The organism is Fictibacillus halophilus (genome assembly GCF_016401385.1).
Taxonomy (GTDB): domain Bacteria; phylum Bacillota; class Bacilli; order Bacillales; family Fictibacillaceae; genus Fictibacillus; species Fictibacillus halophilus.
This window is the reverse complement of sequence record NZ_JAEACF010000001.1, coordinates 860,174-974,241: the sequence shown is the minus strand read 5'-3', so window position 1 is coordinate 974,241 and position 114,068 is coordinate 860,174. Positions and strand designations below refer to the sequence as shown.

Sequence of the window (114,068 nt, the reverse complement as noted above, 5' to 3'; positions counted from 1 at the left end):
CATCTTCTCCTCTGATCTGATCAGCAGGAATGACTTCACGATAATCACTTAGCTTTGCCCATATGTATTGCGGAATGTTTGCTGTTCCTACCGACACTGTTGTCAGCATAAACTCTCCCTTATCTTGGTCTCCTCCCTCTACGCTAATGATGGGATCTAATACCCTGGCATCTCCAGGAGAGGTAATGTAGTAAGGGAGTGGATAGAATGCTATAAAAGCAAACACCAACAAAAAAAGAATAATGAATTTATTTTTCGAGAAAAAATTTTTTCGTTTCGCTGTTTTTTCAGTGGTCATGCATAGACTCCTTCCAGTTGTTGATCTTTTCTAGTATTTTTGGTATCTGTTTTCTTCCTGCTTCTTCTCCTATAGCGATTATATCATTAACATCTTTAAATGCTGTAGAACTGAACTGTTCAACCATTGGACGGATCATAATATCAGCTGAAATTTCATGCCAGCGGACCATTTCGCGCTGCATGATATCAATGCTCTGAATGATAACATCAAAAATAGATGAAACTTGAAGTTCTGCTTTAAAATGAGAGATATCTACTGCGATTACAAGGTCCGCTCCCATCTCTCTTGCCACTGAAACAGGTACTCGATCGATGACCCCACCGTCCACTAAGAGTTTTCCATCTATCTTTTCTGGCACTAATATTCCAGGGATCGAGATGCTAGCACGAACTGCATCTGCAATAGGACCGGTTCTGAAAACCACTTTTTCTCCAAGCAGAAGATCTGTTGCTACGATCGCCAAAGGAATGTCTGTTTGTTCAATATGCTTTTGTTTGGTGAGAAGCCTCACGAGTTCTTTGATTTTCTTTCCTGTAATAAATCCCATCTTAGGGACCGTATAATCCATATAATATTTGCGTTTGAAGAGCGTTGCCATACGGTAAAGATTTTCATCGCTATGTCCCATACTTACCATAGCACCGACTAAAGCTCCCATGCTGCTCCCAGCTACCATATCTATTGGTATCCCTGCATCTCTTATTGCTTTAACAACACCAAGATGAGCAAATCCTCTAGCACCACCAGATCCTAGAGCAAGTCCGATTTTCGGTTCTTTCATCCTTTGCTCCTCCTTTAGAAGCACCGTCTTTTTTTAACATATGGTCTAAAGAGTAAGGCTATACGTATAAATAAGGATGAGGACAAGTAAGTATAGTGTAATTTTGCGAGAGGAGCACTCCCCTTATGAACAAAGCCTATTTCAAAACACTTTTATTGTCAGCATCGGCAATTATCATAGCAATATCAATAATAATATACCCAAAAGAAACCTACATGGCATCAGTCAACGGTTTGAAAATGTGGTGGGACGTTGTTTTCCCATCCTTAATGCCCTTTTTTATATTATCAGAGGTATTGATGGGTTTTGGCGTCGTACATCTTATAGGTGTATTGTTTGAACCTCTAATGAGACCGCTTTTCCGCGTACCTGGCGCAGGGGGATTCGTTTGGGCAATGGGCATTTCTTCAGGATTTCCTGCTGGTGCAAAGCTAACTGCACGATTATGGCACCAAAAGCAGATCACGACCATAGAAGCAGAACGCCTCGTATCTTTTACGAATTGTTCAAACCCGTTATTCATGTTCAGCGCAATTGCAGTAGGCTTTTTTCATAACGCCGCTCTCGGCATCGTTCTCGCAGTAAGTCACTATGTGGGCAATTTTTTCGTTGGACTTATCATGAGGTTTCATGGTTGGAAAAAAGAACCCGTGGAAAAGGAAGTACGTTATAGAGGCAAAGGATTAACCAACGCGTTTAAGCATATGCATGAAGCTAGACTAGCAGACAACCGCCCAATCGGACAGCTTCTTGGAGATGCTGTGCAACAATCAACAAAGACATTGCTTATGATTGGTGGGTTCATTATCCTCTTCTCTGTACTAAGTAAGATGATGGATCTTCTTCACGTGGCAGAACTTCTCTCAAGCTTTATCAATTATTTATTTATCATGCTTTCGCTATCTGAACAATTAAGTCTTCCTCTTATAAAAGGAATCTTCGAGATTACATTGGGAAGTAATTTAACAAGTCTCGCACAATCACCCATTTTACAACAAGCTGTCATCGTAAGTTTCATTTTGGCTTTTAGCGGTTTTTCCGTACAAGCACAAGTTGCTAGTATCCTTGCAGATACAGATATCAAGTTCAAACCTTTCTTTTTCGCAAGAATACTTCACGGTTTTTTATCTGCGATCATTTGTCTTTTAGTATTCCCTTATTTGTATCACGTTAAAAGTACTACTGCTCCAGCATTTGCATTTCTTACAGAGAAAACCGTACACATTAGTGAGTTTGGTATGTTAGCCCTTATGCATAGCCATTATGTAACCCTTGGATTCTTGATTATCTCAATACTCATATGGAATAGAAACCTTATGAAAAAAAACAGCCTCCGCACTTAACGGGGGCTGTTGTATTTTTCTTTTAAAGCTTCTTCTACAACTTCAGGAACAAGATCTGAAACATTCGCATGATACTTTGCTGCTTCTTTAACGATGCTCGAACTTAGGAAAGAGTATTGATTGTTTGTCATCATAAAGAATGTTTCTACTTGATCATCTAATTTTTTGTTGATGGAAGCGATCTTCATCTCGTATTCAAAATCTGATACAGCACGAAGGCCTCTAAGAATAACATTTGCTCCAATATTCTTTACGTAATCGATCAATAGGCCGTTAAACGAGTCTACTTTTACATTAGGAAACTGTTTCGTAACTTCCTTTAGGAGCAAGATTCTCTCATCAACTGTAAACAAAGGGTCTTTACTTTGATTATTTGCTACTACTACAATTACTTCATCAAATACTGTTGCTCCACGTTTAATAATGTCCAGATGACCACGAGTTACGGGATCAAAGCTACCAGGACAGACTGCAGTTGTTGGCATATTCTTCACCTCATACTTTATGTTAATCGCGTTTGTAGATTGTTATTGTAGTTGTTTTTCCGTACGTTTCCTGTCTGACCTGATAAAAGTTTCCGATCTCCTCGGGTAGCGTTACATCTGTACCATGTTCAGTCACTATACTTCCTTCTGGAGAGAGAAGTTCAAGCTTATCAATCTCTTCCATATCTTTTAATAACATCTGTTTCGCATAAGGAGGATCAAGGAAAATCATATCAAATTGCACTTCTCTTTTATGAAGCGCTTTCAATGCTCTTTTTGCATCATTTCGGAAGACTTCTGTTTTGTCTTCGTAGTTGCATTGTTTGATATTCTCTTTGATCGTATGTATGGCCTTTTGATCTTTGTCAATGAAAATGAAGTGCTCCATGCCTCGGCTTAATGCTTCTAAACCCAGGCCACCGCTTCCGCCATATAAGTCAAGTCCTGTTCCTCCATCAAAAAAAGGACCGATCATGTTAAAGATGGATTCTTTGATCTTATCCGTTGTCGGTCTAGTGTTCATACCTGGAACAGCTTTAAGTGGTCTTCCTTTACATTCTCCAGCTATTACTCTCACGTTCTTCACTCAATTCTTTATCCGTTTTCCCTTACTTATCCTATCACAAGTATTCCTGTAATCAAACATCAAATCTTTTTCTTATAAGTATAAGGCAAATTAAATGCGGTCATACTATTTATAACAACATCAACGAACGATGTTGTTGCCAACCGCGGAGAAGACTTACTCCCCATAAGTTCTTCATCCGGTTTCTCCTCTCCCATCGCCTTTAAACAGAAGTGATTTTGTTTTAAAGGCAACCTGCAGTTTTTGCTGCAGGTTTTTTTTCATGCTTAAAAGCTCTTTAAGCTCACAGGTGATTGTGCTACATTGTTTTATAGAAAGGGGATTGAATGATGATTCAAAGATTTATTGAGCTTGGAGAAGGGTATTCAGATCTTTACGAACTCCTAGAGATTATGGAAACGAACAAAGACCGTGTTTCACAGTTATTATGTCTAAAAGTTAAGAAAGAAGATAGAATGTATGCGTCTCTAGTTGCTGTACTTCACCCAGCTTCAGAGGGGAAATTCCAGCCGCTATACATTTGCCGAGAAGGAGTACCCTATCCTTCTAAACGAATTGATTTATTCGAGGCAAAAGCTGCTCAACTAAATAAAGAAGTTATAACGTTTGACGTAAAGCCATCAACCGATTTTGCTGAAACAGAACTCTTTTTTCACTATTTAACAGGGATTCTTCGCTTAAACTACCTGATCCCACCATTAACATAGTTGCAGAATAACATAAAGAAAACAGGCAGCTATTTTTATTAGCAGCCTGTCTTTTAAATCCCCATCTTATAGTCATACTCTTTTGCTTTATCAACGATTTTACTTTCATATTCTGTCTTGATCTCTTGTTTATGAGACCTTTTTACTTCTTTTACAAAATGCAATGATTCAAGCTTTGCTGCGATCTCGTCTATTTTGTTTCCATCACAGTACAGAACAGCATATTTTAACCTTCTAGAAACATAATGTACATTACCATAGCGTCTTAACTGTTTTGAAAACTTTAATGAGTGGAGAAAAACAGATAGCCCACGACGATTACCTATCATAATTAAAGCCCCTTTTATTTACTTAAATTGAAAAAATCAACGAATACTCCTCAATAGGATGTGATGTAGATTGGACTTAAACAACGTTTGGAAACATTTTTTGAATTCAATGAAACAAGATCCTTCGATCATGAATGTTGAAAAAAAAATGATGGCCGGTATCCCTTTCATTTATGTAACGGTTTCTTCGCAGTTTTCAATCGATCACTCAACTGATTCTGTAAAAAAACATGCCGTAAAAGCTATGAAAGGGAAACGGCTAACATTAAACCTTACATTTGTACGCTCAGAAGAAAATCTTCATGTGTACCGTATGCGTTTTTTAGTCCCACAAGAAAAAATGTTCTGCTGCGGAAACTTATGTTTTGACTGCATTCGGTTTAGAGACTGATTTTAAGCACAACCACAAGATCCGCCAGAACCACATCCACCACTGCAAGAGCTCTCATCAAAGAAAGGATTGCCTGTAGGAACTTTAATCTGCTCAGATACACTGTATGCAATGATTCTGCTGCATTCCATCAATAAATTTTCAAGTTCTTTTTCTGCTTTCTTAAATTGAGCTATATTTTCATGGAAATCAAGCTCTCGTTTAAGTGTACGAACTTGTGTTGAAACAGTATTAAAATCTGGATGATATTTACCAAAACGCTGTACTTCTTCATACTGTTCTTTCATTTTGGCGAAACGAGCAATCATTTTCTGAGCTTCTACATCTTGCTCTAACTTATATTTTGACTTTCTATATGCTATTGCAACACTGGAATCAGCAACCATCTCAGCTAATGCTAAGGACTCTTCCAGCAATACACTTTGGTCTAAACTCATACGTCACACCTCCCTTTAGGTATGAGGTTTCTAATCTATTATAGCGGATATTGAATGGACTTAAAAGCATGGCAGTGTTGAAACAAAAAATAAAACTCTTCATAAATTGAAGAGTTAGCGTACTTGAACGACTATATTTTTCTTTAATCCGTAATTAGATCCATCCTTTTTCTTCAGCTGCAGTGTAATCTTGTGTTTACCAGGATTCATATTTTTTAATATGAACATGGATTGATTGGCATTCATCTTCCATTTATTGTTTACAAAAACAGCAATATACCCATCCTTATTCCCAGGTGTTTTCGTAAGACCGCCTTGGAAAGAGAATCTTGTAATAATATTTTCAAAATATATTCGCTGCTTTTTCACATGATAGTTGACCGCCCAGTCTTTATCCATTATTGGATACGAAGCAGATACCTCGACGGCTTTAGATTCTTGAAGTTTGGTCTCTGAAGTTCCTTCGAAAAATTTGGTTAACGTAAATAGTGTGAGTACTATGATCACTAATAGACCGCCCGTATAGATCCGTCTATTTCTTATTTTCATAAAAAAACCACTCCTTATAGAAGTAGTTTTTTCCTTTTACAGACTTATTATCCCTCAATATGCCTTAACCGTTGTTAAGAGAGTCTGGCATCGGTTGAAAATCATTTGGTACTGGATGACTACTGCCCTTTACTTCATCACCCATTACAGAGATTAACTCCATTAACAAGCCAAAATTTTGTACCTGTTGATGAAAGCGATCTACTCTTTGCCCAAAGGTACGTCCGTAAAACACTTTCGCACCCTCTTCCAGCTCTGTTACTGAAAAAGGGTTTCTGCTTAACTTTCTATACCACTCTGGCTTTTCTCTTATATAATATTTCAAGTCAGGTCTTGTATTTAAGTATTCGAGAATTTCTCTTCGCACTCCGCACACATCCTTTTAATCCCTATAAGAAGGATAATCATTCATTCTATTTTCCGGCAGCTGGTTCGGTCTGTCAGACTGATTGTTAAATTGCTGTAATAGTTCTTGAACCGCATCCATTAGACTACCAAATTGAGATAAATATTTTTGTACATCAGTGATTTGAAGTTTACTTAAACCAGCAACAATATCTCCTACTGTAAGTTCTGTTCTCGTCTTATCGGACTTAGAGCGATCTTCTTGTTTATTTTCTTTGTCTTTTGCATACTGATTCCAGCTCTCATGTTCTTCTCCCAAAACAATCCAATCCTGATAGACTTCTTTCCAAGGCCTCTTATTCTTCTTCACTTCCTTAATTAAATCAGGATGTTTATGAACGAACTCCTTGAAACTTTCGATATCAGTCTTTACCACAGAATCCACCCCCAGCCATCCACTGACGAATGATGTTTACTATATGATACATAAGTGCCCATAAATTGGTGCGCCCATTTTTTAGATTTCGTGCAAAGTTAATTCTGTTTACTTTATTCTCATCCGCCCAAAAAGGTACAATAAAAATAAAAAAAGATTGAAGGAGAAAAATATTGGATATTAAGGACGAGTGGAACGATTTCTTTGAAACCAGTACTGAACAAGAGCAACAGGTCATGAAACTTTTCTTAGACAGTTTAAAAACAAAAAGAGAAAAGAACCATATGACACACATTGCTTCTTTATTAGATTTTAAAACAACTAGGATCAATGACCATACGCTAGAAATGGAGATGCCCAATTCACCTATACTTAATAATTCGATCGGAATTTTACATGGCGGCTTAACAGCAACACTTTTAGATACAGCGATGGGCACAATGGCTAGTCTTGTTCCAGGTAACAAAAAAGGGGCCGTAACTGTAGAACTCAAAGTGGATTACGTAACACCAGGGGTTGGAGAGTTGTTTATATGTCGAGCTGAAGTCGTTCATAATGGCAGACAATTAGTACGTATGGTTGGAAAAGTGCGTAATGAACACGGTACGTTAATCGCATCGGCTACGGGTACATTCTTTAAACTTGCTGAATAACACAAAAGTTCATCAAAATGTTATTCAAAAAAAAGGCTGAACCCATTAAGGTTCAGCCTTACATCATTTATTTACTCCATAGGTACCAAAAAATTTTGGGTGTAATACTTTTGGTCTACACCTACTCCTAAATGAGTATATTCATTGTTTAACAGTGTCTTTCTATGCCCTTCACTGTTCATCCAGCCTTCTACAGCTGCTATTCCATCCGTATAGTTTGCTGCTATGTTTTCGCCAGCTTGCAAAAACTTGACTTCTTTTTGCTGCAGCCTGTCAGAAAGCGTCCTCCCATCCTTACTTTCATGGGAAAAATATTGCTGATCCAACATATCTTTTGAATGTAAAAACGCTACTTCTGATGTTCTTTCATCCCATACTAGCGGGTTTTTCTCGTATTTAAGACGTATGATATTCGTTAACTCAAAAACTTGTTGTTCTTCAGATTGATCTACTTTTTTCTGTTCATCCTCACTTAATTGTCCGAGCGGAGGAAGATCTCCACGATAAACGATTGAATAAGGTCTCTGTTTTAATAATACATCTGAAGTTGTATACCTAACACTAGAGAGCTGGTTTGTGAACTTATCAAAATAAAGTTGTACCCAAACGTTATCTTTCAATTTAATCAGTGGGCGTAACATAACTTCTTGCTCAGAAAGTTCGAATCTAAAAAAATCTTCACCATCATTAATAGTGATGTCACTCTCGATGGGAAACTTCTGAATGATCTTATTTGAATTCTCTCCGATCGTAAATGGTGCAGTGTTCACGTCAGATCCAATAACAAACAAAGTAACTACTTTTCCGTTTTCAACACCTGCTTGAAGATACCCTTTTGGACTCTTGTTGCCATAGATATACCATTCATAGCCATAACTAGATGGATCAATCCTTTCAGGTTCTCCCCACTGCTCCTTAAATGCAGATATATCTTTACCTACCCAGTTAGAAACAGCATCGTCAGGAATCTTTAGTGTTTCTTCTATGTATTCTACTTTTGTATCAGGCTTTTCTTTCTCGACCGTAAATTCTGGCAGAACATCATAAAAAAATAAACCAATTAAAATAAAAACGGATAGGAAAAAAGTAACCAATCCTCGCATAATGGTTCCCCCTATATCTTTCTTCTCTTCTTAGTTTAGCATAGAGGGTATGTGTTTGGATAAACCGATTCAAAAATAAAACAGCTCCACTCGGCATGGAACTGTTTTAAACCATCAACATCATTATTGAATGTGGTCTCTATGCTCAGAAACCTGAGAAAGGGTATGTCCAGCAGCAGAGTCACTCTCTTTAGCGAGTGATAGATCTCCTAACGAAATAATCCCTACAAGTTTGTTGTTCTCTACGATTGGAAGCCTTCTTATTTGTTTATCTGCCATAAGATCTGCTGCTTCTTCAACTGTCATATCTGCAGAACCTGTATACAGATTATCGCTCATAACGTCTGTTACCTTTGTAGAACCTGGACGTTTCTCAGCAACTCCTCGAACGACAATATCTCGATCCGTGATTACTCCAATAATCTGATCATTCTCACAAACTGGAATAACACCAACATTGTCCTTCTTCATTTTTACCGCTACTTCGTAAACATTGTCCAGCGGTGTTACATAATCTACATTCCTTGTCATGATTTCACTTACCTTTTTCAAAATCCTTACCTCCTCGTGAATGGGAATCTATTCTTCTTTATGCTTTACGAAAGAAAAACAAATATGCGCACTTTTGACAATGATTGCATCTTTAGCGCTTTCATAATATCATTAAGAAGTGATTATTATTTCTTTATTGAATTCCTAGGAGGTTTCACAATGAAATTTGAAGAAAGCGGCTTAAACGGGAAGGTTGTTGAGTTTTCACTTTTAGAACATGTGATGGAAAACCATGGCATGATCCGTGCTGGCCAATGGGATTATGAACGTATTACATATGACTACAAATTTGAAGACATGACGAACGGTGACGTTTATTACTTCCGTTTCCCTTGCCATGTTATTGAAGCAGAAACAGAAACACCACATGCTAAAGTTGAACTTGGAACACCTTATGTAGGGAAACATTATTACCCACATGGTGTAGAGTACGACGAAGTATTTCCAAAACACGTTGTTAATCAATGCAACAAGTTAATTGAAGCCCTTCATAGTGAGTTGCACGTTTAAGAAAACCCCTCTATCATGAGGGGTTTTTTCTTATTCAGCAGCTCTTTCTGGAGATTGAGAGGAATAACCTTCAAATAGTCTGCCACCGTATGGAGCGATCACTTCGTCAACAAATCTAATTACTTTTGATTTGGTACGATTGGAATAATAATCATCAAATACAGAAGCAAATTGTTCTGCAAAAGTTTCATTGTATTCTTTCAAAGCACGAAGAATCCATTTTCCTTCTCCGATCCAGTGCCCATTAACACGTAATACAAATTCATGGGTTCGATCAGCGAGTTTTGAAACGATGAATAAATCTTCTAAGACATTCGTTGACCCTTCCAAATCGTTTAATAGATCGGTTAAGAAATATCGTGCTTGCTCAATTTCAATCGTTTTCCAAGGCGTTGGCCCTGCTTTTAATAGCTGTAGAGCTTCATTCTTAATTCGTGAAGCCTGTCCTGTGTCACGAAGAATGATTCCCTCAGCACACATTTGAGGAAGAGAGGGTCTAGCCCGATCGATATTCTGTTTGAAAAAATGTTTGTACGTAAACATATTGTGAACAAAGACCTCTATAGGCCAATCATATTCAGTAAGTGATTCTCGATATGATTCACTAACAGAACTATCGATGATGATAATGTCTAGATCAGAACTCTCTGTTTCTTCTCCCCTCACTACGCTTCCGGCCAAATAGGCAACATCACAGTTTGGATAATGAGACTCTATAAATTCTTTAGCTGCTTGTCTGGCACTGATTCTCATGATTTTCTTTCCTTTCTACTGGGCTTTCCTTTTATTATTCGACATACAATGTACAATTTCTTTTTTTTATTCTTATTTTATTACCTCTCATCGCAATTATTGTGCTCTTACTAGGCGTGGACCTACGTAACTCCCTATCTTAACGTTCGTGAGGTGAATTTATTTTTTAGAGCTTGTGGTTAGATTAGAACAAGGACCCAAGTAGTTACTTATGCACAAAAAAAATAACCCGCAATATGCCGGTTACTTTAATTCTGGTTTCAATTGATTATTTTGTCTTCTTATTAGCTCCAAGTCCGCTTTATCACGCAGTCGCTCTTTTTTCACCCATCTTGTGAAGATTAAACCGAGTACAAATGCGTAGATAATTTCTTGGAAGATTTTCATCGTTACTCCACCTACGTGCTGATCTTCTTTCGGCGTCATCGTTTCAAACAATTGTGGTACGTTTCTGTACGTTTCATAGAGTTGGAAATCAGCAAACATGATCAACGCACAAGCTGGAGTCATTAAAACACCATTCGCAAAAACGTAACCAATCTTCTTGATATCTGACAATGTATCAAGTTCTTTAACCGGACAAAGAACCGGCCACCACATCGTATAAGCTGTTATTAATAACAAAGCATGATACCCATAATGGATAACAGGATTTGAAACGGCGGCATCAAACACTAAAGGAATATGGTACAAAGAAAATACAGCGTTAAAAATAAGCAACGCAAGCAACGGTTTCGTAAGGAAAGTGAAAATACGAGTAAGGATCGTTTTCTTACTTAACCAATCCTTCCACTTCACCTCAGGAATCGCGAGTATCATAAGAGGTGCAATCATTAAATAAAGAACTGCCATCTGTACCATGTGAACACTAAATAAATAATTGTGTCCTAAAACCTGAACAGGTGTACCTTTTATAATGATCATTAAAACGAGTGAAGCGATCATTGAAGTCTGCTGCCATTTTGTTGCAAGCTTCTTACCCTGCTTATCTCGCGCAACGAACCGAAAATAAACGAATGCAAGAATAATTGCTAAAACGTATATAGAAGGCGGAAAAAGCTCGTACCAGTTATAATCACTTAAACTAGTATGATGAACATGGTGATTATGATGCATGTCTGTCATCTCCTTTATAAAAGTACCCATAAACACTATATCAATCATAGTTGGTACTTGTACGAAATAATAGTGACAATTCGTAATATTGTAACAAATAAAAAGGGCTGCATACGAGATGCAGCCCTTCCTTGATTACGATGTCCAAATAAGTCCCATTAAGGAAGCTACTGTAATAGCTGCAACCAATATACCACTTGCCATTCCCCAAATTGGGAAGTCATGTCCTTTGTGGCTTAAGTGCATCCAAACATATAGCTGGAAAAATACTTGAACAACTGCCAGTGTTAGGATAAACAAAACAGCAAAAGAATCACTAATCTTGTCACTCCAGATCGCAAAGAATGCAACGATTGTTAAAAGAATCATCATGACAAAAGAAACGTTATGATGCTTACGCTCCTCTTTCAAGGCAAGCTTACGCTGAATCTCTTCGTGACGATGAACGGTAGTTTCAGGGTTTTGTGTGTGATTAGCCATGAGTTTAGCCTACCTTTCCCATTAGATAAACAACGGTAAAAATGAATACCCATACAACATCGACAAAGTGCCAATATAGAGCAAACAAATAATACTTTGGAGCATTCGATAATGTAATCCCTCTGTTCCAGTTTCTTGCTAACAAAGTTGTGATCCAAAGAATACCAAACAATACGTGGGCTCCGTGGAAACCAACTAATGTATAGAAAGCTGAACCAAACGCAGAGCTGGTAAACGTATGTCCTTCGTGAACATAATGTATGAACTCATAAATCTCTAGGCCTAAGAATCCAAGACCTAATAACAATGTTACAAGGAACCATCCTTGCAATGAACGTACTTTGTTCTGCTTTAATGAAAGTACTGCATACACACTCGTAAGTGAGCTAGTCAATAGCAGCATTGTAGCTAGAAATACTAATGGCAGTGAAAATAGTTCTGCCCCAGAAGGGCCTTCTAAATGCATATTTCGAAGACCAAGATATGTTCCGAAAAGTGTTGCAAACAAAACCGTTTCTCCACCAAGGAATAACCAGAATCCTAAAAATTTATTCTTACCTTCAAGGGTAGCTTTTTCAGGATGAGCAGGGAAATTCGCATCTGTTAAACGTTCTCCAGCATTCATTAAGCTCTACCCCCTTTAATGTCTGCTTCAACTTCTTCTTTATGAATATGATACCCGTGATCATCAATAATAGAACGTAGGAACATTGTGATCAATACAAGCCCTAGACCTGCTCCAGCTACGTACCAGTTTGAATAGATAAAACCGAAACCAGAAATGAACATACCTAAAGACAAAATAAACGGTAGAATCGATCCATTTGGCATATGAATTTCTCCTACAGGTTCTGCAGGTGTCATCTCGCCATTTCCAGCTGTTTTCTCAACATAAAGTGCATCAAGTCCACGAACGAGTGGTGTTTGAGCAAAGTTGTATTCTGGTGTTGGTACTGGCATAGCCCACTCTAAAGTACGGCCATCCCATGGATCTTTTGTTGTTGCATATTTAGATGATGCAGAAATGATGATGTTGATTAAAAGTACAATGGTTCCTGCACCCATAAGGATCGCACCAATCGTACTTACAAAGTTTGCTCCGTCAAGATCTTGGCCAGACATATATGTATAAACACGTCTAGGCATACCCATTAGTCCTAACCAGTGTTGAGGGAAGAACGTTAAATGGAAACCAATAAAGAACAACCAGAAGTTCCACTTTCCAAGCGTTTCATTCAATACGCGGTTAAACATTCTAGGGTACCAATAGTATAACCCTGAGAATAATCCTAAAATCAAACCACCAACGATTACATAGTGGAAGTGAGCTACTACAAAATAACTGTCATGGTATTGGTAGTCAGCAGCAGGTACAGAAAGCATAACTCCAGTTACTCCACCCATTACGAAAGTTGGTACGAATCCAACTGCGAAAAGCATAGCTGTCGAGAAACGAATTTGTCCGCCCCACATCGTGAAGATCCAGTTGAAGATCTTAACACCTGTCGGAATCGCGATCGCCATCGTTGCTACAGCGAAGATTGAGTTTGCTACAGGTCCTAAACCAACAGTAAACATGTGGTGAACCCAAACCATGAATCCTAAGAATCCGATAAGTACGGTTGCAAAAACCATTGCGCTATAACCGAACAAACGCTTATTAGAGAATGTAGAAATAACTTCAGAGATAATACCGAATGCTGGAAGAATTAAGATATATACTTCCGGGTGACCAAAGATCCAGAAAATATGTTCCCAGATTAAAATGTTACCACCCATATCTGGATTAAAGAAATTAGCATCAAATACACGTTCGAACATTAGTAAGAAGAATCCTACTGTAAGTGCAGGGAATGCGAAAAGAATAAGTCCTGATGTAACAAATGAAGCCCATGTGAACAATGGCATACGCATGAATGTCATACCAGGTGCACGCATGTTGATAATCGTTACAAGGAAGTTAATACCACCTGCAAGAGTACCTGCTCCGGCAATCTGAAGACCAAGTACATAGAAATCAACACCAGTATCTTCTGCTACCGTTGATAGAGGTGCATAAGCTGTCCATCCAGCTTCAGGAGCACCGCCTAAGAACCAACTTAAGTTCAAAAGCACTCCCCCGAAGAAGAATAACCAGAACCCGACTGCATTTACATAAGGGAACGCTACGTCACGCGCTCCTAACTGTAAAGGAACGATCGCGTTCATGAAACCAAAAATGATCGGCATGGCTGCCAAGAAGATCATCGTTGTTCCATGCATCGTTAACAATTGATTATAAAGTTCACCAGTAAAAATCTTGCTGTCTGGTTCCATAAGTTGAATACGCATTAAAACTGCTTCAAGTCCTCCGATTAAGAAGAAGAAGCCACCAGCTAAAAGATACAGAATACCGATCTTTTTATGGTCAACGGTAGTGAGCCAATCCATTAACCCACTTCTCTTTTTGTGACTTTCGTGAGTTGCCACGGTGTAACCTCCTTTTTTGCAATGCTTAAGACTATTTCAATTTAAGACCTAACAAGTAATCTGAAACGGCATCAATTTCCTCATCAGAAAGATTCACTTTAGGCATGTTGTTGCCTGGTTTAACTTCTTGAGGGTCCTTGATCCACTTTTTCAGATTTTCTTTATCATGCTCTAAGATACCTGCTACACGGTCTTTATCCCCAAAACCAGTTAAGCTAGGTCCTGTGTTCCCGCCGTTTTGTCCAACAGCGTGACAAGATAAACAGTTCTTTTCAAAGACTTGTTGTCCATCAGCATTAGCAGAAGATTTGTCGTCAGCCGCTTTATAGCCCGCAACCCAGTTCTTGTAGTCTTCTTTAGAAACAACTCTTACTTTAAAGTCCATTAAAGCATGGGATGCACCACAAAGTTCAGCACATTTCCCTTTGTACACTACGTCTGTCTTACTTCCCGTATCAAACCACATGTAGTTCTTGTTTTTATCACCAGGGTTCGTGTCTGTCTTACCAGCTAGTGAAGGAATCCAGAAAGAGTGAATAACATCAGCAGATGATAATTCAACATGTACTTTCGTATCTGCTGGAAGAACCAATTCCTGAGAAGTGATCAATTCTTCTTTCGGATACTCAAACTCCCACCAATATTGGTGTCCAGTAACCTTAATGCTTAACTCGTTCTTTGAAGCTGGTTTTGCATCTGCAGAGAATTCAAACGTTCTCATTACAGTTGGTACAGCTAAAATGATAAGCAATAAAATTGGAATAACTGTCCATAATAATTCAAGCATATGGTTACCTTCCACTTGCTTAGGTGTAGAATTGTCACCTTTTCTCTTTCTAAACTTCAATAATACGAATGCATAAAGAACGAAAACTACCACCAGGACCAGAATCATAATACTAATAGAGATCAGCATCAGCTGGAACTGTTTGTCAGCAACTTCACCTTGCGGAATTAAAGTTGATAGAGTCGGATCTCCGCACCCCATCAAAAGAAGAGCCAACATGGCAAATAAGGAAAGAAAACGCCCTTTTTGTAGCCATTTTTTCATCACTACATATACCCCACTTTCTCGTTGTAGTCTGTTTTGACTGAATGTTCTATCTATTCAATTCAAATAAATGTGTTATTTGAATGGAAATAGCAAAAGTAAATCTAACACAATAAAACCCTTTTCTCTAAACAACTAGGAACTTCACTCTTAAGAGTGACTATAAACGATAAGCCTTCATCTATACTTTTTTATGAAAGCCCTTTTATGTAAAGGCGATTATAGGAACAGCACAATCGCGCTGTTCCAGTATAAAATCTATATGTTCACTAAGATCATAGCAACAAACATAATGGTCATATAATTCAACGAATATACGAACATCATACGAGCCCACTTCATGTCATCCTTTGTCTTTAACCCTGATAATGCTAGAATAAGCCATCCTGTTCCTAACACAGCAGCCAAGATCAAGTAGACGATACCAAATTCAAACAGGTAAAGAGACACAGGAAGTAATGCGGATACGTACCAGATCATCTGACGTTTCGTTAATGCGAAACCGGATACAACAGGAAGCATCGGAATTCCTGCTTTTCGATAATCTTCACATCGTTTCATCGCAAGCGCCAAAAAGTGTGGTGGCTGCCATAAAAACATGATCAAGAATAAGATCCAAGCAACCCAATGAAGGTTTGCATCTACAGCTGCCCAGCCGATTAATGGCGGTACCGCCCCAGATATGCCTCCGATTACCGTGTTAATAGAATGAGTTCGTTTAAGCCACATCGTGTAAACAACGACATATACGAAAAGTCCAATCAATCCCATTACTGCTGCCGTTAAGGTTGTCATTGCAAGCATAACTGTTCCGATTGCGGAAAGAATAATACCTACCCAAAGAACTTGATTCGCACTGATCCTGCCTGTAACTGTCGGCCGTTCAATCGTACGTTCCATCAGCTGGTCTATATCTCTATCAATATAGTTATTTAAGCAGCAGCCACCTGCGATAACTAATGCTGCACCTAAAATACAAAGAACTAGATCACCAATCTTGTCAGAAAATAAAAGATTGTTATATTTTAAAGCTAGAAAGAATCCAGCAAATGTCGTAATCAAGTTACTCATAACGATTCCGAGCTTCGCGATGGTTAAAAAATCCTTCCAGGTGCCTGTAGGGTTCGCTTCAGATAGAGGTCCGGGTTCCATTACTTTGTTAGCGACTTCATATGCAGTTGGAGTTTTGCTCAACAGATACACCTCCTTTTAGAGTAAAATGTTCCAAATCTTGCTTTTGCTGTTATTTAAGCCCTCATTCATTCTATATGGGCTTGACTCTAAAATCAACGGTAAAAAAATGTCTTCATCTGTTCACAATATGTAAAGTAGAACGTTTTACCTATATGATAGGATAGTGATATATAAAGAAAATGTCCTCTAACATTATAAAACAAATCAAGTGCTTTGTATACTTCGACTAATATAGACACTATCTTATCTTATTTGTACGATGGAAGTGCCTGGAATACTTGTTGAAAATATTACAAATTTGTGAACGGTTATAGGACAAAAAAAGCAGGTGAATGAATTGAAAAGATTTTATCAGATTTATTCTATTATTACTTCACTAGGTATGTTGCTCGTATTGCTGATGGGAGCTGTTGTAACAAAAACAGGCTCCGGTGATGGATGCGGTAACTCGTGGCCGCTCTGTTATGGAGAAATCTTGCCTACAGCACCTAAACTCGAAACGATTATTGAAGTGAGTCACCGTTTTGTGTCAGCATGGCTTGGTCTTCTCGTTATCATACTGGCGATTTGGGCTTGGAGACGAGAACCACATAGAAGAGAAATAAAGATTTTGGCTGGATCAGCTGTATTCTTTATTATCCTTCAAGGTCTTTTAGGAGCCGCTGCCGTAATTTGGAGCCAATCTTCAGCCGTTCTTGCTTCTCATTTCGGCTTTTCACTCGTTTCGTTCGCAAGTGTTCTCTTGATAGCGATTCTTTCCTTTGAAGATCCTGATCGTCCTTTTATTGCAAAAGTCTCACCCGCATTTAAAAAGAACATCTACTGGTTATTCGCGTATTTGTATGCTGTTGTATACACGGGTGCACTCGTAAGACATACCGGCTCAAGTATGGGTTGTGGTCCGGAGTTTCCATTGTGCAACGGAACCATATTCGCAACAATAGGATCTCAAGCAAGTATTCATTTATTGCATCGTATTGCTGCTATCGTTCTTTTTATTTGGATCGTATATGCTTGGTACCACGCTAGAAAGTACTATAGCGATCAAAAAGTAGTCACAAAAGGATTTCAATTCGCTCTACTTTTTGTCATTCTCCAAGGTGTATCTGGAGCATTGATCGTATATTCAAACTTAAACTTATTCGTAGCCCTTGGGCATGGATTGATCATCTCTTTCTTGTTTGGAACGCTGAGCTACTTAGCTTTAATCGTATATCGAAAGTAAATCAAAAAAAACCAAGGTGCACGTTTTGCACCTTGGTTTTTTTATTTGCTCTTTTCTAAATGAATGTTGCTTTTAACTCCTTGTCACCTTTGACAATTGATTGGAGTGGAAGGTGCGAGACTCCTACGGGACAGGCGGGCAGGTGAGACACTTAAGAGTGAAACGTACGAATGTGGCTCACCGCCTGCCCCGTGGAAAGCGAGCAGCCTGTAACGGAAATCAACACTTCCAAGAGCAACAAAGTTTACGAAAACAGCCTTTTATTATTACTTAATCAACTCTATTAAAAGATCACCAGCAGCGATTCCTTCTCCGTTTTGAACGGAAATCTCTTTAACGGTTCCATCAAATGGAGCTTGAACCGTCGTCTCCATCTTCATGGCTTCAGTTATCATAAGATGATCGCCTTTTTTAACCTTCTCCCCTTTTTCGACTAGAACCTTGATCACAGTTCCTGGCATACTTGCACCAATCTGTGAAGGATTTGAAGGATCTACCTTTTGCTTTGCAGATACCGTGACTTTAGCACTTTCGTCGATTACAACGATTTCACGAGATTGACCGTTAAGTTCAAAGTAAAGAACTCTAGATCCATCATTCTGAGCTTCACCGATTGAAACGAGCTTCACGATCAAAGTCTTACCTTGTTCGATCTCGACTTCAATTTCTTCTCCAAGCTTCATTCCATAGAAGAACGTCGGAGTATCAAGAACGGAAATATCACCGAATTGTGAATACATCTTTTCACGATCCAAGAATACCTTTGGATATAATGCATACGCCAAAACATCAAAACTTGTTACTTGGCGATTTATCTTGTGGAATAACGTTTCCTTCATGTCATTAAAATCAGCAGCCTCTAAAAGCTCTCCTGGCCTCACTGACAGAGGTTCTCTTCCTTTTAAGATGATACGTTGCAGTTCTCTAGGAAAACCTTCGTACGGCTGTCCTAGGTACCCTTGAAAGAATTCTACAACAGAGTCAGGGAAATCCAAGGAATCTCCTCTATCGTAAACATCATCTTCTGTTAAGTTGTTCTGAACCATATACAGCGCCATGTCACCTACAACTTTTGATGATGGAGTAACTTTAACAACATCGCCAAACATATCATTCACTCTACGATACATTTGTTTGACTTCATCCCAGCGGTCACCAAGACCAACCGCCTTTGCTTGCTGCTGTAGATTACTAAACTGCCCACCTGGCATCTCATGCTCATATACTTCCGGATCTGGTGCAGCCGAGTTGCTTTCAAAACCTGAATAATATTTTCTGATATCTTCCCAATATGAGGATAGGTCTTTAACATGATCAATGTTCATTTCAGGCTGTCTTTCGTTACCAGCTAACGCGTAATAAAGTGAATTTGCACTCGGCTGAGATGTTTGACCTGCCATTGAACTTACAGCAACGTCTACGATATCAACACCTGCTTCAGCAGCTTTCGCATAAGTATAGATTCCGTTTCCACTTGTGTCATGTGTATGCAGGTGGATCGGGATATCAATCGATTGCTTCAGCGCTGATACGAGGTCATAAGCAGCTTGAGGTTTTAAAAGTCCCGCCATATCTTTAATAGCTAGAATATGTGCTCCTTCTGCTTCAAGCTCTTTTGCTAGATTCACATAATATTTCAAATCATACTTTGTTCGGTTCGGATCTAAAATATCTCCTGTATAGCAAATGGCTGCTTCGGCAATCTTCCCAGTCTCACGAACAGCTCGGATTGCCACTTTCATACCTTCTACCCAGTTTAAGCTATCAAAAATTCGGAATACATCGATTCCTGCCATAGCTGACTTTTTAACGAACTCCTCAACGACGTTATCTGGATAGTTTTTGTATCCTACCGCATTAGAAGCTCTAAGTAACATTTGGAACAACACATTAGGAGCTTTTTCTCTCAGCTTAATTAAGCGATCCCATGGATCTTCATTTAAGAAACGATAAGAAACATCAAACGTTGCTCCTCCCCACATCTCGAGTGAGAACATTTCTGGCCATAGTCTAGCGGTCGGTTCAGCAATATGGAGAAGGTCATTCGTACGAACGCGAGTCGCTAGCAACGATTGGTGACCATCTCGGAACGTTGTATCCGTAAGAAGGAGCCTCTTTTGATCCTTAATCCAACGAGACACTGCTTCTGGTCCTTCAGCGTCTAACAATTGTTTTGTTCCATTAGGGATTGACTCAGAATGTTTAATTTTAGGAATCCGCGGTTTAGCAAAATTAGGCTTATCCTGTTTAGCTAGACCTGGAAAACCATTAATTGTTGTTGCACCGATATATGAGAGCATCTTCGTTCCTCTATCTTTACGCTTTGGGAAAACGAAGAGTTCACTGCTCGTATCAATGAACGAAGTATCATAGTCACCTGACAAAAACTTTTGGTGAGTTACAACATTCTCAAGGAAAGCAATGTTTGTTTTGATACCACGAATACGAAACTCTTTTAAGTTTCTTAACATTTTAGAAGCTGCTTGTTCATACGATAAAGCCCACGTAGACACTTTAACGAGCAAAGAATCATAGAAAGGCGTGATAATCGCACCTTGGAAGCCATTTCCGGCATCCAATCGAACCCCAAAACCTCCACCCGAACGATAAGCCATAATTTTACCAGTGTCAGGCATAAACTGATTAGAAGGATCTTCCGTTGTTACGCGTGATTGGATCGCATATCCGTGACAATAAATATCTTCTTGCTTCGGAATACCAATCTCTTTTCCGTGTAGTGGGTATCCTTCTGCTATTAAAATTTGAGATTGTACAATATCGATACCCGTAACCATCTCTGTAATCGTGTGCTCTACTTGAACCCTAGGATTCACTTCTATGAAATAAAATTTGCCGTCTGGCGTTACGAGGTACTCAACTGTTCCTGCATTGATATAATCCACATGCTTCATCAAAGATACGGCAGATTCACAAATATCGTGACGAAGCTCATCAGATAGCGAGACACTTGGTGCAACTTCAACTACCTTCTGATGTCTTCTTTGAACAGAACAGTCACGCTCATATAAATGCACTAAGTTACCTTCATGATCACCGAGGATCTGTACTTCGATATGTTTTGGGTTCTCTACAAATTTTTCGACGTATACTTCATCTTTACCAAAAGCAGCTTTAGCCTCCGATTTGGCACGGTCGTAACTTTCCGCAAGGGAGTTCTCACTTCTGACGATACGCATTCCGCGTCCGCCTCCACCCATAGAAGCCTTGATGATAATTGGAAAACCATTACTCAGAGCAAAGTCTCTCACTTCTGAAAGACTGTTAACAGGTCCATCACTACCTGGAATTACTGGAATGTTAGCATCAATAGCTGTTTGTCTAGCTTTCACTTTATCTCCGAAAACATCTAGGTGTTTTTGGTTTGGACCAATGAAAATGATTCCTTCTTCATTACAGCGTTCTGCAAATTCCTTGTTCTCCGACAAAAAGCCGTATCCTGGATGAACCGCGTCAACACCATTCGTCTTTGCGATCTCAATAATGCCTTCAATATCAAGATAAGCATCGATCGGTTTCTTTCCTTCGCCTACAAGATAGGCTTCATCCGCTTTATAACGATGATAAGATCCCGTATCTTCTTTTGAATATATAGCTACTGTTCGTATATCTAGTTCGGTACAGGCTCTGAAAATCCGAATTGCAATTTCTCCTCGGTTTGCTACTAAGACTTTGCTGATTTTTCTACTCATACAAGTTCCTCTCCTTTTACCGTTACATGATAGCTTTTATCTTTCTGTTTACTTCGGGCTTTCGATCAGGCACTTTTTTGTTCAGATTTACTTTTGCAGAAATATTTATGAGAATCCCCATCGATGTTAGAAACAAAAGAAGGGATGAGCCCCCGTACGAAATAAATGGCAAAGGAACACCAGTAATCGGTAGTAACCCTACTGCCGCACCTAGGTTGACCACTGTTTGAATACCTATCATACCAGCGATACCAAAAGCTAATAGGCTTGAATATGTATCATTACTTTGCATGCCAATATAGAATCCTTTTAGTACGATATATCCTAATAAAGCGATAATGGAGAATACTCCAATAAAACCAAGTTCTTCAGCAATGATGGCAATGATAAAATCAGTGTGTGGTTCAGGAAGAAACCCATATTTCTGAATACTCTCACCTAGACCTGATCCTGTCATTCCACCAGCAGCGATTGAAATATAACCATTCACGAGCTGATATCCGTCACCCGCAGGATCTTTGAAAGGTGCAAATGCTGCATCGAAACGGGAAAGTTGTTCAGGTGTCAAACGAAGGAATATACCTAATCCTACGATACCCGCTAATGCTGCCATTGAAAATATATGTTTGAATTTTATTCCTGAGCAGAATAGAATAACTCCAGCAACCCCTGAAACGATTATGCCTGTCCCTAAGTCAGGCTGTCTAAGAATCAATAGAAACATAATGGCGAAGATCGTTAATGGAGGGATGACTCCTTTTTTGAAATCTTGCATCTTACCTTGTTTCTTTGAATAGATGGCTGCTAAGTAGATAGCCAGTGTTAGCTTGATAAATTCAGCAGGTTGAATACCGATCGGACCTATGTATAACCAGCTTTTTGCGTTGTTTACTTCTCGCCCGAACAATAATACAAATATCAATATAAGAATAGAAAATACGACAATAGGCATCATTAGCTTTTTATAGATTTGAACATTAAATCTCATTGTAAAATACATGAGTCCTATCCCAACTAGTAGAAAGACTAGTTGTCTTGTAAAGAAAAAGCTGCTGCTATAATCGTATTTATTGATCGTTACCCCTATACTCGCGCTGTAGATCATGACTAAACCAGCACTGCACAATAATAGTACGGCTACTATCAAAGAATAGTCATAGGGTCTTACTGCTTTTTTCACGTTGTTCACCTTTCTCCTCTCTTACGAAATCTTGAAACTGCATCTTTATAATTATTAGATATTGTAACACATAAACCTTTTTTATTTATGAAACAACACTACAGCTTCAGCTTCTTATACTCTTTCGAAGGATGTGTCGCCTTTTTGATGAACATCCTCTCATAAATGAAAAAGACTTCCCGAAAAGCCGGCACTTGTAAAAGAGAGCAACTACTCACAAGAAAATGCAAGGAAATGTATGTATATAAAAAAATCCAGTCCAATTTACATTCTCGGACTGGGTGTCGTTCATTTTTTCATTGAGGCATCGTGCAAAGCAGTTAACTGCTTTTCAAGTGATTCTAATAATTTCTTACCTGTTTCTTCTTCGACCAGGTTTAAACGGACTGCAAAATCTATTTCACGGGACAAACCAAACATTTGCGTATCCAATACTTCCTCATAGAGGGGACATTGTGGCATTGTTAAGTTTTCCATTTGAACTTCAATTAGTTTCAGGATTTTGTCTGCATCTGCTTTTAATAGTTCAAATGCCCTTTCCCGATGTCCAGTTGCCATCTCAGCTGACAATGATCATCCCTCCGTTCGACACGATTTCTACCTTTAAATATAAAGGTTTGCATAAAAAAAATCAACATATTACAGTATTCTTATAATCGTGCTATGCTTTTCATAGCGTTTTCAAAATTCAAGGAGGTTTATATGGAATTCATCGTAGCATTAAACGGAAAAGTAAACTATCCCCTTACATTAGATCCAGGAGTTTGGATTTTTGATGATAGAAAAGAGGATTTACACACATTGTTCGATTTAGATAAATCGAAGGAAAACGAGCAAGAAAAGTACTTAAAAGAAGTGTCTGCACATTGGGACAGAGAACTGCAAGAAGGCGCAGTCCCCCCTTCAGAACAAAAGAAACAAAGTTCAAAAACGACTTTAAAAGAAACCCTTTTAACAAGTTCATTCGCAATTTCTCTATCTTATTTTATCTATAATGCACAACCGCACCCTGACGCAGAAAAAGTTAGGATAGAGTCAGGGGACGGAAGCGTTGAAATCACATTTGAGGAAGCACAAAACGGCTACTTTGCTTTTTCCAATAATGGAAAACCGCTTAAAGAAGATGGTCCTGTTCATTTTTATTTTGGTGATGGTCGTAACAAAGAAAATCCGATCAAACACATTTCAGCAGTAACTATTCTTTAAATGAAATGTAGACAGCTCATACATGGGCTGTCTTTTTTATTTATAAATTTATCTCGCACTATTTATAATAAATCAGCAGCAATCTGAGCAAGTGATGAACGTTCTCCTTTTTCTAAGCGAACATGCCCACTCAACGCTTGATCCTTAAATTTCTCAACTACATACGTTAATCCATTCGTAAACTCATCTAAATACGGATGGTCGATCTGTTGAGGATCTCCTAAGAGAACGATCTTACTGCCTTCTCCTACCCGTGTTAAGATGGTCTTCACTTCATGCTTCGTTAAATTTTGGGCTTCATCGATGATAATGAATTGGTCTGGCAAACTTCTTCCACGAATATAAGTCAGTGCTTCAACATGAATAGAACCGATGCCCGCTAGAATTTTTTCAAGTTCACCTGATTTTTTTGTATTAAATAAATATTCTAAGTTGTCATAGACAGGCTGCATCCACGGTTTTAATTTTTCTTCTTTTTCCCCTGGCAGATAGCCGATATCTTTTCCAACCGGAACAATCGGTCGAGCAATAAATAGCTTAATATAATCTTTTAAATCCTCTGTTTGAAGAAGTGCTGCAGCGAGCGTGATCAGCGTTTTTCCGGTTCCAGCTTTACCGATCAGAGTCACGAGCGGTAAATCTTTACGTAAAAGTAACTCAAACGCCATCTTCTGCTGAACATTTCTTGCTCGGATTCCCCAGATCTGTTCTGAATCGTACCGAAGCGGCTTTAACGTCTTACCGTTTTCATCCACTTTTCCAAGAGCAGAAACCGAAGACCTGAACACGTCTTTTAAAATTACAAATTGATGAGGATGAAACGAGTGTCCTGTTAACTCGATCAATTGAAGTTCATTTTTTTCATAAAACTTATTCAACAGATCACCTTGTACATAAATTTCTTTGTAACCGGTATACGTTTGGTCATTCTTGTCGATCACTCTATCGCTCAGAAAGTCTTCTGCTTCAATTCCAAGTGCGTCTGCTTTTACTCGTACGAGCACATCTTTTGAGACTAGTATAACTTTGATGCCACTTTTCTTCTCTTCTTCTTCTTGTTTAAGGTTTAGGGTTACAGCCAGTATCCGGTTATCGTTTGTCTGTTCAACAAAAGTTTCCTGAAGTCTTTTAAAAGATTTATGATTGAGTTCGACTCGAAGTGTACCTCCATTTTCTAGCGGAACCCCTTTATGAAGCTGTCCATTTTGTCTGACCCTATCGATTAAACGAGAAACCTCACGTGCATTTCTTCCAATTTCGTCCATGTAACGTTTTTTTGAATCCACTTCTTCTAACACGACTGCAGGAATAATCACTTCACTATCTCCAAAAGATTGTATGGAATATGGATCCTGCAACAGTACGTTCGTATCTAGGACGTATCGTTTATTCAACATTCAGCCTCCTGACTTAATGTGTTCTTTTCAATTGTTCATGTAGCGTCTTAAGGACTGCCTATTAAAAATGTATGTACAAAGGAATAAAGTTAGAAGAATGTACAAAAAATAACGAAAATGAACTGGAAGGATGAATGTCATTGAAAATATTTCGTATCGTAGCCGTCCTTAGTGCTATATTCGTACTGTTTGGCTGCATGAACAATAATAATGATAATGCTCAAAATGACGAGAATACCCCGAGGCTTACTAAAGTCAACCAAACTGCAAACAGCAAAAAGCCTCACCAGCCAAAAGGTTCTCAAGAAATATCGAAACACCTTGTAGGATTAGCTACCGGTATACCGGGTGTAGAAGATGCAACAGCTGTTGTGTTAGGACCTTATGCCGTAGTTGGGATAGATGTAGATCATAAGCTTGATAATTCTAAGGTTGGTTCTATTAAATATTCTGTAGCTGAATCTTTGAAAAACGATCCGAATGGTAAGAATGCTCTCGTTACAGCTGATCCTGATACGGTAGAAAGACTTCGTCAAATGGGTATACAAATCCGTCAAGGTCATCCGATCGGCGGTATTATGAAAGAACTCGCAGGAATAGTTGGACGACTGATGCCACAAGTCCCTCACAGCATTCAGACGAAAAAGCCATCACCAACAGAAACGAACAACAGTCAATTATCTAAAAGAGAACAACAAGAACTAAAGAACCAACAACAAAAACAAGAAAAATCAGATAAAAATCAGCCTCAACGATTAAATGAAAGCTGATCTATACAATGGTTTAAGACTCATGATGTATATAGTCATGAGTCTTTTTTGTTTGTAAGGTCTCGTCTTAATGCATTTCAATAAAAATCCATCCATGAAACAAACCTTCTATCCGAAGTACAGTTCATTTAATTTTCCATTTTTTTTTGGTATACTGTTTGAAAGAGGTGAAATACAATGCGTGTAAAATGCGTATTATGCGATACGATCGAAGTAATTGAAAATGAATGCTCACTTGCAAAAAAATTAAGAAACCGTCCCATACACACGTTCATGTGCGAATCTTGCAGAGAACGCATAACGCGAAAAACCGCGGAGCGTGAAGCTACAGGTAATTTCACATTATATCGAAGTCCGGATACAAACAATGATTGGTAATAACATAAGGATTTTTTCATGGATTTTATTTGGTACCATTGCCGGCATACTGCTGGCTTGTTTTTTTTACATTCTAGAAGTGCTTTTTGAAATCAAACTTTACACATTTCTATTAAATATTGATTTCCTGCCTCTTCCCGATTCCGTTCTCTATAATGAGCCTTTTCAGTTTGTCCTTCATATCATCATTGCGATCTTCCTTATCGCTTTTGTAGATGTTATTTGCAAAGTTTATAGTCATCCTTATCAGATCTCTTTGATCATCAACGGAATCATGTCTTTCACGTTCTTCCCTCTTTACTACTTAGCTGTTGAAAAACCATTTTCAGCCCCACTAACGTTACCTTTTCTCATTTGGCTGATCGGCCATATACTCTTTGCGATCATCATTGCTTTTTTCGTTAAACGATTGAACAAAAAAAGGAGTACTGATTAATCAGTACTCCTCGTTAAATCTTGGTTCACTTTGAATTCCTTCGTATAAAGCATCGATGCTGTCGATAAAAAACTTTTCAGTGTTTTCTTTGCCGTTCACATCATACATTACGATGTAAAACGGACCTGAAGTCGTTACTGCAGAAATGTTCACATGATGATCTTCTGTAAGGATCTCAGTGAAAAATTCAAAAGTCTCCTTAGCTGCTAGATCATGGGGTCTTTCTTCATGTACTTTTTTAATGCTCAACCAATTAGATAGAGCGTCAACAAGCTGCATAACGAACCCCCTATCAGCTTTTTTCTTTCTTGCTCTGATGAAGCCGGACTTTATAGATGATCAAAATGAGTGCAGCCACCATTAACCCTTCAGCGACCGGCAAACCGATACCGAAAAATGCTAGTGGCAAACATCCGATAATCAAAAACAAATAGATCACTACCGCTTTTAACGGCGGTAGTTTTTTTGCAAATCCCAACTTAAAAACAATGATGCTTAACACTGTTATGATGAGATATAACAGCAGAAAAGCTCTGACAGGGTCGTTCTCAATCCCTAGCAGCAATGCCATGGAGGACGAATCTTCCCCTGTCGCTTTCATGATTTCTTGTTCCTCCACGATTCCCACTCCCGATCGTTTTGTTAAGAAATACGTTTAGCCTTGAGCAAGTTTCTTTTTCTTTTCTACTCTTTCACGCTCGTTCTTATCAAGTACTTTCTTACGGAGACGGATGCTTTCAGGTGTTACTTCGCAATACTCGTCATCGTTCAAGTATTCTAATGCTTCTTCTAGTGACATGATACGAGGCTTCTTCATGCTTACTGTTTGGTCTTTGTTCGCAGAACGCATGTTAGTCATCTGCTTTACTTTTACGATGTTAACTGTAATGTCATTCTCACGAGTATGTTCCCCAACGATCATACCCATGTATACTTCTGTTCCTGGCTCAATAAAGATCGTACCACGGTCTTCAACACCCATGATTCCGTATTGAGAAGCTTTCCCGTTTTCCATTGAAACGAGTACACCTTGACGACGTCCACCAACATTTCCAGCAACCATTGGCTGATAGCTGTCGAACGTATGGTTTAAGATTCCGTAACCGCGTGTTTGTGTTAAGAACTCAGTTGTGTAACCGATCAAACCACGAGCAGGTACCATGAATTCAAGACGCACTTGCCCAGAACCATTGTTCACCATGTTCTTCATTTCACCTTTACGGTCTCCTAAAGATTCCATGATCGCACCTGTGTACTCTTCAGGAATGTCAATTTGTACATGTTCAACTGGCTCACATTTTACGCCATCGATTTCACGAACGATTACTTCAGGTTTTGATACTTGAAGTTCGAATCCTTCACGGCGAAGATTTTCAATCAAGATTGAAAGGTGAAGCTCTCCACGACCAGAAACTGTCCAAACATCCGGAGAATCCGTGTTTTCAACACGAAGACTTACGTCTGTTTCAAGCTCTGACATCAAGCGCTCTTCAATTTTACGGCTCGTTACATATTTACCTTCACGACCAGCGAAAGGTGAGTTGTTAACTAAGAAAGTCATCTTCAAAGTTGGCTCATCGATACGAAGAACAGGAAGCGCTTCTTCTTGACCTTCAGGACATACTGTTTCCCCAACGTTGATCTCTTCCATTCCAGAAACGGCGATCAAGTCTCCCGCTTTTGCTTCGTTGATCTCGATACGCTTTAATCCTAAGAAACCAAACAGCTTTGTAACACGGAACTTTTTAACTGATCCATCAAGTTTCATTAATGAAACGGCTTGACCTACTTTGATCGTTCCACGGAATACACGGCCAATACCGATACGTCCAAGGTAGTCGTTATAATCAAGCATCGTAACTTGGAACTGAAGTGGCTCAGCACTGTTATCTTCTGGTGCAGGAATCGTGTCAATAATCGTATCAAGAAGAGCTGTCATATCTTCATCTTGCTTGCTTGGGTCCATTGAAGCAGTCCCTTTAAGTGCAGATGCATAAACAACAGGGAATTCTAATTGATCTTCTTCAGCACCTAGTTCAATGAATAGATCGATTACTTCATCTACTACTTCTTCAGGGCGTGCAAAGTCACGGTCAATTTTGTTTACAACTACGATTGGCGTTAACTTTTGCTCAAGCGCTTTTTTTAGTACGAAACGCGTTTGCGGCATACAACCTTCATATGCATCTACAACAAGTAGAACACCATCAACCATTTTCATGATACGTTCTACTTCACCACCGAAATCGGCATGTCCTGGCGTGTCCATGATGTTAATGCGTTTCTCGTTATAGTTAATCGCTGTATTTTTAGCTAGAATTGTAATTCCGCGCTCACGTTCTAGAGCATTAGAATCCATAGCACGTTCATTAACTTGTTCATTGTCACGGAAAGTTCCTGACTGATGTAGCAATTTGTCCACCAATGTCGTTTTACCATGGTCAACGTGGGCAATAATTGCTATATTGCGTAAATCATCTCTTCTATTCAAATGTATTCTCTCCTTATATCCTATCTCTTTTTCTTATCATTTTTTGTTCAACTCGACTATTATATCACAAATTTACAGAAAGGCTTTTTCTTTTTATGTAAATTCGGTACACTTAATACAGTATAGACAAGTTTTTGGCTTTGGAGGTCATCATGAATATTATTTTCTTTTTTATAGCTCTATTGACGGCATTTGCAATTTGCGGCATCGGAGTAGCTATTGGTGAAAAAAACTGGCTGATCTTTCTTATATCGATCGTTTCTGTATTTTTACTTATGGGATATGGTTTTACTCTTAAAAAGAAGCAAAGAGAACGTTCCTAATCGAACGTTCTCTTTTTTGCGTCTTGTATTATATTAAGTGGTCTAATATTTCTTGATGCAATCCAGGCTTTGCAGCCAGAATACTATTTTGTTCGAGAAGCTGAACTGGTTCACCGTCCGTTCGGCTTACAATTCCACCAACCTCATTCAAAAGGATCAAACCCGCCGCAAAGTCCCACGGTGATAGTCGAAGTGTCATATATGCATCTAGTCTACCGGATGCAACATAAGCAAGTTCGATCGCTGCAGATCCGTATGAGCGAGTCCCTCTAGATTTTCTGATGATCTGTTGTACGTGCTCATGATTGATTCGTCTGTTCGGACCAGCCCAAGTTGCGTTAACACCAACAACTGATTCTGATAAAGTGACTTCCTCTAATTTCGGTAATTTCTTATCATTTAAATAAGCACCTTCACCATCTTTAGCAAAATAAAGGTTATTTGCTTCCACATCGTAGATCAATCCCAATTTTCCAATACCATTTTCATAAATTCCAACTGAGATCGCAAAGTTAGCTTGTTGGTGAATAAAGTTTGTCGTGCCATCGATCGGGTCGATAATCCAAATTACCCCTTTGGAGTTTCCTTTTATCTCATCTCCAAAACCTTCTTCTCCGAGTACTTTATGATCGGGGAAAGCTTGTTGAATCTTATTAATAAAAAATTTCTCAATACTCTTATCCATATCCGTAACTAAATCAGCGATATGAGATTTATATGTAATCGTTAATGTGCTCTGAAAAGAATCCTTTAAGAGCTGTGCGGCTTCAAGTGTCCATGTCTTTAAATGTTTCTCAATAACAATCATTTCTTCGTTCGTCATGTTTTCACTCCTTACCTTTCTTATAGTATAAGTCAAATTCATTCTCTTCACAAAAAAACGAACCATCCGTTCATGATGGATTCGTTTTTGTTATCCGCTATCAGCTTGGATCATGCTTCTAATCTCACGAGCTCCAGCCTTAATCGTTCGAGCTTACGCTTCGATTCGTTAATCTGTTTTTGATCTTTCGCTTTTAAAGCATCAAACAAAGTAGCTAGTTCATAATCGATCTCGAGCTTTAATACTGGAATTCTTCTTTCTGCATCCGTTCTTTTCAATGTGTTCATTACTTGTTTCATTTCACCGGCACATCCTTTCTTTTCTCGTTTTCTTCTTTTCTTTATTTTATGAAGTAGCCATGTATATGGAAACGGCACTTTGCGGAATCTAATGCAAACATTTTTTTATAAAGCTTTTCATATGTTAAAATTCTTTGTAGCACTTGATGATCAGGAGGATTTTTTTAATGACATTTAACGGATTCAATGATTCAGACTTTAAGGTTTTTCAAACGCAAGGTCTTGATGAGCGTATGCAGCAAATCATCAACCAGATTCGGCCAAAGCTTGAGGCCTTAGGAAATAAATATGCAGAAGAACTAACTGTTCTTACTGGAGAAGAGATGTTCTTTCATGTAGCTAAGCATGCAAGAAGAACGGTAAATCCTCCAAAGGATACTTGGGTAGCCTTTGCACCTAACAAAAGAGGATATAAGATGTTGCCACATTTTCAAATAGGACTTTGGGAAACACATGTATTCGTGTGGTTCGCGCTCATTTACGAAGCACCAATAAAGGATGCATACGGACAACTAATCCGTAAGAACTTAAATAAGATTAAGAAGAATATACCTAACGATTTCGTATGGTCTGATGATCATATGAAGCCTGTTAGTTACCCACATCGTGAGGTTAAAAAGGAACGTCTAGAAGAAATGGCAACCCGTCTTAGCACTGTAAAAAAAGCAGAATTACTTTGTGGCGTTCGTATTGAAAAAGATGAAGCTGCAAACATGAGTGTGAATGATTGGTACGACCGAATTGATGAGACGTTCAAAACGTTGTTACCTTTGTACGAGTTAAAGAAAAAGCTGTAAATAAAAAAGTGGCAGGAAGCAGAAGATTCGCTGCTTCTTACCACTAGTATATTGCCGTACAACAAAAATGTATGGGTAAGTATCATCATTGTTAGAAAAGTGTTAGAAAAGGTTGTTTAATTTTTGTTTAATGGCTTCGGCTTCATCATTTATCCTATTGAACAATTCTTCTATTGAAGGCACATCGTTAATCCTTCCAATAATTTGTCCAGCCCACCCAAATCCTTCTTCACTTTTTCCTTCATAAATAAATTTTTGGTTCGCTTCTCCACTAATGTAATCTTTTAAGTGATGAAATGTTCCACCCTTATTCTCTTCTTCTAAAATTTTGAGTGTAAAATCTGTTCGTAGCGTTCTGCCAGGTGCACCTAAAGTTCTTTTAATAACCACTGTATCTAATTCTGAACTTTCAACTACAAGTTGTTTATATAAGGGATGTGCATGAACACATTCTTCTGTAGCGATAAATCTTGTACCCATCTCAACCCCTTCTGCCCCTAGAGCCAGCGCTGCCATCAGTCCCCTCCCATCCCCTATTCCTCCTGAGGCAATTACTGGAATGGAAACATTCTCAACCACTTGTGGAACTAAGACAAAAGTTCCCGTATCATCTTTACCGATATGGCCCCCACCTTCTTGACCAACTGCCATTACAGCATCCGCGCCTAATTGCTCTGCTTTCATGGCTTGTCTGACGCTTGACACAAGTACTAATGTTTTAATATCTGTATCTCTTAAGCGATTTAAGACAGGTGCAGGATTTCCTCCTGTTATACTGATTACTTCGACCTCTTCTTCTATTGCAGCCTCAAGCATCTCTTCATATGGTCTTCCATGTTGTCCAATCGCAAAGTTAACTCCAAAAGGTTTAGATGTTAATTTTTTTGTCTTTTGAATTTCAGACTTTAACGCGTTTGAATCTGGTAATGACATGGCTGTAATCTGGCCTAACCCACCCGCATTAGAAACAGCTGAAGCAAGTTCAGAATATGCTAGATATGCGAGCCCTCCTTGAATAATTGGAAACTTTATATGTAATAGTTGTGTTAGTCTAGTGTTCAATTCATTTCCTCCTTGAAAATTAAATCATTTACTTACATCTTCATGCATTTTCTGTTATACTTCTTTTGTTTTATAAAAAGGTAAAAATCAATATAAGTTAACGATAGATGAGGTGTAGAATACATTGTCTCAACACGAAACTCCTTTATTTACTGGTTTGCGTGAACATGCAAACAAGAATCCCTTGCAGTTTCACATTCCGGGTCACAAAAAAGGGCAAGGAATGGATGAAGAATTTAAAGATTTTATTGGACCAAACGCATTATCAATTGACCTTATTAACATTACACCATTAGATGACTTGCATCATCCAAAAGGAATGATAAAAAAAGCACAAGCACTTGCTGCACAAGCTTTTGGTGCTGATCACACTTTCTTTTCTGTACAAGGAACTAGCGGTGCAATCATGACGATGATCATGTCTGTTGTGTCACCTGGAGATAAGATTCTTGTGCCGCGAAACGTGCATAAGTCAATCATGACAGCAATCGTCTTTTCAGGAGCAACTCCGATTTTTATCCATCCTGAGATCGATCCTGAACTTGGAATCTCACATGGCATTACACCAGATAGTGTAGAAAAAGCCTTAAATCAACATCCTGACACAAAAGCGGTCCTAGTGATTAACCCGACTTATTTTGGTTTTGCAGCTGACTTAAAAGGAATCGTTGATATTGCTCATCGATTCGACGTACCTGTACTTGTAGATGAGGCACATGGTGTTTTAATCCACTTTCATGATCACATGCCGTTATCTGCGATGCAAGCTGGAGCAGACATGGCAGCAACGAGTGTTCATAAGCTCGGTGGGTCACTGACAGGAAGTTCTATTCTTAATGTAAGAGAAGGACTTGTATCACCAGAACGCGTGCAAACCATTCTTAGTATGATGACTACGACATCTACATCCTATATCCTTCTTGCATCGTTGGATGCTGCTCGTCGCCGTCTTGCTACTGAAGGGTATACACTGATTGAAAAAACAATCCGACTTGCTAATGAAACACGAGCAAAGATTAATGATATTCCAAATTTATATTGTGTAGGGGAAGAAAAGCTTGGCACATCAGCAACATTTGATTACGACCCATCCAAGCTTTTAATCTCAGTAAAAGACCTTGGCATCACAGGCTATGAAGCTGAAACATGGCTTCGTCAAAACTTCAATATTGAGGTAGAGTTGTCTGATTTGTACAACATACTATGTTTGATCACAACAGCCGATCATGAAAAAGATACAATGGCTCTTGTTCAAGCGTTATCTCAACTTTCTGATGAGTTAAGTCATTCAAAGAATGAAGAGGTCAAATCAATACCTGTACATGTTCCAGATATTCCTGTTCTCGCCCTATCACCACGTGATGCTTTTTATGCAAATACAGAGAGTGTACCGTTTGAAGAATCTGCTGGCAGAATCATCGCAGAGTTCGTAATGGTCTACCCTCCAGGAATTCCAATATTTATTCCTGGTGAAATTATCACTAAGGAAAACTTGGAATATATTAAAGAAAACCTTGAAGCTGGTCTACCCGTTCAAGGTCCAGAAAATGCAGATTTGAAGTACCTGAAAGTTATCCAAGAACAAGTGGCTATTCGATAATTATCCACAAAAAAGAAGACCATGAGAGGTCTTCTTTTTTGTTACTTATCTAAATTCGTTTGCTCATGGCAATGTGGGCATTTGTTTGAATACAAAGTGGTCACTTTTTCCTCTTCAAAATGTTCAATTGTTGTTTCACACGTTTGGCAAATGATTACTCCCATTCGTTCCATCTCCCTTCACATTTTGAAAGCGCTTACGATTATATCTTTATAATATTATGTCACATTTAATTTGTCAACACATTTAGTATAACACATTAAAAAAATATGCTGATTAATCATACTGCTCAATAGTATGAATATTTGGCACAGCTTCTTCAAAGAAAAGTGCAAGATCCTCAGCTTCTTTAAGCGTTTTAATATGAAAGACTTGCTTGATATATTCTAAATTACGCATATCATTTGAATCTAATAAAGCTGATCTTCCTGTTTGCATACATACTACTAATGGCTTGCCAAAAAACATATTCGTATAAACAATGCCAAAATCATACCTGACTGTATCTGTAGTAAAACCTACAAACCTGACATTAACGGATTCACTCTCGTCATACAATTTTTCAAACCATTCCATGTTACCCCTCCTCGTATGATTACCTCGTTCATCGATCGGGTCGTCTGATTACTGAAATTAAATAAGCTATACTAATAGAAGTGTCATTGAATGTAAGAGTAATTCCCTTTTTTAAGAAGTTTCAAACTCAATTTGTCAAAATCTTCTTAAAATATGATATACTATTTATATGTGTAGATGACGATAAAAATTACAAATTGGAGTGGATCTCATGCCTCAAAGTGCCTATGTTAAGCTTGTTCCAGCATCTGAAAAACAAGTGATTTCAATAGATGAACTAAAGGACCTGCTGCTGTATTATCGTTCCATCACGACTAAAACAGGTGAACAATTATCATGGGGCTATGCTGATGCAGCATTTCCTTACACGATTGAAGAAAAGGAAGAGGCTGAAGGAAAATGGTTTTATTTAAAAGGATTAGATCAAAGAAAAAATAAATATATTTTAGTTGGTATTGGAACGGAAAGTGAAGCTGATGCAGACCAAGAAAAACAAAAACAATACATACAATTTACCCTAACCGATATTTCAACTCACGGTGATAAAGGCAAGGCCAATGAGTTCTGCAAGTTTATCGCTTCAAAACTAAAAGGTGAGCTTCATCTTTTTAATGGAAGAGTGATGTATTATTATCCGAAGAAATAATCAGAAAAACTCTCTATGTTCGCTGCCTTTTCGTTATTTTATGTTAAGTCAGCCTATAAGCGCTTTACCCGTAATATAAATGATGGTCAACGATAGCGTCATGTTCAGTGCAATAGATTTATTTAGATGCAGACGTTGAGCAACTAAAAAATTAAAATAACCAAACATAAACAATAATATCGTCTCGTAAAAACTATGGTCGTGATGTGAGAGAAATAATACGATTGAATAACCGCACCACATAATCATTTGAATTAACGTACACAAGAAAACTCTCATTACATCCTCCATTTAAATCTTTTATAATCTTTATGATAAAGAACAGTTGAGTAAAGTTTTCAGACAAGTGCTTTTAAATAAAGATTATGATGCATTTACTTATATATGATTGAACAGAAAAAATCCCCCTTGTGAGCTGTAAACAGTCACAAGGGGGATTCATTTGTTTATTTATTTTACAATGTGTACAGGAAGTCCGATTGCAACTTCAGCTGCTTCCATAGAAATTTCTCCGAAAGTCGGATGAGCGTGAATAGTCATAGCGATGTCTTCAGCAGTCATACCCGCTTCGATTGCCAATCCTAGTTCTGCGATCATATCAGATGCATTTCCACCAGCAATTTGAGCTCCTAGTACAAGTCCATCTTCTTTACGAGTGATCAGTTTCATGAAACCATCTGTCTCGTTCATAGATAGAGCACGACCATTAGCTGCGAATGGGAATTTAGATGCTTTAACATCAAATCCTGCTTCTTTAGCAGATTTCTCGTCGTAACCAACTGTAGCAAGTTCAGGATCTGTGAACACTACAGCCGGGATAGCCATGTAATCGATTTCTGCAGCATGTCCTGAGATTACTTCCGCTGCTACTTTACCTTCGTAAGAAGCTTTGTGAGCAAGCGCTGGACCTTCAACTACATCACCGATTGCATAGATACCGCTAACGTTTGTTTGAGCTTTTTTGTTGATTTTGATCAGACCGCGTTCAGTCATTTCAACACCAACTTGCTCAAGACCAAGTTCTTCTGTATTAGGGCGACGGCCTACAGTAACAAGAACATAGTCAGCTTCAAATGTCTTAGACTCACCTTTGATTTCAGCTGTTACAGTAACTCCGTCTTTTGTTTCTTCAACGCCTTTAGCCATTGCTTCAGTAAATACTTCTACGTTGCCTTTTTTCTTTAAGCGTTTTGAAACGACTTGGCTCATTTGCTTTTCAAAACCAGGAAGGATTTGTTTGCTTCCTTCAAGGATTGTTACTTCAGTACCGAAGTTCGCATAAGCTGTTCCAAGCTCCATACCGATATAACCGCCACCGATAACTACCATCTTCTTAGGAATTTCTTTAAGAGCAAGAGCTCCTGTAGAAGAGATAATACGGTCACTCCATTTGAAACCTGGGATTTCAATAGGACGTGAACCAGTAGCGATGATCGCATTTTTGAACGTGTATGTTTGAGAGTTCTTCTCATCCATGATACGAACAGTGTTTTCATTTACGAAATAAGCTTCACCACGAATGATTTCAACTTTATTTCCTTTTAAAAGTCCTTCTACTCCGCCAGTAAGCTTCTTAACGATGCCTGCTTTCCAGTCTTGAACTTTGCTGAAATCCACTGTTACGTTATCAACAGTAATCCCCATATCTTCAGAGTGATTAGCATGTTCTACACGGTGACCTGCATTAATTAAAGCTTTTGATGGAATACAACCAACGTTCAAACAAACGCCGCCCATTTCTGCCTTTTCCGCAATAGCCACTTTTTGTCCTAATTGTGCTGCACGAATTGCTGCAACATATCCCCCAGGACCTGAACCTATGACAAGTGTGTCTAACTCAATTGGAAAATCTCCTACTACCATCGAATTACGCCTCCATTACTAATAGTTGTGGATCGTTCAATAAACGCTTAATGTGATTCAATGCATTTTGAGCTGTTGCACCATCGATCAGACGGTGGTCAAAGCTAAGAGATAGAGCTAAAACAGGAGCTACAACTACTTCTCCGTCTTTAACAACTGCTTTTTCAGCAATACGGCCGATACCTAAGATCGCAACTTCTGGGTGGTTGATTACTGGTGTGAACCATTGACCGCCTGCAGAACCGATATTCGTAATCGTACAAGATCCGCCCTTCATCTCTTCACCAGAAAGCTTACCATCACGTGCTTTAGTAGCTAACTCATTGATTTCAGAAGAGATTTTGAAGATAGATTTACGATCCGCTTCTTTTACAACTGGTACCATTAGACCGTTATCTGTATCTGCCGCAATACCGATGTTGTAATAGTGCTTGTACACGATTTCTTCGTTTGCATCGTCAATTGATGCATTAAGCACAGGGTATTCACGTAGTGCAGATGTTAATGCTTTCACCACGTATGGAAGATAAGTAAGCTTGATGCCTTTGTCTGCAGCAACTTGCTTAAATTTCTTACGGTGTGCAACAAGATCAGTAACGTCCACTTCATCCATTAGTGTAACATGCGGAGCTGTATGTTTGGAGTTAACCATCGCTTTTGAGATCGCTTTTCTAATTCCTTTGATCTTTTCACGAGTTTCCATTTCTCCTGCTGGAATAGCTTTAGGCGCTTCTTTCTTCGCTTCAGCTTTTGGAGCTGCTTCAGCATCAGTCGCTTGTGGTGCTGCTTCAGCTGCTCCGCCGCCACTTACGAATTTGTCGATATCTTCTTTTAGTACACGTCCGTTATCGCCAGAACCTTGTACTTTACGAATATCAACTTCTTTTTCACGAGCATATTTACGAACAGAAGGCATTGCAATAACTCGCTTAGATTCGTCTGCTGGTTCTTCTTTTGCTGTATCTTCAGTTTTATCTGTTTTAGCTTCTGATTTGTCAGCTTCTTTAGCTTGTTCAGCAGTCACATTCTTTTCTTCTTCAGCTTTAGGCTGTTCTGGAGCTTCTTCACTGCTGCCATGTGCATCAGCAGGAATTTCACCTTCTGCTTCGATTGTTACTAGAACATCACCAACAACAGATACTGTTCCTTCATCTACTTTTAATTCAAGAATTTTACCGTCTACAGGTGATGGAATTTCAACTACAGCTTTATCGTTTTGTACTTCAAGCAGGATATCGTCTTCTTTAACTTCGTCCCCTGCTTTTACAAACCACTTTACAATTTCACCTTCGTGAATTCCTTCTCCAATATCGGGAAGCTTAAATTCAAATGCCACGATTAACGCCTCCTATTTTATAACAATCTTTTTCGTCACTGATGTGAAAGAGCTGAAAGAAACAGTCTAGTACAGACGTCTCTTTCAGCTAACATTCATTTTTTTAGAAATTGTAGACTTTCTTTGCTTTATCTACAATATCACGATGATCTGGAATCCAAACATCTTCTGCAGAAGCGTATGGGAACACTGTGTCTGGTGCAGTAACACGCAGTACAGGTGCTTCTAAGTGAAGGATTGCACGGTCGTTGATTTCAGCTACAACGAACGCTCCAATACCAGCTTGCTTCTGTGCTTCTTGCACCACAATCGCTCGTCCTGTTTTTTCAACAGACGCCATGATTGTTTCGATATCAAGCGGGCTGATTGTACGAAGGTCGATAACTTCAGCAGAGATGCCTTCTTTTTCTAATTCTTCAGCAGCTTTTAATGATGCGTGAACCATAGCACCGTAAGTAATGATAGATACATCTTTACCTTCACGCTTCACATCTGCTTTCCCAAGTTCGATCGTGTATTCTTCCTCTGGCACTTCGCCACGGAAAGAACGGTATAATTTCATATGTTCTAGATAAACTACTGGATCATTATCACGAATTGCAGAGATTAATAGACCTTTCGCGTCATATGGAGTTGAAGGAATAACTACTTTGATACCAGGAGTTTGGTACATTAACCCTTCAAGGCTGTCTGCATGAAGCTCCGGTGTTTTAACGCCTCCACCAAATGGTGAACGGATTGTTACTGGAGAAGTGTAAACCCCACCTGAACGGTATCTCATACGACCCATTTGTGCAGCAACTGAATCAAAAACTTCAAAAACAAAACCGAAGAACTGAATCTCCATTACTGGACGGAAACCTGTAAGCCCAAGACCTATTGCAAGTCCCCCAATTCCAGACTCAGCTAGCGGAGTATCAAAAACGCGGTCTTCGCCAAATTCTTTTTGAAGCCCTTCAGTAGCACGGAAAACACCACCGTTTTGACCTACGTCTTCACCGAAAACAAGAACTTGTTCATTGTTTTTTAATTCATTGCGCATAGCGTCTGTAATTGCTTGAATCATAGTCATTTGAGCCATATTATTTCGACTCCTTTGCTGTGTATTCTTCTAACTGCTCACGAAGGTTGAACGGAAGATCCTCAAACATGAATCCAATAAGGTCAGTAACCTTTTGCTTAGGTGCTCCGTCAGCTTTCTTGATGGCAGCTTTAATATCTTCTTTTGCTTCTTCTACCACTTTATTTTCTTGCTCTTCAGACCAAAGGTTCTTCTTTTCCAAGAACTTACGGAAACGAACAAGTGGATCTTTCTTTTCCCATTCATTATCAAGATCTTTTGTACGGTAACGAGTAGGGTCATCTCCTGCCATCGTATGCGGCCCATAACGATAAGTAAGAGTTTCAATCAATGTAGGACCTTCACCAGAAACTGCACGCTCACGAGCTTGTTGAGTCGCTGCATAAACTGCAAGAACATCCATACCATCAACTTGAATACCTTCAATACCAGCTGCAACCGCTTTTTGAGCGATCGTTTTTGCTGCAGATTGCTTCTCAACTGGAACTGAGATCGCAAAACGGTTGTTTTGTACAACAAAGATCGTATTCGCACGATAAGCTCCTGCAAAGTTCAATCCTTCATAGAAGTCACCTTGTGAAGCTCCACCGTCACCAGTGTAAGTGATACATACGTTCTTTTTACCTTGTTTCTTAAGTCCGAAACCAACACCAGCAGCTTGGATAATTTGAGCTCCGATGATGATTTGTGGCATTAGTACGTTAACGCCTTCAGGAATCTGTCCACCTTGGAAATGTCCACGAGACCATAAGAATGCTTGAGTTAATGGGAAACCGTGGAAAACCATTTGAGGGATATCACGGTATCCTGGAAGAATCCAATCTTCTTTATCTAATGCATAATGTGTTCCTAGCATTGAAGCTTCTTGTCCTGCTACTGGAGCATAGAAACCAAGACGCCCTTGTCTGTTTAGAGAGATTGCACGCTGATCCCAAATACGAGTGTAAACCATGCGGCGCATTAGTTCTTGCAGATCTTCATCAGACAAATTCGGCATTGCCGATTCGTTAACAACCTCTCCGTCTTCAGAAAGAATCTGGAACGTTTCAAATTGATCTTGAACTGCATCAATTGTTTTCGTCATGAAAAGTCACCTCTTCCTTTCTTTTACCCTGTCAATTTTTCCTGATCTTAAAAACATGCACATATTTAACAGGTTGCCCAAAGTGATACATTTTTAAGACAGGTTTATATTTTTAAAAGGCTTTTAGGTATGCCTTTGTATACCCATTGAAGTTTTCCCTTGTATCAAAGAGCTAAACCATCTTACGGCATCCTAACTGTATTACTATTTTACATAACTAGAGTAACACAACAATCCTTTTCACGTAAATTAGTTTACACCACTGCTCATACACAGTCAATCTATAGGTTGTATATAGTTGAATCATCTTTTAAACTTCATTCATCTAACGATTAATAACGCTCGTTTACATAACTGTTTCATATTATTTCTTCTGCTGTATCAGTCTTTCCAAGCTTTAATAGATACGCTTACAAAATAAGGTTCAAATAGAATATAGAACAAAATATTTTATTCCCGTTCTTTTTTATTAAAAATCCTCTATGTTATGATAAGAGGAAATTAAATTAACTTTAAAGTATATCGGCACGGAGGTTTTGCTTGTGTTAACGATGAAAGATGTTATAAGAGAGGGTCACCCAACACTTAGACAAAAAGCAGTTGAAGTACCTTATCCATTTTCAGATGAAGATATTAAAATAGCTAATCAGCTTCTTGAATTTGTAAAGAACAGCCAAGATCCAGAAATTGCGGCAAAATACAATTTAAGACCCGGAATTGGAATAGCTGCTCCTCAAATTGGAATCTCAAAACGAATTTTTGCTTTTCATGTATCAGATGAAAACGGAAATTTATACAGTTATGCACTGTTAAATCCAAAGATTGTCAGTCATTCGGTTCAGATGACCTATCTAGACGGTGGAGAAGGATGCTTGTCTGTAGACAGAGAAGTACCTGGACTTGTACCTCGATATGCAAAGGTTACTGTAAAAGGGTTCACACCTGATGGCTCAGAGGTTAACATAAAATTAAAAGGACTTCCTGGTATTTGTTTTCAACATGAACTTGATCATTTAGACGGTATCATGTTCTATGACCGAATCAATGAAAAACAACCTTTTGAACCACCTGCAAATTCTGTTGTTATAAGATAGGCGATAAATAGAAAAACTCACTAAGTTGGAATACCGGCTTAGTGAGTTTTTTTGAATTTTCAGGCCGTTCTGTCGTGTTCTAAATTCAAATCGTTCTTTTTCTTCCCTCTCTTACCCGTTAAATAGACTCCCGCAAAAATAAGCAGCAAGCCCCAAAATGCACTTGGATGGATTCTCTCGTCTAACAAGACGCTTCCCCACATGAAGGCTGATACAGGAACTAAGTACGTAACAAGAGTAGCAAACTCGGCTGAACCTGCAGAAATCATAAAATAATAAAGCAAGTATGCTATACCTGAACCAAAGACTCCAAGACCGATAATAGAAAGTAAAACATTGTAGTTAAGAGGATCTTCAGGTAATTTCCACCCCTCCGTCAATAACATCATAAATGCACTTAAAAGCAAACCCGCAAAAAGTGTAGAAGAAGCAGTGACCCAAACGGTTGTATCCTGCAGGTGTTTTTTTGCGTATTGCGAACTGTATCCATAACAACACGTAGCTGCTAGCATCAAAATAATTCCTAAGCCCAGCTGATTCTTGGTCAATCCAGGAGCATCAATATCCATTAACAATAGAATACCAACAAAACCGACAATTACCCCTGTCCATTGTTTCCATTGTAGTGTAATGGAGAAAAAGAATACACCCATCATCGACGTCCAGATCGGAGTGGTCGCATTCAATATAGCCGTATACCCGCTATCTAAGAAAGTTTCACTCCAAGCAATCAGCCCCCAAGGAAGACCAGCATTCAAAAAGCCAACGAGAAGCAACTTCTTCACGGGAAGTGTTTTCCAATCAACTTTTTGTCTACTAATTAAGAACAAAGGAACGATCGTAATTATTCCTACCAAACAACGAATAAAAACAATTTGCCAAGGATCGAATATGCCAAGTAAGACCTTTATAAATAAAAAAGACATTCCCCATATTAAACTTAAAACGAAAAGCGCTGAATATAATTTCATCAAATTAACCTCCACAGATTTAAAAAACAGCAATAAAAAATGTAACAATTTCCCTCTAAAAATATCTATTCAACTAGACATACTAGTAATAAAAAGTGTCATGGAGGGTAATAAATGAAGATGAGAACGCGCTTATTAAAGAAACTTAGGAAATGGGTAAGACAACAAAATAATAACGGAAAACTAATTCTTAACTAAGTTAAGTTTTCCTCTTAACTAAGGTAATTATATAGGATATTCTCTATAGCTTAACAGTTATTATTTTTATATTTTTGTGGTTTTCCAATGATGCATTATGAAAAAACATGAAAAACATGTCACTTTCCTTTATAATAGGACGAAGAAACTCAAAAACTACAGACCGGTAAGGAGACATGAAATATGATTTTTAAAGTATTTTTTCAAACTAGCTTAACAGAGGTTCCTGTTCGTGAACACACTAAAACAGTTTACGTAGAAGCGGAAACAATTAACGACGTACGTAAAAAGCTGGCTGACCGCAAATATAACATTGAGTACATACAAGAAATTAACGGTAAATTTCTTGAGTATGAAAAAGACACGAATTCATTGGAATTGGAGAATGTATAATTTATGAAATTTGTAAAAAATCATCAAGCCGCCGTTTTCGCACTTGGCGGTTTAGGAGAAATCGGTAAAAATACGTATGCCGTTCAATTTCAAGATGAGATCATCCTTATTGATGCAGGAATTAAATTTCCAGAAGATGAACTTTTAGGAATTGATTACGTAATTCCAGATTATACGTACCTTGTTAAGAATGAAGACAAAATTAAAGGGTTATTTATCACTCATGGACACGAAGATCATATTGGAGGTATTCCTTATCTTTTAAGACAAGTGAACATCCCGATTTATGGTGGTAAACTCGCCCTTGCTCTGATCAAGAACAAGCTTGAAGAACACGGTTTGCTTCGCCGTGCACAGTTACATGAAATTACTGAGGATGACGTTATTAAATTCCGTAAAACATCTGTAAGTTTCTTTAGAACAACGCACAGTATTCCAGATTCTTATGGACTTGTAGTGAAAACGCCACCAGGAAACATTGTTCATACAGGTGACTTTAAATTCGATTTCACGCCTGTCGGCGAACCTGCAAACTTAACGAAAATGGCTGAGATCGGAAAAGAAGGTGTACTCTGCTTACTTTCTGATTCAACAAATAGTGAAGTTCCTGGGTTTACACTATCTGAAAGACGCGTCGGAGAAAGCATTCAAGACATCTTCAGAAAAATGGAAGGCCGAGTGATCTTTGCTACTTTTGCTTCAAACATTCATAGATTGCAGCAAGTTGTTGAAGCTTCTGTTGCAAACAATAGAAAAATTGCGGTGTTTGGCCGTAGTATGGATTCAGCTATTACCGTTGGACAAGAGCTCGGATTTATTAAAGCGCCTAAAAATACATTTGTTGATGCAAATCAGATCAACCGTCTGCCTGATAACCAAGTTACGATCTTATGTACAGGTAGCCAAGGTGAACCAATGGCTGCTCTCTCAAGAATCGCAAACGGAACACACAGACAGATTCAAATCATCCCTGGAGATACGGTTGTCTTTTCATCCTCACCTATTCCAGGAAATGCTCTAAGCGTTAGTAAGACGATTAACCAATTGTTCCGTGCAGGTGCAGAAGTGATTCATGGATCTTTAAACGATATCCATACTTCGGGTCATGGTGGACAACAAGAACAAAAGCTTATGTTACGTCTTATGAAGCCTAAGTTCTTTATGCCGATTCATGGTGAATATAGAATGCTTAAGATGCACACAAAGCTTGCTTCTGATTGTGATGTTCCTTCTCAGAATTCATTTGTAATGGATAATGGCGAAGTTTTAGCTCTTTCACACAATGAAGCGATGGTAGCTGGGAAGATTCCTTCTGGTTCTGTTTATGTAGACGGAAGTGGAATTGGTGATATCGGGAACATCGTACTTCGAGATCGAAAAATTCTCTCAGAAGAAGGTCTTGTGGTTGTTGTCGTAAGTATGGACATGAAAGAGTTTAAAATTGAAGCAGGGCCTGATATCATTTCAAGAGGTTTTGTCTATATGCGTGAGTCTGGAGACTTGATTCACGATGCTCAAAGTCTACTTAGCAAACACTTAGAAACGATCATGAACGAAAAGAGAACCACACAGTGGTCTGAGATCAAAAATGAAATCACCGATACATTGGCTCCTTTCTTGTATGAAAAAACTAAGAGACGTCCAATGATCCTTCCTATCATCATGGAAATTTAGTTTTCAAAATAAAAACCGTTCCCTATTTAAGGGTAACGGTTTTTTTATTCTTCATTAGCCATTTGTTTTTCTAAGCGATTAATATCCTTATCTCCACCGATTACAATCAATACATCTCCTTGATGAATAGACTGATCAGCTTGCGGGGAAACGAAGATGTCTTTCCCTCTTTTAACAGCTACAACGTTACAACCATACTTTGCGCGAATATCGAGTTCGATCAAAGACTTATTGTTCATCTTCTTAGTTGCTACCAACTCAACGATGCTATGTTCATCGGATAATTCCAAATAATCAAGAACGTTGTTTGATACGATTTGATGAGCAATTCTAACACCCATATCTCGCTCCGGGTGAATGATTTTATCTGCTCCGATCTTTCTTAGTACCTTTTCATGGTAATCATTTTGAGCTTTAACCGTAATCTTTTCTACACCCATCTCTTTTAGAATAAGTGTAGTAAGAATGGACGATTGAAGGTTGTCACCAATAGCGACCACCACATGCTGAAAATTTCGTATACCAAGACTTTTCAATACACCTTCATCTGTAGAATCTGCAATTACAGCATGCGTAACAACGTTTGAAAACTCATTCACACGATCTTCATCAATATCAATCGCTAGAACTTCCATTCCTTGATCGGCCAGTGCTTTACACATACTACCGCCAAAACGACCTAGTCCGATTACAGCATATTGCTTTTTCAAAGTGCCTCACTCCAATCTCTCGCGGTATAGCCTTATTTTACCACATTTTTTGAAAATCAATATCTACCTAGTACCTCTTATGTAAAAAATATAGAATATGTTCACGTTTCATTACTCATTACAAAAATAACCCAAGAACAAAGTCTTGGGTTATGAAATATAAACGATATGATGATTAAAGAGTCTTTTGACCAGGCTTCCAGTTAGCTGGGCAAAGTCCACCTGTTTGAAGTGCTTGTAGTACACGTAATGTTTCATCAACATCACGGCCAATGTTGTTATGGTTAACAACAGAGTACATTAATTCACCCTCTGGAGAGATGATGAATAATCCGCGAAGAGCAATACCTTCTTCTTCGATTAGAACACCATAGTCACGAGCTACAGAGTGGTTAGTATCAGCTGCTAGAGAATATTTTAACTCACCAAGACCATTCATGTCACGTGGCGTGTTGATCCAAGCTTTGTGAGTGTGGATTGTATCTGTAGAAACACCAATTACATCAGCATCTAAATCTTCGAACTCGTCAAAACGGTCGCTAAGTGATGTAATTTCTGTAGGACATACGAAAGTGAAGTCCATTGGATAGAAGAAAAGAACAGTCCACTTATCATTCTTCATGTTTTCTTCTAAGCTAACTTTTCCAAATTCTTTGTTTGGTAATACTGCATCCATTTCAAATCTAGGTGCTTGTTTTGCTACCATACGTTCTGCCATAGGTGAAAATCCCTCCAAAAAAACTGTTTTATTTACATGGGTTATTATAGTACAGTCCTTATTTTTAGTCAATGTTAAATAATAATTAATTTAAATAAGGAAAGGTGTTCCCACGTCTTAATTTCTCCTTAATCATAGCAACTTAAACTATAAATGTGAAATTATCCGCTCATTCTAGACACTTTTCATTCTCAATAAAGAGTTTACATTGAGGATTCCCTGGGAACTCTTTATCCTAAGGAGGAATAAATATGCCGTATGATTCGCTAAAAGATCTACCTGAGGGGGTAAGAGAGCACCTTCCCCATCACGGTCAAGAAATTTATAAAGAGGCTTTTAATTCTGCACTAGAAGAGTACAAAGAAGAAGAAACAGCCCACAAGGTGGCATGGAGCGCAGTTAAACACAAATACGAAAAAACAGAAAATGGACAATGGAAAAGCAAAGACTCCTGATTATTGTTTCAGGAGTCTTTACTTGCATCATTGTTCTCTTTTTCTGATATTTTTTCAATCCCGATTTTTTTTATTTGTTTGCCATCCAGTTCTAAAATGGTAAAACGATAACTCTCATAGTTGAATGAATGTTGAGTTTCTAAATCAACAGACCTTGTTAGAACCCATCCCCCTATTGTATCGATCTCACTGTTATCAATATCTAGTGCGAATAATTCATTGATTTGTGAGATGAGTACTTTTCCATCCACAACTGTTTGATTTTGATCAACTTGTTGAATCTCCGGCTCTTCATCAATATCAAATTCATCTCTGATCTCCCCTACGATTTCTTCCAAGATATCTTCAACCGTAACAATCCCTGCTGTACCTCCATACTCGTCTACGAGCACCGCCATATGTGTCTGATCTTTTTGCATTTTGACCAAGAGTTTTTGAATTGGGATTGATTCATGGACGGTAATAATGGGGCGAATATAATCATTAAGATTAAAATTTTCTTTACTGAAGTTTTCGTTAAAGAACTCCTTAATGTTTACGATACCAACGATATGATCCTTATCATCATGGCCAACAGGATATCTTGTGAACTTTTCTTCCCGCATGATCGCCATGTTCTGTTCACACGTATTCTCTAAGAATAAACAGACCATTTCAGTTCGAGGAATCATGATTTCTTTTGCTACACGGTCATCAAATTCAAAAATTCTGTTCACATACCGGTATTCTGATTGGTTGATCTCTCCACCCTGTAAACTTTCTGAAAGAATGAGACGTAACTCTTCTTCCGTATGTACGACCTCATGTTCGCTAGCCGGGCTAATACCAAAGATTCTTGTCAAAAGATTCGCCGAACCATTTAGTAAAAAGATGAAAGGATACATGACTTTATAAAACAGAATAATTGGTTTTGCTGTAGCCAACGAGACCATTTCAGCTTTTTGGATCGCGACAGTTTTAGGTGCTAATTCACCTAAAACTACGTGTAAAAAGGTAATTAAGAAAAAGGCGATTGAAAATGAGAGAGTATGAGTAAGTCCTTCATTCAATCCAGCATTTTCAAATAACGGCCTTAAAAAAATCTCAACAGTCGGCTCACCCAACCAACCTAGACCTAGAGCGGTAATGGTTATCCCTAACTGACAAGCAGACAGATAACCGTCTAGATTTCCGATAACTTTTTGTGCGGCAATCGCTTTACTATTCCCTTCGGAAGCTAAATGGTCAATTCGCGTCCTCCGTACTTTTACAATGGCAAATTCAGTGACTACGAAAAATGCAGTTAATACGATAAGTAAAATAATCATGATTACATTAAAGATTGGCATATGGACCTCCCCATCTGCTGCAGAACAACATATTTTTTTATGATTGGTGAAATAATTCCCTGTTAAAACGTGCGTTAAACAGAATTAAAGGGGCAGCATGGCTGTCCCCAGGAGTGTTATGATTGTAATCTGCTCTCAACAGCCTGACATACTTCATCTGCTGACATACCATGAGCGTTCAATACAGAACCTTGTGTTACTGCATTTTGAATGCCCATAACGTTTTGATCCTGTCCGGAAATTACACAGCAATCACAGCCGTTTGCGTCTTGTTCTTGACGAAGCTCTACAACATCATGTCCCTTTGATCGCAAAGCATCTGAAACATTTGATAACGATTGTTCTACACCAATTCTAGCCATATTCCCACCTCCTTACCTTACTTAATGTTTCCAACTAATATTGGGAATATGTAATGAACAATGAAGTGTTGCTGTTGAGACGCATATGTCGATATATGGCGTCACGTGTCGACTCGCGGATAAATCATAAAAACTTTTGGATTGAGTACCGAAACTTGTGGATTGCGTATTAAAACTTTTGGATTGACGGTTAAAATTTCTGGATTGGAGGTTGAGTGTCATTAGGAGACTGAAACTAGAGAAAAGAGCAAAAAAAAACGGCCGAACTTGGCCGCTTTTCTATTTTCTATTCCCTTTGAAGATAAAATATTGAACTAACAGATCTACAGCATGTTGAATCGCTTCTTCTTGCGGCTTTAATTTTGAATGATGAAGACCGTACGGAGTATCAACTCCTAGCCAGAACATGAACCCCGGAATTTTCTCTAAGAAATATCCGTAGTCTTCCCCTGTCATAGCTTCTTTACATTCAAATACATTAACAGTCCCTTGCTGTTCAGCAAATTCCATGAATTCTCTAGTTAAGGTCGGTTCGTTATCTACTTGACGATAGTTCGAACCATAATCAATTAACGTCTCACAATCAAAACTGCAAGAAATGCCTTCGACTAAAGCTTCGATCCGCTTTTTAACCTTATCCATCGCTTCTGGTGATAAAGTTCGAATGGTGCCTTCAAGTCTTGCTTTTTCGGCGATAATATTTTGCTTCGTACCACCTGTAATCTTACCGATTGTAACTACAGCTGAATCCAGTGGATCAATATTACGTGCAACGATCGACTGCATCTGTGTTACCAGATGGCTTGCTGCAACTACCATATCATTGCTTAAATGAGGATAAGCAGCATGGCCGCCTTTTCCGATCATATCGATGAAAAGTTCGGATGTATTTGCAAATAACAAACCTTCTTTTACAGCAATCGTGCCGACCGGATATTCCGGAGCAATGTGGAGTGCTGTGATCATGTCAGGTTTCAGCTGTTGAAACAGCTCACTCTCTCGCATCGGGAGAGCTCCACCTGGTCCTTCTTCAGCAGGCTGAAAGATAAATAACAGATGGTCATCTAAAGGGTTCTGTGCAAAATGGGACAATAATCCGATCGCGATTGTCATATGAAGATCATGACCACAAGCATGCATCATTCCTTCGTGAAGAGATGAAAATTCGTAGCCTGTTTCTTCACTGATAGGTAATCCATCCATATCTGTTCGATAAGCTATCGTTTTCATTGGATTTCTTCCGATTACTTTCACAAAGATGCCCGTTTCCCACGTATGAATTTCTAAATGATTTTGAGGAAAAGTGGAGATGAGATCCAGGATATATCTTTGAGTTTTAAACTCTAAAAATCCTGGCTCCGGTATACGGTGCAAGTCTTTTCTTATCTCAAGCAACGATTTCATCTTCTCTCATCCCCTACACTAAAATTAGTCGTTTAACTGACGAAGCTCTTGTCTGATTTCTGTTTTTGATTTTGTTTTTTCGTCGATTTTCTTTAGGACGCGAGCTGGAGTACCACCAACCACAGTGTATGGTTCTACGTCTTCGATCACAATCGCACCTGCAGCTACGACTGCACCCTTACCTACCGTAACGCCTTCAAGAACAACTGCGTTCGCTCCAATTACTACATCATCTTCTACAACAACTGGCTTTGCTGAAGGTGGTTCAATAACACCTGCTAGCACAGTTCCTGCACCAATGTGGCAGTTCTTTCCTACAGTAGCTCGTCCACCAAGTACTACGTTCATGTCGATCATCGTTCCTTCACCGATTACTGCTCCAATGTTAATAGAAGCACCCATCATGATTACGGCATTGTCACCGATCTCAACCTGGTCACGAATGATTGCACCTGGTTCAATACGAGCTTTGATGTTCTTCATATCTAACAATGGAATCGCTGAGTTGCGACGGTCATTTTCGATCACGAAGTCTTCAATGTTGCTTTCATTTGCTTTTAGAGCAGCTTCAATATCTTTCCACTCACCGAATAGGACAGCCGTGTTGCCTGAATGGAACACTTTCGTTTCTTTCCCAAAATCGATATTTTCAAGATTACCTTTTACATAAACTTTTACTGGTGTAGATTTTGTTGCGTTTTGGATAAATGAGATAATTTCGTTTGCATCCATCATTTTCATGTTTGTTAGTTCCTCCTTAAAAGTCATTCTGTATTGTATTAAACCACTAAATATAGAAAGATTCAAACGTTATTCATTCGTTAGTTTTAGAATCAAATCCATGAACGCATTCACTTGTTTGAGCTCCGATCCGGTACCGTGATGAATGAGCCAAGTATCTCGTTTAATGGCATTCCCTTTTTTATCTGTTAGTGGAATCTTATAAAAATCGTCCTCTGGCCGAAGACTGATTGAGGGCAGGATCGCATAACCAATTCCATTTAGAGCCATCTGTTTACACGTTTCAATCTGGTCAACAACGATCGTTTTTTGTGGTGTCGTTTTAAAATGAGTATGCCACCAATCTTGTATTTCTTGATAATAGGTTGAGTGACTCCTAAACTGAATAAATGGTTTAGTCGTGTCAGAAAGTTCGTCAAGTGATGAGATCGTCGTATCGACTAAATATAAGTGGTCTGACAAAATATGTTCTTTGCTGCCTCTCCACTCGGGGTTTCCTCTAACAATTCCAAGGTGGATCTTATCTTCGTAAAGGTGTTTAATGATTTCCGAACTCCAACCCGTTATTAGTGAAATATTTACATGAGGGTATAGATTCACATACTCTTTTAGCACATGAGGTAACCAATATTGACCTATGATAGAGGCCACCGCAAGCTTTAATGTGCCGTGAACATGCTCTGAGAGAGATTGAAGTTCTTCTTTTACAAGCTCCTCTTTTTGAAGCACTTCCGTAACAAAAGCTAGAATCTTTTCTCCTGAAGGTGTTAGATTCAATCCTTTTTGAGAACGAATAAAAATGATGGTTCCCCAATTGCTCTCAATCGTTTGAAGCCGCTGACTAAGAGCAGGTTGAGATACATATAGTCGCTCAGATGCTTTCCTCATGTTTAATTCTTCAGCAAGAACTTTTAATATACGAAACTCAGATAACTGCATTATTTCTCCTTTTAGCATTCATAAGTTTTTCTTATTGAAAATTATCTAATATATGTAATTTATTTTAAGTATACCTTAACATAGGATAGAAATGTAAAGAGAAAATGAAGGGATGTGAAAACACTGTATATCCTTATATTCGTCGGCTTTATAGCTACTTTTATCGGCACTCTTTCTGGAAGTGGGGGCATGATTAATTTTCCGATCATGTTATTGTTAGGTGTTCCCGTCCACTCTGCGATTGCAGCGAATAAATTTGCCAACATGTTCAGTTCTTTTTCCAGCTTTTTTGTTCTCTTACGAAAAAATGATACAAAGCTTACGCCTTACCTGATTTCAGGTGTCATCAGTCTGCTTGGAGGAATTGCAGGCGGCTTGACTGCTTCATCAATCTCTCGAGAAAATTTAACCATCATCGCTCTCTTCTTACTCACAGGTGCACTCTTCTTAACCTTTCTAAAAACAAAGAGAGAAACAAATCCTAATCATGAGATCAAACAGCTGCCTGTAAGTAAATATCCCTATCTTTTTGGTATCGGAGCTTACGATGGCTTATTTGGTCCAGGTCAGGGAACCTTACAGATGCAGCTTTTTTTGCGAAACGGCTTTACCTATATTCGCACTCTTTCGTTTACGCGATTTAATACGTTCTTAAGCTGCACTGGAGCTGTATTCACTTATTTGTGGGCTGGTCATTATCTGTGGAACGTAGCCATACCGCTGACGATTGGAAGCATCTGCGGAGCACAAGCTGCTGTAAAGCTTGCACCTCGTTTAAAAACAAAACAAGTTACAATCCTCATGAGGACTGTAACTGTTCTGCTTATTCTTCAATTAATGATTCAATGGAGGTAACAAAATATGAAAATAACAGGCGTTCATCATGTCCAAATATGTATTCCACGAGAAAAGGAAGATGAAGCACGAGCTTTTTATGAAGGAATTCTGCAACTTGAAGAAATACCAAAACCAGAGGCTCTTCGAAAAAATGGTGGGATGTGGTTCCAATTCGGTCATCAACAACTACACATCGGAGTGGAAGATCAGATTTACAAAGGTAAACACCATCCCGCATTTTTAGTTGATGACCTCTTAAGCTTAAAGGAACATTTAGCTCTCCACCAAATACAGATACAAGAAGAACTCCCGATTCCGGGATTTTCTCGGTTTACGATAAGAGATCCATTCGGAAATCGGATAGAATTTATTCAGTCCTCTTCACTTTAATGGATTATCTTTGTTCTTTCCGTCCTCTGGTTCAACGTGAACTTGTATACTCTCGACATTATAAGCTTCTTTAATCGTGTCTTCTATCTTTTCTGTGATTTCGTGACTTTCCACTACATTAAGGGAAGGATCAACTTTAATCGTTACATCGATAATAGCTCGGTTACCGTGTTTACGAGCTTTCAGGTCCCCCACGTTCTCTACACCTTCAACATCTAGAATCTTGTGCTCCATTTCCTTGCCTTCTTCATAATCAAAGCCATCTGAAAGGTTATGGGAGGTTTCAGTGAAAATCTCCCAACCAGTTTTTATGATAATAAGGCCAACAAGAACGGCTGCTGCGGGGTCTAGCCAAGGTAAACCGATCTGTGCACCAAAGATTCCGACTGCTGCCCCAATACTAACAAATGCGTCTGAACGGTTATCGAGAGCGGCTGCTTTTAGCCCTTGGCTGTCTGTTTCTTTCGCCACTTTTATATTATACAAATAAACGATAATCATCACAGCCGCACCAAACAGTGCAATCAGGGCTGCCGTAAGAGAAGGCTCTGTTTCAACTCCGTTAAACATTTTTTTAATAGAAGAGATCAATACTTCTATTCCGATTACAACCATGATAAACGATGCAACCATCGAAGCAATCGTTTCTGCACGTAAATGACCGTAAGGATGGTCTTCATCTGCAGGCTTTCTTGAAATTTTCAGCCCTATTAATACGGCTATAGACGCTATTATGTCTGTAGCATTGTTTAATCCGTCCGCAACTAAAGCATCAGAATTATAAAAAAGGCCTGACACAAGTTTTACGATTGATAGAAAAATATATGCTCCTAAACTAAGATATACACCGCGTTCCACTCTTTTTTGCTGATCAGATTGCATTCTCTATTCTCCTTCGTTAAATAATACCTTTTACATCATAAAGAATGGTTTCCGGGTGGGTCTAGAGCAATCTTTTTCCCTATAGGAAACATTAATGTTCATAGATCATTTTTCTAGTCATCCCGCCATCGATCGTAAGATTTTCCCCGGTAATAAAATTATTGTCAGACTGCGCTAAGAATAAGCATGCCCTTGAAATATCAGCTGGCATACCTACTCTTTTTGAGAGATGTTGTTCATGATCAACTTCACGCAGCTCCTTATAATCTCCTGTATGAATCCAGCCGGGACTGATTGAGTTAACGGTAATATAATCATCCGTGAATGATGCAGCTAAAGCATGGGTTAAAGCGACAATTCCACCTTTAGTTGCAGCATATGCTTCTGAATGTGGTTCAGACATGGCAGCACGAGTTGAGGCCATATTGATAATAGATCCTCCACCTGATTGAGACATGTACTTTGCTGCTTCTCTTGAGAAAAGAAATACGCTTCTTAAGTTTGTGTTTAAAATGTCATCCCATTCATCTACTGATAATTCATAAGGAGACTTCCATTTTGAAAGACCCGCATTATTGATTAAACAATGAATATCACCTAATTTATTATGTGTTTCTGCTACTGCTTGAATGATTTCATCAGGATTCTTAACGTCACATGTTATCGCGATTGCATCCTTTTGAATTGATGTAACTTCAGACAATGTTGATTCAAGTTCATTTTTATCAAAGTCTATTAATGAAGGAATATAACCTGCTTTGGCAAAATCAATTGCGATTTGTTTACCTATCCCTTTAGCTGCTCCTGTAACGATTACAACCTTTGTATCACGGCTCATTTTTCATAACCTCCAGAATTTTATATGTACTACCCTATTCATTCCCCATACCTTATTATTTTCACACAAATTCATACAAAAATAGAATAGAAAAACTGCCGACAGAGTCGACAGCTTCACTATCACTTCTTTCTCCAAGGACCACATGGGCCACATGGCGGTGGGCATGGCGGGGGACAAGGTGCCATGATTGGTTGTACCGTTCCACAAAGGTTTTGCTGCGTTGCTTGGTTTACGACGTTCGTGTTCTGAGGGAAGTAATGTACATATTTGTAGTTCATCTGATTGACTTGAGTCGTTTGAGTTGGATGAATCATCGGAACATATACATCTTGCTGGTTATATTGAAATTGTTGATTCGTAGGACTATATTGTGCAGGCATAACTTGTGGAGGATAGTATTGAGACGGTGATACTGCTGGGTATCCACATCCACCCATCTGTGGCATCTGTTGCATAGCTCCCATCGTAGGCGCCATCTGTCCCATTGCTCCCATTGTAGGTCCCATTGCACCCATGTTAGGAACCATTCCCTTTTTGGCAAAAATGCCAGGGCGTTTAAATAAAGCCAAAAAAACTTTCTCCTTTCAAAACCTTATATCCTATTTCTCTATATTTTATGTAGGACGACTTAAAAAGTTCGTCCATTTATCAATAAGTATTTAAAGGATTTTGTAGAAATAAATCGAACTGTACTTGAAATACATATTATTTAAATATCATTCAAGAGGAGAGGAAAAGTTGAAACTTCTAATTTCGTTTTCAAACCGATTTATGCAAAGGTACATGCCCGATCCCTTTCTGTTGGTCATCTTACTGACGTTCTTCGTATGTGGCCTAGCACTATTTGCTACAGATAGCACCCCTGTACAGATAATCAATTATTGGGGTACAGGTTTTTGGAGTTTATTAACCTTTTCCATGCAGATGGTATTAATATTAGTGACTGGTCACGTTATGGCAAGCTCCCCGCTATTTAAGAAACTTTTAGGTTCCTTAGCAAAATTACCAAAAACACCTGGCCAAGCTATCATACTCGTAACGTTAGTAGCTCTTGTCGCATGCTGGATCAATTGGGGATTCGGTCTTATAATAGGTGCCCTATTTGCAAAAGAGATCGCGATAAAAGTAAAAGGAGTGGACTATCGGTTACTAATCGCAAGTGCTTATAGCGGCTTTATCATATGGAGTGGAGGTCTATCAGGTTCTGTTGTGTTAACGATTGCTACACCGGGACATTTTACCGAGAATATTATGGGTGTTGTTCCAACGAGCGAGACAATCTTTTCATCCTTCAACTTAATTATTCTAGCCGGCCTGTTCATGATGGTACCGATCATCAACAGATTAATGGTTCCACCGAGTGAAAAAGCGTTTGTCATCGATCCTGCTTTGTTAGAGGAAAAGGATTCTTTTGAAGCAGCAAGTAAAGAAGAAATACTTCAAACTCCTGCTAATCGACTTGAAAATAGCCAGTTATTGTCCATTCTCATCGGCTTATTAGGAATCTCTTACCTAGTCTATTATTTCACGAATAATGGGTTTGCCTTAAATCTGGATATTGTAAACTTTTTATTCCTATTTATCGGTATCATCTTACATAAAACTCCACGGTTATTTTTGAAAGCGGTTACGGATGCTGTAAAAAATGCTAGCGGAATTATTATTCAGTTCCCTTTTTATGCAGGACTAATGGGAATCGTGACTTCATCAGGACTAGTGGCTGTTCTATCCAATATGCTTATTTCCTTCTCAAACGAACATACTTTTCATTTATTTACTTTATGGAGTGCAGGTCTTGTTAACTTTTTTGTTCCTTCTGGCGGTGGACAATGGGCGGTTCAAGGACCTGTAATGTTAGAAGCAGCGCAAAACTTAGGTGTTTCTTTATCAAAAACAGCAATGGCAGTAGCTTGGGGAGATGCATGGACAAACATGATCCAACCTTTTTATGCCCTTCCTGCTTTAGCTATTGCTGGATTAAAAGCAAAAGACATCATGGGATACGGTCTTGTTATGATGATCATTACTGGGGTATTCATCTCTGGCGTGTTTTTGTTGCTGTAACACATTAAGGTGAACTAATATTGAACAAAAAAACCTCCTTATCGCTAAGGAGGTTTACTTATTATGTATGGTGACTCGAGAGGGGTTCGAACCCCCGACCTCTACCCTGTCAAGGTAGCGCTCTCCCAGCTGAGCTATCGAATCAATATCTTTGTCCAACAAAAATTATTATATATGCTTTTTAAGAGTTTTGACAACACTTTTCTTTAGGTTCAGCAAAAAATTATGTCTTTGCCGTTTTCTATGTATACACCGGGAGAGTATCCCGGCTGAATAAACAATTAGTTGAACGTACCTGCAGCAAGATCGCCGTCTTGTACACAAGTTACAGCTATAATGTCTTTACAGTTAACTAGTAAATTACGAGTAGCTGTACCAGTTGCGGTAGTTACTTCATAAGAAAGCACAACACAGCACTTCTTGTGTTCAAAACGTACAAATCTGAACAACGTAGGATCTGTCGTTCCATTCAAGCTTAATGGACCAATGCCTTTTAAAACGATAACAAGGAAGTTGTTTATGTTTTGGCTGCAAAAATTAATGTCGTCGGATAGATCACGAAAGAAATCACAAACACAGCTATCACATCCTCGTGTGTTATCATGCTTTGTACATTTCTCTTGTCCGTGGAATAAAGAATCTCCCATCTTTACTGACCTCCCATCCATTTATAAAATTAATCAATCTGTATACCAGATACTAAATAGCATATTAATTAATTTCGAAAATGATAGGATACTTGCCTATTAAAAAATAAATATGTGTTTACCTATGTTAAACACAAGATAGAACACCACACACTTTCATTTTTTATTAATAGATTATAGTATGGAATCTTTATAATGAGCATCGTCTTGCTATAAAAGTTTGTTCCGGCAAGGAGGTGAATCATATGGCGATTATCCAAAGTCGCACGCTTAGAAGTAGAATCATTCCTTTAGCGAGTGAAAATCTAGTAGATGTTTACATTACGGGTAATGCGGTAACGCCTTTTTTTAGTGTTTCAATTCGAGAAGTTGGTGGTAATTTCTTGCGCGTTTTTAACTTAGTTTCTGGTATTAATGCATTAATCAATCTGTTTGAAGTAGGAAGCATCGATAATGCAATAGGCGCCGGGGTAACTCCTGAAGTAAACAGTACAGATTTTAGAGCTCGTGTGATCGATTTTGCTAGAGTATTCACTGTGGATATTTATGTTCCGGGTCTAGCAGCAGCGTTTCTTACGAATGTTACAATAAGAGAGGTTGGATCGGATTATATTCGAGTGACGAATGCAACTGTTGACAGATATATTCCGTTCACAACAATTGCTGCAGTAGATCAAAATTCTATTTTAGTTACAACTAATACACCAACAGTTACAAGTCGTACTCTTCGCTCAGTGCTTATTACACTTGCTAACGGAGATGTAGTTGTAGATTTAATCGTAGCTGGAAGAGTGTTTCTTAATGTTCAGATTGATGAAGTACAATCTGATTATGCACGCATTAATAATACTGCCCAAACAAAATTCCCATTACTAGATATTGTTTCTATTGATATATTTTAATTGATAACAATATAAAAACACGCCAAACAATTAGGCGTGTTTTTTCTTGTTATTTAACCAATCTTCTCTTCCTCATCACGAATCTTAATCTCTTCTAGATCAAGGCGCTCCTGCTTATCTCGAAGTCTGTGTGCGAGTCGACTTGAGGCGTTGGCTGCAATACTTGCAACAAGATCATCCAAGAATGTATGCACTTTACCATTTGCTATCTTTGTATCTAATTTTTGAATAATACCCATCTTAAATTTGTCTAGGTGTCCAAAAGTTGTAACAGCTATAGAACCATATCCGAAAACGGCTCCAAGTGCGATTGTTTCATCTACCCCAAACAAACCTTCATCTTGTTCAACGATACTTTGAAGAGGTTCAGATAATTTCCTTTGTTCGGCAAGCATATCAAGTTCTACGCCAACAAGAATAGCGTGCTGAATCTCACGCTTCATCAGAACAGCATCGACACTCTCTATACACTCTTCTTTCGTTAAGCCAGGTGAAAATGGTATCTGCATTTCATATACAATCTCAGCGATTTCAGGAATTGTGACGCCTCTTTCATTCAACAGCCTTCTTGCCGCTGCTTCAACTTCTCGACTGTGCACTCTATTATTCAACAGACTTCACCTCTTCTTAATGTTCGATCTCTTTTGGCAAAACGAATTGATTCTTTCATTATATCATTATGTGATACAATAATACGAGTTGAATGAAAACGCTTATAATTTAAAGATCTGTCAGCACAGGAGGTACTTTTTATGGCCATACTTAAAGGTTCAATCACAGATGATAAAATATACAGCAACTACTTGAATGAAGAAATTAATTTGCTCATTTATTTGCCTGCAAAGTTTACTCCACTCGTCAAATACCCGATTCTAATCGCCCAAGACGGCAGAGACTACTTTCAGTTAGGAAAGCTGGCTAAAACCGCCGATCGTCTAATGGAAGAAGAAAACTTGCAGAGCTGTATCATTGTTGGTGTTAATCATAAAGGAATAGAAGATCGAAAAGCAAAATATGACCCAACCGGAGAAAAACATGAAAATTACATTCGTTTCATGGCTTTCGAGCTTACCTCTTACTTAAATGAGAAGTTTAACACGCTCCAACTTGGTGCGGGCATGGGCTTAATCGGAGATTCTTTAGGTGGCTACATAGCCTTTAAGCTTAGTATTCTGTACCCTAATACTTTTGGTAAAGTAATCGTACAGTCTCCTTATGTTCCTGAAAGCCTTATTGAGACCGTTGAATCCATTGAACAGATGCAAACGTTGACCATTTATCATTCTATCGGTGATGAAGAAGAACAATTTACGAACCCCGAAGGAGTAACGAAAGATTTTTTAACTCCAAACAGACAGCTTAGTAAGCTTTTGAACAATTTAGCTCTTGATTATGAATACGCCGAGTTTCAAGGAAATCATCTGTGGGTAAATTGGCAGAAAGACTTAATTCCCGCGTTAAGGTTTCTTTACAGCGACTAGTAACGGTGGGAAATAAATAGAATATTTGGTATACTAGTTCAAAAGATGAGGGAGGAAAAAATATGAAATACGGTATAGCTATTTTTCCATCAAAAAATCTACAAGATAAAGTGAATTCCTACCGAAAGCGGTATGATCCGCATTATGCCCTTATCGCACCTCACATTACTCTTAAGGAGCCTTATGAGGCAACTGAAGAAGAAATTCAAGAACAAATCTCTTATATTTCTTCTGTTGCAAAGAACATAGATCCGTTTTCTATCTTGATTAATAAAGTAGGATCTTTCCATCCTGTTAACAATGTTATTTTTCTAAAGGTTAATGAAGCTGATGAAATTAAATCACTGCATGAGCAGTTATATTCTGGTCCACTTGAACATCAACAACCATACAATTTTGTACCACATTTAACACTGGGACAAAAGCTATCTGATGAAGAACATTCAGACGTTTTAGAGCGCTTACGTATGATTGATATCGAACATGAAGAGCGAATCGATCGTTTCCAACTTCTCTATCAGCTTGATAACGGTTCATGGACAGTCTACGAAACATTTCGACTTGGAAAAGGAGTTTAATAAGATTGATTAAGACGTATACAACGAGCGAACAAGGCTTTCAGGATGCACTAGCTGTAAGAAAAGATGTTTTCGTTCGCGAACAGCAGATTGATGAAAAAGAAGAAATTGATAACAATGAAGATGTCTCCCTCCATTTTGTACTTTACGATGAAGACAAGCCGGTTGGTGCAGCTAGACTTCGTGAAGTGAATGGAGAAGGCAAAGTAGAACGAGTTTGTATCTTGTCTTCTCATCGAAAAAAAGGACTAGGAGAAGAATTGATGAACGCTATGGAAACAGCAGCCATCGAACGTTCTTTACCAAGCCTTATATTATATGCGCAAACTCAGGCAGAAGACTTTTATAAAAAACTGGGGTATCTCACAACCTCTAAAGAACCATTTCTTGATGCTAACATCCCGCATGTAGCAATGAAAAAAGCATTGAAATCGTCGTAGTGGCGATTTCAATGCTTTTATTGTTTATTCCCGTCTAATCTCGTCAAAACTGTACTATAAAACGTACGTTGAGGAGACTAAGGTTGATGGACATTCATGTGGGGCAATTGACAACCGAACTAATCGTAGGGTTTATCGCTCTTTTTTTATTAACAAAAGTATTAGGAAAAACGCAGATCTCACAAATAACACCTTTTGATTTTATATCATCAATTTTCTTGGGTGAACTCGTTGGAAATGCAATGTATGATGATGAAACTTCTATATTCGTCATCTTGTACGCCATTGTAATTTGGGGCTCGATGGTTTATGTTGTAGAGATTATTTCTCAAAAGTTTAAAGGAACTCGAAAGTTTCTTGAAGGCGCGCCAACTATCGTTATTCGTAAGGGACTCATTGATCGTGACATGCTAAAAAAGAGCAAATTGGATATCAACCAACTTCAAAACTTAGTAAGACAAAAAGGGTTTTTCGGATTAAGAGAAGTCGAATACGCCATTTTAGAATCTAATGGATCATTAAGCATATTACCTAAATACCAATATGGGCCTCCGAACAGGCAGGATTTGGACCTGCAAAGTCAAGAACAGCCAGAATTGCCGGTAACACTCATATTAGATGGTGAACTAAACCATGATAACCTTTCAACAGCTGGACTTTCAAAAAATAAACTATTAGAACTTATACAGGAACAAGGCTACTCTGATATAAATGAAATCGTTTATGCTGAGTTCTCAGAAGGTAAACTGTTAGTCATGCCTTGTACGCAGCCGAAAAAATAACGGGTATGCCACCAGTTATCTTATATACCGCACTTTTCTGCTCTAACAGTTGATTAACATGTGCAGAGATGGCCGTTCGAAACAATGAATATGCCCCTAGATTTGTCGGTTCAACCTCATACTTCGTCAGCATTGCCGCAACTATATTCTCAAACGAGATTCCAGAACCTCCTGAATGGTTAATTATATTATGTACTTCTGAGGTAATTGACTCTTGTATAAGGATGTTATCTTGAATCACATCCTTATACTCGGTTACATAATTCCCGTGACCAGGGACCATACCTTCCACATCAATCTCCTTTAGTTTCTCTAAAGTTTCTATGTTTTTACTGGTATCAACAATAAATGGGATCTTATGCTTCTGTAGTACATCTTTTCCTAAAAAAGCATCTGCAGCATATAAAGTACCACCGAATAAGATGCCATGTTGATTATAACTATGACCTGGAAGATGAATAGTTTGAACTTCAGAAAATGATTCTAAACTCCCTTCTGAGCATAATTCATCAACACGTATAGATGGTGCTTCTAGAAATTTATTGCGCATTTCTTTCAACGGGAAATTTCCTTGTGATAAATAGATGGGTTCTAAAATAGGATTTCTCATAATTGCTTCCTCTAGTGCAGGGGCGATTGTATGTACATCGACATTTTGTTGTATATAGAAAGCTCCTCCAAAATGGTCCGCATGTGCATGAGTAATAAATAGGTGGGTTAACGGTAGCTTTTCACTATGAAGTTGCTTTATCACTTTTTTGGCTGCTGATGAATCAAGTCCAGCATCTATTAACATTCCTTTGCTTTTATCATTATTAACGATATATCCAATGTTAACGGCACTCTTGAAATAATAACAGTCAGTCGATAGTTCAATAAATTCCATTATTAACACTCCAAATCGTTATGTATAGAACAAAAAAAGAAACCATTCATATGGTTTCGTTAATCATGATCCCTTTACCTTCCATCTCACTTAAGATTTGATCAAAAGACTTCTTTTCTTCCAATGTTAACCTCTTCTTTTGCTGAAATGAGCGTACTTCTTCATTTTGTATTGGAGGAACACTAGCAACAACAGGCAATCCTCTTTCAGCTTTTTCCATTCGACTCGCATATTGCAACTGCTGAATTGGTAGGTACGGCAAGATATAACCCATAGGTATCCTCTCCTTTATCATTACTTCTTTGTTTCTTACCCTATTTCTTCTATTTCTATGTTTTTTAAGTGTAATACTAAAAAAAAGAGCACTCTGTTGAGAGTACTCTAAAAAACATTTGGATTGCTTAGACCCAAGGATCATAGTGGCAGCCATTGCTTGAGCTTGAGCTGGAACTTGAACTTGAGCTAGAAGAAGATTCATGTTTTGAAGAAGATTCATGCTTTGAGCTAGATTCATGCTTTGAGCTAGACTCATGCTTTGAGCTAGATTCATGCTTCGAGCTAGACTCATGCTTTGAGCTAGATTCATGCTTTGAGCTAGATTCATGTTTAGAAGATGACTCATGTTTATGACTAGACTCATGTTTATGACTAGACTCCCATTTGCTAGAGCTTGATTCGCACTTTACCTTCTTTTCATGAATAATTACTTTGTCAGCTTTAATGATTACTTTATCAGCATAAACCTTCTTATGTTTTTTACGCTTCTTCTTCCTTCTACAATAATAACAATCTTCCATGTTACAACCTCCTCGTATAGTACATCATATGCAAGTCTGACGAGTTGGTTATAGGCTGTCTCACTAAAAGTTAATAGCTATATGGTTAACTGCTTTTGTTCGATAGTTTTGTTTATGAAAATAAACGAACGCTTCTACCGTAATATTTTCATCGATACCACTCTTAAACGGAATTTGAAAATCATCCAAAGAAAGTTTGTCACCACTATTAAACGTGGTTTCACGTAATGGACAGATCCACATCTCTCCCCGTTCTTTTGCTTTTTCCGCCCACTCATTATCCATGTACATCCAAATAGATTGGGTCATTTCTTCCTGTGAAGGTGATGCGATCAATGATATGATCTTCCCTTTTAAAGCACAAGCTTCAGCTGGTTGGAACCGAAAACATATATAAGGATTCTCTAATGTCTCTGTTCCAGTATTTTCGATAAAGAACGAACCTCTTATAAAGCCCTTCTTACCTTTTGTAAAAATTACTGAATAATCGAAATAGCATGCACTATTAAAGCCTTCTTTTTTCTGTGGTTCTGATTTACTACTATCAGCATCAAGCTCATCAAAGACCGGTTCAGACGTTCGGTTAATGTTGATCCTCTTTTCCATGCTTTTAATGCGTTGTTGATACAGATCGATCTGTTGATCTTTGTCGTTCATTTCATCTTGAATACTTTTCAACAATTCTTCGTAACTCTGCATTCTCTTTTCCATCTCATGTTCTTCTAACCTTTTTAATTTTCTTGTGAGTTCTTCAACTTGTTTTCTTAATTCTTGAAGTTCTTTCTCGTTCTCTTCAATTATTTTAAGGGATCGTTCATTGTTCGTCTCATTTTCAAGTCTTTCAATGGTCTCTTCAGCAAATACAAGCTTTTTCTCAAGATCAAGTGCTTTATCTTTGTAATAGTCCACTCTAGAAACGAGCCGCTCATAACTTAATTTATCCTTCGTCCCCATGCATCTTCCCCCTTGCATAATTAGGCTCTTTCCCTATTGTATGTAAGCTATTACTATTCGTTCACAATTTTTTCATGAACAAGAAAGACCTGCAGGCAATTGCCCCCAGGTCATTTCTATTCTTCAGATCCATTAATTATTGATGTTGGTAGCAGTTTTCGATAGCGATTTCTCCAGAATCTGCTTTTACAACACCCGTAGTAAATACTTTCTTTCCTGCTCTGTCAATAAGTTCTACCTCAAATTGATTTCCATCTGCTGTCTCAACAATAGCTAGGTTAAACTTATACTGTTCTCCAGAAGCATCCATCGTTCCTCTTCCTGAAACAGTTAATCTTAATCCACCAGCATATTCATCACAGCTGAGTGTATCTTGTGTGAATTCAGTAGCTGTATATCCTGTATCATTTAGAGATAATTGAAATCTGCTTCCTGACAGGTTGTAGTTCGGACAGATTTCAACGGATATCGTTGCTCTTCCAGTTTCTGTCGCTCCATCCTCTTCACACGTTAATCCGCTAGCAGTTCCTCGTGATCTACACAGGCAGCCTGGCCTGGGATATATGTCCGGGCATTGTTGTGGAAACACTACCTCTGGACACATTTCTCCCTCGCTTTCCTCTGCATTTAGGTCATTCTCACGAGGTGAGCAGAACTTCGCTAGTACCTCTAATTTAACTTCAGCCTCAACTTGAATATCAACACAGAATGTAATGTCTACTACGAATGAAGTTGGAGATGGACTATTCAACAACACAGTCCCTGTTGGGATGCGAGCAAAGATTTTAGTAATACGGCAGTATAAGTCTGTTCCATCTGGATAACACAAGACGAAAGATTCGAATACTGACGCGTTAACCAGCTGCTCTACAACGATTACTCCGTTACGGTCTACAACTTGAACTTTAATGTCCGTTGTAAAAAGTAGCTCTACAAGCTGCGCTTCAGCAAATCCCCCGTTAAGTGCTACTGTTACATCTCTCTTATCTCCAACTTGCTCGCATAGATATAATTCAGGGCATGCTTCGTTAGTTTCACCTGTTAGCGGAAATGCTGGAGGAGTTTTAGGTACTTTCGTAACCAATCTTAACGGTCTGCGTGAAGGATCATCCAATGCTTCTTCTATAGCTGCGATTTGTTCAGGAGTAAAAGAAACGGTCTTTCTTACGTTTAGTGTATCAGTCACCCAGTCGTAAACTTTCTGAACGCGGATACACTCATCCTGCAAGTGTTTATGATTATTTCCCATTGTTTCCCTTCCTTTCCTCATCATGATCTGAAGATTCCATACATACTATGGAAATAGAGTGGGTTATGACACAAGAACGAAAGCCTATTTTTATAGATAAGCGTTAAGGAGGAAGCTATCATGAGACCAATCTGGTATGAGAATCAGAAGGTATGTGAGTTATCATCTATAGAATATGAGGCTTTATGTCTTTTATTGCCTTATTGGGGACTACAGATCTCAGACGACGGAGAAACCATTACAGGAGCTCTTTCTACATTTATGTTTGGTATACAAGGGCTATCACAAAAGAAAGTTAAAGAACTAGATCAGCATTTAAGTCATACAGGAATTAGAATTACAACAGATGATCACGTGAAATGTGACCATCGTTTTTATGTAGATTTCCATAGCGGTCATCCTATGCCACTAGCACTGAATACACCTGAAAAACAACTGTACTATTTAAATCCTTCACCTACTTTCAGGTTGCCCGTTCAAGCCGGAATACACAAAGGGATAACATTAAAAAGAAAAGATGGACCTCTCTTCTTAGCAGTTCAGCCCTCCTATGAAGAGCAGATCGTAGAGTGGATTAGTTATTTAGTCATCCAAACCTTTTTACGTGTTTCATTTGAATCTCTTTCATCTGTATCAGAAGCAACATTCTTTTCATGTGCAAGCAAAATCTTAAAGCCTATTAATTCATATTTTGCAGCCGTTCAAATCCCAATAATAGACACAGTTGAAGAGAGACCAAATGCAGAAGTTAAACAGAAGCCACCAACTTCTTCTCCTGTACAAAATAAGAAAGAAGATCTCTTTTATGAAGCAACCGAACAGAAGCCTGTTAATAAAAGGTTAGATGCTCCAAAAGCGACTGTTCCGCAAATTCGACCTTTTTCATCAGCTGGTTCGCTCATTACAGACCAAATTCCAAAACCTTATGAGCACAGCAAAATATTATCAAGACATGCAAGTCCAATCAGCCCTTTCAAACCCAACCGTCCAACGGAAAAAACGATTCAACCTTTTAATAGGAATGCTTCTGATTCAAAGAAAACTTCCGTCATTCGTCCATTTCAGCCGAATAAGAACACCCCGTCCTCCGATTAAGAATATAATGGCATTGCGCCAAGATATTCAATTAAGAGGAGAGATCAGAAGTGAATAAAGAAGATTTACAAAAGCTTTATGCTGAAATCAAAACAAAGAGATTGAACAACGCAGGAAAGAATCAGTCTTTAATTAATCCCCCTGTAAAAAAAGGCTGCGGTTCATGTGGCAAAGTAACGTGGAAACCTAATAAATCTAACTAAAAAGCTGACACCCTCAGGGTGCAGCTTTTCCTTTAAGAGATATATTTTTTGGACACCAAGTAATTAATGACTTGTTCTGCACATTCATTTACTCCAAGAAGGTCTGTTTTTACAATGATCTCAGGAGAAACAGGTGCTTCATAAGGATCAGAAATACCTGTAAAATTCGTGATCAATCCTTCTCTCACCTTTTTATAAAGTCCTTTTGGATCTCGTTTTTCACATTCTATAAGACTGCAATCTATATAGACCTCAACAAATTCTTCCTTAGACAATAAACTTCTAACTGCATCTCGATCTGCAGCAATAGGAGAAATAGCTGCAACTAAAACAATGGTGCCACTTTCAACAAATAACTTGGTTACTTCTCCAATTCTTCTGATGTTCTCCGTTCTTGCATCTTTAGAGAAAGAAAGATCTTTATTTAATCCGTGTCTAACATTATCTCCATCAAGTAACATAGTACTGTGATTCCTTTTGTATAACATTTTCTCGACTTCGGAAGCTATTGTTGATTTTCCAGAACCAGATAGACCTGTAAACCAAAGCACAAAGCTCTTATGACCATGAAGTTTCTGCCTCATTTCCTTGGTCACATTATGCTGTTGCCATGTAATATTTTTATCTTCTTGACTCAATTGTTTAGCCTCCATAACGTTTTATATAGCATAATAATCCCGTAATATTGTAATGACTTCACTCCTGCTAAAATTAGTTGGAATCGCCTCGTTATTTTTAAGCATTTCTCTTACTCTTGTTCCTGATAAAGTAAGTCTGTCCTTTTCGTCATGGGGACATGTTTTGATAGTGGCCATAGCTCCACATTTCGTGCAATAAAAACTATTCTCAAAGAATATTGGGGTTATTCCTATCTCCTCTTTTTTAAACTCTGCAAATATATGCTGCGCATCATAAGGGTCATAAAAATTTCCGACGCCGGCATGATCTCTTCCTATTATAATATGGCTGCATCCATAATTTTTTCTTATGATGGAATGGAAGATCGCCTCACGAGGACCCGCATATCTCATCGATCCAGGAAACGCACTTAACAGAACACGATTATTTGGATAATAATGTTGAAGAAGTGTCTCATAAGACTTCATTCTAACTTCTGCAGGTATGTCATCTTGTTTCGTCTCACCGACTAAAGGATGTAATAAGAGCCCGTCCATTTGTTCAAGAGCTGTTTTCTGTAAATATTCGTGTGCACGATGAATCGGATTCCTTGTTTGAAAACCAACAATTTTTTCCCAGCTATTCTTATTAAATTGTTCCCTTGTTTCTTTAGGGTCTAAATAATACGAAGAACCAACTTTTCGAGGAGGTTTGTTCACCAACGTAACTCGTCCGCCTACGTACCAGCTTCCTCTATTCATTACATTGCGTACCCCTGGATGCGTTTGATCCTCCGTACGATAGACCTGTCTTGCTTCTATAAGTTTGTCAGGTTTAAAGATATCCGTAATTTCTATTTTTCCATAAATCGTATTTTCATAAATCAGTAACGCTTCTTGCTGTTTTATTAATTGTTTAGCTTTTTCTTCAGTAACAGGTAATGTTATCGGTACACTCCAAGGAAGTCCGTTAGATAGCCTCATATGATGTACAACAGCTTCGTAATCAGCTTTATTCATAAATGAATCAAGTGGACTAAAAGCACCGTTAGAAAGACATTCTAAATCTGATAAACTGATTGGATCTAATTCAATTTTAATTTGTTTTTCATTGTAATCGACGTTAGCAAACTGTCGATTAACTAAACTTCCACCATGAGGAAGAAGGAGCATCGATTTCACCTCAACTATTAATCGATTAGCTCTTGCTAATCATTACTAGTGTATGAAGGTTAGACAAGTTTTGTGAGTGTATTCACATTAGGTGCTTTTGAATGTAGTTGGTTTCCATTTCAGGATCTTTCCGCGGGGACATGCGGTGAGCTTTCTTGGCGCTCTGCACGACTAGTAGTCACCTGACAACTTAATCCTGCAGGAGTCTTACACCTTCCACTCTAAAACCTCTAATAATAAGTTAGTGGAACAATGTAAAATTTTTTACCAAAATAACCAGTCCCATTTATGAATAGATGAATAGAATGCTTGTATCGCACTATGACATTATCAATCATAGAGTAATTGAACCTAGGAGGAACTTTAGTGAAAGTAGGCGTTGTACTCCCCGTATATCATCAAGAAAGGGAGTATATTTTTGAATGTATAGAATCAGTAGAAAAACAAACTTTTCGTGATTTTAAACTCGTAATCGTACTGGATGGACCTAATGATGAAACGGTCTCTGCAATAAAAGAGGCTAGTATGCTTTTAACCATTCCATATGAGATCATTGATAGAAAGATCAATCTTGGAATCTCACCTACATTAAATGAAGGCTTCGAACTTCTAAAAGATTGTCCTTATCTGACATGGATCTCCAGTGATAACAGACACGATCCAAACTTTTTAGAGCGGTTAGTCGATACGATGGATCAAGCATCGAATGAAACGGTTTTGGTGTATTCATTTTATCGACGTATTGATCAACATGGAACTCCAATCACTTATACAAAAGCATGGTACGAATATGTCGAGCATTTTATGACGAGAAAGAAAGAAGAGATTTTCCAGAATTGTTTCATTGGCGCTTCCTTTTTGTTCAGGAGTGAAGCTTTTGTAAAAGCAGGAGGCTATCGCCAAGATTTTCCTAACGTACAAGACCATGATTTTTGGATTCGCTTGCTGCAACATGGCGACTTTGTATTGCTTCGTGAATATATTATGGAATATCGTTTTAATGGACGATTTGCACTAACAACAAACATCCCACCTGAACAACTGACAATGGAAAGTATGGCTAGCAGTATTGATGTTCAAAAACGTATCGGAAAGATTCCAAAAGTAAGTATTCTTCTTTATTCACATAACCATGTTAAAACGATCGACCATGCACTGAGCAGCATTCTTCAACAAACGTTAAGCGATATTCAAATCGTTGTAGTGGATGACGGTTCTACTGATTTCACTCCTGATTCTATTCATCTAACTCACGACTTCAGAATGATCCCCTTGTTGTTAAATCATCGCGGAAAAGCTGAATCCATGGAAATCGCTCTCGATTACTGCATCGGAGAGTATGTTCTTTTTATGACCGGCGAAGACTGGCTTGACCCACAAGCGCTCGAGCAAATGGTGTTAAAGATAGAATCCTTACCACCAAAAACAGATCTGTTGGTTACAAATCATAAAATTTGGTACGATCGCCGAGATCGATTGTTTCCAGGACCTATTATCCAAGGAACTCGATACGGGAAAGTACCATTAAAGAAAAACACTCAACCCTATGCTGTACTTTACAAGTTGAACGCCATATACAAAAATTTGAGCGGTGTTTCAAATGATCAGGTTATAAATCACTTTTATAGTCAGCATGCTAAAGCTGATAATGTGCATTGGATGAATATGGCTCTATATCATAAAAGAATGAAGTAAAGAGAAAGCGTCCCCATCAAAGGGACGCTATTTTTTGTGTATTCTTTTGTTATATTAACTAATGGATCTGTAGAAAGAAAGAATTTGCATTATTGACATTTCTAACGGATAAACTTTTTCCCATTGGAGATCTTGTATCTGCTTTGAGTTCATAAGATGGGGACTTTTGTCTGGATAATCGTTAGTCTCTATAATCGTAAACTTCTCTTTCGTTAGCGTTTGAAAGATATCTGCGATCTCTAACAAGGTTGTCATCTTGCCTGACCCTATTTCATAGGTTATATTCTTAGATCCTGCCTTCATAAGAATTTCATAAGCACATATCGCATCTCTAACATCTAAGAACTCTCGTTCGTTTTCAAGATGGCTGATGCTGATAGAACCGTGATTACCTGAGGATTCCATTTGAATAATACGATTTGCTAAAAAAGAAACGAAACCAGGGGATCTGCCTGGTCCGATTAAATTACATGGTTTTGCTACCATAACTTGAAGATCGAATAGAAGTGCCCATTCCGTCACAAGTTCTTCTTGATGTTTTTTACTCACACCATAGGGATGATTGATTCCTGAAAGTGCTGAACTTACAATAACTGTTCGGCATGATGGAACTTCTTTACGAATTGCCTCTAGCAAATAAAGGGTACCGAGTACGTTGGCTTCAATTGTTGATACAGGATCATTCCATGATTGTGGTACAGAATTTACACCTGCCAAATGCAAACAAAAGTGAGGCTTATACGTGTTAAAGATCTCGCAAACTTTTTCTTTGTCTAAAAGATCACATGTTACTGAACGCACCTTCACATTAGATACCGAACTCCTTGAAATCCCAACCACTTCATATCCTTTATCAACAAAATGTTGACACGCATGAATTCCTGTAAATCCTGCTGCACCCGTAATTACTATCCTTTTTTTCATTTCAACCAATCTTTTAAATCTTTTACCTGTTTTTCGTAAGATGCCACTTTAAATTCAGAATCTAACCTCGTGTTAAAGAGTGTCCGATCTAATCGTGGTTCCGTATGCGGAATAATATCAACGTCATCCTTTTGAAAGGTATTCTTGATAATCTTCAAAAGTTCATACTTTGAAAGAACCTCTGGAGCGGTTAGGTGGTAAAGTCCTGTAATCGGATTACTGATGGTATGATCTATAAATTTAGCAAGTTCTAATGTTGTCACACCGTTCCATTTCACATGAGTGAAACCTTTGATGATGCCTTTCTGTTGAATAAACCAATGGAATAGACCGATACCATTCTTCAATTCGGGACCTATAATAGAAGTCCGAATCGTTAGATGTGGTTTTGTTTTAATTTCTCCAAGCTGCTTGGTTTTGGCATACATCGTCAATCCATCTGGTACAGATTCCTCGTTGTAATTACCTTGGTGACCACTAAACACGCAATCAGTACTGATGTGGATCAGTTTTCCTCCATAAACATTGAGCTGTTTTGCTAACTCGTGTGGAAGTAGGCTATTAACCAGGATTGCTTCTCTTTGATGGATGGCAGCATACTCATTTAATAGCCCAATGCAATTAATAATTAGATCTGGTTTATGTTGCTGCACAATTTCAGCAATTTGCATTAAATCCGTTGCATCAAGTTGAATATGTCCCTCCGTCCCATCTCTAGAAGTCAGAAGGAGCTCATGTGTTGTATTCTTTTTGAAATAGGAGGCGATTATATGACCAGCCATCCCATTCGCCCCTAAAATCATAATCTTCAAGACAAAAATCCACCTTCAACAAGCATCTTATGAATCTCTTCCTTCGTCATTAGATCAGTCTCAGAACTATAACTTTCAAGCTCTACTTTTTCATAAGCAGCATAGTGCTGATTCAAACCTTCAATATCGATAGTCGGTAGAATAACAAAGTATTCATTATCAAAAAGAACGGTTGTTGCACTTTCGTATTCAGATAAAAGAATTTCATGAAGCTTTTCTCCTGGACGTTTTCCGAGCTCGATCATCTTTACGCCTTTTTCTCCTGAAGCATCAATTAGAACTTGTGCTAGATCTGTAATTTTGCACGTAGGCATCTTCATAACAAAGATCTCACCGCCTACACTTTCATAAGTGGCTTTAAACAGTAAACTGATTGCTTCCTCTAAGGTTAAGAAGAATCGTGTCATCTCAAAGTCAGTAATGCCCACTTGACCTTTGTTCTTAATCTGACTTTTAAAAACATGAATAACGCTACCATTCGTGCCTAAAACGTTACCGCCTCTTACGCAGACAAATCGTGTATGCTTACTTAAAAGGTTTGCATGAATGATTAATTTTTCACCGATCGCTTTCGTCATTCCGTAAAGATTAGAAGGATTCGCTGCTTTGTCAGTTGATATATAAATCACTTTCGTTACCTTATGATGAATAGCGGTTTCGATTACGTTTTGTGTTCCTTGAATATTGCTCTTTAATGCTTCATAAGGCTGGAGCTCACAGATTGGTACATGCTTTAATGCTGCAAGATGATAGATATAATCAATACCTTCACTCGCTCTCATTAAAGAATCCTTGTCTCTTATATCACCAATCATAAATGTAAGCTTGGGATTATAATCAAACTGTCTTTGCATCGCTACTTGACTTGCTTCATTACGCGAGAGGACGATTATTTCTTTTGGTTCTTTTGGCAAAAGCTGTTTAACTAGCTCATGACCCCAAGATCCCGTGCCCCCCGTAATTAGAATTCTTTTATTAAACAATACTATTTCCTCCTAAAATAAACTTTACAACTCGATCTGAAACATCAAGATCTCCATAGCCTTCTGGAATGGACCATGGCTTCTTCTGCTTTGTCATTACTTTTACCGATGCTAAAATTTGTTTTGCTGAAACACCAGATACACAATTACTGCCACACTCGACGGTTTCTGGCCGTTCGGTACTATTTCTCATCGTTACGGTTGGCACTTGGAACAAACAGCATTCCTCCTGAACGGTCCCGCTATCTGTTAGGGCACAAAATGCGTGCTTTTCTAGCTTCACAAAGTCAAAAAATCCAAAGGGTTCATGAAATTGTACAAATGGGTGCATCTGTAACGTACTGCTCTCTAGAATCCTTGATTTCGTGCGTGGGTGAATAGAACAGATGATTGGCATTTTAAAATGTTCAGCAACTAAATTTAGACCTGTTAATATTTCTTTTAAATGAACCTGATTGTCCACGTTTTCAGCACGATGGGCTGTGACCAACATATAATTTCTTTTGGAAACATTTAATTTTTCTAGAATATTGCTATTATCAATCTGTTCTTTAAATTGAGTTAACACTTCATAGATCGGGTTACCTGAAACCATGATTCGGTTAACAGGAACTCCTTCTCTGATTAAGTTCTCTCTGCTGTATTTGGTATACGGCAGATTAAATGTAGAGATGGCGTCAATTACTTTTCTGTTTTTTTCTTCAGGTACATTCAGGTCAAAACATCGGTTTCCCGCTTCCATATGAACGACCGGTATATTCAACCTTTCAGTCACGATAGAAGAAAGAGCGCTATTCGTGTCACCTAGAACCAAAACTTTATCAGGCTTCTCATGTAACAATATTTTCTCTAGCTCTGAAAACAGATGGGCAATTTGATTTCCGAAAGAAAATTGTTGTTTCATTAAAATATAGTCTGGCTTTCTGAGTTGAAACTCTTGGAAAAACACGTCATTTAATGAAGGTGTGAAATTTTGTCCTGTGTGAATTAATACATGTTGATCTGCTAATTGATCTAATTTTTTGATGATCAAACTTAGGCGTATAATCTCTGGTCGTGTTCCAAGAATAGTTACTATTTTCAATGAAACTCTCCTTCCTTTTATAAAATTAAAACTTTATATTAAACTATGATTGTTTTCTTAACATGGACTAGACCCCTACCCTGTTCAAACAAAAAAAGGCACCCCTTCAAAGTGAGTGTTTAGAACATCTTTCCTATCGATTCATACAATGGCTTATAGAATTTAAAAGGAGTCACCGTATGATCACAGCTAAAATTTTGTTTGTTTTTTATCTTCCTAGCGGTGGGATGGAAACATTGAACCGTCAGCGCTGCAAAGCACTTAAGAATCATGGGATCGACTGTCACCTTCTCTACTTACAGAACGGTACAGGTTTGCAGAACATTACAGAGATTCCCACGTATATCACAAATGACGATGCTGAAATAAAAAGAATAATAATGGATGATTTTAATGCAATCTTTGTTTGCTCAGACATCGGCTTGCTTCAGCGAATACGAAAGCTCGGATTTACTGGTAAGCTTTTTTATGAGGTGCAAGGGTTGGGTAGTTACCAAAACGCTAAAAAGATTTTACTTCAAGCAAAGCCAAACGTTGAAACTTACTCTAACGGAATTCTTTTTCCAAACACGCCTCATTTAATCAACTTGATTCATGCCAATTATCCTTCTACACCTAAATATTGCTTTCATAATTGCTTTGATAAAGATGAATTTCGTTATGTTTCAATGGGAAAACCGAACTTTCCAATCGTTGGTTGGGTTGGAAGAATTGAAGAGAATAAGAATTGGAAAGACTATTTAGAGTTTTCCTTTCGCTTCTTGAGACACAAACCCCACACTCAATTTTGGATGTTCATAGACGATACGTTAGGAGACCAAAAGGAACGAATGAAGTTTAATAGATTGGTTACTAAGATGGGTTTAACCAATTCATTAGTACTGCACGCGAATATTCCACATAAACAGATGGCAAACTACTTTTCTATGATTGGGGATTCCGGAGGATTCTTATTATCAACTTCTAAAGTAGAAGGTTTCGGGTACGCGGTCATTGAGGCGATGAGTTGCAGATGCCCCGTTCTCTCTTCTGATTCGGATGGAGTAAAAGCTTTCATTACTCATAATCAAACAGGTAAATTTTATACGAATAATAGAATTGAAACGGCTGTACCTGAGGCATTAGAGCTAGTGAACAATGATAGTTTGCGAAACAGCATTATAGAGCAAGCTTATAAGCATCTGGATGTGTTTAACCTAGATACGTATGCTCAGGAATTTATTAATATCTTAAAGTAAGCTGTATAAAATAAAAAAGCTCCTTAATGGGGCTTTTTTTACATGTTTTTAATTCGTTGTACAATCTGTTGAGTCATCTTTCTTTTATATCTCTTAGAGACAAGCTTAACTTCCTTACCGATTGATGATTTACGTATCTGTGAACCCATTTCACTGTGTACGCGATAATGAGTTAAAGGCTGATTATAATGATAAAACTTAATGTCAGAACAAAGAACGCGTAACCAAAAATCATAATCTTGCGTACTCGGAAGCAGCTCATCAAAGTATCCTATTTTTTGGATAAGCTTTTTATCCATCATAACTGTGCAGCCATTAATTACACAGCTTCTTCTCATGACTTTAAGAAACGCCAAATAATCAGTGTTGTCAAAACCAAGAGTTGAACTGGTAAGAACGTTATACTCATTCATAAGTCTGAAATTCGTACTGCTGATAAGTGCTCCTACTTGTTTCATATAAGCTACCTGGAGTTCTACTTTCTTTGGAAGAAACATGTCATCAGAACTTAACCAGCAAATAAAGTCACCACTGGCAGCTTTTATACCAGCATTTAATGCACTTGCCGTTCCACCGTTTGGTTTTGAGAGGATAGTAACCCGATCTCTATACGGTTCTAGTTTCTCGTTGTGTTGAAACGATCCGTCGTTCACGACAATGATCTCAATATTATTGTACGTTTGATCTAGCGCACTTTGTATGGCATGTGAAACATAAGTACAGTTGTAAAAAGGGATAACAATTGACACTTTATCCATTTAACATTTCCTTTCAAGAATGGTTTGTATTTTGTGTATCATTTCCAGAGCTCGTTTGCTGGATGTATGTCTCTCATGAACCATCTTATGTCCTTGTTTGGCAATAGCATCTCGTTCCACAGCATTACTTAAATAATAATGAATTTTTTCTTTATAGTTATTGAAATCAATTTGTACGAATGTTTGGCCATCAATAAACCCAAGCTCCTGTAATTCAGGTGAACCTGGCGCCAGCAGCAATGTTTTTGATGCCAAAACTTCGAAATACTTCAAAAGAGGATAATGATAGATCGAATCGCAAGTAATAAATAACTTTGCAGCATTAATTTGTTTTGCATAATCATTGCCTGAGATAATATCTTTCTCGTGCGTTTGAATATCACGATATCCGGGGTGCTTAAACGTTTTAAATCCACTTAAACTCTTCATCTCTTGCATGATCGTGGCTCTAAGAGGATAAAGATGTGGATAGTTTGCACCTACCATCAAAAGGTCTGTTTCTTTCGTAAGTTGATAATCTTTAAATACATGTTCATTCACATGATGTGGGAACCAGTGCACTTTATATGATAATGAAGGAAACATATTAATAAATGCTTCTTTATAATGAGGAAATAAAACCTTAAAGCAGTCTAATTTCATTATCCTTTCACGAAGTCTAGGTTTATAATGCAGATCGTGAACAATCATCCCTGAAGGTATCTCCAAACTCTCAAGTCCACTTATGAAAGGACTATAGTTCTTATGGATATCATTAAATAATATGAAATCAGGTTTCCTTTGAACGTGTGCAAGAATATATTGTACAGAAGCATGTTCACTCCATACTTCAACATTCATGTCTCTTTGAAGTTGTTGATACAAATAGAAACTTGATTTTTCAATAAATTGACTAGTGTCTTTTGTGATAAAGAGTATGTTTAACTTGCTCATTTGTTGACCCTTTCAAAAATAAATTGAAAAGACTTCATGTAAACATGAAGTCTTCGTGTTAGATTAAAGCTCGATACCTACAATATCTACTAGACGAATATAATAAATTGAACCCGCGCCAGATCCTGCACCAGAAAAAATCACAAAATCCGTTTCCACAGATACAACGGTTACACCGAATAGGTTAGTTTCTTCACATTTTGTAAACACTTGAGTTATTACAATGTTTTGTCCTTGCATATTTGCAAGCATGTTTCTAAGAATAACTGCCAATATTTGCACCCCCTCAGTGAAATGATGAATTATTAAACAAGCGGATCGTCAATAGTTACAATCTTATCGATTGGTACTAAGAATCGGTTTGCACCTTGTGCTAGGACAATGAAATCAGCCTGTACTTCAATAATGGTTACATTTGATAAGTTAGGATTACCATCTGCAAATTGTGGGTCTAATACATAAACTAGATCCAATTGGGTTACATTTCTCGCAGCTTGAATCAATCTCGCTCTTAGGTTTTGTGTTCCAAAAATCGCCATATAAATCTTTCTCCCTTCAGGAATAAAACAAGCCAGCTAAAATTTGTACTAGCTTTATATATAGATATGAAAATTCACAAGTTGTGCATAGATGAATCGACTAGTAAATGAGCGGAAATTTTAGAAGTTTAGAAGAAAGGGCTAATAACTATTTATAGAAGATTGGGCATTAACTAGGTACATGTCTCATGCAAATAATAGCCTGCTTTAATATAGTATATTAACCCTGATGAAACGGTCAGGTACATGTATCTAATCTATAAGGAGGCAATTTAATGTCTAGCCTATTTAAAGGATCTTGCTGTGGTGGAAATGGAGAAGCTGCAGGTGGATCACGGACAAGAAACAAGTCTTGTGTGTGTGAGTTGTTAAATAACATCGCAAACACAAACGGTAATTTCTGCAGCATGGCTGCTCAGCAACGACTTCTAATTGTATTGAAAGGTGCTTCTACACCATTATCTCTTGGTGGAGAAACTACACCTACTATCTTTACTCTAGTACGTTTTGACGACGACAGCAGCTGTGCAGTATTCTCTTACTTGGATGCAACGACTGGTTTAAACCAAACGTTCGTTATCGACTGTCGCTGCATTTGTGGTATCGTATGCGTACCACAAACTACTACTAACGGAAACGGCGGCGGAGTAGCTCTAGGTTAATAGAGACTGCAATTACCAAACGCTCTACCTTCCCATTGAGAGCAAGGTAGAACGTCAAAAAAACCCCTTCGGAGCCCATTGTGAGCCTTCGAAGGGGTTTTTTCTATTAATTATCGTGCAATCGTGTTATAACCACTGTCCACGTGTAGAATCTCACCCGTAATTCCACGAGCGAGATCACTCATCAAGAACAGTGCAGCATCTCCGACTTCTTCTTGCGTATTTGCTTTTCGAAGGGGTGATTTTTCTTCGATCTCTTTTAATACAGAGTTAAAGTCACCGATTCCTTTAGCAGCAAGAGTACGGATCGGTCCAGCTGAAATGGCGTTAACACGGATTCCGTCTTTACCTACATCACTTGCAAGATACTTAACACTTGCGTCTAGAGAAGCTTTTGCAACACCCATTACATTATAGTTGGAAACGACTCTTTCACCGCCAAGGTATGTAAGAGTGACGATGCTTCCACCTTCTGTCATCAATGGACGTGCCTCTTTTACTACTGCAGTTAAAGAGTAAGATGAAATATTATGAGCAAGAAGGAAACCTTCACGTGTTGTGTTTAAATACTCGCCCTTTAATTCTTCTGTGTTTGCAAAAGCGATACAATGAGCAAGTCCGTGGATCACGCCAACTTCTTCTTTTAATGTAGCAAAAGTCTTTTTGATTTCTTCATCATTCGTAATATCACAAGGAAGGACGATTGAATCATTTCTTCCAAGGGACTCTGCTAAATCACGTACATTTTTCTCTAATCTTTCGCCTGCATATGTAAATACTAGACGCGCACCTGCATTTGAAAGAGATTGTGCAATTCCCCAAGCAATACTTCTCTTATTCGCAACACCCATTACGACAAATGTTTTATTTTCTAATGATAGTTGATACATATAAAGCTTCCTCCCCATCGTTCAGTTCATTTTTATTTATTAGTATTTGTTATTAGTACCAAGTCCTAATTAGTATAACAGAAGTAGAGAGGAAATTCACTATTAACCTTTACTAGTCTGAATATCTTTCACTTCATACCCACATGAATCACAGCGATAGATTACATTTTGATTCGATTGAGCGATTAATACATCTTTATTTAGATCATGGTCTTTTCCGCATTTTGGACAATGAACAACTGGCATCATATCGTTTCAACTCCCTAGTTTTTATATTTACTCTTAGCATGCACATTTTTCTAGTAAATTAGGCTAAATCTTATTAACTGCATACAAAAAACGTACTGGCTCTGTCAGCCAGTACGTTTAAATTCAACCTAATATTTGTCTCATCTGCAGCACTTGTTGCTTACTGCCCGTCACAACCATCTTGTCACCTAATAAAATCTCAGTGTCACCATGCGGAACAATCGATTCTTTTCCTCGGTAGATCCGAACGATAATGCTATCGCCAAGGAAAGGAAAGTTTCTTAAGGCCGTTCTGTGGTATGCACTGTTTTCAACGAGAATTTCATTCAAGCTATTATCAGATGTTGTAAGAATATCTACCACAGCTGGATTTTCTATTAGCGCTTTTAACAACACTTGAGAAGAAAAGTAAACAGAGTACACTTCAATCCCTTTGCCTTTGAGCCCATCCCTCTTTAAAGGATCTTCAATACGAGCGACAACTCGTTCTACACCTTCTTCTTTTGCAATCAGAGCAAGGTTTTCATTTGTTTCATCGCTTCCTGTTGCCAAAACAATAATATCTGTATCAAAAACATTTGCCTGGATTAATGTTGCTGTCTCATAATCATCTAGTTCTTGTATATTAAAGCTATCCAGTTGTTTTTGATCTTTTTCTTCTTGTTTCGTATGATAAAGGCGATATTCAAACCTAGTTTGATCAAGCTCTGTTGTTAACGGTAGCGTAAATTGATTGGCTCCAACAAATACGAGTTGTTCTTTACCTGCTTCCTCTTCCTCTTTTTTAGGAAACAGCTTTTTAAAGAAAATAGGTGTAATAATGGCGCTGATAACAGCTGTTAGGATTAATGCTGATGATGTTCGAGCATCAATCACATTGATTCGTTCACCGATTTTTGCAGCAGCGATCACCAATGAAAGTGTTGAAGTCAATAAGAACCCTGCTGCAGTCACCGTTTTCCAGTCATACCATTTTCGAAGGTACAGAATAGGCAAAAACTTAGAAATTAGTAACGCGATCAATAATAACGGGATGAGTGCTAATGCTTTAGGATCAGCAAATATCGAGCGAATGTCGAGCTCAACCCCTACCATTACAAAAAATATTGGAATTAGAAATCCATAACCAAAAGAATCAAGCTTATGAACAAGTTGTTTATTGGGTGAAAGTAGAGAAACGAGAACCCCAGCTAAGAAAGCACCTAATATGTTCTCTGCACCAACGGATTCTGACAGTCCGACTAAGACAATGATTAATGTGAAAACAGCTCTTGTATCTAGCTGTATCGTTCCTTTGGACATCGTTTCTAAAAAAGAACGATTTCTCATTTGTTTTCCAATGAAATACAAAAGAATACCTGCGGCAAATAGAATAAGTAACAGCCACATTCTGCTCGGATCTCCTGATTCCATTGAAACAAAGAGTGCGAGAAGAATCATGGTAACAAGATCTGCAATAACCGCGACTAGTAAGATGATTTGGCCAATGGTCGTCTTAGATAGCTTTTCTTCCTTTAATGTGGGTACTACTACTCCCAGTGAGATCGTCGAGATAACAAGCGTCATAAAGAACGCACTTTCTGTAAACCCACCCCAAACAAAAAGAAGGGATAATCCATACGATAGTATCAGTATGAATAGAAAGATGATACTTGAAACGACAAGACGATTCGGTTCTTTCTTTTCTTTCCTTTTCTTAGAATTGGATTCGCCTGCAAAGATACTAAAATCAATTTCAAGACCACTTAAAAACATTAAGAAAATAAAGCCGAGTACCGATAAGATCTCAAGCCATGCGTCAGAATGGACAACATCCAAACCGCTCTTTCCTAAAATAATCCCTACAATAATTTCAGCTACGACTACAGGTATTACCCTCAACCGAAATTTGTTTAGCAGAATAGGAACAAAAAATGCTGTAAGAATGACTAATACTAATGAAGTAAACGATGCATGTTCTTCCATAAAACCTCCGTCGTTTCTTAAGATTATTGGTTTACTATAGTAAAGCAGAAAAAGAAATGTCAAACGATTATGCTCAAAATGATTTGCAAACACTTTGTTTTTAGGTAAGATAATACATGTTATTGTTTTACTTTAAGGAGTCGATCCACATGCAAAATAACCACAAGTCACCATGGCAGCAACTCGATTACAATCTTTTGTTTCTTTTGTTCTTAATGATCATCACGAGCTGTGTTGCCATCTATAGCGCACAGATGATGGATCAATACGGCAGCAACTTCGTCATAAAGCAACTCGTTTGGTACTTTATCGGTGGAATTGCTGTAGTCGGCGTTATGGTTTTAGATTTTGATCAGTTTAGAAAATTATCCTGGTACGTATATGGGTTCGGTATCCTGCTACTGCTGGGTATTCTCGTAGCTCCTGAGAGCATCGTTCCAAACATTAACGGTGCACAGAGCTGGTACAGATTTGGTCCTTTCGCATTGCAGCCTTCAGAACTTGTAAAAGTGGCATTAGTTATAGCCATCGCCAATACAATTGCTACTCACAATGAAAAGTATATTGTTCGCACTTTGCATGAAGACCTGTTACTGCTAGGAAAAATTGCGTTAATCGCTGGTTTTCCTACACTTCTCGTCCTAATGCAGCCTGACCTAGGTACGAGTCTTGTATTTATGGCGATTACAGGAAGTCTTTTACTTGTATCGGGAATTAGATGGAGAATTATTCTTATCCTTATTCTTTCCTTTATCTTGTTCATATCAATCCTAGTTTGGATATATTTTACCTTTCCACAATTCTTCGTGGATCATATACTTGATCAGTATCAGCTTAACCGTTTCTACGCGTGGCTTGAACCGTATGAACATAAGGATGCTGGATATCATACAAGAAACGCATTGCTCGCGATCGGCAGTGGGATGCTGTTCGGAAAGGGCTTTACAGAAGGTTCTGTTTATCTGCCCGAAGCACAAACTGATTTTATTTTCTCCATCATTGGTGAGGAGTTTGGTTTCTTCGGAACAAGTATCGTTATCTCTCTATTCTTCTTGATGGTATACAGAATGATCAATACCGCTCTAGAGAGCAATGAAGCTTTTGGAAGTTATTTATGTGCAGGAGTCATTGGTATGCTTACTTTCCAGGTGTTCCAGAACATTGGAATGAACATTCAAGTAATGCCGATTACAGGTATCCCCCTTCCGTTTATCAGCTATGGAGGAAGTTCGATCCTCGCTTATATGATAGCCTTTGGGCTCGTATTAAACGTTCGGTCGAGAACAACTAAATATATGTTTGAATAGCACCTGAAATTTATCAGGTGTTTTTCTTTTGTCTTTGAAGTATCCTAATGATTGTGAGGTGATTGACATGAAATATGATATTATCGGTGACATCCATGGATGTTTTAAAGAATACAAAGAACTTGTGACGAAACTAGGATATGAATGGAAGAACAATCTTCCTGTACATAAGAATGATCGAAGACTCGTATTTTTAGGTGACTTGATGGATCGTGGTCCAGCGTCACTACAAGTATTCGAACACGTCTATGAGCTTGTACAAAACGATCTAGCTCTCTATTCACCTGGTAATCATTGCAACAAGTTGTATCGATATTTTTTAGGACGAAACGTTCAGATCAAACATGGTCTCGAGACAACTGTTGCCGAACTTAACGCGCTCACTCCTGTTGAAAGACAAAAAATTAGAGATCATTTTTGCACTCTATATGAAAATGCTCCTCTCTATCTGCATCTCGATCAAGGAAAATTAGTCGTAGCTCATGCAGGAATACGAGAAGATTATGTTGGTCAATTCCATAACAAAGTAAAAACATTTGTGTTATACGGGGATATTACAGGTGAGTCAAACCCTGATGGAACCCCTGTCAGAAGAGATTGGGCGAAAAAACACTCTGGAAATATTACTATTGTTTATGGACATACGCCTGTTGAAGAAGTGCGTCATATTCAAAATACATGGAATATTGATACTGGATGCGTATTTGGCGGTAAGCTAAGTGCGCTTCGGTATCCTGAAATGGAGACGTTTAGCGTACCGTCAACCATGCCATACGTTCCTGAAAAGTTTCGGTCTTTTCACGACTAAAAAAGAGGAGTGTTCAGCCTATAGGGCAACACTCCTCTTTTACTTGATTTAGCAGGTATCTATCGGTGACTCCAAAGATTTTTCATGTCTTGAGGTAATTCAGCATCTAACTTAATGTGTTCTTCTGTAAATGGATGGATGAACGAGGTTTTCTCACTATGTAAAGCCTGACGCTCAATCATTTCTAATGAACCACCATATAAGTCATCTCCGAGTAAAGGGTGACCGATTGAAGCCATATGTACTCTAATTTGGTGTGTTCTCCCTGTTTCTAATCGTAATGAGACAACGGTAAAGTTTAATGTAGGCACAAAATCTATCTTTTCGTAATGAGTGATAGAGGGTTGACCATCTTCGCTTACCATTCTTTCAATAATACTCTCTGGATTCCTTACAATCGGGCGATCCACAGTGCCTCTTTCATCCTTCAATTCACCATGAACAAAAGCAATATATTCTCTCTTTATAACTTTTTCTTTTTGCTGTTTTGACATGAGGGAATGTGCGAATCGATGTTTCGCTATTAATACAATACCTGAAGTATCTTTATCTAATCGGTTTACCGCATGAAACGTACTAGGTATATCGTTTTTTTGATAATAGTATAGAACCGCTGAAGCAAGTGACCCATTCGGTTGATAAAGCGATGGAATCGTTGGCATCCCCGCAGGCTTAAGAACCGCAACAAAATGTTGATCTTCATAAATTATGTCTAGAGGTATATCTTCTGCCTCCATTGAAGAGCTCTTTATTTCTGGAGGAAACCATACTGTGACCTCGTCACCCTCATTAAGGAGGGTCCTTACTGTTACTTCTTTTTTGTTCACAAAAAGAGCGCCGCCATGAAACTTAATATCGGTCAGCGCTGCTTTAGAAATATGTTTCGTCTTTAAATACTCTCTTAAAAGGACGGGAGCTTCTTCATTTTGCACATACCATGTAAAAGTAAATTTATTCATTTTAGTCTCCGACGAATGATTCTTTAACTCGTTTCCAGAACGGAAAAGGACGAAAACGAGCAAAACGAATTTTTTCTTCAGCTACACGATATTGTATCGACTTTACTTTTTTCTGAATTAAGAATCGATGGTCGATCGTAATATGAAAATCCACATCGTTTACGGGTTTCAATATACAAGTATGATGTTGGGGCAGTACAAGCGGTGAACCAATCGTTCTAAACACACGATTGTTGATAGAAGCCATTTCTGATAATTGAATAGAGGCAAGAGACGGGTGGATAATCGCTCCACCTAATGCTTTATTGTATGCTGTACTTCCTGAAGGGGTAGAGATACAAAGACCATCGCCTCTAAACGTTTCAAATTTTTCTCCCTTGATCTCGACATCCATGACGAGAGATCCTTCAACACTTTTTACTGTACATTCATTTACAGCGAGATATCTTTTCTCATCTAAACCATCAATATATCGTACTGTAACCTCGAGTAATGGATATTCAACAATTTGAAAAGGTGTTTTTGCGATATGTATAACGAGTTTTTCCACCTCTTCAGGCAGCCAATCTGCAAAAAAACCAAGGTGACCGGTATGAACACCAACAAAAGCTGTTTTGTCAATGCGGTGCACATAATGATGGAATGCATGTAGCAAAGTTCCATCACCACCAACAGTTATAACAATCTCAGGTTCTTCTTCTTCATAAACCAATTCAAACTCTTCCAAATAAGCCCGGATTTTTTCCGTAAGAATATTGGATTTGTTATCTCCTTTTGATACGATGGCAAATTTCATTCTCTCTCCATCCTTTATGATCCTAAATTAGTTTCATTGGATTTATCATTGCGTTCCAAAAACACAAGCTGAGCTTCTTGAATTTCCCCTTTGATCTGAGACATCTCTTCGTCTAATCTGTTTGCAGCCTCTGCAGCTCTTTGTAACCGCTGACGAATATCTTCAGGAATTTGTCCTTGATACTTATAATTCATAGAGTGTTCGATTGTAGCCCAAAAATTCATCGCCAGTGTACGGACTTGAACTTCTACAAGAATCTTCTTTTCTCCATCCAAAACTTGAACGGGATACTCGATAACAATGTGATACGAACGATAACCGCTTGGTTTTTTATGTGTGATATAGTCTCGTTCTTCTAAAATCGTAAAATCATTACGTTGCCTGAGAAGATTGATTACTGTCTTAATATCATCAGTAAACTGACACATGATTCGAAGTCCCGCTAAATCTTGAATTTCCGTTTCTAGATGTTGATCGGGAATGTTCTTTTGATAAGCTTTGTTCACGATTGACTTAATGGGCTTCACTCTTCCAGTAACAAACTCAATCGGACAATGCTGATTTGATTTTTCAAATTGCTCTCGCATTCCTCTAAATTTAATCTTAAGCTCATCAACAGCTTGCTTGTACGGAATTAATAGCGCTTCCCAGTCCATGCTCATTGGGCTTTTTCCTCAGTTCCAAAAATCTTGATCACTTCGTCTTCCATTTGTTGTCCGTAGTTTGCATTTCCTTGTATGTTGTCAGTCAAAAAGTCCATTTCTCTAGAGAAAGCAATAAGTTCAAGCTCTTCTCTCTTTTCATTTTGAACAACGAAAACTGCATCTTTTTGGAGTGCACTTTTCACTTCGTTCCAATGATTATTATCAATTGAGATGTATATGAATCCATCTTCATCCTCAAGTACATAGATGAATGCTAACCCATCAGAATCGACCAGCATTCTTTCACTGTCTTTCCAGTCAGAAATTTTTGTGTTTAATTCATTCTGAATAAGCAGCATCAGCTTATTTTCTTTCCATGCAGTTGACTGCACATTCAATCGTCGTGGCATCATGTTAACAACCTCCTGTTTCTTCTTTTTTAGTGTAACACAAAATAGGAGTTTAATAAGAAATTGAGATGCAGGAATCGCTATGAGATAATAAGTTAACTTAAGTAAAGCTACAGGGGGATAAACGAAGTGTCTCAAGAAATTGAAATTGAATTTAAAAATTTGCTAACACAGCTTGAATTCTTAAGACTTATCGATGAGTTTGATGTTCAGCAAGAAGATTTCCACAAACAGACCAACTATTATTTTGATACCCAACAGTTCGAACTTAAACACAACAGAAGTGCATTACGAGTTCGAATAAAAAATAACGTATACACACTCACACTAAAACAGAAATTAGATAAACACATTCTAGAAACACATCAGTCTGTTTCTAAAGATATTTTTGAAGGTTTATTAAAAGGAGAATCCTTACCTTCTGGAGAGGTATCTGATCAAATTAAAAAAATGAATATCCATGTGAAGGAAATTACATATTTAGGAGAGCTCACAACATTTCGTGCTGAATTTCCCTACAAAGATGGCCTCCTCGTTTTAGATGAAAATCATTATTTAGGTAAAATCGACTATGAAATAGAATACGAATCTGCCGATTATACAAGTGGACTAATTAATTTTAATGAATTACTAACGATTAAACAGATTCCTGTTAGAGATACAGACAGCAAAATTGCTCGTTTCTTTAATGAAACTAAAAGAAATCAGTAATCTGATCATTTAATACGTTAATCAATTTAGGAGGATATCTCTTGAATATTCAATCGTATAAAGCACTAATGGAAATTCAAGCACTTCAACAGTTGAATATAAATGCTTCACCTTCTTCTGTTTCAAGTATGCAAAATACAGCTTCAAGTCCTTTTGCAGCACTGTTGCAAGAAGCTTATTCTAACGTTGGTAGTACAACCGGGTCGGAACCTACTTTTAACCTTAATGCTACACAAATGTTTCCACCTCTAACTGGAAATACAAATACTCAATATTCATTACCAGTAACTCCATCTATTCCGATTTCAACTGAGAAGTTAAACATTCCATCAAAAAATTTAGATGAGTTGATTGAAAACACATCAAGAAAGTTTGGTGTAGATCCTAACTTGATCCGTTCCGTCATTAAACATGAATCTAATTTTAAGACGACTGCAGAAAGTCATGCAGGTGCTCAAGGACTGATGCAGCTGATGCCTGCAACGGCTAAATGGTTAGGGGTTACCAACCCTTTTGATCCTATACAGAACGTTGAAGCTGGTACAAAATATTTGAAGATGATGCTTGATAAATATGATGGAAATCAAAAGCTTGCTCTTGCCGCTTATAATGCAGGTCCCGGAAACGTTGCAAAATATAATGGTATTCCACCTTTTAAGGAAACGATCTCGTACGTTAATAAGATTATGAATACGTACCAATCACTCGTATAACCCTCAAATTCTGAGGGTTTTTTTATGGAGTTTTATATTCGAATTTATGGTTTTTTTATAGAAATCTACAACATACAACCATCCTTGTCTATTCATATTGTTTGCTTACCATTCATGAACCTTGCTACAATAAAATTACAAATTGACGCAAGGAGCTTTTGGACCATGTTTGACGAATCAAAAACACCATATGATTTATTAGGAGAAAAAGAAGGTATTGAAAAACTGGTTACTACTTTTTACAGTCTAGTCAGTAAAGATTCATTGCTTTCTCCACTTTTTCCTGATGACTTAACAGAGACTGCCTATAAACAAACTCAATTTTTAAGTCAGTTTTTTGGCGGACCGCCACTATATACTGAGGAACATGGACATCCTATGCTCAAGATGCGTCACATGCCGTTTCCCATAACAAATACTCACGCAAAAGCATGGGTAGCTTGTATGGAAAAGGCCATGACGATTCAAAAAATAGATCCTGAATTGCAAAACATACTGTTAAGCCGATTAAAAATGACTGCTTTTCATATGGTTAATACAGAGGATTCAGAAAGGGGCGAGAATGCTGACACTGTATAATTCCAATTCCTTTTATGACGAACAAGAGAACAATAAAAACTATGCCTGTCAAAAGCCATTGGAAATCTATTCTGTCATCGATCCGTTATGCCCAGAATGCTGGTCATTAGAGCCTGTTTTAAAAAAATTGCAAGTTCAATACGGCCACTATTTTACATTACGCCATTTTGTTAGTGGTAGCCTTGAATCACTCAATACGTACGTACCTCGAAAAAAGGGGATAAAAACCGCTGAACAGATTGCAGAGAAGTGGGAAAAAACAGCTTCAATTTCTGGTATGAGCTGTGATGGAGATGTTTGGTTAGAAAACCCCATTTCTGCCCCTCATAAAGCAACACTTGCTATAAAAGCTGCAGAGCTGCAAGGCAAGCAACAAGGTATGAAGTTTTTAAGAAAACTAAGGGAAAATTTGTTTTTGAATAAACAAAACATTGGAAACGATGATGTGTTATTAGAAATAGCGCGCTCAGTTAACTTGGACGAAGATGAATTTATAAGTGATCTTTCATCTGAAGCAACCATTAAAGCTCTACGATGTGATCTGAAATTTTCTCAAGAAATGGATGTCACGCAAATCCCAACGCTTATTGTTTTCAATGACAAAACAGATGATGATGGCATTAAAATTTCTGGCTGTTATTCCTTTGATGTGTATGTAGAGATTCTAAAAGAAATGTCTGAGATTCCTTTAGAGCCTTCTCCGCTTCCTGAATTAGAAGATTTTCTTTCTTCTTACTCGTTTGTAGCTACGAAAGAGGTTTCAGTAGTATATCAGATTAGTTGTGAAGAAGCAGAAAAGAGATTAAAACGTCTCGTTCTGCAACAAAAAGTTGAACGAGTACCAGTAAAATACGGAACGTTTTGGAGATACCTCCCAAACCGCTGATCTTTTTCAGCGGTTTTTTAATTAGGATGTTTTATAATACATGAATGCTTTATGGAAGTCGTTGATTTCCTCTCCAGGTTGCTCGCTTTCTATGGGGCGAACGGTGAGCACCCTGCTGATTTGCGCCCTTAGGAGTCCGCAACCTTGTGCTCTAATCAACTTGCATAGAAAGAGAGATGAAAACACCCAAAGAGCCCCCTTTGTAGAGAAGAACCTTTAATATTCGGACACGCTTTGCATATCCTTTCCATACATGAATAAACATGTACAAAGGAGGGAGATTTGTATGTATTTGATTATGATTTTGGTAAGCTTACTTTCACTTGCAGGGAGTTTTTATTTCTTTGTGCTCTCTCTGCTAAACATGGCACCAAAAATTTTAGCAATACCCGGACTATTTATCGCCGTACTACTCACGACACTCTGCTATAACTACCGATCAAAACTAAGAAGAATAGGCTAGAACAAACATAACAAAATCCTGGCCAGAAATCTGGACAGGATTTTTTGTGTTTATTTCTCAAAAAGCAGTTCTTCCATCTCATCAAGAATAGATTCAAAAACTTTTAGAGCATTCTCAATCGGTTCTGGTGTAGTCATATCAACACCAGCTTTTTTCAATACTTCGATCGGATAATCAGAACTTCCTGCTTTTAAGAAATCTAGATAACGATCTACTGCTGGTTTCCCTTCATCCAAGATCTGTTTCGACAAGGAAGCTGCCGCACTAAATCCAGTTGCGTATTGATAAACATAGAAATTGTAATAGAAGTGAGGAATTCTAGCCCACTCTAGACCAATCTCCTTATCAATTACAAGATCTTCACCAAAATATTTAACGTTCAAATCGTAATAAATCTTTGTTAACAGTTCTGGAGTTAGAGGCTCACCGTTCGCCGCACGAACATGAATTTCTTGTTCAAACTCTGCGAACATCGTCTGACGGAAAACAGTTCCTCTAAATCCTTCTAAATGGTGATTTAACAAGTACAATTTTTCTTTCTTATCAGAAGTTTTCTCTAACATGTAATGATTCAACAAAGCTTCATTACAAGTAGACGCGACCTCTGCAACAAAGATTGAGTAATCCGCATAAGGATAAGGCTGATTCTCACGTGTATAGTAACTATGAACAGAATGACCGATCTCATGAGTGAGTGTGAACAAATTGTTTACGTTATCTTGCCAGTTCATTAGGATATACGGCATTGTTCCATAAGCCCCAGATGAGTAAGCACCACTTCGCTTACCAGCATTCTCATGTACATCGATCCAGCGCTTCTCATAACCTTCTTTTACGATCTGTTTATACTCTTCACCCATTGGATCCAAACTGTCTAAGACAAGTTGCTGAGCTTCCTTAAAGCTCACTTCCATCTTGGCATCTTTTACAAGTGGCGTATAGAGATCATACATATGAAGTTCATCAAGTCCTAGCGCCTTTTTACGTAATCGTACATAACGATGCAATAAGCCAAGATTATCATTTACTGTTTTGACTAAATTATCATAAACAGCTTCAGGAATGTTATTGTTATTAAGTGCTGCTTCACGAGCTGAACTGAACTTTCTTGTTTTTGCAAAGAAATTATCACGTTTTACTGTTCCAGCAAGTGTGCTGGCAAATGTATTTTTGTAAGAATCATATGTGCCATACACAGCTTTAAAAGCATCTTCTCTTACTCGACGATCTGAGCTTTCTAAAAAGCGGATATATCGTCCGTGAGTTACTTCGATTTCTTCCCCATTCTCATCTTTAATAGAAGGGAATTTGAGATCTGCATTATTCAGCATACCAAATGTATTGCTTGAAGTATTAGCTACTTCTCTAACATCTGCTAAGAGCGCTTCTTCCTCTTTGGAAAGTACGTGAGGACGCTGGCGGTTGATCTCATCTAAAGCTTGTTTGTACAACTTTAAAGGTTCATGGCTCTGTAAAAATTGAACCAATGACTCTTCAGATAAAGATAGAATTTCTGGCACTGCAAAAGATACCGTACTGCTTACTTGAGTTGCTAAGTTCGAAGCACGATCATTCAGCCCTTGATAAAAGGAGTTCGTTGTATCTTGGTCGTATCTCATATGAGCGTATGTATAAAGTTTACCAAGCTTTTTAGTTACTTCATCTTGCTTTTGGAAATATGAATAAAGGGTTTCCGCAGACTCTCCAAGTCTTCCTTGAAAAGATTTTAATTCAGGCAACAAATTTTTAGTTTCATCGAATTCTTTTTCCCATACATCATCTGACGCATATATTGCTTCTAAATCCCACGTATCTGAAACAGGGACTTCATTACGTTTTGGCAATGATTTTGTTTTTGTTTGAGACATACATACACCTCCAGGTAGATTAAAGAGAATAGTAGGAATACTATCTCCTTATGTATATCTACATATTACCAGAAAATGCTTATGCAAAGTCAAAAATTACGACTTTTCACTGAAAATTTCGTCTAGTCTTAACGCCTCATCCAACGTTTTTGGATAATGAACGTGCTGAAGCTTTCTATATGTTCTCTCTGACACTTTATCGAGCAGTTGATGGTTAACTAAGAAAGAAAGGTAGTTCTTGATTGCATCCCTCCAAGATTCTTTCATGTAAGGAAAATCTCTTGTCTGAAGAATTCGTTTATGCAGCAACCGTTGAAATTCCTTTTCAATAACATTCTCGGAGAATAATGATATCGGCAACTTTTCTATAAGGAACAGTATGTATGTCTGCCATAAGTAAGGTGATGTTTCGATGTGATAAAAGTCAGGTGTGGGGATACCCGCAATGGAGGGAAACAATGTTAAAGAATGATGATTGAAATACAAAACTTTCTTCATATACATAACAGCCGGAGATGTATTCTTAAAAGCTGTCGTTCTCCACGTGTTTTTTTGCTTTTTCCACAAGACTTTATGATTTACATTATGAGTTTTTGAATTCTTAAATGTTCTTGATAACCATTGGACATCGCAACACTTCTTTGTAGAGAAAGCATATCCATGTGCAACAACTTTCTTTTGTGATAGAGGAATGATGTTTCTTAGCAGCAAAAACTGCTCTTTAAGAGGACAATAATAATTGAGATATAAGTGGCCATCGCTATCCTTTTTTGCTGCGGAGAGATCAGAGCTTTGGATATAGTATAGATCTGGTCCTTTTTGCTTTATACGTTTCATACCAAAGATCCAGTCTGAATCAATGTTTTGAGACTGATATCCTGTTATTCTTTTCCTAAGGTCATCAGGTGTGACGGTTGCACACTGAAACTCAATAGCATGCTGTTGTTTTTGGAGAAACAAATCAGGACGCTGCTGAATATCTCGTAAATAATACTCAAGTATCGATTTTTCATTTATATATGTAAGCCATTTATACAACCCTTTCTTTCCAAGAAGATGATAATGAGTTTCTCCCTCATGATAACCATCACACTCTTCAAAAGAGTGATGAGCAAAATGCCAAGTCTTCTTTGTTCCACATTTCGGTATCACTTTATTATGACAGACCGGGCAACGTAACAACCCTGACTTATTTTTCAGATACCATTCTTCCTTCGACGTTTCACCAACCATATCAACAAACTGATCATTAAAAAGAGCAACTAACAATCCTTTTCACCTCCACATTCATCATAATGAACGAAGGTCGCAGAATTATCACTTAATCATCTTCTCTATTTGTATATCGGAATGCTCTGATTTTTGATAAAAAACACCTTATAGAAAAACAAAAACCGATTTCAAAGTAGCTGAAATCGGTGATCTCTTATAATTTAAAATATTGTTGCACGTGATCTAATGCTGCTTCTGAAACAATTGTTTTTCCATACTCTTGTATGCGGTAAACAGATAGATCAGAGTCGTTACCGTATTCCAACAGCTGAGCCAATAGATCGTCTTGTTCGCGATCAGAAGTTTCCACATTAAAAGTCACATACAAATAATACTTACCCTCGAAGTGAAACAGTGAATTCTCAAAAGACGAAGAATCAATGGTATGACTTAAAGAGATAACATCTTCAAAGTCACCAAAAGAAATGAGGAAGGATAAATAGTCTTCTTCTGTTTCTTCTAATTCATCGAAATCTTCTTCTACTTGAAACTGTTGATCTAAGATTTGCTCAATATTTTGATCAACCGGTAAATCCAATTTATCGTCGCCTATAGGAAGCTCAATTTTTTTACCATCTTTGGACATTTGAGCACGAGTTACAATAATTTCAAGACCTTTATCCAGAGCCTGAACTTGAATCCACAGTGGACCTTCTAATGGAAACTGCTCTTGCTGATGTGCTTCGTCCATCATTTCCCAAAAGAGTTCTTCTCCTCTTTCGCGATCAGACCATATTTCTTCACGATCGAAACCGCGATCTTCAATATCTCTGTACGTAATGAAAAATTTAATGGTGAACTCATTCACTCTTTCAATTTCCATTCTGCTTCTCTCCCTTCTCTCCGGTTTGTTCGTGAAGGGATAAATACCCCTAGAAAAAGCAATTCTTATTTCCAATCGTTCTTCGTCAAAAATTACATCAATCACAATTAAACCTCTTGTACCTTATTCTATGACAAAACGGAAAATATGGAAATAAAAAAGGCCTGTATAAACTGCCCTTTTTTGCACCTGTTCACCCGTTGAATCTCAAGCTCTCAACTTGACGGAGCAGGTCAAGCTGGACTATAATTCAAAGGTCTTTAAGGTTAACATATTGTACCATAACACTAGTGAAATTTCATTATTTACGGGGGGTTTACGTTTGGAAACAGAATTTCTGATATCATTATTGCAGATCATTGCAATCGATATCCTTCTCGGCGGAGACAACGCTATTGTAATAGCCCTTGCCAGTAGAAACTTACCAGAAGCTCAAAGAAATAAGGCCATTTTCTTAGGAACTGGACTTGCTATTGTTGTTCGTGTAGTACTAACCATTGTAGCTGTTTATTTATTAAATATTCCTTTCTTATATCTAGCAGGAGGAATTTTACTTCTGATTATTGCTTATAAGCTAATCCTAGAAGAAGATGAAGAGCTTGATGTCAAAGCGGGCAAGAACCTTTCTGATGCTGTAAAAACCATCGTTTTTGCTGATATTGCTATGGGGCTTGATAATGTACTAGCAGTTGCTGGTGCTGCACACGGAAATATCGTATTAGTAGTGATCGGTCTTTTAGTATCTGTTCCTATTATTATATGGGGAAGTAAAATAATATTGCACTTTATGGAAAGATTCCCTGTTTTAATTTACATTGGTGCAGGAGTTCTTGCTTTCACATCAGCAGGAATGATTGTTGAAGAGCGGATGATTCATTCTGTATTTGAAGGAAATGAGTTTCTGAAATATGGCTTGTACGTATTTTTAGTTGTAGGCGTTATTCTTGCAGGTATTCTTACTAATACGTTTAAAAAGAAACGTGCAAGGTAGTTTTATAAAGAAGTCCATGCATATAGCACATGGACTTCTTTTTTTGAAACAAAACAATAAAAAAACTTCCACTATCAGATAGCGGAAGTTTTTCTTTTATTCATTTACAAGACGCTGTGCTTCCATAAGCTGAAATGTACGTACACGTCTTGGTAAGAAACGACGAATTTCGTCTTCGTTATAACCAACTTGCAGTCGTTTTTCATCCAAGATAATAGGTCTGCGTAATAATCCAGGATGGTCTGCAATCAATTGGTATAAGTCTTGCAATGGCATGGATTCGAGATTGATGTTAAGTTCCTGGAACGTTTTAGAGCGAGTAGAAATAATCTCGTCTGTACCGTCCTCTGTCATTCTCAAGATTTGTTTAACTTCTTCTATTGATAAAGGTTCTGAAAAGATATTTCTTTCTTGATAAGGAATTTCATTCTCTTTTAACCATGCTTTTGCTTTACGGCATGATGTACAGCTCGGCGAAGTAAATAGTGTGACCATAGTGGAACTCTCCTTCCCCTCTCTCTGATTTAGATACTTTAAAAAAGTTATTAAATCATTCATAGTATACTACACATTTTACATTTTCGGTAGAGGTTATACAGACTTTTGTACATTTTTACGAATTTGTCATACAAATGTAATACATCTACAAAATATTCTACACAACTTTTCCGTTTCCACATATATATAGACGTATTACCCAAGAATAAGTTTCATAAAACATAAAAAAGAATATGTTTTTTTCAAATAAATAATTTGATTAATGACGATTTACTTTACGAGCAACATCATTTTTTAGGAAAATAAAAAATAGGGGCCGTCAGAAGAAAGTTCAACTCTCTTCTAACAGCCCTATCCTATGCAATTGTTTTCTTCACTTGTGAAGCAGGGCCTTTTCTAGAAATGCTTGGATTGAATTTCTTAAGATTTTTCTTAAGCATTTCTTTCCAGAGTTCTCGTTTCGTTTTTTTCTTTTTGTCCTTTTGTTTCATAAAGCCTCATCCTCCTCTTCAAAAAGGAAAATAGTATTACTCGGAAGCAGGTTTTCCTGATTCATCTGATGACTTATCATCAACGATCTCAGGTTTAGGTACTGAATTCTCTGTATCTAAAGTTAATACTTCACTTGCGGGCTGATAGGACTTTCCGTACAATTCATTATCCTTGTACGTGTGTATTTCATTATACGTCTTTTTCATGTTTTCATAAATAGTTTCTTCAGATTCTTTTGTAGGAGACCAATAAAGAATTTCCATCTCATTAACCTCATTAGTAGCAAGTGAACGTCTTCTATAACCGATACTTGATGCATGTTCAAAACCTTCACGTGTGTAGAACCGTAATCTCTTTTCTGTATCTGTATCTTCATAATCGACTGGCTCAACTTCTAAGATGATCGGTTTTCCTTTCGCTTTTAACTTTTCGATAAGCTTATGACCGAGTCCTTGGCCCCTAGCATCTTTTGAAACAAATAAATAATCAATGAATACGAAATCAGATAGTTCTACATACATCAGGACGTGGTATTTACCCTCATCTTTGTGATAGATGTCACTCTTTTCGTCAAGTAATAACTCCATGTGTTCTTTAGATTTCATCTCTTCAATCGGAAAATATTGATTTAATTTCTCATACCAATTCATTTTTTCCCCATCAGCTCCTTAAATTTTGGTGATATTATATAGTTTCCCCTCTTTCTTCCTTTGTTATCATGAGATACAATAAAGAAAGAAGTTCGTGTTGAACTCGTTGTGAAAAGGAGGAGTCCTCATTTGATTTCATTCTTTACCGATTTAACTTTGCTGGCACTTTGTGTGGTTGGAATTACAGCTCTGATGGGAAGCATCTCCCAATTCATCGCTGTAAAATTGTTCGGCGGTAAAAAGGTTTTTCATTTTGTGGATAAATCGAAGTCTTTTCAAGAAAATTGGAGTCCTGTAAAAAGAAGATAAAATGCGAACAACCCGTGAATTTTGGGTTGTTTTTTACATTTCAAGTCCGAACTACTTTATAATATAAGGGTAGCATACATAATAGAGGTGTACAAATGCATAGAAACCTTAGAACTTTTATTAACCAATTAAGATCTGAAAAAGAAATTGTAGAAATTCATACAGAAGTAGATCCTTATTTAGAAATTCCTGAAATTCATAGACGTGTTATTTCAGAAGAAGGACCAGCCCTTCTATTCACAAATGTTAAAGGTAAGGATATCCCTGTTGTAACAAATCTATTTGGAACAATTAAGCGAGTAGATATGGCTTTCGGTCCAAAACCAGAGCAACTTGTAAAAGAACTAGTAGGATCGATCGATGAGCTAATGCCTCCCTCTCCGTCAGTATTATGGAAGAAAAAAGGCATGATCAAGGATGTGTTATCCCTTGGCACAAAAACAGTGAACAAAAATAAAGCGCCGTTATTAGAGACTTTTACGACAAATGTTAACATGCAGGACCTGCCGGCATTAACGGGCTGGCATTTAGACAGCAATCCGTTCGTGACCTTGCCACTCGTTTATACGGAACACCCAGATAAACATGAGCACAATCTTGGTATGTACAGAATCGAGATTAAAGAAAAAAACAAAACGGGAATTCACTGGCAGATTCACAAAGGTGGAGGATTCCATCATTATGCAGCTGAGCAAAAGAATGAAGCTTTGCCTGTGACACTTTTTTTAGGCGGGCCTCCTTCGCTTATGATTTCAGCGATTGCTCCACTTCCTGAAGCAGTTCCAGAGCTTATGTTTTCTTCCATGTTAATGGGCGAAAAGTTAAGTCTTGCACATGTAGATGGCCATCCTCATCCTTTAATCGCAGAAGCAGAGTTTGCGTTTGGAGGAATCGTTCCACCACATGTTCGAGAGCCTGAAGGACCTTTCGGAGATCATTATGGCTATTATTCATGGGCACATGACTTCCCAGTATTCAATGTTGATAAGATGTGGAAGCGAAAAGATGCGATCTATCCTGCAACAGTAGTCGGAAAACCAAAACAAGAAGATTATTTCATTGGAGAATATCTACAGAGATTGATGAGTCCTCTATTCCCTGTTGTTATGAACGGTGTGAGAGATCTTTGGACGTATGCAGAAACAGGCTTTCACGCGCTAGCAGGAGCAGTTGTTCGCGAATCATATTATAAAGAAGGTTTAGCACACGCATTTCGTATAATGGGTGAAGGACAGCTTACGCTTACTAAGTTCTTGATGGTAACGAATAAACCTGTAAACCTACAAAATTTTGCAGAACTTGCAGAAGGGGTACTTGAGAGGTTTCTACCTGAACGCGACCTCTTGATTATCCATGATACATCTATGGATACCCTTGATTATACGGGTCGTAAGTTCAATACAGGTTCAAAAGCGATCATGACAGGACTTGGAGAACCTGTCCGCGAACTAAAACGCACTTATGAAGGTGGTACCATTTCTGGTATCCATGACGTAGGCGTATTTTGTGGCGGTTGTCTAACGGTAAGTGGCCCATCATTTGAAGAAGCACCAGACTTTGCAGAGAAACTGCTTGTAAATGGTCACGATTCTTTCAAAGATTGGCCGTTAGTTTTCCTAGTTGATGATGCATCCATTGCAGCAACACAGGCTGAATTTTTATGGACAACCTTTACACGATTCGATCCTGCGTATGACGTATACGCAAAAAGCACGATCGACAGAAATCGTATTAAATATGAAGGAACTATCATTATTGATGCAAGAATGAAGCCATTCTATCCCGATGTGGTTGAAACTCGTGAAGATATTGATAAATTAGTGACTGATCGTTGGGATGAGTATTTTAAGAAGTAATCCTCTCTAATGATCAGACTTATAAAGAAGCGATTTATCGCTTCTTTTTTAATATATTTTTTGTTGATATATTGTCCAATTGGTGTTATTGTATATAACAATATACATTTTTATAGAAAGGAGAAAGCATATGAGAAATATTAGCTTACTTGATTTATATAATCATCCTCATGTACAAAAATATGTGAAGCGCTCAGGTATGGTTCATGCCATCTCAACAGCATATCATGCATACCGTTTGTCACAAAAATATGGTGTGGATCCGGACTTAGCAACGAAAGCAGCTTTTCTTCATGATATCGGCCATTATACATGGTATAAAAATGGTCATTGGGACTATGACATGTACAAAGAGAATGATATTCATGCAATTAAAGGTGCAGAACGCGCACATCGTATTTTAGTATCTTTAGGTGAAGATCGTAAAAATGCAAAAGAAATTGCTCTTGCCATTTTACTGCACACCGATTCATATCTACCTGCTGGCTCACTTAACCTTAATCCGTTGCAAAAAGTTGTTGCTTTGTCTGACGAAGCAGATGAAGAACCTGGCGGAAACCACCACTATCGTACGATAAGTGATATGAAAGCTATAACCATGATCAAAAAATTAGATGAAATGGTAGATGAATATCATGAAGAAGAAAAAGTAAAACACTCTGTTTCCTAAGGAAGGAAAAGAGTGTTTTTAACATTCTTACATATACTTTTAATAGGCTACAAAACCAATAGCTTTTTCACTTGAATACGTTCCGATCGTACTTCCAAATCGAGTATAAATCACTTTTGGAAAACTGGATAACGAAAATAATTCATCAAATTCTTTTTTTACTTCTTCAGTAGAAGGAAAACTATGAATGAGGTAAAGAGTCTTCTCAGGGTTTTCTTCTTTCCAATCAGAGATAAATTCTTTCATTTTCGCAAGTCCCTTCTTGCTGCCTCTAAACTTCCCAATCGTTTCAACCACACCATCAATGATCGATATCATCGGCTTAATATTCAGCATTCCTGCGATAGCACCTTGAACAGCAGATATTCTTCCACCTTTTTTCAGGTTTTCTAACGTTTCTAGAAGTACATAAGCCTTAATGCCCGACTTTGTTTTCTCTAAGTTACTCACAATTTCACTTAAAGCCTTACCCTCACGTGCCATTTCAATCGCTTCATTTAATAAGATTTGTACGCCACCTGAAGCGATTCCTGAATCAAGAATGGTTACTTTTTCTTGTTCATCTTCGTTTAACATACTCTTTCCAATTGTAGCGCTTTGAACCGTTCCACTTAAGTTAGATGAGATGCCGATGTATAATACATCATGGCCTTTATCCACTTCTTTTTGAAAGGCTTCATAAAAAGATTGTGGAGATGGCTGACTTGTTTTAGGCAATTCGGGTTCGATACTCATACGTTTATAAAATTCATCTTCAGTAATATTTACACCATCTAAATAATGGTCTTCTCCAAATTGTACATTCAATGGTACAACGGTTAACGAAAAATCCAGTTTCTTAAGATCTATTTTTAGGTCACTTGCGCTATCAACTATAAAACTAAGGTTCATATTGTTCTACCCCATTTCTGCTTCTCAATCAATTATTAGGGATGTATAAAGAATTTGTATACGCTTTACACACTTCTATTAGTTTAACATAAAAACGACCTCCTGTATTATAGGAGATCGTTTTAAATGTGTTAATTCTGTTGCTTTACAGCTTCTTCATCATAAAGGTGACATGCTACCCAATGTCCTTCTCTAGCTTCTTGCCATTTAGGCTTAACAGCTGCACACACATCCATTGCGTGTGGGCAACGTGTACGGAAACGGCAGCCACTTGGAGGATTGATCGGACTCGGTACATCTCCCTCTAAGATAATACGTTCGCGGCTTCTTTCAAGTTCAGGATCCGGCACCGGTATCGCTGATAAAAGAGCTTGTGTATAAGGGTGAAGCGGCTCTTCATAAAGCTCATCACTTGTTGTGAGCTCTACGATATTACCTAGGTACATTACACCTACACGATCAGAAATATGTTTAACCATAGATAGATCATGGGCAATAAATAGGTAAGTAAGTCCACGTTCCTTTTGGAGTTCCATCATCAAGTTAACCACTTGCGCCTGGATGGAAACATCTAGAGCAGAAATTGGCTCATCGGCAATAATGAAGTCAGGATCTACTGCTAGTGCACGAGCAATCCCGATACGCTGACGTTGACCACCAGAGAATTCATGCGGGTAACGGTTTGCGTGCTCTTTATTTAATCCTACTGTTTCAAGTAGTTCGTAAACGCGATTTTCACGGTCTTTCTTTGTTTTCGCCAAACCGTGGATATCGATACCTTCAGCAATAATATCCTTAACCGTCATACGCGGATTAAGAGAAGCGTACGGATCTTGGAAGATCATTTGCATTTTGCGGTTAAATTTCTTTAACTCAGAACGAGACTTTTTATCATGAACATCATCGCCTTCATAAAGAACTTCACCTTCAGTAGCATCATATAGACGAATAATTGTACGTCCAGTTGTAGATTTACCGCACCCTGACTCACCTACAAGTCCAAGTGTTTCTCCTTTATAAATATCAAAGGAAACATCATCTACAGCTTTTAGTACACCCTTTTTTCCAGCTGGGAAATACTTTTTAAGATTTTTTACTTCTAATAATTTTTCTCTTTCTACTACTGCCATTATCGAGCACCCCCAACTAATGCCTCTTCCGGCGGTTCAACTTTTGGCGCTCGCTCATCTAACAACCAGCAAGCTGCTTTGTGAGAAGAAGATACATCTGTTGCTTCAGGCATATTCTCCAAACAAACTTCCATCGCATATGGACAACGCGCTGCAAACGGACATCCTTTTGGAGGATTCATAAGATCAGGCGGTGTTCCCGGAATCGCTAAAAGTTCTTTTGATTCTGCGTTTAATTTAGGCATTGAAGCCAACAATCCCCATGTGTATGGGTGTTTTGGCTTATAAAAGATTTCATCAACCGTTCCAGTTTCAACGATCATACCACCATACATAACAGCCACACGTTGAGCTAAGTTAGCTACAACACCAAGGTCATGTGTGATCAAGATAATAGCTGTACCAGTCTTATCTTGTAGATCGCGCATCAAGTCAAGAATCTGTGCTTGGATGGTAACATCTAGTGCTGTTGTCGGTTCATCCGCGATTAGTACTTTTGGATTACATGACAGTGCAATCGCGATAACTACACGCTGACGCATACCTCCTGAAAATTGGTGAGGATATTCATCCACACGAAGCTCAGGATTCGGAATACCAACTAGTTTTAGTAAGTTAATAGCACGTTCTTTTGCTTCACTCTTACTCATGTTTTGGTGCTTACGAAGACCTTCCATGATCTGTTTCCCAATTGTCATCGTCGGGTTAAGAGATGTCATTGGATCTTGGAAAATCATCGAGATTTCAGCACCACGAATTTTTTCCATCTCACGTTCTGATGCTTTTGCAAGGTCTTTACCTTGAAACTTAATCGATCCTTGCTTGATTGAACCAATTTTATTTGGCAAAAGTCTCATGATTGATTTAGAAGTTACCGATTTACCTGAACCAGACTCACCAACAATCGCAAGTGATTCACCTTTATCTAATGTAAAGCTAACGCCACGAACAGCCTTAACTTCTCCCCCATATGTCTGGAAGGAGACATGTATGTTATCTAACTCTAATAGTTTTTCCATTAATATAATCCCCTTCCTATCTTCTCATCTTAGGATCAAGCGCGTCACGAAGTCCATCACCAAGAAGGTTAAAGCTGATCATCAGTATACATAACACTGATGCAGGATAGATGGCTAAGTGAGGATAGATTCTAATGGATCTAAAGCCATCCGCAATCAACGAACCAAGTGATGCAATTGGCGGTTGAATTCCTAAACCGATAAAGCTTAAGAAAGATTCAAAGAATATTGCCCCAGGAATAGTGAACGTACTTGTTACGATGATGGCACCTAATGTATTAGGTAAAAGGTGCTTTGATATTAAACGTCCGTTTGATGATCCAAGTGTTCTGGATGCTAATACGAATTCGCGATTCCTTAGCGAGATTATTTGAGCACGAACGATACGTGACATCCCTATCCAACCTGTTATTACGAGTGCAAGTGTGATAGAAAGTATCCCTGGATCGAGTATGATGATAAACAAGATGATAACCACTAGATTAGGAATACCAGATAATATTTCTACAAAACGTTGCATAATATCATCCGTTCTACCTCCGTAAAAGGCAGAAATACCACCATAAGCTACTCCAATTATTAATTCAATCGCCGAAGCTAGAAATGCAATGTATAAAGAAATTTGAGTACCTTTCCATACACGTGTCCATTGATCACGACCAAGACTATCAGTACCAAACCAGAAATAATCGTCTTTAGGCACATTCTTCATTTCGTATTGGTTAACATCTCGAATATCTACACCATTCACTCCAAGGAACTCTACTTTTTCAAGTCCAGGAATTTTTGGTGGCAAGTTAGCTCTCATCAGTTCTTGGTCGTCAATATCATACTTTGTTAAAGTCGGAGCTATTAATGAAAAGACGATTATGAAAGCGATAGCGAAAAGTCCTAACATTGCCCCTCTGTTTTGTTTAAGACGTCTAAAGGCATCTTGCCAGAAGCTTAAGCTTGGTTTAGAAATTTGTTCGGCTCTGGTAGAATCAAGGTTCGCTGGGCGGAATAAATCAGGTGTTAATTTACGTTCTGACATGCTCATTATGATTTACCTCCTGCTACACGAATACGTGGATCGATGATTCCATATAAAATATCTACGATTAGAATAATCGCTACGATTAAGAAACTATAGAAAATTGTTGTACCCATTATTACAGGGTAGTCGTTAACTTGAATAGCTTTTACGAACTGTTCACCAATTCCAGGGATTGCAAAAATGTTTTCAATTACAAGTGATCCTGTAATTAGTCCTATTGCCATTGGCCCTAGTATTGTAATAATTGGAATCAAACTGTTTCTTACAGAGTGTTTGAAAATAACAGATGCTTTACTAACTCCTTTAGAACGAGCCATAAGGATGTAATCAGTACCAAGTATTTCAAGCATTTCAGTACGCATAAAACGAGCTACTGTTGCTATAACTCCTACGGATAAAGAGAATGCTGGCAATATGTGATATTCTGGCCCGTTCCAAAATGCAACAGGAAGCCACTGTAGTTTCACACCTACGTAGTATTGCAAAAGTCCCGCAAAAACAAATGAAGGGATCGCAATACCGAATACAGCGATGACCATAGCACCATAATCTAAGAACGTATTATGTTTCAACGCAGCCATAATACCCAGTAACAAGCCGACTATTGTACCAAAAAGCAAAGCTTCAAAACCAACAGTAGCTGATGGTCCCATACCATTGACAATCAATGAATTGACGGTACGTCCATCAAACTGAAACGTATATCCTAAATCACCCTGTGCCAATTTCGTAATATAGTTAATGTACTGAACAGGCACCGGGTCATTTAACCCGTATTTTTCATTTAGTGCGTATCTTTGAGTTTCCGTTAACTTATCTTGGTTGTTAAATGGAGAACCCGGTAACAACTTCATTAAAAAGAATGTAATCGTTGCAATGATCAGCAAAGTTAATATCATGTATAAAATTCGCTGTGTAATATAACGCAACATTACAAACACCTCCCCCAAATGTTTCAAGCCTTAATATTTTGAAATCTTTCTGTAATATCTATCTTAAGGGACAAAATATTTTATATCAATAGAAAATATTCTTTTTTCGACATTTTCTGATTTCTTTCTTATCATTTAAAAATTTCCATCTACCCTTTTCATGGCAAAAAAGAGAGTACATGTCAGGAACACATGTACTCTCCTGAGAAAAACTATTTACTATTTTTCAATAGTACAATTATTGTTGCTTGCCATCGATATAGATCCACTTGTAAGAAACATCAGCTCCAAATAAGTGGTTAACTACACCTTTAACGTAAGGCTTACGAAGTCCAGTAACACCAGATTGGAACAAAGGAGAGATCGCTTGATCTTCGAAAAGAACTTTCTCTGCTTCAAGCATCATTTCCCAACGCTTATTAACGTCAGTTTCTTTCTTCGCACCGTTAATTAGCTCATCATATTTAGGGTTAGAGTAACCCATTTGGTTATGTGCTCCATCAGTAACAAACATATCAAGGAAAGTCATAGGATCTTGGTAGTCAGGACCCCAACCTGCATAAGAGAAGTCATATTCCCCAGCAGATTCTAACTCAAGCTTTTGCTTGAACGGTTGAGCTTTAATAGATACTTTCAAACCAGGTAGATTCTTTTCTAATTGGTTCTTAATGTATTCACCAGTCTTTTTCGCACTATCAGAATCATAGTTAAGTAACTCTAGAGTAAGCTCTTTTTTACCGATTTCTTCAAGTCCTTTTGCCCAAAGTTTTTTCGCTTCTTCTGCATCGAACTTACCAAAATCACCGTTCGTTTTGCGGAAATCTTCGTTGCCTTCAGGGCTAGTTGTGAACTCACCAGGTACTAAGTAATAAGCAGGTTTAGAACCATTGTTTAAAAGAACATCAACTAGTGATTTTTTATCGTAAGCCATATCAATCGCTTTACGGATATTTACATTTTTAAGTTCTTCTTTCTTTTGGTTGATACGAAGGAAGAACACAGTTGCTTCACCACGAGTGTAAAGATCTTCGTTACCTTGGAACTGATCAACGAACTCTGAGTTTAATCCAACAGTATCCACTTGACCTGTTTCATATAAGTTAACACCAGTAGCTACGTCTTTAACGATTTTCACGTTAACTTCGTCAAGCTTTACAGTGTCTTTGTCCCAATATTGGTCGTTTTTCTTGAACTGCCATCCTTCGTTATGCTTCCACTCAGAAAGAACGAAAGGACCGTTATAGATCATCGTGTTAGCTTCAAGTGCGAACTTGTCAGCTTGTTTTTTAACATATTCTTCTTTTTGCGGGTAGAACGTTGCGAATCCAGTTAGTCCTAAGAAATAAGGAGCTGGAGCTTCTAATGTAACTTCAAGAGTCGTGTCATCGATTGCCTTAACACCTAGCTCTTCAACTTTTCCGTATAATGGGTCCCCATCAGTTTGGATCGCGTTTGCGTTCTTAACAGGTCCCATGATGTAAGCATACTCAGAAAGTGTATCTGGGTGTAATGCTTTTTGCCAAGCGTAAACGAAATCTTTCGCTACTACTTGTGAACCATCGCTCCATTTAGCGTCTGGGTTTAGTTTAAATGTGTAAACTGTACCATCATCACTTACTTTATGGCTTGCAGCTACACCTTCAGTTGGTTGGTTGTCTTTATCAAGACGGTACAAACCTTCGAAAACGTTGTTCATTACTTCAAATGAAACTGAGTCTGTTGCTTGTGAAGAATCCATTGAAGGAATCTCAGATGAATCAACAAGATTAAGTACTTGTGGCTCATTTGGCTTTTCAGTTGCTTTCTCGCCTTCGCCGCCTTTAGAATCGCTTGCGTTGTCTTTGTCTCCACCACTACATGCAGCTAAGAACATGCTTAGTACAAGTACTAATGTAAGAAGTAAAGACCATTTTGACTTCTTCATGAGTCGACCTCCCCTTTTTATCCTGTTAAATTGTTAGCAGATAAAAGCATCAAGAATTATCAGACATTTTCATCTACAAGTTCGATTATACAAGTTTTCAAACAATTGTGCATTTATTTTTTTTAAGAGTTTTACAAAAAGCCCATTATATTTACTTTCTCTTAACAAAAAATAGGTATATGTACCTATTACTAAACAAGGTTTATTTTCTGATAATTCTACAAATTTTACCAAAAAAATGTGTAAACTAGCATGAATATTACATTCTCGATTTTTTGTGAGGATAGGACATGCTTCACTTTGTAAGATAATTCGTCATTTTTATATTTCATTTGTTACAATAGGAGTAAAGTCTGACGGTATAATTCGAAAAATATGATACATTTCTTTATGTTTATGGTGTATTTCTTACTAGATGGAGGCTTCTAAAGATGAACTTACTATTTAAGAGAATCCTGATTATATCAGCGTTCCCTGTTGTAATAGCAATTGTTGTTAGTTTAATTTCTTCCGGACCTTTTACCCTTGAAAAATACGTAAATACTTTATTTTATTTTTCATTGTCGATTGCTCTCATTGGTATTGCTCTTTATGTAGCGAAAGGTGGATTTTTTGACTTTATAACGTACAGCTTTAAAAAAGTGGCTCGATCTTTATCAAGACATCCAGAGATCGATGATGTGGTTTCATTTAAGACAAACTTTCAATTATCAGAGCGAATTAACGTCTCTTATATGAAGTCGTTTTTATACAGCGGCCTTCTTTTAACTTTCATTACAATTGCCGTTGCATATCTTTTATAAATTGTGTATACTACAAAAAATAAATGTTACATGCGATGATGAAGAAGAGTACATGATGTGAAGCTTTCAGAGAGCCTGTGGCTGGTGAGAACAGGCAGTGAATCATGATGGAATGGGCTTTTGAGCATTCTGACCGAACCCTTTATAGTAGGCTCAGGCGTGTAGATGTCCGCACGATATAATGGACAGCGTATCGGAACTTTTCCTGTACGTAATCGAGTGATTTTCTGTAATTATGAAAATTATAAGGGTGGCACCGCGGTCCATTCGTCCCTTGCAAGAGGCGACGAATGGGCCTTTTTATATTGATTTTTAAAAACAAAGGAGAGATGAATCATGTCTGTAATCTTCTCAGGCATTCAGCCGAGCGGGAATTTAACGATCGGTAACTACATTGGAGCGATGAGGCATTTTGTTGAACTTCAAAATGAACACGAATGCTACTTTTGTGTGGTTAATCAACATGCTATTACAGTGGCACAAGATCCGGTTGAATTAAAAAGAAACAGCCGAAATTTAGCTGCTCTTTATTTAGCAGCCGGAATCGATCCTGAAAAATCAACAATATTCATTCAATCTGAAGTTCCAGCGCACACGAAGATGGGATGGATGATGCAATGTGTTTCATATATTGGCGAACTTGAGCGCATGACACAGTTTAAAGATAAATCAACTGGTAAAGAAGCTGTATCTGCAGGGTTGTTAACCTATCCTCCTCTTATGGCAGCAGATATCCTTCTTTATAACACGAGTATCGTTCCGGTTGGAGATGATCAGAAACAGCATCTTGAATTAACTCGAGATATCGCTGAACGTTTTAATAAAAAGTACCGCGAAATCTTTGTGATTCCAGAGCCTCGTATTGCTTCGGAAGGTGCTAGAATCATGTCACTTGTGGATCCTGAGAAAAAGATGAGTAAATCGGATCCAAATCAAAATTCATACATCTCTATGCTTGATGATGAATCTGTGATCTTAAAGAAAATTAAGCGTGCTACCACTGACTCAGAAGGTGTTGTCGCTTACGATAAAGAAAATAAGCCAGGTATTTCAAACCTCTTAACGATCTATTCACAGTTATCAGGAGAAAGCATCAAATCTCTTGTTGAGAAATATGAAGGCAAAGGATATGGCGACTTTAAACAAGGTGTGGCAGAAGCTGTCATCAATGCGCTTAAACCTATCCAAAATCGTTATCAGGAGTACTTAGCATCAACTGAGTTGGATGACATTCTTGATCGCGGTGCTGAAAAAGCTAATCGTGTGGCGAACAAAACGTTAAATAAAGCAGAGCGTGCAATGGGATTAGCTCGTAAACGTGTTTAATAATACGTAGCAGAAAAAACAAAAAACCAGCAGAAGTGGTCTTTCGATCACCTGCTGGTTTTACTTATTTTAAATCTATTTCATTCGTCCTTAGTTCACTTGTGTACCGTTCTCAAGCTCCCAAATCTTTTCAAAATAAGGTTGTCCTTTTACTAATCGTTCACACATATCCATATGCTGTTTGGACCAACCACTTTTTAATTCACAATATAACGCGTCCCACGCTTCATCAAAATCCATCCGCTGAATTCTTCCATATTGCTCTGGCATCCACTCTGTGCACCAGTATCTCATCTCAGCTACATTTTTTGTCGAATGAAGCTGATCTAAAGCCATGAATAAGAGCTGCTTCAGTTGTCTCTCTTTGCGAGTTAACCCTCTCATGCTGTCTGGATTCGGAGATAGAATGTGATATTCTTTACTTAACTGCTTCTCACTGAACGTATATACTTTTGTTTCCGTCTGCTCTGCCATCTCGAATACAAGCTGTTCTTGTCGAGGGATGAGCCTGCTCTTGCGGATTGGTATTCTATAACCCATCGTATCTATGATGAGAGATTTCTTTTCGTCCGTAATAATAAAGCAATGCTCTAGCTGCACCCGTTGGTTATTCTTTCTAACGTAAGCTTTTTGATGTACCTCTTCAAGTAGGGAATCCGGCAGATCATTCAAATCATTTTCGATATAATGAAAGAGTGTGGATTCTATTTTAATAATTGGTACTTGATCCAATAATTCAATATAGTCGTCTTTTCTCCATTCATGAAACTCACAAACGTTATAGCCGTTCTCTTCTCCTTCAAACCAGTTGACCCAAACATCACGTAAATATAACATCTGTACCCCTCACTTCTTTGCCGATTTGTATTTAAAATCAGTATAGTCAGAGGTTGTCCTTTTTATTCTAAATTAAGGTAATTAACTCGAAGTATGCAAAACCCCGCTTTCAAAAGAAAACGGGGTTTGATCTTGTATTATTCTTCGATTCTTTTGAACACTAATGATGCATTATGCCCACCGAAACCTAGTGAATTACTAAGCACAGCTTTCACTTCTGCTTTTCTTGCTGTATTTGGAACATAGTCAAGATCGCACTCTTCATCAGGTGTTTCATAGTTGATTGTTGGAGGAAGAATACTCTCTTGTATCGCTTTAACAGAGAAGATTGCTTCGATACCACCAGCAGCACCTAATAAGTGGCCTGTCATTGATTTGGTTGAGCTAACTGGAATCTTATATGCATGCTCGTTAAACACAGCTTTAATGGCAGCTGTTTCGAATTTATCGTTGTAATCTGTACTTGTTCCATGTGCATTAATGTAAGAGATCTCTTCAGGCGCTAGACCACTATCCTCAACAGCTTGTCTCATTGCACGTGCTCCACCTTCTCCGCCAGGAGCAGGTTGAGTAATATGATAAGCATCGCCTGTTGCTCCGTAACCTACGATTTCTGCGTAAATCTTAGCACCGCGTTTTTTCGCAAATTCGTATTCTTCTAGAACTAGAATTCCAGCTCCTTCACCAATGATAAAGCCAGTTCTGTTCTTATCAAACGGACGGCTAGCAGTGTTTGGATCTGGATTAGTTGAAAGGGCACCAGCCTGGCAGAATCCTGCTAGTGCCATATCAGTGATCGGCGCTTCTGTTCCACCTGTAACCATTACATCTGCATCTCCGCGTTGGATCACTTTAAATGCATCTCCGATTGAGTTTGCACCAGATGCACAAGCCGTTACCGTACATGAGTTCATACCTTTCGCACCAATTGTGATTGACACCTGACCAGATGCCATATCTGGAATCATCATCGGTACGAAGAAGGGACTCACACGTCTTACACCTTTTGCTTCAAAAATACGGAATTGTTCTTCATGTGTATCCATTCCACCGATACCAGAACCGATCCATACCCCTACACGTGGTGCAATTTCTTCTGTAATATCTAAGTTTGCATCTTTAACGGCCATAATAGATGCTGCAACCGCAAATTGCGTGAAGCGATCCATACGACGTGCTTCTCTTTTATCCATAAAATCTTCCGGGTTAAAATCTGTTGCTTCAGCGGCAACTTTAACCGGAAATTTTTCTTTATCTCTTCTTGTAAGTGGTCCTACACCACTTTGACCTTCAACAATCTTTTTCCATGTTTCTTCTACACTGTTTCCAAGAGGCGTTACGGCTCCTAGACCAGTTACGACTACTCTTTTTTTCATTGTAAAACCAACTCTCCTTTATACACATTTGCTGTTATTGATTATCGGCCCCAACGAAGTGCTACAGCACCCCAAGTCAATCCTCCACCAAATCCAACAAGTACGATTGTATGATCTTCTTTTATTCTACCATCTTTCAGTGCTTCTTTTAATGCCATCGGTATGGAAGCTGATGAGGTATTGCCAAACTTGTCGATCGTCATAACCATTTTTTCTTTTGGAAGCTCTAGACGTTCTCGAGAAGCTTCCATGATTCTAATATTCGCTTGATGCGGAATTAAAAAATCAACATCTTCCTTTGACAATCCAGCTTTATGAACGACATTCAAGGAAGATTCGCCCATTTGACGCACGGCAAACTTAAAAACTTCTCTGCCGTTCATATGAATAAATTCATTCTGATATAGATGTTTTGCTCCTGTTCCGTCTGAACCTAGCTCAAAAGAAAGGATTCCTCTGCCTTCACTAACACTAGAAAGTATAGCCGCTCCAGCTCCGTCTCCAAAAAGGACAGCTGTATTACGATCTTTCCAATCTGTTATCTTAGATAGCTTTTCAGCACCAACAACTAGAACATTCTTATACGTTCCTGTTTCGATGAACTGCTTTCCAACGACCAAACCATAAATAAACCCTGCACACGCAGCACTAACGTCCATTCCTACAGCGTTCTTTGCACCTAACGATTCTTGCAATTGACAGGCAACTGATGGAAATGGATTGTCTGGTGTAACCGTCGCTACAACGATAAGATCAATATCTTCTGCAGTGATGCCAGCATCTTTTAGTGCTTCTTCCGCAGCATATCTAGCCATATGAGACGTTTTTACTGATTCTTCTGCAATTCTGCGTTCGACGATTCCAGTACGAGTTCGAATCCACTCGTCACTAGTATCAACCATCTTTTCCAGGTCGGAGTTCGCTAGAATTTTTTCAGGGATATAGCTTCCCATCCCTATGATTCCTGCATTCATAACATTACCCCTTTGGTTTTAGTTTATTTTTTAATGAAAATTTTTCCCCGCTCCCATTGCAGGGAGCAACTTGAAACAACAATTTAGTAAGTACATGAAAAACCTTTTATAATCAAATATTATGACCTGGTACTAATTTTATGATATCTCTGATATTTTGTCTAGTTAAAGTTCTTTTCTTTTCACCAATGTAAGGCGTAGGGCATATCCTGTATGGAAGAAAAATGTAAGTTTAGTGAAATTGATATTAGGAGTGGTTCAATATGCATAATCCTCAAGCTAGACAGCAATCGATGTATCCTCCGCAGTTTCCTGGACGTTTTCCAATGGGCCAAAACCAGCAGCAAATGCATCAAGGTTTTCCACCACCACAGCATTTTGGCGGCCCTGGATTCCGAGGTATGCCGGCACCGTTTCAACAACCGATGCCTCGACCATTTCTACATTCTTTTCGAACGCAAGAAGGCTCTTTAGATTATAATAAAATCTTCGCTGTTATCGACCAATCAGTGAAAGTCGCACAACAGATCTCACCTATCTTTTCTGCGTTTAAAAAGAAGTAAAAAAAGCCAACCCGAGCTGGTTGGCTTTTCTTTATTACTTATTTTCTTCTTTTCCGAGTTCGTACGCATCGTTCATCACGTTCATTAAGAGCTGAAGCATCGGCTGAACGTCTTCCATACCAAGTTCAATTCCTTTTTTCTCTAAAAAAGCTTGAGCTTCTGGCAGATGTGACATAGCAATCTGCATAAATTTCATGTTGCGTTCTGTATCCATTTTTTAAGTTCCTCCTTCACATTATGTACAGAGTTATTAACCCTTACCTATTATAAAGAAAAATGTGAGATGGATAAACGTTTTATGATTAATTTACAATCTAACTAATGGATTTCAAATACTCTCTAGAGTATTAGTATAAATAGAGAAATTCTAGGAATAATTAGAAAAATTCCGAAGTTATATTGACGAATTTTAAAGATAATTCACCAAGTTTTCCTCATTTATCGACGAGTTGACATACAACGACAAAGATAACCTCACATATACTCTCATGCAAGCCCACGGCAATTCAAACAAAAAGTGACCCCGAAACTTCCAGGATCACTTTCATTTGTTATATCTCTTTAGAATTTGGTTTTGATTTTTTATTTCTATTCCTAAAATGCATAATCTGTTTCATAATACCTTCTTTTATTTTCGTTTTCGCACGAAACCCGAGTTCAGTTTCCGCTTTTTCCCCTTTAATCCGCATCTTTCTTTTTTCTTTGAATGTTAATTGATCTGCTTTTAATTCTGTTAACCCTTCGAGCCATTGGTTCTGGTTGCCACTTGATATATTATAAATTTCATTTTTCGCAGCTGATTTACCTGCTAAGAATAAAGCTTCGGCTGCGTCATCAACAAAGAGAACATCTTCCGTGACAGAATCCTTGGAAATCGAATCATTCCTTTCCTGATCTTGATCTTCTATTGAGATAACCTGTTGGTACGTATGATGCTCAGGTTGACCGGGTCCATATACAGTCGGCAGTCTCATGATAACAAATGGAAAATCATGCTGTTCAGCAAGTTGTTTAACGATATTTTCTTCCGTAAGCTTTATCAGACCAAAAAGGGACTCCGGATTTTTTGGTGATGTTTCCAAAACATCTCCTTGTCTCTTACCGTACACATCATAGGAGGATACATAGATCAATTTGGTTTCACTATTAGCTATAGATGCGACTTTTTTAAGAACGGATACGTTACGCTGTACTTCATCTTCTATATTAGCCCATGGTGCTGTTGGCTTGACTGAACAAGCTAGGTGGAAAATGACATCACATCCGTTTGTATGTGGTTCAAGATCTGTTTCGTTTATATCATATGGTAGATATTTAAATCCGGCATGTCGAGCAATAAAATCAATCCGTTCTGGAGATTCTGCCATATCTATGCCGACGACGTCCACTTCTTCATCCAACAAACGGCTGCACAAATGGTAACCGATAAACCCTGCCGCTCCTGTTACAAATGCCTTTTTCATGTAAGAGCCTCCAGTCCATTTTTCTCCTCTTACTATCCTATGGTGTTACAAGAAAGAATACGATACTTTTTTTACACACAAAAACCCCATTACACGATTCAAGTAATGAGGTTTCTACAACACTTTTTCGTAATTTTTAAAATACTCTTGAAAGGCCCTTGCCGGATTAAATGTAGCTTCAGGAACATGTATCGAAAGTGATATGGGTGCAGCAATTTCTTGTCTTCTCTTCTCATAAGATCTGCTATGTTCTTTAAAATTAAATGCAACACCGCGTGCGGCATGCCATATTTGAACTGGTGTTTTCGCTGTAAGATGCTTTGTTTGAGGCATGTTATTGATTAGTGACTCAATATCTTCTTCTGTATTGTAAGCTGATATGATTTCTCGAATCAGTCGTTTAAAGAATAACCGGTTCTGTCTTTCGTGATTAAAATGGTACTGCAAGTCAATGCAAGGATTAATAAATAGGGCTGAGCGAATATTTTTTTCCATTTCCTCCATGAGACGCAGTGCAACAAGTGATCCCATACCCTCTGCAATCAAATGAATATTAGGGTTTAAAATCTCATGCTTCATAACATAGTGGTATAGTCTTTTTGCCAGAATGACTGCTTTCGGACTGCCCCAATGTCTTCCGTATAGATTAGAATAAAAGATGGTATATCCTTGATTTTTGAGGGATTGGATGAGGTTTG

General features: G+C 38.1%; 131 protein-coding genes, 1 tRNA gene and 1 other annotated feature (2 of these 133 running past the window's edge). Of the genes, 44 read left to right on the top strand and 88 right to left on the bottom strand.

Translation table 11 applies throughout. The features are described from left to right. Both I5J82_RS05205 and I5J82_RS05200 read right to left on the bottom strand, forming a co-directional pair. A protein-coding gene (locus I5J82_RS05205; protein ID WP_198766951.1) for a SepM family pheromone-processing serine protease crosses the window boundary here: on the bottom strand, positions 1-298 show its 5' end (the start). The gene continues 746 nt to the left of window position 1, outside the view; the window shows 298 of its 1,044 coding nt (coding positions 1-298); its start codon is at positions 296-298; its stop codon lies beyond the left edge, outside the window. Then, the gene (locus I5J82_RS05200) at positions 288-1,082 is read right to left on the bottom strand and encodes a patatin-like phospholipase family protein (RefSeq protein WP_144700962.1); all 795 of its coding nucleotides are present in this window, start codon (positions 1,080-1,082) and stop codon (positions 288-290) included. The genes I5J82_RS05205 and I5J82_RS05200 overlap by 11 nt, the downstream gene beginning before the upstream one ends. A 125-nt stretch (positions 1,083-1,207) precedes the next feature. Here I5J82_RS05200 and ylbJ point away from each other — a divergent pair, with 125 nt between their 5' ends. Further along, a complete protein-coding gene (gene ylbJ / locus I5J82_RS05195) occupies positions 1,208-2,425 on the top strand; it encodes a sporulation integral membrane protein YlbJ (RefSeq protein ID WP_198766950.1) in 1,218 nt (405 codons plus the stop codon). Here ylbJ and coaD read toward each other — a convergent pair. Both coaD and rsmD read right to left on the bottom strand, forming a co-directional pair. Continuing rightward, the gene (gene coaD, locus I5J82_RS05190) at positions 2,422-2,910 is read right to left on the bottom strand and encodes a pantetheine-phosphate adenylyltransferase (RefSeq protein WP_198766949.1); all 489 of its coding nucleotides are present in this window, start codon (positions 2,908-2,910) and stop codon (positions 2,422-2,424) included. The two genes, ylbJ and coaD, sit on opposite strands and share 4 nt — an antisense overlap. A gap of 22 nt (positions 2,911-2,932) precedes the next feature. Continuing rightward, on the bottom strand, positions 2,933-3,487 hold the full coding sequence (gene rsmD / locus I5J82_RS05185; protein ID WP_198768921.1) for a 16S rRNA (guanine(966)-N(2))-methyltransferase RsmD: 555 nt from the start codon (positions 3,485-3,487) through the stop codon (positions 2,933-2,935). Between the two features lie 338 nt (positions 3,488-3,825). Here rsmD and I5J82_RS05180 point away from each other — a divergent pair, with 338 nt between their 5' ends. Next, the gene (locus I5J82_RS05180; protein ID WP_198766948.1) at positions 3,826-4,203 is read left to right on the top strand and encodes a DUF7147 family protein; all 378 of its coding nucleotides are present in this window, start codon (positions 3,826-3,828) and stop codon (positions 4,201-4,203) included. Positions 4,204-4,256: 53 nt separating this feature from the next. Here I5J82_RS05180 and I5J82_RS05175 read toward each other — a convergent pair whose 3' ends face one another. Then, positions 4,257-4,532 carry a YlbG family protein gene (locus I5J82_RS05175; RefSeq protein WP_066245799.1) on the bottom strand — a complete coding sequence of 92 codons (276 nt, stop codon included), beginning with the start codon at positions 4,530-4,532 and terminating at the stop codon, positions 4,257-4,259. A gap of 70 nt (positions 4,533-4,602) precedes the next feature. Between I5J82_RS05175 and I5J82_RS05170 the strand changes: the two genes are divergently transcribed. Further along, on the top strand, positions 4,603-4,923 hold the full coding sequence (locus tag I5J82_RS05170) for a hypothetical protein (RefSeq protein ID WP_198766947.1): 321 nt from the start codon (positions 4,603-4,605) through the stop codon (positions 4,921-4,923). A 2-nt stretch (positions 4,924-4,925) separates the two neighbouring features. Here the strand turns inward: I5J82_RS05170 and I5J82_RS05165 are convergent, their stop codons facing one another. The 4 genes from I5J82_RS05165 to ylbD all read right to left on the bottom strand — a co-directional run bounded on the left by I5J82_RS05165 (position 4,926) and on the right by ylbD (position 6,690). Then, positions 4,926-5,360, bottom strand: a complete 435-nt coding sequence (locus I5J82_RS05165; RefSeq protein WP_198766946.1) for a YlbF/YmcA family competence regulator — start codon at positions 5,358-5,360, stop codon at positions 4,926-4,928. A gap of 114 nt (positions 5,361-5,474) precedes the next feature. Continuing rightward, positions 5,475-5,909: a hypothetical protein gene (locus I5J82_RS05160; RefSeq protein ID WP_198766945.1), complete on the bottom strand. Its 435-nt coding sequence runs from the start codon at positions 5,907-5,909 to the stop codon at positions 5,475-5,477. Positions 5,910-5,973: 64 nt separating this feature from the next. Beyond that, positions 5,974-6,276 carry a YlbE-like family protein gene (locus tag I5J82_RS05155; RefSeq protein WP_198766944.1) on the bottom strand — a complete coding sequence of 101 codons (303 nt, stop codon included), beginning with the start codon at positions 6,274-6,276 and terminating at the stop codon, positions 5,974-5,976. 15 nt (positions 6,277-6,291) lie between these two features. Beyond that, complete coding sequence (ylbD, locus tag I5J82_RS05150; RefSeq protein WP_198766943.1) at positions 6,292-6,690, bottom strand: YlbD family protein; 399 nt, start codon at positions 6,688-6,690, stop codon at positions 6,292-6,294. Between the two features lie 173 nt (positions 6,691-6,863). On the opposite strand from ylbD, the gene I5J82_RS05145 reads away from it, so the two are divergent. After that, positions 6,864-7,343 (top strand): PaaI family thioesterase, encoded by a 480-nt coding sequence (locus I5J82_RS05145; RefSeq protein ID WP_198766942.1) that lies wholly within the window; start codon positions 6,864-6,866, stop codon positions 7,341-7,343. Between the two features lie 71 nt (positions 7,344-7,414). Here the strand turns inward: I5J82_RS05145 and I5J82_RS05140 are convergent, their stop codons facing one another. Together I5J82_RS05140 and I5J82_RS05135 are read right to left on the bottom strand one after the other, a co-directional pair. Further along, positions 7,415-8,446 carry a CAP domain-containing protein gene (locus I5J82_RS05140; RefSeq protein WP_198766941.1) on the bottom strand — a complete coding sequence of 344 codons (1,032 nt, stop codon included), beginning with the start codon at positions 8,444-8,446 and terminating at the stop codon, positions 7,415-7,417. A 123-nt stretch (positions 8,447-8,569) separates the two neighbouring features. Next, positions 8,570-8,998, bottom strand: a complete 429-nt coding sequence (locus I5J82_RS05135) for a CBS domain-containing protein (protein ID WP_198766940.1) — start codon at positions 8,996-8,998, stop codon at positions 8,570-8,572. 159 nt (positions 8,999-9,157) lie between these two features. Here I5J82_RS05135 and I5J82_RS05130 point away from each other — a divergent pair, with 159 nt between their 5' ends. Beyond that, entirely contained in the window at positions 9,158-9,508 is a 351-nt protein-coding gene (locus tag I5J82_RS05130) for a YugN family protein (RefSeq protein WP_066393368.1), read from the top strand. 30 nt (positions 9,509-9,538) lie between these two features. Here I5J82_RS05130 and I5J82_RS05125 read toward each other — a convergent pair whose 3' ends face one another. From I5J82_RS05125 to cyoE, 7 genes are all read right to left on the bottom strand, one after another. Beyond that, a complete protein-coding gene (locus I5J82_RS05125) occupies positions 9,539-10,255 on the bottom strand; it encodes a nucleotidyltransferase domain-containing protein (RefSeq protein WP_198768920.1) in 717 nt (238 codons plus the stop codon). A 249-nt stretch (positions 10,256-10,504) separates the two neighbouring features. Next, a complete protein-coding gene (locus I5J82_RS05120; RefSeq protein ID WP_198766939.1) occupies positions 10,505-11,377 on the bottom strand; it encodes a cytochrome c oxidase assembly protein in 873 nt (290 codons plus the stop codon). A gap of 135 nt (positions 11,378-11,512) precedes the next feature. Beyond that, complete coding sequence (locus I5J82_RS05115; RefSeq protein ID WP_066393364.1) at positions 11,513-11,857, bottom strand: cytochrome C oxidase subunit IV family protein; 345 nt, start codon at positions 11,855-11,857, stop codon at positions 11,513-11,515. Between the two features lie 4 nt (positions 11,858-11,861). Further along, positions 11,862-12,482 carry a cytochrome c oxidase subunit 3 gene (locus I5J82_RS05110; RefSeq protein ID WP_198766938.1) on the bottom strand — a complete coding sequence of 207 codons (621 nt, stop codon included), beginning with the start codon at positions 12,480-12,482 and terminating at the stop codon, positions 11,862-11,864. Beyond that, the gene (gene ctaD, locus I5J82_RS05105) at positions 12,482-14,326 is read right to left on the bottom strand and encodes a cytochrome c oxidase subunit I (protein WP_332873631.1); all 1,845 of its coding nucleotides are present in this window, start codon (positions 14,324-14,326) and stop codon (positions 12,482-12,484) included. Before ctaD ends, I5J82_RS05110 begins: the two co-directional genes overlap by 1 nt. A 31-nt stretch (positions 14,327-14,357) precedes the next feature. Then, positions 14,358-15,377 carry a cytochrome c oxidase subunit II gene (gene coxB / locus I5J82_RS05100; protein WP_198766937.1) on the bottom strand — a complete coding sequence of 340 codons (1,020 nt, stop codon included), beginning with the start codon at positions 15,375-15,377 and terminating at the stop codon, positions 14,358-14,360. Between the two features lie 258 nt (positions 15,378-15,635). After that, on the bottom strand, positions 15,636-16,571 hold the full coding sequence (gene cyoE, locus I5J82_RS05095) for a heme o synthase (protein WP_233096414.1): 936 nt from the start codon (positions 16,569-16,571) through the stop codon (positions 15,636-15,638). Between the two features lie 328 nt (positions 16,572-16,899). On the opposite strand from cyoE, the gene I5J82_RS05090 reads away from it, so the two are divergent. Then, positions 16,900-17,796 (top strand): COX15/CtaA family protein, encoded by an 897-nt coding sequence (locus I5J82_RS05090; RefSeq protein WP_332873630.1) that lies wholly within the window; start codon positions 16,900-16,902, stop codon positions 17,794-17,796. Between the two features lie 266 nt (positions 17,797-18,062). Here the strand turns inward: I5J82_RS05090 and pyc are convergent, their stop codons facing one another. The 3 genes from pyc to I5J82_RS05075 all read right to left on the bottom strand — a co-directional run bounded on the left by pyc (position 18,063) and on the right by I5J82_RS05075 (position 23,244). Then, on the bottom strand, positions 18,063-21,506 hold the full coding sequence (gene pyc, locus I5J82_RS05085) for a pyruvate carboxylase (protein WP_198766935.1): 3,444 nt from the start codon (positions 21,504-21,506) through the stop codon (positions 18,063-18,065). A 22-nt stretch (positions 21,507-21,528) separates the two neighbouring features. After that, the gene (gene ftsW / locus I5J82_RS05080) at positions 21,529-22,695 is read right to left on the bottom strand and encodes a putative lipid II flippase FtsW (RefSeq protein ID WP_144700994.1); all 1,167 of its coding nucleotides are present in this window, start codon (positions 22,693-22,695) and stop codon (positions 21,529-21,531) included. Positions 22,696-22,974: 279 nt separating this feature from the next. Continuing rightward, positions 22,975-23,244: an Fpa/YlaN family protein gene (locus I5J82_RS05075; RefSeq protein WP_370630111.1), complete on the bottom strand. Its 270-nt coding sequence runs from the start codon at positions 23,242-23,244 to the stop codon at positions 22,975-22,977. 144 nt (positions 23,245-23,388) lie between these two features. On the opposite strand from I5J82_RS05075, the gene I5J82_RS05070 reads away from it, so the two are divergent. Then, a complete protein-coding gene (locus I5J82_RS05070; RefSeq protein WP_198766934.1) occupies positions 23,389-23,892 on the top strand; it encodes a peptidyl-prolyl cis-trans isomerase in 504 nt (167 codons plus the stop codon). Positions 23,893-23,954: 62 nt separating this feature from the next. Here the strand turns inward: I5J82_RS05070 and I5J82_RS05065 are convergent, their stop codons facing one another. Then, on the bottom strand, positions 23,955-25,289 hold the full coding sequence (locus I5J82_RS05065; protein WP_198766933.1) for a PhoH family protein: 1,335 nt from the start codon (positions 25,287-25,289) through the stop codon (positions 23,955-23,957). 140 nt (positions 25,290-25,429) lie between these two features. On the opposite strand from I5J82_RS05065, the gene I5J82_RS05060 reads away from it, so the two are divergent. The 3 genes from I5J82_RS05060 (at position 25,430) to I5J82_RS05050 (ending at position 26,873) form a co-directional block, all read left to right on the top strand. Continuing rightward, complete coding sequence (locus tag I5J82_RS05060) at positions 25,430-26,059, top strand: YhcN/YlaJ family sporulation lipoprotein (protein ID WP_269819562.1); 630 nt, start codon at positions 25,430-25,432, stop codon at positions 26,057-26,059. 177 nt (positions 26,060-26,236) lie between these two features. Beyond that, positions 26,237-26,437: a YlaI family protein gene (locus I5J82_RS05055; RefSeq protein ID WP_144701002.1), complete on the top strand. Its 201-nt coding sequence runs from the start codon at positions 26,237-26,239 to the stop codon at positions 26,435-26,437. Then, positions 26,427-26,873 (top strand): hypothetical protein, encoded by a 447-nt coding sequence (locus I5J82_RS05050; RefSeq protein WP_198766932.1) that lies wholly within the window; start codon positions 26,427-26,429, stop codon positions 26,871-26,873. The genes I5J82_RS05055 and I5J82_RS05050 overlap by 11 nt, the downstream gene beginning before the upstream one ends. Here I5J82_RS05050 and I5J82_RS05045 read toward each other — a convergent pair whose 3' ends face one another. From I5J82_RS05045 to typA, 3 genes are all read right to left on the bottom strand, one after another. Next, entirely contained in the window at positions 26,874-27,152 is a 279-nt protein-coding gene (locus tag I5J82_RS05045) for a hypothetical protein (RefSeq protein ID WP_144701006.1), read from the bottom strand. Positions 27,153-27,165: 13 nt separating this feature from the next. Beyond that, positions 27,166-27,444, bottom strand: a complete 279-nt coding sequence (locus I5J82_RS05040) for a YlaH-like family protein (RefSeq protein ID WP_231607497.1) — start codon at positions 27,442-27,444, stop codon at positions 27,166-27,168. A gap of 84 nt (positions 27,445-27,528) precedes the next feature. After that, a complete protein-coding gene (gene typA, locus I5J82_RS05035; RefSeq protein ID WP_197194509.1) occupies positions 27,529-29,364 on the bottom strand; it encodes a translational GTPase TypA in 1,836 nt (611 codons plus the stop codon). A gap of 152 nt (positions 29,365-29,516) precedes the next feature. Here typA and I5J82_RS05030 point away from each other — a divergent pair, with 152 nt between their 5' ends. Beyond that, positions 29,517-29,687 (top strand): DUF5325 family protein, encoded by a 171-nt coding sequence (locus I5J82_RS05030; RefSeq protein ID WP_186320538.1) that lies wholly within the window; start codon positions 29,517-29,519, stop codon positions 29,685-29,687. Between the two features lie 28 nt (positions 29,688-29,715). Here the strand turns inward: I5J82_RS05030 and I5J82_RS05025 are convergent, their stop codons facing one another. Both I5J82_RS05025 and I5J82_RS05020 read right to left on the bottom strand, forming a co-directional pair. Further along, positions 29,716-30,510 carry an inositol monophosphatase family protein gene (locus I5J82_RS05025; RefSeq protein ID WP_198766931.1) on the bottom strand — a complete coding sequence of 265 codons (795 nt, stop codon included), beginning with the start codon at positions 30,508-30,510 and terminating at the stop codon, positions 29,716-29,718. Between the two features lie 110 nt (positions 30,511-30,620). Further along, the gene (locus I5J82_RS05020; protein ID WP_066393326.1) at positions 30,621-30,809 is read right to left on the bottom strand and encodes a hypothetical protein; all 189 of its coding nucleotides are present in this window, start codon (positions 30,807-30,809) and stop codon (positions 30,621-30,623) included. Between the two features lie 167 nt (positions 30,810-30,976). Here I5J82_RS05020 and I5J82_RS05015 point away from each other — a divergent pair, with 167 nt between their 5' ends. Beyond that, the gene (locus I5J82_RS05015) at positions 30,977-31,606 is read left to right on the top strand and encodes a YktB family protein (protein WP_198766930.1); all 630 of its coding nucleotides are present in this window, start codon (positions 30,977-30,979) and stop codon (positions 31,604-31,606) included. 102 nt (positions 31,607-31,708) lie between these two features. Here I5J82_RS05015 and I5J82_RS05010 read toward each other — a convergent pair whose 3' ends face one another. After that, positions 31,709-32,668 carry an NAD(P)H-dependent flavin oxidoreductase gene (locus I5J82_RS05010; RefSeq protein ID WP_198766929.1) on the bottom strand — a complete coding sequence of 320 codons (960 nt, stop codon included), beginning with the start codon at positions 32,666-32,668 and terminating at the stop codon, positions 31,709-31,711. Positions 32,669-32,792: 124 nt separating this feature from the next. Between I5J82_RS05010 and I5J82_RS05005 the strand changes: the two genes are divergently transcribed. Beyond that, on the top strand, positions 32,793-34,268 hold the full coding sequence (locus I5J82_RS05005; protein WP_198766928.1) for an aminotransferase class I/II-fold pyridoxal phosphate-dependent enzyme: 1,476 nt from the start codon (positions 32,793-32,795) through the stop codon (positions 34,266-34,268). A 41-nt stretch (positions 34,269-34,309) separates the two neighbouring features. On the opposite strand, the gene I5J82_RS05000 is transcribed toward I5J82_RS05005, so the two are convergent. Continuing rightward, positions 34,310-34,432 (bottom strand): GapA-binding peptide SR1P, encoded by a 123-nt coding sequence (locus I5J82_RS05000; protein WP_198766927.1) that lies wholly within the window; start codon positions 34,430-34,432, stop codon positions 34,310-34,312. 112 nt (positions 34,433-34,544) lie between these two features. Continuing rightward, on the bottom strand, positions 34,545-34,844 hold the full coding sequence (locus I5J82_RS04995) for a DUF3055 domain-containing protein (RefSeq protein WP_197127608.1): 300 nt from the start codon (positions 34,842-34,844) through the stop codon (positions 34,545-34,547). Between the two features lie 211 nt (positions 34,845-35,055). Here I5J82_RS04995 and I5J82_RS04990 point away from each other — a divergent pair, with 211 nt between their 5' ends. After that, positions 35,056-35,490: a DUF1885 family protein gene (locus tag I5J82_RS04990; protein ID WP_198766926.1), complete on the top strand. Its 435-nt coding sequence runs from the start codon at positions 35,056-35,058 to the stop codon at positions 35,488-35,490. 48 nt (positions 35,491-35,538) lie between these two features. On the opposite strand, the gene I5J82_RS04985 is transcribed toward I5J82_RS04990, so the two are convergent. The 5 genes from I5J82_RS04985 to pdhA form a co-directional block, all read right to left on the bottom strand. Next, a complete protein-coding gene (locus I5J82_RS04985; RefSeq protein ID WP_198766925.1) occupies positions 35,539-35,769 on the bottom strand; it encodes a hypothetical protein in 231 nt (76 codons plus the stop codon). A gap of 171 nt (positions 35,770-35,940) precedes the next feature. Beyond that, positions 35,941-37,353, bottom strand: a complete 1,413-nt coding sequence (gene lpdA, locus I5J82_RS04980; RefSeq protein ID WP_137789788.1) for a dihydrolipoyl dehydrogenase — start codon at positions 37,351-37,353, stop codon at positions 35,941-35,943. A gap of 4 nt (positions 37,354-37,357) precedes the next feature. Continuing rightward, the gene (locus I5J82_RS04975) at positions 37,358-38,689 is read right to left on the bottom strand and encodes a dihydrolipoamide acetyltransferase family protein (RefSeq protein WP_198766924.1); all 1,332 of its coding nucleotides are present in this window, start codon (positions 38,687-38,689) and stop codon (positions 37,358-37,360) included. A 103-nt stretch (positions 38,690-38,792) separates the two neighbouring features. Next, a complete protein-coding gene (locus tag I5J82_RS04970; RefSeq protein ID WP_066393282.1) occupies positions 38,793-39,770 on the bottom strand; it encodes an alpha-ketoacid dehydrogenase subunit beta in 978 nt (325 codons plus the stop codon). Between the two features lies 1 nt (position 39,771). Continuing rightward, positions 39,772-40,854, bottom strand: a complete 1,083-nt coding sequence (gene pdhA / locus I5J82_RS04965) for a pyruvate dehydrogenase (acetyl-transferring) E1 component subunit alpha (RefSeq protein ID WP_066393280.1) — start codon at positions 40,852-40,854, stop codon at positions 39,772-39,774. A 542-nt stretch (positions 40,855-41,396) separates the two neighbouring features. On the opposite strand from pdhA, the gene def reads away from it, so the two are divergent. Beyond that, a complete protein-coding gene (gene def, locus I5J82_RS04960; protein WP_198766923.1) occupies positions 41,397-41,948 on the top strand; it encodes a peptide deformylase in 552 nt (183 codons plus the stop codon). A 59-nt stretch (positions 41,949-42,007) separates the two neighbouring features. Here def and I5J82_RS04955 read toward each other — a convergent pair whose 3' ends face one another. Then, positions 42,008-42,919: a DMT family transporter gene (locus tag I5J82_RS04955; protein WP_233096413.1), complete on the bottom strand. Its 912-nt coding sequence runs from the start codon at positions 42,917-42,919 to the stop codon at positions 42,008-42,010. Positions 42,920-43,300: 381 nt separating this feature from the next. Between I5J82_RS04955 and I5J82_RS04950 the strand changes: the two genes are divergently transcribed. Then, entirely contained in the window at positions 43,301-43,510 is a 210-nt protein-coding gene (locus I5J82_RS04950; RefSeq protein WP_198766921.1) for a DNA-dependent RNA polymerase subunit epsilon, read from the top strand. Between the two features lie 3 nt (positions 43,511-43,513). Then, on the top strand, positions 43,514-45,184 hold the full coding sequence (gene rnjA, locus I5J82_RS04945; protein WP_198766920.1) for a ribonuclease J1: 1,671 nt from the start codon (positions 43,514-43,516) through the stop codon (positions 45,182-45,184). 44 nt (positions 45,185-45,228) lie between these two features. Here the strand turns inward: rnjA and I5J82_RS04940 are convergent, their stop codons facing one another. Beyond that, positions 45,229-45,894 (bottom strand): potassium channel family protein, encoded by a 666-nt coding sequence (locus tag I5J82_RS04940; RefSeq protein ID WP_198766919.1) that lies wholly within the window; start codon positions 45,892-45,894, stop codon positions 45,229-45,231. A gap of 175 nt (positions 45,895-46,069) precedes the next feature. Then, a complete protein-coding gene (locus tag I5J82_RS04935; RefSeq protein ID WP_198766918.1) occupies positions 46,070-46,612 on the bottom strand; it encodes a peroxiredoxin in 543 nt (180 codons plus the stop codon). A gap of 251 nt (positions 46,613-46,863) precedes the next feature. Here I5J82_RS04935 and I5J82_RS04930 point away from each other — a divergent pair, with 251 nt between their 5' ends. Then, positions 46,864-47,067, top strand: a complete 204-nt coding sequence (locus I5J82_RS04930; RefSeq protein ID WP_198766917.1) for a ChaB family protein — start codon at positions 46,864-46,866, stop codon at positions 47,065-47,067. Between the two features lie 8 nt (positions 47,068-47,075). Here the strand turns inward: I5J82_RS04930 and I5J82_RS04925 are convergent, their stop codons facing one another. The 5 genes from I5J82_RS04925 to ccpC all read right to left on the bottom strand — a co-directional run bounded on the left by I5J82_RS04925 (position 47,076) and on the right by ccpC (position 51,841). Further along, complete coding sequence (locus I5J82_RS04925; RefSeq protein ID WP_198766916.1) at positions 47,076-48,395, bottom strand: hemolysin family protein; 1,320 nt, start codon at positions 48,393-48,395, stop codon at positions 47,076-47,078. A gap of 116 nt (positions 48,396-48,511) precedes the next feature. After that, on the bottom strand, positions 48,512-48,757 hold the full coding sequence (locus I5J82_RS04920) for a YkuS family protein (protein ID WP_066393257.1): 246 nt from the start codon (positions 48,755-48,757) through the stop codon (positions 48,512-48,514). A gap of 279 nt (positions 48,758-49,036) precedes the next feature. After that, positions 49,037-50,161: an N-acetyldiaminopimelate deacetylase gene (locus I5J82_RS04915; RefSeq protein WP_198766915.1), complete on the bottom strand. Its 1,125-nt coding sequence runs from the start codon at positions 50,159-50,161 to the stop codon at positions 49,037-49,039. 24 nt (positions 50,162-50,185) lie between these two features. Next, the gene (gene dapD / locus I5J82_RS04910; protein ID WP_198766914.1) at positions 50,186-50,902 is read right to left on the bottom strand and encodes a 2,3,4,5-tetrahydropyridine-2,6-dicarboxylate N-acetyltransferase; all 717 of its coding nucleotides are present in this window, start codon (positions 50,900-50,902) and stop codon (positions 50,186-50,188) included. Between the two features lie 69 nt (positions 50,903-50,971). Further along, entirely contained in the window at positions 50,972-51,841 is an 870-nt protein-coding gene (ccpC, locus tag I5J82_RS04905) for a transcriptional regulator CcpC (RefSeq protein ID WP_198766913.1), read from the bottom strand. 114 nt (positions 51,842-51,955) lie between these two features. Here ccpC and I5J82_RS04900 point away from each other — a divergent pair, with 114 nt between their 5' ends. Next, a complete protein-coding gene (locus I5J82_RS04900; protein WP_198766912.1) occupies positions 51,956-52,696 on the top strand; it encodes a sulfite exporter TauE/SafE family protein in 741 nt (246 codons plus the stop codon). 6 nt (positions 52,697-52,702) lie between these two features. Next, positions 52,703-53,068, top strand: a complete 366-nt coding sequence (locus I5J82_RS04895) for a VOC family protein (protein ID WP_198766911.1) — start codon at positions 52,703-52,705, stop codon at positions 53,066-53,068. On the opposite strand, the gene I5J82_RS04890 is transcribed toward I5J82_RS04895, so the two are convergent. The 3 genes from I5J82_RS04890 to I5J82_RS04880 form a co-directional block, all read right to left on the bottom strand. Then, positions 53,060-53,950: a cation diffusion facilitator family transporter gene (locus I5J82_RS04890; RefSeq protein WP_198766910.1), complete on the bottom strand. Its 891-nt coding sequence runs from the start codon at positions 53,948-53,950 to the stop codon at positions 53,060-53,062. The genes I5J82_RS04895 and I5J82_RS04890 overlap by 9 nt on opposite strands. 91 nt (positions 53,951-54,041) lie before the next feature. After that, a complete protein-coding gene (locus I5J82_RS04885) occupies positions 54,042-54,788 on the bottom strand; it encodes an SDR family NAD(P)-dependent oxidoreductase (protein ID WP_198766909.1) in 747 nt (248 codons plus the stop codon). A 122-nt stretch (positions 54,789-54,910) separates the two neighbouring features. Further along, entirely contained in the window at positions 54,911-55,360 is a 450-nt protein-coding gene (locus tag I5J82_RS04880; RefSeq protein ID WP_233096411.1) for a CotD family spore coat protein, read from the bottom strand. 169 nt (positions 55,361-55,529) lie between these two features. Between I5J82_RS04880 and I5J82_RS04875 the strand changes: the two genes are divergently transcribed. Then, complete coding sequence (locus I5J82_RS04875) at positions 55,530-56,855, top strand: short-chain fatty acid transporter (protein ID WP_198766908.1); 1,326 nt, start codon at positions 55,530-55,532, stop codon at positions 56,853-56,855. Between the two features lie 68 nt (positions 56,856-56,923). On the opposite strand, the gene I5J82_RS04870 is transcribed toward I5J82_RS04875, so the two are convergent. After that, positions 56,924-56,999 (bottom strand) — tRNA-Val (locus I5J82_RS04870). A 137-nt stretch (positions 57,000-57,136) separates the two neighbouring features. Next, on the bottom strand, positions 57,137-57,502 hold the full coding sequence (locus tag I5J82_RS04865; protein WP_198766907.1) for a hypothetical protein: 366 nt from the start codon (positions 57,500-57,502) through the stop codon (positions 57,137-57,139). Between the two features lie 383 nt (positions 57,503-57,885). On the opposite strand from I5J82_RS04865, the gene I5J82_RS04860 reads away from it, so the two are divergent. Continuing rightward, positions 57,886-58,404, top strand: coding sequence for a hypothetical protein (locus I5J82_RS04860; RefSeq protein ID WP_198766906.1), 519 nt, complete (start codon positions 57,886-57,888; stop codon positions 58,402-58,404). 53 nt (positions 58,405-58,457) lie between these two features. Here I5J82_RS04860 and I5J82_RS04855 read toward each other — a convergent pair whose 3' ends face one another. Then, positions 58,458-59,015: a phosphatidylglycerophosphatase A family protein gene (locus I5J82_RS04855; RefSeq protein WP_198766905.1), complete on the bottom strand. Its 558-nt coding sequence runs from the start codon at positions 59,013-59,015 to the stop codon at positions 58,458-58,460. A 141-nt stretch (positions 59,016-59,156) separates the two neighbouring features. Between I5J82_RS04855 and I5J82_RS04850 the strand changes: the two genes are divergently transcribed. From I5J82_RS04850 to I5J82_RS04835, 4 genes are all read left to right on the top strand, one after another. Next, positions 59,157-59,885, top strand: a complete 729-nt coding sequence (locus tag I5J82_RS04850) for an alpha/beta hydrolase (protein ID WP_198766904.1) — start codon at positions 59,157-59,159, stop codon at positions 59,883-59,885. 62 nt (positions 59,886-59,947) lie between these two features. Beyond that, entirely contained in the window at positions 59,948-60,463 is a 516-nt protein-coding gene (locus I5J82_RS04845; RefSeq protein ID WP_066393216.1) for a YjcG family protein, read from the top strand. Between the two features lie 5 nt (positions 60,464-60,468). Next, positions 60,469-60,903, top strand: coding sequence for a GNAT family N-acetyltransferase (locus I5J82_RS04840; protein WP_233096410.1), 435 nt, complete (start codon positions 60,469-60,471; stop codon positions 60,901-60,903). A gap of 86 nt (positions 60,904-60,989) precedes the next feature. Beyond that, positions 60,990-61,685 (top strand): YetF domain-containing protein, encoded by a 696-nt coding sequence (locus I5J82_RS04835; RefSeq protein WP_198766902.1) that lies wholly within the window; start codon positions 60,990-60,992, stop codon positions 61,683-61,685. On the opposite strand, the gene I5J82_RS04830 is transcribed toward I5J82_RS04835, so the two are convergent. From I5J82_RS04830 to I5J82_RS04815, 4 genes are all read right to left on the bottom strand, one after another. Further along, positions 61,657-62,571, bottom strand: a complete 915-nt coding sequence (locus tag I5J82_RS04830; RefSeq protein WP_198766901.1) for an MBL fold metallo-hydrolase — start codon at positions 62,569-62,571, stop codon at positions 61,657-61,659. The genes I5J82_RS04835 and I5J82_RS04830 overlap by 29 nt on opposite strands. A gap of 46 nt (positions 62,572-62,617) precedes the next feature. Beyond that, positions 62,618-63,211 (bottom strand): hypothetical protein, encoded by a 594-nt coding sequence (locus I5J82_RS04825; protein WP_198766900.1) that lies wholly within the window; start codon positions 63,209-63,211, stop codon positions 62,618-62,620. Positions 63,212-63,431: 220 nt separating this feature from the next. Next, positions 63,432-64,322 carry a hypothetical protein gene (locus tag I5J82_RS04820; RefSeq protein WP_198766899.1) on the bottom strand — a complete coding sequence of 297 codons (891 nt, stop codon included), beginning with the start codon at positions 64,320-64,322 and terminating at the stop codon, positions 63,432-63,434. A gap of 136 nt (positions 64,323-64,458) precedes the next feature. After that, a complete protein-coding gene (locus I5J82_RS04815; protein WP_198766898.1) occupies positions 64,459-65,571 on the bottom strand; it encodes a BMQ_0737 family morphogenetic spore coat protein in 1,113 nt (370 codons plus the stop codon). A 120-nt stretch (positions 65,572-65,691) separates the two neighbouring features. On the opposite strand from I5J82_RS04815, the gene I5J82_RS04810 reads away from it, so the two are divergent. Next, positions 65,692-66,666 carry a hypothetical protein gene (locus I5J82_RS04810; protein WP_198766897.1) on the top strand — a complete coding sequence of 325 codons (975 nt, stop codon included), beginning with the start codon at positions 65,692-65,694 and terminating at the stop codon, positions 66,664-66,666. 50 nt (positions 66,667-66,716) lie between these two features. Next, positions 66,717-66,869: a hypothetical protein gene (locus I5J82_RS04805; RefSeq protein ID WP_198766896.1), complete on the top strand. Its 153-nt coding sequence runs from the start codon at positions 66,717-66,719 to the stop codon at positions 66,867-66,869. A gap of 32 nt (positions 66,870-66,901) precedes the next feature. Here I5J82_RS04805 and cysC read toward each other — a convergent pair whose 3' ends face one another. Both cysC and sat read right to left on the bottom strand, forming a co-directional pair. Next, entirely contained in the window at positions 66,902-67,507 is a 606-nt protein-coding gene (gene cysC, locus I5J82_RS04800; RefSeq protein WP_269819561.1) for an adenylyl-sulfate kinase, read from the bottom strand. A gap of 21 nt (positions 67,508-67,528) precedes the next feature. Then, entirely contained in the window at positions 67,529-68,659 is a 1,131-nt protein-coding gene (gene sat, locus I5J82_RS04795; RefSeq protein ID WP_198766894.1) for a sulfate adenylyltransferase, read from the bottom strand. 366 nt (positions 68,660-69,025) lie between these two features. Between sat and I5J82_RS04790 the strand changes: the two genes are divergently transcribed. Further along, complete coding sequence (locus I5J82_RS04790) at positions 69,026-70,354, top strand: glycosyltransferase family 2 protein (RefSeq protein WP_198766893.1); 1,329 nt, start codon at positions 69,026-69,028, stop codon at positions 70,352-70,354. Between the two features lie 54 nt (positions 70,355-70,408). Here the strand turns inward: I5J82_RS04790 and I5J82_RS04785 are convergent, their stop codons facing one another. The 4 genes from I5J82_RS04785 to wecB are packed head-to-tail and all read right to left on the bottom strand — an operon-like array spanning position 70,409 to position 74,157. Further along, complete coding sequence (locus I5J82_RS04785) at positions 70,409-71,278, bottom strand: NAD-dependent epimerase/dehydratase family protein (RefSeq protein WP_198766892.1); 870 nt, start codon at positions 71,276-71,278, stop codon at positions 70,409-70,411. Then, positions 71,275-72,081 carry a dTDP-4-dehydrorhamnose reductase family protein gene (locus tag I5J82_RS04780; RefSeq protein ID WP_332873677.1) on the bottom strand — a complete coding sequence of 269 codons (807 nt, stop codon included), beginning with the start codon at positions 72,079-72,081 and terminating at the stop codon, positions 71,275-71,277. Before I5J82_RS04780 ends, I5J82_RS04785 begins: the two co-directional genes overlap by 4 nt. A gap of 5 nt (positions 72,082-72,086) precedes the next feature. Continuing rightward, positions 72,087-73,073: a polysaccharide biosynthesis protein gene (locus I5J82_RS04775; RefSeq protein WP_198766890.1), complete on the bottom strand. Its 987-nt coding sequence runs from the start codon at positions 73,071-73,073 to the stop codon at positions 72,087-72,089. After that, positions 73,066-74,157 carry a non-hydrolyzing UDP-N-acetylglucosamine 2-epimerase gene (gene wecB, locus I5J82_RS04770; protein ID WP_198766889.1) on the bottom strand — a complete coding sequence of 364 codons (1,092 nt, stop codon included), beginning with the start codon at positions 74,155-74,157 and terminating at the stop codon, positions 73,066-73,068. Before wecB ends, I5J82_RS04775 begins: the two co-directional genes overlap by 8 nt. Positions 74,158-74,336: 179 nt before the next feature. On the opposite strand from wecB, the gene I5J82_RS04765 reads away from it, so the two are divergent. Continuing rightward, positions 74,337-75,395, top strand: coding sequence for a glycosyltransferase family 4 protein (locus I5J82_RS04765; RefSeq protein ID WP_198766888.1), 1,059 nt, complete (start codon positions 74,337-74,339; stop codon positions 75,393-75,395). 38 nt (positions 75,396-75,433) lie between these two features. Here I5J82_RS04765 and I5J82_RS04760 read toward each other — a convergent pair whose 3' ends face one another. The 4 genes from I5J82_RS04760 to I5J82_RS04745 form a co-directional block, all read right to left on the bottom strand. Then, positions 75,434-76,153 carry a glycosyltransferase gene (locus tag I5J82_RS04760; protein WP_198766887.1) on the bottom strand — a complete coding sequence of 240 codons (720 nt, stop codon included), beginning with the start codon at positions 76,151-76,153 and terminating at the stop codon, positions 75,434-75,436. Next, positions 76,154-77,086, bottom strand: a complete 933-nt coding sequence (locus I5J82_RS04755) for a glycosyltransferase (RefSeq protein WP_198766886.1) — start codon at positions 77,084-77,086, stop codon at positions 76,154-76,156. Between the two features lie 63 nt (positions 77,087-77,149). Next, the gene (locus I5J82_RS04750; RefSeq protein WP_198766885.1) at positions 77,150-77,359 is read right to left on the bottom strand and encodes a hypothetical protein; all 210 of its coding nucleotides are present in this window, start codon (positions 77,357-77,359) and stop codon (positions 77,150-77,152) included. A 32-nt stretch (positions 77,360-77,391) separates the two neighbouring features. After that, positions 77,392-77,625, bottom strand: coding sequence for a hypothetical protein (locus I5J82_RS04745; protein ID WP_198766884.1), 234 nt, complete (start codon positions 77,623-77,625; stop codon positions 77,392-77,394). Positions 77,626-77,900: 275 nt separating this feature from the next. Between I5J82_RS04745 and I5J82_RS04740 the strand changes: the two genes are divergently transcribed. Beyond that, a complete protein-coding gene (locus tag I5J82_RS04740) occupies positions 77,901-78,287 on the top strand; it encodes a hypothetical protein (protein WP_198766883.1) in 387 nt (128 codons plus the stop codon). A 110-nt stretch (positions 78,288-78,397) separates the two neighbouring features. Here I5J82_RS04740 and fabI read toward each other — a convergent pair whose 3' ends face one another. From fabI to I5J82_RS04725, 3 genes are all read right to left on the bottom strand, one after another. Beyond that, entirely contained in the window at positions 78,398-79,177 is a 780-nt protein-coding gene (fabI, locus tag I5J82_RS04735; RefSeq protein WP_066393169.1) for an enoyl-ACP reductase FabI, read from the bottom strand. A gap of 102 nt (positions 79,178-79,279) precedes the next feature. Beyond that, positions 79,280-79,426: a hypothetical protein gene (locus tag I5J82_RS04730; RefSeq protein ID WP_198766882.1), complete on the bottom strand. Its 147-nt coding sequence runs from the start codon at positions 79,424-79,426 to the stop codon at positions 79,280-79,282. Between the two features lie 123 nt (positions 79,427-79,549). After that, positions 79,550-81,391 carry a monovalent cation:proton antiporter family protein gene (locus I5J82_RS04725; RefSeq protein ID WP_198766881.1) on the bottom strand — a complete coding sequence of 614 codons (1,842 nt, stop codon included), beginning with the start codon at positions 81,389-81,391 and terminating at the stop codon, positions 79,550-79,552. Between the two features lie 149 nt (positions 81,392-81,540). Between I5J82_RS04725 and I5J82_RS04720 the strand changes: the two genes are divergently transcribed. Both I5J82_RS04720 and prpE read left to right on the top strand, forming a co-directional pair. Beyond that, positions 81,541-82,698 carry an FtsW/RodA/SpoVE family cell cycle protein gene (locus I5J82_RS04720; protein ID WP_198766880.1) on the top strand — a complete coding sequence of 386 codons (1,158 nt, stop codon included), beginning with the start codon at positions 81,541-81,543 and terminating at the stop codon, positions 82,696-82,698. A 67-nt stretch (positions 82,699-82,765) separates the two neighbouring features. After that, positions 82,766-83,506, top strand: a complete 741-nt coding sequence (gene prpE, locus I5J82_RS04715) for a bis(5'-nucleosyl)-tetraphosphatase PrpE (RefSeq protein WP_198766879.1) — start codon at positions 82,766-82,768, stop codon at positions 83,504-83,506. A 59-nt stretch (positions 83,507-83,565) separates the two neighbouring features. Here prpE and I5J82_RS04710 read toward each other — a convergent pair whose 3' ends face one another. From I5J82_RS04710 to I5J82_RS04695, 4 genes are read right to left on the bottom strand one after another with little or no spacing between them, the layout of a single operon-like run. Beyond that, positions 83,566-84,465, bottom strand: a complete 900-nt coding sequence (locus I5J82_RS04710; protein ID WP_198766878.1) for an RluA family pseudouridine synthase — start codon at positions 84,463-84,465, stop codon at positions 83,566-83,568. A gap of 1 nt (position 84,466) precedes the next feature. Next, positions 84,467-85,261, bottom strand: coding sequence for an NAD kinase (locus I5J82_RS04705; RefSeq protein ID WP_198766877.1), 795 nt, complete (start codon positions 85,259-85,261; stop codon positions 84,467-84,469). Positions 85,262-85,275: 14 nt separating this feature from the next. Continuing rightward, positions 85,276-85,923 (bottom strand): GTP diphosphokinase, encoded by a 648-nt coding sequence (yjbM, locus tag I5J82_RS04700; protein ID WP_269819560.1) that lies wholly within the window; start codon positions 85,921-85,923, stop codon positions 85,276-85,278. Continuing rightward, positions 85,920-86,318 carry a UPF0738 family protein gene (locus I5J82_RS04695; protein ID WP_198766876.1) on the bottom strand — a complete coding sequence of 133 codons (399 nt, stop codon included), beginning with the start codon at positions 86,316-86,318 and terminating at the stop codon, positions 85,920-85,922. Before I5J82_RS04695 ends, yjbM begins: the two co-directional genes overlap by 4 nt. Positions 86,319-86,444: 126 nt before the next feature. Here I5J82_RS04695 and I5J82_RS04690 point away from each other — a divergent pair, with 126 nt between their 5' ends. The 4 genes from I5J82_RS04690 (at position 86,445) to I5J82_RS04675 (ending at position 89,204) form a co-directional block, all read left to right on the top strand. Then, on the top strand, positions 86,445-87,026 hold the full coding sequence (locus tag I5J82_RS04690; RefSeq protein ID WP_198766875.1) for a CYTH domain-containing protein: 582 nt from the start codon (positions 86,445-86,447) through the stop codon (positions 87,024-87,026). A gap of 41 nt (positions 87,027-87,067) precedes the next feature. Beyond that, positions 87,068-87,739 (top strand): lytic transglycosylase domain-containing protein, encoded by a 672-nt coding sequence (locus tag I5J82_RS04685; protein ID WP_233096408.1) that lies wholly within the window; start codon positions 87,068-87,070, stop codon positions 87,737-87,739. Between the two features lie 165 nt (positions 87,740-87,904). Then, positions 87,905-88,318, top strand: a complete 414-nt coding sequence (locus tag I5J82_RS04680) for a globin domain-containing protein (RefSeq protein WP_198766874.1) — start codon at positions 87,905-87,907, stop codon at positions 88,316-88,318. Then, complete coding sequence (locus I5J82_RS04675) at positions 88,302-89,204, top strand: ClpXP adapter SpxH family protein (protein WP_198766873.1); 903 nt, start codon at positions 88,302-88,304, stop codon at positions 89,202-89,204. Before I5J82_RS04680 ends, I5J82_RS04675 begins: the two co-directional genes overlap by 17 nt. 513 nt (positions 89,205-89,717) lie before the next feature. On the opposite strand, the gene pepF is transcribed toward I5J82_RS04675, so the two are convergent. From pepF to mecA, 3 genes are all read right to left on the bottom strand, one after another. Beyond that, the gene (gene pepF / locus I5J82_RS04670) at positions 89,718-91,535 is read right to left on the bottom strand and encodes an oligoendopeptidase F (RefSeq protein ID WP_198766872.1); all 1,818 of its coding nucleotides are present in this window, start codon (positions 91,533-91,535) and stop codon (positions 89,718-89,720) included. Between the two features lie 96 nt (positions 91,536-91,631). Then, the gene (locus I5J82_RS04665; RefSeq protein ID WP_198766871.1) at positions 91,632-92,804 is read right to left on the bottom strand and encodes a competence protein CoiA; all 1,173 of its coding nucleotides are present in this window, start codon (positions 92,802-92,804) and stop codon (positions 91,632-91,634) included. A gap of 157 nt (positions 92,805-92,961) precedes the next feature. Next, positions 92,962-93,630 (bottom strand): adaptor protein MecA, encoded by a 669-nt coding sequence (gene mecA, locus I5J82_RS04660; RefSeq protein ID WP_137789854.1) that lies wholly within the window; start codon positions 93,628-93,630, stop codon positions 92,962-92,964. A 322-nt stretch (positions 93,631-93,952) separates the two neighbouring features. Between mecA and I5J82_RS04655 the strand changes: the two genes are divergently transcribed. Next, the gene (locus tag I5J82_RS04655; protein ID WP_198766870.1) at positions 93,953-94,621 is read left to right on the top strand and encodes a TerC family protein; all 669 of its coding nucleotides are present in this window, start codon (positions 93,953-93,955) and stop codon (positions 94,619-94,621) included. Between the two features lie 96 nt (positions 94,622-94,717). Here I5J82_RS04655 and spxA read toward each other — a convergent pair whose 3' ends face one another. The 3 genes from spxA to I5J82_RS04645 all read right to left on the bottom strand — a co-directional run bounded on the left by spxA (position 94,718) and on the right by I5J82_RS04645 (position 96,261). After that, positions 94,718-95,116, bottom strand: a complete 399-nt coding sequence (gene spxA / locus I5J82_RS04650; protein WP_066288819.1) for a transcriptional regulator SpxA — start codon at positions 95,114-95,116, stop codon at positions 94,718-94,720. 359 nt (positions 95,117-95,475) lie between these two features. Next, positions 95,476-95,610 carry a hypothetical protein gene (locus I5J82_RS20490; RefSeq protein WP_255548976.1) on the bottom strand — a complete coding sequence of 45 codons (135 nt, stop codon included), beginning with the start codon at positions 95,608-95,610 and terminating at the stop codon, positions 95,476-95,478. Positions 95,611-95,646: 36 nt separating this feature from the next. Next, positions 95,647-96,261, bottom strand: coding sequence for a GNAT family N-acetyltransferase (locus tag I5J82_RS04645; protein ID WP_198766869.1), 615 nt, complete (start codon positions 96,259-96,261; stop codon positions 95,647-95,649). A 129-nt stretch (positions 96,262-96,390) separates the two neighbouring features. On the opposite strand from I5J82_RS04645, the gene I5J82_RS04640 reads away from it, so the two are divergent. From I5J82_RS04640 to I5J82_RS04630, 3 genes are all read left to right on the top strand, one after another. Beyond that, positions 96,391-96,570: a hypothetical protein gene (locus tag I5J82_RS04640; RefSeq protein WP_066393124.1), complete on the top strand. Its 180-nt coding sequence runs from the start codon at positions 96,391-96,393 to the stop codon at positions 96,568-96,570. A gap of 95 nt (positions 96,571-96,665) precedes the next feature. Further along, positions 96,666-98,426: a UbiD family decarboxylase gene (locus I5J82_RS04635; RefSeq protein ID WP_198766868.1), complete on the top strand. Its 1,761-nt coding sequence runs from the start codon at positions 96,666-96,668 to the stop codon at positions 98,424-98,426. A gap of 130 nt (positions 98,427-98,556) precedes the next feature. Continuing rightward, positions 98,557-99,096 (top strand): HD domain-containing protein, encoded by a 540-nt coding sequence (locus tag I5J82_RS04630; RefSeq protein ID WP_198766867.1) that lies wholly within the window; start codon positions 98,557-98,559, stop codon positions 99,094-99,096. Positions 99,097-99,135: 39 nt separating this feature from the next. On the opposite strand, the gene I5J82_RS04625 is transcribed toward I5J82_RS04630, so the two are convergent. From I5J82_RS04625 to I5J82_RS04600, 6 genes are all read right to left on the bottom strand, one after another. Beyond that, positions 99,136-99,987 carry a DegV family protein gene (locus I5J82_RS04625; protein ID WP_198766866.1) on the bottom strand — a complete coding sequence of 284 codons (852 nt, stop codon included), beginning with the start codon at positions 99,985-99,987 and terminating at the stop codon, positions 99,136-99,138. Between the two features lie 131 nt (positions 99,988-100,118). Further along, positions 100,119-101,117, bottom strand: coding sequence for an ABC transporter ATP-binding protein (locus I5J82_RS04620; RefSeq protein ID WP_144701136.1), 999 nt, complete (start codon positions 101,115-101,117; stop codon positions 100,119-100,121). Further along, positions 101,117-102,136, bottom strand: a complete 1,020-nt coding sequence (locus I5J82_RS04615) for an ABC transporter ATP-binding protein (RefSeq protein ID WP_198766865.1) — start codon at positions 102,134-102,136, stop codon at positions 101,117-101,119. Before I5J82_RS04615 ends, I5J82_RS04620 begins: the two co-directional genes overlap by 1 nt. A gap of 16 nt (positions 102,137-102,152) precedes the next feature. After that, positions 102,153-103,175 (bottom strand): oligopeptide ABC transporter permease, encoded by a 1,023-nt coding sequence (opp3C, locus tag I5J82_RS04610; RefSeq protein ID WP_198766864.1) that lies wholly within the window; start codon positions 103,173-103,175, stop codon positions 102,153-102,155. After that, the gene (opp3b, locus tag I5J82_RS04605; protein ID WP_198766863.1) at positions 103,175-104,104 is read right to left on the bottom strand and encodes an oligopeptide ABC transporter permease; all 930 of its coding nucleotides are present in this window, start codon (positions 104,102-104,104) and stop codon (positions 103,175-103,177) included. Before opp3b ends, opp3C begins: the two co-directional genes overlap by 1 nt. Positions 104,105-104,342: 238 nt before the next feature. Continuing rightward, positions 104,343-106,028, bottom strand: coding sequence for a peptide ABC transporter substrate-binding protein (locus I5J82_RS04600; protein WP_198766862.1), 1,686 nt, complete (start codon positions 106,026-106,028; stop codon positions 104,343-104,345). A gap of 431 nt (positions 106,029-106,459) precedes the next feature. Here I5J82_RS04600 and I5J82_RS04595 point away from each other — a divergent pair, with 431 nt between their 5' ends. Continuing rightward, on the top strand, positions 106,460-106,831 hold the full coding sequence (locus I5J82_RS04595; RefSeq protein ID WP_198766861.1) for a DUF3899 domain-containing protein: 372 nt from the start codon (positions 106,460-106,462) through the stop codon (positions 106,829-106,831). 26 nt (positions 106,832-106,857) lie between these two features. After that, positions 106,858-107,109: a binding site (T-box leader), on the top strand. Between the two features lie 58 nt (positions 107,110-107,167). Beyond that, positions 107,168-108,157 (top strand): tryptophan--tRNA ligase, encoded by a 990-nt coding sequence (gene trpS / locus I5J82_RS04590; protein WP_198766860.1) that lies wholly within the window; start codon positions 107,168-107,170, stop codon positions 108,155-108,157. 90 nt (positions 108,158-108,247) lie between these two features. Here trpS and I5J82_RS04585 read toward each other — a convergent pair whose 3' ends face one another. The 3 genes from I5J82_RS04585 to I5J82_RS04575 all read right to left on the bottom strand — a co-directional run bounded on the left by I5J82_RS04585 (position 108,248) and on the right by I5J82_RS04575 (position 111,344). Then, positions 108,248-108,994 (bottom strand): YjbA family protein, encoded by a 747-nt coding sequence (locus I5J82_RS04585; RefSeq protein ID WP_066393092.1) that lies wholly within the window; start codon positions 108,992-108,994, stop codon positions 108,248-108,250. A gap of 137 nt (positions 108,995-109,131) precedes the next feature. Then, positions 109,132-110,370, bottom strand: coding sequence for a beta-ketoacyl-ACP synthase II (gene fabF / locus I5J82_RS04580; protein ID WP_198766859.1), 1,239 nt, complete (start codon positions 110,368-110,370; stop codon positions 109,132-109,134). A 41-nt stretch (positions 110,371-110,411) separates the two neighbouring features. Beyond that, complete coding sequence (locus tag I5J82_RS04575; RefSeq protein ID WP_198766858.1) at positions 110,412-111,344, bottom strand: beta-ketoacyl-ACP synthase III; 933 nt, start codon at positions 111,342-111,344, stop codon at positions 110,412-110,414. Between the two features lie 263 nt (positions 111,345-111,607). Between I5J82_RS04575 and I5J82_RS04570 the strand changes: the two genes are divergently transcribed. Then, complete coding sequence (locus tag I5J82_RS04570) at positions 111,608-111,907, top strand: YppG family protein (RefSeq protein ID WP_198766857.1); 300 nt, start codon at positions 111,608-111,610, stop codon at positions 111,905-111,907. A gap of 34 nt (positions 111,908-111,941) precedes the next feature. Here the strand turns inward: I5J82_RS04570 and I5J82_RS04565 are convergent, their stop codons facing one another. The 3 genes from I5J82_RS04565 to I5J82_RS04555 form a co-directional block, all read right to left on the bottom strand. Beyond that, the gene (locus I5J82_RS04565) at positions 111,942-112,121 is read right to left on the bottom strand and encodes a ComZ family protein (protein WP_066246004.1); all 180 of its coding nucleotides are present in this window, start codon (positions 112,119-112,121) and stop codon (positions 111,942-111,944) included. Positions 112,122-112,458: 337 nt separating this feature from the next. Further along, the gene (locus I5J82_RS04560; protein WP_198766856.1) at positions 112,459-113,370 is read right to left on the bottom strand and encodes an NAD-dependent epimerase/dehydratase family protein; all 912 of its coding nucleotides are present in this window, start codon (positions 113,368-113,370) and stop codon (positions 112,459-112,461) included. 114 nt (positions 113,371-113,484) lie between these two features. Beyond that, on the bottom strand, positions 113,485-114,068 hold the 3' portion of the coding sequence (locus tag I5J82_RS04555; protein ID WP_198766855.1) for an alpha/beta hydrolase. 154 nt of this gene lie beyond the right edge of the window; the window shows 584 of its 738 coding nt (coding positions 155-738); the start codon falls outside the window, past its right edge — the gene reads right to left on this strand; its stop codon occupies positions 113,485-113,487.

What these genes read in the sequence shown, in the direction of transcription:
- trpS (WP_198766860.1), top strand. Translation starts at nt 107,168, where the DNA reads ATGTCTGTAATCTTCTCAGGCATTCAGCCGAGCGGGAATTTAACGATC.
- I5J82_RS04595 (WP_198766861.1), top strand. Translation starts at nt 106,460, where the DNA reads ATGAACTTACTATTTAAGAGAATCCTGATTATATCAGCGTTCCCTGTT.
- I5J82_RS04780 (WP_332873677.1), bottom strand. Translation starts at nt 72,081, where the DNA reads ATGATTTTAGGGGCGAATGGGATGGCTGGTCATATAATCGCCTCCTAT.
- pdhA (WP_066393280.1), bottom strand. Translation starts at nt 40,854, where the DNA reads ATGACGAAAACAATTGATGCAGTTCAAGATCAATTTGAAACGTTCCAG.
- spxA (WP_066288819.1), bottom strand. Translation starts at nt 95,116, where the DNA reads ATGGTCACACTATTTACTTCGCCGAGCTGTACATCATGCCGTAAAGCA.
- I5J82_RS05065 (WP_198766933.1), bottom strand. Translation starts at nt 25,289, where the DNA reads ATGTTGAATAAACGATACGTCCTAGATACGAACGTACTGTTGCAGGAT.
- mecA (WP_137789854.1), bottom strand. Translation starts at nt 93,630, where the DNA reads ATGGAAATTGAAAGAGTGAATGAGTTCACCATTAAATTTTTCATTACG.
- I5J82_RS04935 (WP_198766918.1), bottom strand. Translation starts at nt 46,612, where the DNA reads ATGGCAGAACGTATGGTAGCAAAACAAGCACCTAGATTTGAAATGGAT.
- I5J82_RS04985 (WP_198766925.1), bottom strand. Translation starts at nt 35,769, where the DNA reads ATGAGAGTTTTCTTGTGTACGTTAATTCAAATGATTATGTGGTGCGGT.
- I5J82_RS04885 (WP_198766909.1), bottom strand. Translation starts at nt 54,788, where the DNA reads ATGAGCCGTGATACAAAGGTTGTAATCGTTACAGGAGCAGCTAAAGGG.
- I5J82_RS05045 (WP_144701006.1), bottom strand. Translation starts at nt 27,152, where the DNA reads ATGCAGCTTGTTGACGCTCTATCTAATTGGTTGAGCATTAAAAAAGTA.
- I5J82_RS05110 (WP_198766938.1), bottom strand. Translation starts at nt 12,482, where the DNA reads ATGAATGCTGGAGAACGTTTAACAGATGCGAATTTCCCTGCTCATCCT.
- opp3C (WP_198766864.1), bottom strand. Translation starts at nt 103,175, where the DNA reads ATGAGCATGTCAGAACGTAAATTAACACCTGATTTATTCCGCCCAGCG.
- I5J82_RS04765 (WP_198766888.1), top strand. Translation starts at nt 74,337, where the DNA reads ATGATCACAGCTAAAATTTTGTTTGTTTTTTATCTTCCTAGCGGTGGG.
- I5J82_RS05200 (WP_144700962.1), bottom strand. Translation starts at nt 1,082, where the DNA reads ATGAAAGAACCGAAAATCGGACTTGCTCTAGGATCTGGTGGTGCTAGA.
- I5J82_RS04575 (WP_198766858.1), bottom strand. Translation starts at nt 111,344, where the DNA reads ATGAATGCAGGAATCATAGGGATGGGAAGCTATATCCCTGAAAAAATT.
- I5J82_RS04810 (WP_198766897.1), top strand. Translation starts at nt 65,692, where the DNA reads ATGAGACCAATCTGGTATGAGAATCAGAAGGTATGTGAGTTATCATCT.
- dapD (WP_198766914.1), bottom strand. Translation starts at nt 50,902, where the DNA reads ATGAAAATGATGGATGCAAACGAAATTATCTCATTTATCCAAAACGCA.
- I5J82_RS04745 (WP_198766884.1), bottom strand. Translation starts at nt 77,625, where the DNA reads ATGGCGATTTTTGGAACACAAAACCTAAGAGCGAGATTGATTCAAGCT.
- I5J82_RS04630 (WP_198766867.1), top strand. Translation starts at nt 98,557, where the DNA reads ATGAGAAATATTAGCTTACTTGATTTATATAATCATCCTCATGTACAA.
- I5J82_RS05140 (WP_198766941.1), bottom strand. Translation starts at nt 8,446, where the DNA reads ATGCGAGGATTGGTTACTTTTTTCCTATCCGTTTTTATTTTAATTGGT.
- fabF (WP_198766859.1), bottom strand. Translation starts at nt 110,370, where the DNA reads ATGAAAAAAAGAGTAGTCGTAACTGGTCTAGGAGCCGTAACGCCTCTT.
- ccpC (WP_198766913.1), bottom strand. Translation starts at nt 51,841, where the DNA reads ATGCAGTTATCTGAGTTTCGTATATTAAAAGTTCTTGCTGAAGAATTA.
- I5J82_RS04970 (WP_066393282.1), bottom strand. Translation starts at nt 39,770, where the DNA reads ATGGCTCAAATGACTATGATTCAAGCAATTACAGACGCTATGCGCAAT.
- I5J82_RS05070 (WP_198766934.1), top strand. Translation starts at nt 23,389, where the DNA reads ATGGAATTCATCGTAGCATTAAACGGAAAAGTAAACTATCCCCTTACA.
- prpE (WP_198766879.1), top strand. Translation starts at nt 82,766, where the DNA reads ATGAAATATGATATTATCGGTGACATCCATGGATGTTTTAAAGAATAC.
- I5J82_RS05160 (WP_198766945.1), bottom strand. Translation starts at nt 5,909, where the DNA reads ATGAAAATAAGAAATAGACGGATCTATACGGGCGGTCTATTAGTGATC.
- I5J82_RS05025 (WP_198766931.1), bottom strand. Translation starts at nt 30,510, where the DNA reads ATGACGAACGAAGAAATGATTGTTATTGAGAAACATTTAAAGACATGG.
- I5J82_RS04760 (WP_198766887.1), bottom strand. Translation starts at nt 76,153, where the DNA reads ATGGATAAAGTGTCAATTGTTATCCCTTTTTACAACTGTACTTATGTT.
- I5J82_RS04615 (WP_198766865.1), bottom strand. Translation starts at nt 102,136, where the DNA reads ATGGAAAAACTATTAGAGTTAGATAACATACATGTCTCCTTCCAGACA.
- I5J82_RS05180 (WP_198766948.1), top strand. Translation starts at nt 3,826, where the DNA reads ATGATTCAAAGATTTATTGAGCTTGGAGAAGGGTATTCAGATCTTTAC.
- I5J82_RS04995 (WP_197127608.1), bottom strand. Translation starts at nt 34,844, where the DNA reads ATGGAATGGTTTGAAAAATTGTATGACGAGAGTGAATCCGTTAATGTC.
- I5J82_RS05015 (WP_198766930.1), top strand. Translation starts at nt 30,977, where the DNA reads ATGACATTTAACGGATTCAATGATTCAGACTTTAAGGTTTTTCAAACG.
- fabI (WP_066393169.1), bottom strand. Translation starts at nt 79,177, where the DNA reads ATGTATCAACTATCATTAGAAAATAAAACATTTGTCGTAATGGGTGTT.
- I5J82_RS05020 (WP_066393326.1), bottom strand. Translation starts at nt 30,809, where the DNA reads ATGAAACAAGTAATGAACACATTGAAAAGAACGGATGCAGAAAGAAGA.
- I5J82_RS04625 (WP_198766866.1), bottom strand. Translation starts at nt 99,987, where the DNA reads ATGAACCTTAGTTTTATAGTTGATAGCGCAAGTGACCTAAAAATAGAT.
- I5J82_RS04620 (WP_144701136.1), bottom strand. Translation starts at nt 101,117, where the DNA reads ATGGCAGTAGTAGAAAGAGAAAAATTATTAGAAGTAAAAAATCTTAAA.
- I5J82_RS04635 (WP_198766868.1), top strand. Translation starts at nt 96,666, where the DNA reads ATGCATAGAAACCTTAGAACTTTTATTAACCAATTAAGATCTGAAAAA.
- I5J82_RS05175 (WP_066245799.1), bottom strand. Translation starts at nt 4,532, where the DNA reads ATGATAGGTAATCGTCGTGGGCTATCTGTTTTTCTCCACTCATTAAAG.
- I5J82_RS04720 (WP_198766880.1), top strand. Translation starts at nt 81,541, where the DNA reads ATGCAAAATAACCACAAGTCACCATGGCAGCAACTCGATTACAATCTT.
- I5J82_RS04725 (WP_198766881.1), bottom strand. Translation starts at nt 81,391, where the DNA reads ATGGAAGAACATGCATCGTTTACTTCATTAGTATTAGTCATTCTTACA.
- I5J82_RS05115 (WP_066393364.1), bottom strand. Translation starts at nt 11,857, where the DNA reads ATGGCTAATCACACACAAAACCCTGAAACTACCGTTCATCGTCACGAA.
- I5J82_RS05055 (WP_144701002.1), top strand. Translation starts at nt 26,237, where the DNA reads ATGCGTGTAAAATGCGTATTATGCGATACGATCGAAGTAATTGAAAAT.
- I5J82_RS04845 (WP_066393216.1), top strand. Translation starts at nt 59,948, where the DNA reads ATGAAATACGGTATAGCTATTTTTCCATCAAAAAATCTACAAGATAAA.
- ylbJ (WP_198766950.1), top strand. Translation starts at nt 1,208, where the DNA reads ATGAACAAAGCCTATTTCAAAACACTTTTATTGTCAGCATCGGCAATT.
- coaD (WP_198766949.1), bottom strand. Translation starts at nt 2,910, where the DNA reads ATGCCAACAACTGCAGTCTGTCCTGGTAGCTTTGATCCCGTAACTCGT.
- I5J82_RS04645 (WP_198766869.1), bottom strand. Translation starts at nt 96,261, where the DNA reads ATGAATTGGTATGAGAAATTAAATCAATATTTTCCGATTGAAGAGATG.
- sat (WP_198766894.1), bottom strand. Translation starts at nt 68,659, where the DNA reads ATGCTCCTTCTTCCTCATGGTGGAAGTTTAGTTAATCGACAGTTTGCT.
- I5J82_RS05000 (WP_198766927.1), bottom strand. Translation starts at nt 34,432, where the DNA reads ATGGGAGTAATCATTTGCCAAACGTGTGAAACAACAATTGAACATTTT.
- I5J82_RS05120 (WP_198766939.1), bottom strand. Translation starts at nt 11,377, where the DNA reads ATGCATCATAATCACCATGTTCATCATACTAGTTTAAGTGATTATAAC.
- I5J82_RS04585 (WP_066393092.1), bottom strand. Translation starts at nt 108,994, where the DNA reads ATGTTATATTTACGTGATGTTTGGGTCAACTGGTTTGAAGGAGAAGAG.
- I5J82_RS04825 (WP_198766900.1), bottom strand. Translation starts at nt 63,211, where the DNA reads ATGAGTCTAGTCATAAACATGAGTCATCTTCTAAACATGAATCTAGCT.
- pepF (WP_198766872.1), bottom strand. Translation starts at nt 91,535, where the DNA reads ATGTCTCAAACAAAAACAAAATCATTGCCAAAACGTAATGAAGTCCCT.
- opp3b (WP_198766863.1), bottom strand. Translation starts at nt 104,104, where the DNA reads ATGTTGCGTTATATTACACAGCGAATTTTATACATGATATTAACTTTG.
- I5J82_RS04915 (WP_198766915.1), bottom strand. Translation starts at nt 50,161, where the DNA reads ATGAAATCGTTGCTTGAGATAAGAAAAGACTTGCACCGTATACCGGAG.
- I5J82_RS04865 (WP_198766907.1), bottom strand. Translation starts at nt 57,502, where the DNA reads ATGGGAGATTCTTTATTCCACGGACAAGAGAAATGTACAAAGCATGAT.
- I5J82_RS05165 (WP_198766946.1), bottom strand. Translation starts at nt 5,360, where the DNA reads ATGAGTTTAGACCAAAGTGTATTGCTGGAAGAGTCCTTAGCATTAGCT.
- I5J82_RS04730 (WP_198766882.1), bottom strand. Translation starts at nt 79,426, where the DNA reads ATGATGCCAGTTGTTCATTGTCCAAAATGCGGAAAAGACCATGATCTA.
- I5J82_RS04955 (WP_233096413.1), bottom strand. Translation starts at nt 42,919, where the DNA reads ATGAAATTATATTCAGCGCTTTTCGTTTTAAGTTTAATATGGGGAATG.
- I5J82_RS04835 (WP_198766902.1), top strand. Translation starts at nt 60,990, where the DNA reads ATGGACATTCATGTGGGGCAATTGACAACCGAACTAATCGTAGGGTTT.
- coxB (WP_198766937.1), bottom strand. Translation starts at nt 15,377, where the DNA reads ATGAAAAAATGGCTACAAAAAGGGCGTTTTCTTTCCTTATTTGCCATG.
- I5J82_RS05050 (WP_198766932.1), top strand. Translation starts at nt 26,427, where the DNA reads ATGATTGGTAATAACATAAGGATTTTTTCATGGATTTTATTTGGTACC.
- I5J82_RS04680 (WP_198766874.1), top strand. Translation starts at nt 87,905, where the DNA reads ATGTTTGACGAATCAAAAACACCATATGATTTATTAGGAGAAAAAGAA.
- I5J82_RS04705 (WP_198766877.1), bottom strand. Translation starts at nt 85,261, where the DNA reads ATGAAATTTGCCATCGTATCAAAAGGAGATAACAAATCCAATATTCTT.
- I5J82_RS04925 (WP_198766916.1), bottom strand. Translation starts at nt 48,395, where the DNA reads ATGCCAATCTTTAATGTAATCATGATTATTTTACTTATCGTATTAACT.
- I5J82_RS04755 (WP_198766886.1), bottom strand. Translation starts at nt 77,086, where the DNA reads ATGAGCAAGTTAAACATACTCTTTATCACAAAAGACACTAGTCAATTT.
- I5J82_RS04560 (WP_198766856.1), bottom strand. Translation starts at nt 113,370, where the DNA reads ATGAAAAAGGCATTTGTAACAGGAGCGGCAGGGTTTATCGGTTACCAT.
- I5J82_RS04950 (WP_198766921.1), top strand. Translation starts at nt 43,301, where the DNA reads ATGATTTTTAAAGTATTTTTTCAAACTAGCTTAACAGAGGTTCCTGTT.
- yjbM (WP_269819560.1), bottom strand. Translation starts at nt 85,923, where the DNA reads ATGAGCATGGACTGGGAAGCGCTATTAATTCCGTACAAGCAAGCTGTT.
- I5J82_RS04820 (WP_198766899.1), bottom strand. Translation starts at nt 64,322, where the DNA reads ATGGGGACGAAGGATAAATTAAGTTATGAGCGGCTCGTTTCTAGAGTG.
- I5J82_RS04710 (WP_198766878.1), bottom strand. Translation starts at nt 84,465, where the DNA reads ATGAATAAATTTACTTTTACATGGTATGTGCAAAATGAAGAAGCTCCC.
- I5J82_RS04600 (WP_198766862.1), bottom strand. Translation starts at nt 106,028, where the DNA reads ATGAAGAAGTCAAAATGGTCTTTACTTCTTACATTAGTACTTGTACTA.
- I5J82_RS04830 (WP_198766901.1), bottom strand. Translation starts at nt 62,571, where the DNA reads ATGGAATTTATTGAACTATCGACTGACTGTTATTATTTCAAGAGTGCC.
- I5J82_RS04675 (WP_198766873.1), top strand. Translation starts at nt 88,302, where the DNA reads ATGCTGACACTGTATAATTCCAATTCCTTTTATGACGAACAAGAGAAC.
- I5J82_RS05130 (WP_066393368.1), top strand. Translation starts at nt 9,158, where the DNA reads ATGAAATTTGAAGAAAGCGGCTTAAACGGGAAGGTTGTTGAGTTTTCA.
- I5J82_RS04695 (WP_198766876.1), bottom strand. Translation starts at nt 86,318, where the DNA reads ATGATGCCACGACGATTGAATGTGCAGTCAACTGCATGGAAAGAAAAT.
- I5J82_RS04570 (WP_198766857.1), top strand. Translation starts at nt 111,608, where the DNA reads ATGCATAATCCTCAAGCTAGACAGCAATCGATGTATCCTCCGCAGTTT.
- I5J82_RS04850 (WP_198766904.1), top strand. Translation starts at nt 59,157, where the DNA reads ATGGCCATACTTAAAGGTTCAATCACAGATGATAAAATATACAGCAAC.
- lpdA (WP_137789788.1), bottom strand. Translation starts at nt 37,353, where the DNA reads ATGGTAGTAGGAGATTTTCCAATTGAGTTAGACACACTTGTCATAGGT.
- I5J82_RS04815 (WP_198766898.1), bottom strand. Translation starts at nt 65,571, where the DNA reads ATGGGAAATAATCATAAACACTTGCAGGATGAGTGTATCCGCGTTCAG.
- I5J82_RS05075 (WP_370630111.1), bottom strand. Translation starts at nt 23,244, where the DNA reads ATGGCAACTGGACATCGGGAAAGGGCATTTGAACTATTAAAAGCAGAT.
- I5J82_RS20490 (WP_255548976.1), bottom strand. Translation starts at nt 95,610, where the DNA reads ATGAAACAAAAGGACAAAAAGAAAAAAACGAAACGAGAACTCTGGAAA.
- I5J82_RS04990 (WP_198766926.1), top strand. Translation starts at nt 35,056, where the DNA reads ATGCCTCAAAGTGCCTATGTTAAGCTTGTTCCAGCATCTGAAAAACAA.
- I5J82_RS05040 (WP_231607497.1), bottom strand. Translation starts at nt 27,444, where the DNA reads ATGGCATTGCTGCTAGGGATTGAGAACGACCCTGTCAGAGCTTTTCTG.
- I5J82_RS04895 (WP_198766911.1), top strand. Translation starts at nt 52,703, where the DNA reads ATGAAAATAACAGGCGTTCATCATGTCCAAATATGTATTCCACGAGAA.
- I5J82_RS04920 (WP_066393257.1), bottom strand. Translation starts at nt 48,757, where the DNA reads ATGGCTAGAATTGGTGTAGAACAATCGTTATCAAATGTTTCAGATGCT.
- I5J82_RS04740 (WP_198766883.1), top strand. Translation starts at nt 77,901, where the DNA reads ATGTCTAGCCTATTTAAAGGATCTTGCTGTGGTGGAAATGGAGAAGCT.
- rnjA (WP_198766920.1), top strand. Translation starts at nt 43,514, where the DNA reads ATGAAATTTGTAAAAAATCATCAAGCCGCCGTTTTCGCACTTGGCGGT.
- I5J82_RS04565 (WP_066246004.1), bottom strand. Translation starts at nt 112,121, where the DNA reads ATGGATACAGAACGCAACATGAAATTTATGCAGATTGCTATGTCACAT.
- I5J82_RS04785 (WP_198766892.1), bottom strand. Translation starts at nt 71,278, where the DNA reads ATGAAAAAAAGGATAGTAATTACGGGTGCAGCAGGATTTACAGGAATT.
- I5J82_RS04930 (WP_198766917.1), top strand. Translation starts at nt 46,864, where the DNA reads ATGCCGTATGATTCGCTAAAAGATCTACCTGAGGGGGTAAGAGAGCAC.
- pyc (WP_198766935.1), bottom strand. Translation starts at nt 21,506, where the DNA reads ATGAGTAGAAAAATCAGCAAAGTCTTAGTAGCAAACCGAGGAGAAATT.
- I5J82_RS05030 (WP_186320538.1), top strand. Translation starts at nt 29,517, where the DNA reads ATGAATATTATTTTCTTTTTTATAGCTCTATTGACGGCATTTGCAATT.
- I5J82_RS04890 (WP_198766910.1), bottom strand. Translation starts at nt 53,950, where the DNA reads ATGCAATCTGATCAGCAAAAAAGAGTGGAACGCGGTGTATATCTTAGT.